Consider the following 115,343-nt stretch of genomic DNA (forward strand, 5'->3'; position numbering starts at 1 on the left):
CTGCAAAAAATGGCAATCGTTATGATGTCAGCGAACTCAATCGGATTCGTGAAAAAATCGTGGAACCCTTAACCGTCTTTTTAAAGACTCGTTCCCAATCAGGTAAGAACTTGCTCGTCAAATTTCGTAACTTCTGTGAGGCAATTGCCCTGCCTGCTAATATGGAGAGACTGTCTGCGCCATTTGGAGAAGTGGAGCAGGAAAAAGATGAGCAGGTCTGGAATCGCTTTGTTCATCTCTTAGAGGATATGCAGCAGATTTTTGCCGATGAGAAGCTGACGGTCGCTGATTTTCTAGCGATTTTGCGGGCAGGCATGCTAGCAAGCACGTATCGGACAGTTCCTGCGACTGTTGATGTGGTACGGGTCAAGTCCTATGACCTGATTGAGCCCCATACAGCCAAATACGTCTTTGCCATTGGCATGACCCAGACCAATTTTCCAAAGCTCGTTAAGAATACCAGTCTCTTGACGGATGCGGAACGGGTACGGATTAATGAGACGACAGGTCAGTTTGCCAAGTTTGATGTGGTCAGTCGTGAACACGTCAAGAAAAATCATTTTGCCATGATTTCACTCCTCAATGCAGGAACAGTACAGCTCGTTCTTTCTGCTCCGCAACTGGCTAACGAAGCAGAAGACGGGATGTCGCCTTATTTGCAACTCTTAGAGAACATCGGCATTCCAAAGGAAGAAAAAGGAAAAGCGACAGGTTTTCAGGTGGATGATTTAGCGCATTACAAGAGCCTCTTAGCCCGTGTGATTGAGGTCAATCGCCTGCCATTTGAAGAAGAGTGGACCAAGGAAGAAGAAACCTTCTGGCTGGTGGCGATTCGTTATCTACGTAAGAAATTAGAGCAAGAGAGAATTGTTATTCCAGCGATTACAGGGGAGGTTGAGACTAGGCCACTTGCGGCGGATACGCTTGACGTTCTCTATCCAGCAGGAGAGCCACTTGTCTTATCGGCTTCTAGTTTGACAGACTTTTACCAGAATGAATATTTGTACTTTATCAAGCATGTGCTGCGATTGAGGGAGCGAGATAGTATTCATCCTGATGCGCGTAGTCATGGGAATTTCTTGCACCGTATTTTTGAGCGGGTGACGACCAACCATAGCGAGCGATCCTTTGATGAAAAGTTGCACCAAGCCATGCTTGAAACATGCAAGGAGCCGTCCTTTGAAGCTCTTTACCAATTTAATGCTGAAAGTCAGTTCTCAGAAAGTGTTTTGCTTGATATTGCGCGGGCAACTTCTCTGGTCTTACAAGATGAGCCAGTCACCCAAGTGGTGGCAAATGAAGCCGTCTTCGGGAGGGAACAAGCGCCATTTTTGACCTTAGAAAATAGCCGACCTGTGCAAGTGGTGGGAAAAATCGACCGCTTAGATCAGCTGACATCAGACAAGGCGTTTGGGGTAGTCGATTACAAATCAAGCAGCAACCAGTTCCATATTGATAGATTTTACAATGGATTGAGTCCGCAATTGATGACCTATATTGCAGCGGTACAGCAGTTGCCAGAATTTAGCCAGTCAGAGAAGATTTTTGGGGCCATGTACTTGCACATGTTAGATCCGATTGTTAAGTTGACCGATACCAAGTCAGAAGACCAAGTGCTTGCTCAGGCCTATAAATCACTTGTTTATAAGGGATTGTTCTTGGAAGAAGAGAGCAATCGCCTCAATCAATTATATGCTAAAACCAAGTCTTCGCTTTTTACCCAGCAAGACTTGGATACCATGCTCGCCTACAATGAGACCTTGTATCAGCAAGCAGCTGAGAAGATTGTAGCAGGGCAGTTTGCGGTCAATCCCTATACGGAGGACGGACGATCCGTGGCAGGTGAGCAACTAAAGGCAATCACGGGATTTGAAGCTGATCGCCATTTTACATTAGCTCGCCCCCTTTTAAAAGGTGGTACGAAAGAGGAGTGGCTAGATAGAATGAAGAAAGGAGTAGCCGATGACTTTTGAGGCATTTTTAAGCCCTGCTGAGATTGCAGCGTTACAAGACAAAGAAGCCCAATCAGACAAGGCACAAAAACGAACGCCAGAGCAAATCGAAGCCATTTATACCAATGGGCAAAACGTTTTAGTATCGGCTTCGGCTGGTTCTGGTAAAACCTTTGTCATGGTGGAGCGGATTTTAGACAAAATCAAACGAGGAATTGGTGTCGATGAGCTGTTTATCTCGACCTTTACGGTCAAGGCGGCAGGTGAGTTGAAAGAGCGGATTGAACGGCAGTTGACCAAGGCTATCTTGGAAAGTTCAGATGAGGAGCTAAAACGCCATTTATCTGCGCAGTTGACCGCTCTTCCCAATGCTGCTATTGGAACGATGGACGCCTTTACCCAGCAGTTGGTGGTGACCTACGGCTATCTCTTAGGAATTGCGCCGACCTTTCGCATTTTACAGGATAAAAATGAGCAAGATTTGCTCAAGCAGGAAGTCTTTTCTGACTTAGTGAGTGACTATATGGCCGGGAAAGATAGTGTCGTCTTTCAGCAGCTGGTGCGCAATTTCTCTGGCAATCGCAAGGACATGAAGGGCTTTTGCGAGGTCATATATCAGATTCACACCTTTAGTCAATCAACGAGCGATCCCAAGAAATGGCTTACCGAAACCTTTTTGAAGGGACATGGACAGTTTACCAGTCTTGCTAGTCTTCCAATATCGACCTTTGAAGGGCTTTTGGACAGCATGGAGCGCTCTGCCAATGATTTGCAGGAGTTGACAGACTTGCCTGACTATAAAAAAGAGACCAAGGCTGGTAAGCCAACGGCCAATTATACCAAGCATTTGGCAATTATTAGCCAACTTAGGGAATTGGTTGCAGAGCAGGACAGACGCCGGGAAATGGACGAGTTGCCAGAAGTAGTGGCGGGGTTGGTAGCTATCTTGCCTTCTGGTGCTGAAGTGACGGTTGCAGGAGAAAAATACCCAGTCTTTAAAGATTTACAGACCCGCTTGACCAATTTAAAACATCTGGAAACAGTACTTGCCTACCAACCGCAGATAATGCCTCTTCTGACGCTTTTGCGGGACTTTGTCCTTGATTTTTCAGACCAATATTTGCAGCGGAAGATGCAGGAAAACAGCTATGAATTTACGGATATTAGCCATTTTGCGATTCAGATTTTAGCAGATGTTCCAGAGATTCGCGAGCTTTACCAGTCACGCTATCATGAGGTCATGGTCGATGAGTACCAGGACAACAACCATATTCAGGAACGGATGCTGGACCTGCTATCAAATGGTCATAATCGCTTTATGGTGGGCGATATCAAGCAGTCCATTTATCGTTTCCGTCAGGCAGATCCTCAGATTTTCCAAGAAAAATTTGACCTCTATCAGACAGATCCAAGCGCAGGAAAACTCATTCTCCTCAAGGAAAATTTCCGAAGTCAGTGTGAGGTGTTAGATGCGACTAATGCAATCTTTACCCGTCTCATGGACAAGGAAGTCGGTCAAATCACCTATGACGAAACCCATACTCTGGTCGCAGGAAGTGACAGACAGAGAATCCACCAGCCACATCATCAAATGGAATATTTGATTTACAATACCGATATTGATGAGGCAGACGAGCTAGAGCAAGGGGAAGTCAGTGCAGGAGAAGTGGAGCTGGTTGCGAAGGAAATCATCCGTCTCCACAATGAAGAGCAGGTTGCCTTTTCAGATATAACCTTGCTTGTCTCCTCACGGACCCGCAATGACCGCATTTTGACCAGTTTTGAGCAGCATGGCATTCCCCTTGTATCTGATGGTGGCGAGGCCCATTACCTCAAGTCCTTGGAAGTCATGGTTATGCTCGATACTCTGCGGACAGTTAACAATCCGCTCAACGATTATCCCTTGATTGCCCTCTTGAAATCGCCCATGTTTCGCTTGACCGAAGATGAGCTGACACGGATTGCCTTGCAGGCTGATTCGGCTTATTTCTATCAGAAATTCCAACAGGCTTTGAGCGGACAAGGTAGCCACCCTGAGCTCATTTCGCAAACCTTGAAGCAGAAGCTCGCGCATATCGAGACTTATCTAGTCAACTGGCGCCACTATGCCAAGACCCACTCGATTTATGACCTGATTTGGAAGATTTTCAATGAGAAATTTTACTATGACTATGTCGGGGCTTTGGCCAATGGTGAAAAACGCCAAGCGAATCTCTACGCTCTTGGTTTGCGGGCAAATCAGTTTGAAAAGACGGGGTTTAAAGGCTTATCACGTTTTATCACCATGATTGACAAGCTCCTTGCAAGCGACAATGATTTGGCAGATGTAGAAGTTGCCCTCCCGCAAAATGCGGTCCAGTTGATGACCATTCATAAGAGCAAGGGACTGGAATTTAAGTATGTTTTTCTGCTCAATATGGACAAGGATTTTAGCCGTCAAGAAAGCAAAAGTCCGATTGTTCTCAGTAGAGAAAATGGTATTGGAGCACAGTATCTTGCGGATATGAAAGACAAGTTTAACACTCCACTGCCTCATGTACGTGTCCAGATGAATACCTTGCCCTATCAGCTCAATCAGGAAGAATTGAAACGCCTGAGCCTGTCTGAACAGATGCGCTTGCTCTACGTTGCTATGACACGAGCCGAGCAAAAGCTCTATCTGGTCGGAAAAGGAAGTAAGGAAAAATTAGCCAATAGGTATGACGGAAAATCACGTTTTGGTGTGTTAGCCCAATCCACACGCGAATCCATGACCAATTTTCAAGATTGGATTTTAGCGATTGAAGAAGCCTTTCAGGGACAGGATTTGCATTTCAAAAAGACCTTTGTGGAAGCAGTGGACCTGACTCCAGAAAAGATAGGCAGATTAACCCTACCGTCGCATCTACCGGCAGATCATCTGAAAGAAAACCGCCAGTCAGAAGATATTATAGCAGCCTTGGAACAATTAGAAGCTGTTGAACAGCTCAACCAAGATTACCGAGCAGCAATTGACTTGCCAAGCGTTCGGACACCGAGTCAGATTAAGAAACTCTACGAGCCAGTGCTTGCAGATGACGGTCTTGAAATTATGGAGAGCTATGTCCCTCAGCGGAAATTCAGCCTGCCTGATTTTATTGGTAAAGAAAAGGCAACGGGTGCCCAAATCGGTTCTGCCACGCATGAGCTGATGCAACGCCTACCACTTGTAAGCCCGATTACAGCTGATATAGTAAACACGACACTCGCACAAGTGAATGCGACAGAAGTCGTCAAGGAAAAAATTGACGTGAACAAGGTAGTCGCTTTCTTTGACACCCCTCTTGGTCAGGAAGTTCTAGCGCAAAGTGAGCTAGTCCGTAAGGAGCAGCCCTTTTCCGTTTTGAGACATGATGTGAATGCTGACGAAGACTATGTCCTACGCGGGATTATTGACGGCTTTATCCATTACCCAGACCGCATCGCCCTCTTTGATTACAAGACGGATCACTATCAACAGCCTAGCCAGTTAGTAGAGCGCTATCGTGGTCAAATGCAGCTGTATGCAGACGCCCTCAAGCAAGCCTATCAAGTAGAACAGGTGGATAAATACCTCATTTTACTTGGAGGAGACAAGATTGAGGTTGTCAATTTGCCGTAAGAAAATGGGTCTTGATTTGTGTGAGTCAAGACTCTTTCATGATACATAGTGAATTGAATACAGGTTAGGACATCGTTACGTTGCTTTGATGAACGCCAGTTCTTAATCCACTATAATAAACTATCAAAGGAAGTGAGATGGGACATGAATCAGAAAAAGATTGATATAGAGCACTACAAGCAATTAGCCCAACAAAAGCAGGGTGAGCACCGTAAATTTTTAGCTGGTTTAAAGAAAAAAGCACCCAAGGATCTAGATAAAATTGTGCAACAGATCCATCAAGAGGTTTTTGAGGAGATTGACTGCACTGCCTGTGCCAACTGTTGCAAGAGTTTGGGGCCACTCTTTACGGAGGCGGACATTACCCGTATCGCCAAGCATTTTCGGATGAAGCTACCTGTCTTTGAAGACCTCTATCTCAAGGTAGATGAGGATGGGGACAAGGTTTTTCAAACCATGCCTTGTCCATTTTTAGGGGAGGATAACCTGTGCAGTATTTACAATGTTCGCCCCAAGGCCTGTCGAGAATTTCCCCATACAGACCGCAAAAAAATCTACCAAATCAACCATTTGACCATCAAAAATACCCTGACCTGCCCTGCTGCTTATCTCTTTGTGGAGAAATTGAAGGAGCGGTTGTGAGAAGAAAATCCCCATTCTTTACAAACATTATAAATTAAAATAATACAATAAATGGGTTAAAAGTTCTTGAAATCGCTTGGTTTCAAGGGCTTTTATAGTGGATTGAAGAAGGAATAGGACAAGGCAGGGAGCTACAAATAGAACTGGTGTTCATCAAAATGGCTTAACGATGTCCTAAACTTTATTCAAGTCACTATAAATAGTGATAGAATGACGAGTGCATCCATTCGAGTAGAAAATACGACCAAAATTTGATACAATAGGCCTATACTCGTCATAAGAATAGCCTTCGTGTTGGAGAGTAATACTTGTCAAAAATCAAAATCTGACGTCGTTATCCTTGCGGTTTTTAGGACATAAGCTGCGCTCGTTCTATTTCTAACCTTCCACAATTCTCAATTGCAAGGGGGTGAGCTACGCTCGTTCTATTTCCAGCCTTCCACAATTCTCAATTGTGGAAGCTAGTTAGATTTTGATAGAGTATAAGAAAGAAATAGATAAAGGGGAAGAATAGATGAAAAAAGTTTCCAAAGGAGTAACATTTGGTTTTTGTGTAGTAGTGCTTTTAGGCCTGGGTGCTTGTTCGCAGGCACAAAAAACAGCAGAATCACCAGTTACCAAAGAAACAACCGCAAACAGTTCGCAGCAAGAAATGCCACAATGGACAGCGACCTATACAAACTTAGCTAGTCAGACTAGTGTCGAAGATGTGCAGGCCTTGTTATCGACTCATTTGGATAAGGACAGCGTGGACGCTTTCTTTAAGCTTGTGAATGAGTATAACGAAATTGCTACTGCTGCAGGTTTACAAGGTGATTTTGCTCCTTTTAGTAAAACGGGGTATGACGTTGAAAAGATCAGCAACCTATGGACCGCAAAGCACAGTGATTTTGTGGGAACCAACTGTCGGATCAATAGCTATGTGCTGTTGAAAAACAAGATGGACATTCCGCCAATTGAAAAAGATGATGCGTTACTGTTTATAGACAATGATGCGATTGAAAGCGGAAAGCTATTTGACACAGAAGATAAAGAAGCCTTTAATCGATTGTTCTCAAGAGTGAAGACAGAATCAACGACGGATGTAAAGATTCATGCGAAAAAAATGGAAAACTTCCTTTCACAATTCAAGTTTGACGACAAGGCAAGAATGCTTTCTGTCGTTTTGCATGATAACTTGGATGGAGAAGCACTCTTTATTGGCCATGTCGGTGTGTTGGTACCAACAGATGCGGGCTTCTTATTTGTAGAAAAGCTATCCTTTGAGGAGCCATATCAAGCGATTAAATTCGAGACAAAGGAAGATTGCTACCAGTATCTATTGACAAAATATGCAGATTATACTGGAGAAGGATTGGCAAAACCGTTTATTATGGACAACAACAAATGGGTACAGTAGTGGATCACTATTTTAAATAGCACTAGTCAAGAGTGGTCAGGAAATCACCATTTGATTTTCTCATCACTCTTTATTTTTTGAAGAAATGTATGCTAGAAAGTGGCTGATGTATGTATACCTAGAGCGAGGCAGCTATTTATAAAATAGGAAATTTTCTTTGTGTAATGTGGTATAATGATACTTGAATCGAATCGTTTTAGTGTGCACCCCCTAGAAAGGAAAATATCTAAATTGTATTATAAATTTCTACTATTTGAAATCAGTAGAAGTTAATTGATACAATAGAATGGTTTAAAACCCTTGAAATCGCTTGGTTTCAAGGGTTTTTCTTATGAATTTTAAACTTGTTTTATCTATTTTGCTTAGTAATAAATAATGAGCAATGTAGACCTAATGTAACGTAATAGGTAATCGTTTAGATAGTTTCAAATCGTTAAAGAGTTCAAAATAACTTGACAATAGAATTATCTTGAGTTATTAATAGACACACAAATTTTGGGCTACCTTTTTAACTAGCTAACCCCTTTATTAAATTTTTGAAATATAGTATACTTAAGTAAACAATAGTAAACAAGGAGTTGGCATTATGGCAACAATTCAAGATATTGCTGATGAAGTTGGTATTTCAAAGGCAGCTGTTTCTAGAATTTTAAATAAAAAAGGTTCTTTTTCAAAAGATACTATACAAAAGGTACATCAGACAGCCAAAGAACTAGGTTATACACTTCCTGCTGAATTACAAGCATTTGAAGAGCTAGACTTTAAGATTATTGCAGCAGTACTACCTCTTTCGAATATTACTTATTATAGTATTTTAGCGTCTTATCTTGAAGCTGCAGCATACAGTTATGGCTATAGTTTGATGATTTGCAGCTCACTATTTGATAGCGAAAAAGAAGAAGCTTTATTGAATCATTTGAAGGAACGAAAAATAAATGGAATTATTTATGGTAGTTTTACCAGTGATGTCGTTATTGATGATTTCCTTCCTGTAGTAACAATCGGTCATCAATTAAGTGAAAAAATTCCAGTTGTAAGGTCAGATAATTACATGGCTGGTGTCCTCGCTGCTAAACATTTATTCGGTAAAGGCTGTAGAAGACTATTATATATATCTGGTTATCAAGTAGGTAAACATAAAGATGAGCGTTATAGGGGATTTAAGGAAACAGCGAACCACCTTGGTTTAAAGGTGGTGGATTATTTCACGGGTGTAAATGAAAAGAAAAAAAATATACCAGGTGTAATATCACAAATGTTCATTGAAAACCCAGAAGCAGATGGTTTATTCGCTGAATCTTATTCCTTGTCTACAAAATGTTTACAGGTAGCTTCTGATTTAGGAATTAACGTACCCTCTGATTTGAAAATTATAGGATATGGCAATGATAATTTAAGTGATTATACTTTTCCAAAACTTTCTTTCATAAAAGAAAATACAGAACAAATTGCTCAAATAGCTATCTCTCAATTGGTTGAATTAATTGAAGGAGAAAAAAGTAAATCTGAGTTAGAGAGCCTCGTCCCTGTATCAATAGAGCAACATAGTACAACATAGGACTCCTAAATCAAAGGGGTCTTTTAAAAAAAGAATCGGTAAACTTGTTGACTTTCTTAGTAAAAAGGTTTATTATGGAAATGTAAACGATAACAATTTTAAAAAGGAGAAAAGTTATGGCTAATAAAGATTATAATGAATTAGCTAAACAGGTTATTGAAGCAGTTGGCGGAAAAAACAATATTAAGCACGTCTTACATTGTGCTACACGACTTAGATTTAACTTTTATGATAATCGCATTGATATTGAAAAAGTTAAAGCAATTTCTGGTGTTCTCGGTGCAATGAAGGTTGGAGAACAATTTCAAGTTATCATAGGTACAGATGTTGAAAAAGTTTTTGATGAAGTTTTTAGAGAGTTAAAATTAGAAAATCATAATAAAGATGATTACTATGTGGATGAAAATTTAGATAGAAAAATGACTTTAAAATCTATTGGCAATGGAATCCTTGATGCAATCTCTGGAACTATGGGACCAGTCATTCCAGCGATTGTAGCTTGTGCGTTCTTTAAAATGGTAGCCGCAATTTTAGGACCAGATATGTTAAAGGTCCTAGCAACTGATAGTAATGCATATACAATTCTTTCCTTTGTTGGTGATGCAGGATTTTATTTTTTTCCAGTGATTGTTGGTTATACAGCTGCTAAGAAGTTTAATGTTACTCCTGTTCTTGGTATCTTGATGGGTACAGTACTTATTCACCCAACTCTAATTGGTATTGTTACGGAGGGTAAACCATTTGATGTATTTGGAATACCAATGTACCTATCACATTATTCAAGCACTATCCTCCCGGCAATCCTTTCAGTTTGGGCGATGGGGTATGTGGAACGTTTCTTTAATTCATATGTTCCTCAATCTGTTCGTAGTGTATTTGCGCCAGCTTTCACATTACTTGTAATGGTGCCAATTTCTCTTTGCTTACTTGCCCCAGCAGGTGCTTTTATTGGTAATTATGTTGTACAAGGATTGTTGGCTCTCGATGGTCTTGTAGGTTTCCTTGGAATTGCGATTATTGCAGCTTTGTACCCAATTTTGGTCATGACTGGTATGCACATGGTATTGATTGTGACACTCTTCCAGATTTTTGCTACTCAGGGCTGGGATGGATTTGCTGCCCCTGCATTGTGTTATGCAAGTTTCTCAGTAATGGGTGTTGGTATAGGTGCTTTCTTCCGTTTGAAAGATAAAGATGAAAAATCACTAGCTGCTGGTTATGCTTTGACTGCGTTAATTGCTGGCACTTCTGAACCAACTATTTATGGCATTTGTACTAAATATAAGAAACCTTTTTATGGCTTAATGGCAGGTGGTTTTGTTGGCGGACTGTATGGAGGTCTTACTAAGGTAATCTCTGCAACATTAGTACCGTCTTCAAGTGTTACAGCACTCTTTTCTTTTCTAGGCCGCTCAACCTCTAACATTGTTAATGGAACAATAGCATCTATTATTGCACTTGTAGTCGCTGCTCTTGTGACCTATTTCTTTGGATTTGATAAAGAAGAACCAGCAGTAAGAGGTTAGTGTAATGCTTCATGACAAGGTATATTTAAATACGAATAAAACGGCTTTTGTAGAAGTGTATTCACTTGATTCGGATATTTCATATAAAGTTCACAAAAAGCGACCAGCTATGATTATTTGCCCAGGAGGTGCCTACCTTATTTCAGCAATTAAAGAAGGAGAAGCAGTCGCCTCTCAATTTCTTTCACAGGGGTATTCTTGCTTTGTGCTGAGATATTCAACTTTCTTAAAAGATAGAGAAAGTCTAAGTAGTGAATGTCCTAATATTGATGAGAGAGCCCATTATCCACATCAAATTTTACAGTTACTAGAAACAATACATTTGATTCATGAGAATGCAGATGAATGGAACATCGATACGGATGTTATCTTTGCGACAGGTTTCTCAGCAGGAGCGCATATTGTTGGTACTGTCGCAACGAGGTGGAACGACCCCTATTTTACCGAGAAACTAACTTTTATACCTAACGGTAATGAATTAAAATTGGCAGGATGTGTTTTAGGTTATCCAATGCTTGAAGGTCCATTATTAGAGCATCCAAATGTTGAATTACGAGCCCAATCTAAATTGATGGAGTTATGTTTGTATGGACATACAGATCCTACGATTAGTGAAAAGGAAGGAATTGAGCTTATACGGTTTATTTCCGCAGACACCTCGCCAATTTTTGCTTGGCATACGACTGGTGATGAGGTGACATCTGCAAGACTGACGACAGATTTTATTTCAGAAGTACAAAAATATGATATTGACGCTGAATATCATCTCTTCAGTGGTGGTCAACATGGATTGTCCCTTAGTAATAAATTATACGCTAAAAATGACTCAGAGATTAACAGTCGCATTGGATTATGGCTTCCATTAGTCTACAACTGGCTTGATTATATTAGAGAGGAACTCGATTAATATGTTGAAAGAAGATCTGACAATTTTTGAATATCGAATGGAGAAGGAAATCAAATATGCTGATATGATAAAACATGAGAGACTGACTGGCAAATCAGAAAAAATTTCATATTTTACAAAAGAAGCTGGTTATGTAGATGGGTACATTTACAGACCTTCTAATTATACTGGAGCAGCCACTCTTCCCATTATCTTTAATTTTCATGGAGGTGGAATGGTATTAGGCTATTGTGAGCAGGATGGGAAATACTGTCAGTATCTTGCTGATGAAGTTGGAGCGGCAGTCATAAATGTTGATTATCCTGTCGCACCAGAATATAAGTATCCATTACCAATTGTATCCAGCTTTAGTTTTCTGAAGCAAGTTGTGGCTAACTCATTCAAGTACAATTTGGATTACAACTCAGTATCAGTGATGGGACATAGTGCCGGTGGTTATATTTCTGCAGCACTAGCTATTCTAGCCTCAAAAGATGAATCAATTGATTTTAAATGCATGATTGTTGACTATGCTGTCTTACGTCAGGATAAGAATCCAGAATTCCGAAAGACGATTGATCCGAACAAGGCAATACCAGTATCACGAATGCAACAGTATTATAATTGGTACTTTGGACCAGATGCAGATCCGTCAGATTGGTTAGCAAGCCCTTGTAATGCTCCTGGTGAGATATTTCCGTCTACGTTTGTTATTATTGCGGAATATGATGCACTAGCTGAAGAAGAGGAAGAATTTTATAATAATCTATTGAATGCAGGGATTAAAGTCAAAAAAAAAGTTTATCTAGATTGCATGCATGGTTTTACACATGATTGTTTCAATGAATTTAATCAGAAACAATCTAGGATTGCTTGGAAAGATATGGTAGAATTTTTAAAAAGTTCAATCAAATCATAGAAGTTATTGAGAATACTAGAACGATTCAAGACCAGACAAGCTACCAAATCACCTATAATCAATTGGCTAGTCAGTATGAGGAGAAAAAAGCCGAACTTGAACGACTAAAAGGTGAGAAAGCGGATAAACAAAAACGAGCAGTAAAGGTCAAGGATGTCATTGACACTTTACTCATCAGCAATGTCTTCTTACAGCTTTTGACGAAAAACTTTGGAATACCATGGTTGAACAAGTCATTATTACCAAAGAGAAATCAGCTATTTTTACCTTCAAGAGTGGTCAGGAAATTATCATTTGATTTCCTCATCACTCTTTATTTTTTGAAAAAATGAAAGCTAGAAAATGGCTGATGTATGTATACCTAAGGCGGATTATCTATTTATAAAATAGGTAATTTTCTTTGTGTAATGTGGTATAATTGAACTAATATAAAATAAAAAGGGGGGATTAGAATTGGCTACTGTTGTAAAAATAAAAATTGAAGATGTGTCAGAATTGCGAAAAAAACTGGATAGTTTATACGATAACTCATCACAGAAAGAAATTGCTCAATGGTCATTAAAGATTGCACAACGTGTACTAGAGAAATATGCTCCTTCTTACGTAACGAATCAAATTATATTAGATGGATTTAGTATGAATCGTAACTGGCAACAGGACATCAATATAAAGATGTATGATGTCAGACAAGCAGGATTTGCTATTCATAGGCTTGCAAAAGCCCAAGAAAGTGAAATAATTCGTACAGCTTTGCGAGTAGTTGGTCAAGCCTGTGCATCTGCACATATGAAAGAACATGGAATGGTCGCATCTGATTATGCTATAAAATGTTGTAACATAGTCTATCCAAACGATCAAGAGACCGTTAAGAGAGAACGGATATGGCAAATTAAAGAGTTAAAAAATATATGCGATAAGACTTTAATATCTTAATCAATTCGTTCTATTATGCACACCCTTTGGATCTCTTGCACACCCCTAGAAAGGAAAATATCTAAATTGTATTATAAATTTCTACTATTTGACCTTGACCATACCTTGTTGGATTTTGCAGCAGGGGAGGAAGTGGCCTTAACCCAGTTTTTAGAAGCTATGGAAGTAACAGATATGGTGACCTTTAAAGCCTATTATAAACCGATGAATCAGGCTATGTGGAAGGATCTGGAGCAGGGGAAAATCAGCAAACCAGATCTTATCAATACGCGCTTTGCGCGTGCTTTTGCCCATTTTGGCCGTGAGGTAGATGGCCGAGAAATGGCACTCCTTTACCAAGAGTATATCAGTCAGCAGGGGCAGACCTTTGAGGGAGCTGTTGAGTTGCTCCAGCAGCTGAAAGAGCTGGGCTATGAGCTGTACGGCGCGACTAATGGTGTGACCTACATTCAGGAAAATCGGCTTGCAAATTCACCGATTCAGCCCTTTTTCAAGAAAATTTTTATCTCTGAGCAAATGGGGACCAAAAAGCCTGAGGCTCTCTTTTATAAACAAATAGCAGAGCAGATTACAGGTTTTACAAAAGAAAGAGCCTTGATGATTGGAGATAGTTTGACAGCAGATGTTCAGGGTGGCAACAATGCAGGAATTGATACCGTCTGGTACAATCCAGAAGTGCTAGATAATCTTACCAATGCCCAGCCGACCTATCAAGTTAAAAATTACCAAGAGTTGCTAGCTTTATTGCAGGAAAAGAAAGCATAGGAGTTAAAAATGGAAGATAAATCCCTACATGAAATTCGTGTTTTTGAAAATTTTGAAATGGTATCATCTGAAAAAGGTCATGTGGTTGTGACGACCGAAGTAGTGGAAAAGTCCTTGAATTACTACGGCTTTGCCCACGGTGGCTACCTCTTTACCCTTTGTGATCAGATTAGTGGCTTGGTTGCGATTTCGACAGGGGCTGACGCTGTTACGCTTCAATCCAGCATCAATTATCTCAAGTCAGGTAAACTAGGAGATACCCTTGTCATTGATGGTAGATGTGTTCATGACGGCAGGACCACCAAGGTGGTCGATGTGACCGTGACCAATCAAAAGCAGGAAGAAATCGTCAAAGCAACCTTTACCATGTTTGTTACAGGTGAGCATGAACATTCAGTTAAAAAATAGAGAGAAAGCGGGTATTTTTATGAAAATACGGTCTGTTTTATTTGGTCTTTCGATACTTGCCTTAGTTGCTTGTGGTCAAGCAAAGGAGAAGCACGCAGACGAGACAAGCACTGCTTCTTCGTCCCAAGTCTTGAGTGAGAGCAGCGCATCATCTAGTGAGGTAGCTCAACAAGAAACACCAGCACCAGCGAATTCAGAGGAGAAAAAGGCTGATTTCAACGGTACTTATTATAGCGTTCAGGGCAAATATGGCGAGGTTATCATTGTCAATAAAAAACATCCCCTCTCAAGCGACTATGCACCGGGAGAAAATCCTGAAGCCGTGTCTGCCTTTCGTGAGATTGTAGCCAAGATGCACTCACTGGGTTACGATGTCTCAACGACCAACTACAGCGGTTTTCGCTCCTACGAGACCCAGGCGAACCTCTACCAATCCTATGTCGCAAATGACGGAAAGGAAAATGCAGATCGTTATTCCGCAAGAGCAGGCTACAGCGAGCACCAAACAGGCTTAGCCTACGATATTTTAGACAGTAGTGGGGCTCTTCTAACAGAGCCTAGTGCGACCAAATGGCTGGCAGAACATGCCCATGAGTACGGCTTCATCGTCCGCTATTTAGCAGGCAAGGAGGACAGCACAGGTTACATGGCTGAATCCTGGCACATCCGCTATATCGGCAAAGAAGCCGACGACATCTACCAGTCCGGTCAAACGTTGGAAGAATACTTCGGCGTGCCGGGTGGAGGATATGAAAATTAAGGAGTTTATGCTCCTTTTTTGTTTTTAGAGGCCTAGGGAAAAATAGCGGAGATGATAATCAACAAAAAAAGTAGGCTAGTCCTGCTTTTTTTGTTACAATAAGAGTAATGAACGATTTGATAAGACACAAACTAGAATTACTTCCAGATAGCCCGGGGTGTTATCTACATAAGAATCAATACGGTAAGATTATCTACGTTGGTAAGGCGAAAAATCTGCGCAATCGTGTTCGCTCTTATTTTCGTGGGAGCCATGATACCAAGACAACGGCCTTGGTATCAGAAATTGCGGATTTCGAGTTTATCGTAACCGAGTCCAATATCGAAGCCCTGCTCTTAGAAATCAATCTGATTCAGGAAAACAAGCCACGTTACAATATCATGCTCAAGGACGATAAGTCTTATCCCTTTATCAAGATTAGTAATGAGCGACATCCAAGACTGATGATTACCCGTCAGGTTCGTAAGGACGGTGGGCAGTATTTTGGTCCTTATCCAGATGTAGGAGCTGCTAATCAAACCTTGAAGCTTCTTGAGCGCCTATATCCATTTCGAAAATGCAAGTTGCCAGAAAACAAATACTGTCTGTATTACCACTTGGGTCAATGTTTGGCACATGGTGAGCACCTGCCTAGTCGAGAGGATTATGCCCAAATGGCAACCGAAGTCAGCCAATTTTTGACAGGCCATGATGACAAGATAGTTCACCAGCTTCAGGAAAAAATGCAGGTTGCAGCAGACAATTGGGAATTTGAAAAAGCTGCCGAATACCGTGATATTCTCCAGTCTATTTCAACTTTACGCACCAAGCAGCGGGTCATGGCCAAGGATTTACAGGACAGAGATGTGTTTGGCTATTATGTGGAAAAAGGTTGGATGTGTGTACAGGTCTTTTTTGTCCGTCAAGGAAAACTGATTGAGCGCAATGTTAACCTCTTTCCGTATTACAATGAGGCTGAAGAGGATTTCTTGACCTATCTGGGGCAATTCTATCGAAATCAACAGCATTTAATTCCAAAAGAAGTACTGATTCCACAGGATATTGATGAAGAAGCAGTTAAAAGTCTTGTTGCTGCTAAGATTGTCAAACCTCAGCGTGGAGAGAAGAAACAGCTTCTCCAACTTGCGACTAAGAATGCGCGTGTCAGCTTGCAGCAGAAATTTAATCTCCTAGAAAAAAATCTGGAAAAAACGCAAGGCGCAATTGAGAACATTGGCCAGTTGCTCGGTATACCGACACCTGTTCGTATCGAGGCATTTGATAATTCCAATATCATGGGAACCAGTCCAGTTTCTGCCATGGTCGTTTTTGAAAATGGTGTTCCCAATAAAAAAGAATACCGTAAGTACAAAATCAAAACGGTCGAAGGACCAGACGATTATGCTTCCATGCGAGAAGTGCTCTATCGCCGTTATAGTCGTGTCCAAAAAGAGGGCTTAACACCGCCAGATTTGATTATTATTGATGGTGGTCAAGGTCAGGTCAATGTGGCAAAAGAAGTCATTGAACAAGAACTTGGTCTGAGTATTCCGATTGCTGGGTTGCAAAAAAATGATAAGCACCAGACACACGAGATGCTTTTTGGGAATCCTTTACAGGTTATTCCCCTTTCTCGGAATTCACAGGAATTTTTCCTCTTGCAACGGATTCAAGATGAGGTACACCGTTTTGCTATCACCTTCCATAGGCAGGTTCGGTCAAAGAATTCCTTCTCATCCAAACTGGATAACATTGAAGGACTTGGACCAAAGCGTAAACAAACTCTATTGAAACACTTTAAATCCTTGACAAAAATTCAAGAAGCTAGTTTGCAGGAGATTGCTGAAGCAGGTGTTCCTTATAAAGTAGCCCAAGCGGTAAAAGAAAAGCTAAATGAGCAAGATCAGCGTTGAAATAATCAGCTTTTCATGATAAAATGAGTGGAAAGATGTATAGAATATTCATATGTAAAAGGAGACAATAATGGCATTTGGAGAGGAAAAACACAAGAAAAATACATTTGAAAAAATCACCCTGATCATCGTAGTAGTGATGGTTTTGGCAACACTAGCTGGACTGATTTTACCAGCAATTAGTGCCATTAGGTAATCTGCGGGGCTAGGAGGACTCAATCCTTTAGCCCTTATTTTATGAAGCAGCAAGAGGAAGAAATAGGTAAGAAAATGAGTATGTTTTTAGATACAGCCAAGATTAAGGTTAAGGCTGGTAAGGGCGGAGATGGTATGGTAGCCTTTCGCCGTGAAAAATATGTCCCAAATGGTGGCCCGTGGGGCGGAGATGGCGGCCGTGGTGGTAACGTTGTTTTTGTGGTTGACGAAGGATTGCGAACCCTTATGGATTTCCGCTATAATCGCCAATTTAAGGCTGATTCTGGTGAAAAAGGCATGACCAAGGGGATGCATGGTCGTGGGGCAGAAGATCTACTCGTTCGCGTACCACAGGGAACGACTGTTCGAGATGCGGAAACGGGCAAGGTCATTACAGACTTGGTAGAACATGGTCAAGAGTTTATCGTAGCTCATGGCGGTCGAGGTGGTCGCGGCAATATTCGCTTTGCAACACCTAAAAATCCTGCGCCCGAAATCTCTGAAAATGGTGAACCAGGAGAAGAACGCCAGCTTGAATTAGAATTAAAAGTCTTAGCTGATGTAGGTTTGGTCGGTTTTCCGTCTGTTGGAAAATCTACTTTACTCAGCGTGATTACTGCAGCAAAACCTAAAATTGGTGCCTACCATTTTACAACCATTGTTCCAAATCTAGGCATGGTCCGTACCAAATCAGGTGAATCTTTTGCAGTAGCTGATTTACCGGGCTTGATTGAGGGAGCGAGCCAAGGTGTGGGACTGGGAACTCAGTTCCTCCGCCATATCGAACGCACACGAGTCATCCTGCACGTTCTTGATATGTCAGCTAGTGAGGGACGCGATCCATATGAAGATTATCTTGCCATCAACCACGAGCTTGAGACCTATAATCTTCGCCTTATGGAACGTCCACAGATTATCGTAGCCAACAAAATGGATATGCCAGATTCGGAAGAAAACTTGAAGGTATTCAAGCAAAAATTAGCAGCTAACTATGATGAGTTTGATGAACTGCCTCAAATTTTTCCGATTTCTGGGCTAGCACATCAAGGTCTAGAAAATCTGTTAGAAGCAACGGCTGAATTGCTTGATAAGACTCCAGAATTCCTTTTATATGACGAAACAGACTTTGAAGCAGAAGAAGCCTACTATGGCTTTAATCCAGACGAACCAGAATTTGACATTAGCCGTGCGGACGATGCTAGCTGGATTCTATCTGGTGAGAAACTGGAAAGACTCTTTACAATGACTAACTTTGATCGTGATGAGTCTGTCATGAAGTTTGCTCGCCAATTGCGTGGTATGGGAGTCGATGAAGCTCTCCGTGCTCGTGGTGCTAAGGATGGCGATATTGTCCGAATCGGCACATTTGAGTTTGAGTTTGTGGATTAATGTTGGAAGCACATCTAAGTCAATGACTTGATGTGCTACGGTAGCCACTATGGTGGTCTACCTACCAACCTTACTAACTTTGTCCAACCAGTAATATCGACTGGTTGGACTACGTGTCGTAACGAATGGATGCTATCTAATGAGTGGATGGCAAATCTTATGGGACTTTGCCTAATCCCCTTACTAGCTCGGAACGGCATTAATATCGAATGCCGTTCCTCACGTCGTAACGCTTGCGGATCAATCGTATTTATCTGTACTCGTCCGTAATACCGACTGGTTGGACTACGTGTCGTAACGAATGGCTGCTCTCTAATGAGCAGACAGCAAATCCTATGGGACTTTGCCTAACCCCCTTACTAGCTCCAAAGGTTTGGGGAACCTTTGGAGGTTGGAGATAAGACTAACGTAGTTAGTGGCATTACTAGATTAATATCGAATGACTTTCTGAACGTCGTGACAGATAGGGGTGGTCTCACGTCCTATTGCTTTTTTACAGTGGTCTGGCTATCAGGCTTACGAACTTGGTGTCGTCACCGATGGTGGTGATAGAGTGTGGAAATGAAATTTATGAACTCATTGGAAGCTGAAAAATGGAGGTTTTATTATGGGTGACAAACCAATATCCTATAAGGATAAGGATGGAAATTTTGTTTCAGCGGCAGATATTTGGAATGCTGAAAAGCTAGAGGAACTCTTTAATAAACTCAATCCAAATCGCAAATTTCGCTTAGAGCGTGAAAAATTGAAACAAGAAAAGCAGGACTAAAAGCTGGGAAATTCCCAGCTTTTTGCATTCCAATTATAGGTTGTCCTTGCGGATCTCTGTCAAACCATTTTTATCTAGTTGATAGATCTTATCACAAACTTCTTTGAGAAAGGTTCGGTTGTGGGATATGGTGAGGATTGCTCCAGGGAACTCGGCAAAGAGCTGTCTGACTTGAGGTTGTGAAGCCGGTGAAAAATTCCGCGTTGGCTCATCGAGTAACAAGACTGGACTAGCCTCCAAGACCATTTTTAGTAGCAATAGCTTCGCCTGTTGACCACCAGATAGAGAGGAAATGGGATGGCGAGCCTCTTCTCGAGTAAATTGCAGACTAGCTAGATGAGAGAGAAACCGTTCCTCCTCTTTTTTATCAGGAGAAGACGTCAAAAATTGGAGCGGAGACAAGCTCATATCTAGCAGGTCTGGATAATTTTGGGGCATATAGCCAATCGAATAACTAGCCTGTTTTTTTAACATACGATAGATTTGTTTGAGGAGACTCGATTTTCCAGCTCCATTGTTTCCGATGATTCCGATTTTTTCTTGGGCATAAAAGCGGAAATCCACACTCGGAATTAAGATAGTCTGTCCTACTTGAAGAGAATAGTCAACTAGTTCGATAATGGGTTTGTGGGCGGGCAAGGTCTCTATCTCGCTAAAATATAAGTGAATGTGATCTTCCTGAGTCGGAATCTCTGCCATAGTAGCTGCTTCTTTTTCATAGCGTTTTTCTTGAGCAAGAACAGCTTTCATCTTTTTGGCAGCCAGTCGTCCTGCGGTCGCATCATGGGTATTTCTGACAGTGTGTTCGACACTTTGGTGAATGCGGTGGTGGCGCTCCAGTTTCTTTTGATGTTCCAAACGTTCGTTGCGTGCTTGCTTTAGCTGACGCTGAAACTGGTCTTCTCGCTCTTGGGCGTAGCTAGCGTAATTTAGCGTTTGAACGCTTGTCCGTGCTACTTGGCGTTTTTTGATGCGTTCCAAATGAACGATTTTGGTGGCAGTTTGACTCAAAAAAGCCTCATCATGGGAAACAAAGACGACCGTTTTTGGTGTGTGGCAAATGAAGTGTTCCAGCCACTTGAGAGTGGACAAGTCCAAATCGTTGGACGGCTCATCGAGAAAGAGCATATCTGTTTCTTTGGCTAATTCTTTGATGAACTGGATTTTTAATTTTTCCCCACCAGACAGGTCTGAAAGCAGTTGCGTATCTGCGAAACGATCGCTGTCAAACTGTAATTCCTTAGCATTGCGGTAGAGAGCCGCATAGTCCAGCTCGATATCACTCGGCCCCAAAAAATAGTCATTTAGAGATAGCCTTTCCAGTTCCTGTGGCAGCTGTTGAGGGATATAGCTGTATGGCCCAAAATCCCGCTGGCTTTGTCCACTAAACTGGATGTATGAACTGACCGATGCAGGATTCATCATCCATTTGAGAAGACTGGATTTGCCATTGCCCTCTTCACCAATCAATGCGACCTTGTCTCCCTTATTCACCACTAGAGACAGATCAGAGACCAAGGCAGTCAAATCTTTTTCATGAGTCATAGTTAAGTGTGTAATCTGTAGCATAAAACCTCCATACAAAAAGAGCCCTACTTTCCAGTAGGACTGTTTCTATCAAGAATTTTCTATGGAACTTAACTAGCTATTATTTTTGGTTTTGATTAGAATAAAAACAGCCCAAAAGCCCACACAAAAAGGAGATACAAACAACTTGTAGCCTACTGGTAAAGTATTGTAGCACGCAAAAGAATGCAGTAAAACTGCCCCTTTACGCCTTCCCAACTTTAACAAATAGACTTAGTTGTTCATTCTCCTCTTACCTCCGAGTATTGTTGGTTTTATCCTATCATAGAAATAGGGGGCTGTCAACTTAGAACCTGTATTGATAAGCTCCCTATTAGGGGTGCTGAGCTGTGAATATAGGTTCTTACTTTTTCAAATTCTTTATCCCAAAGAGGGAATCTTCTTGCGGGTCTGTCGCCTCTTTGACCATTCGGCGATAGCTCATTAGCGTAGAAATCATGGCCATTGGATAGAGCCAGAGACTAGATGTCTGATAACTCCGTACATACATCAGTTCTTCTGCGGAATTGGCTAGCTGATTGAGTTTTTCAAATATCAGCGCATAGTAGCCAAAGAGGAGGAGATGGATTGTAAGTAAACAGAAGAAAAGGTGCCAGATTGACCATTTCCAGCGTGGGTAGAAGAGGAAACCTAGGAGTGCTACTAAAAATGTGATGACCAAGCCACCTCTTAACCAGTAGAAAATCTCTTGATTGATAGGAAAATAGTCGCGCAAGCGGGAAATATGGAAATAGCAGTTCAATTGATAGGTGAACAGAAAAAATTCCCCTGGAAGAAATAGTTTCCGCATGGTCAGACCTCCTTGTATTTCTAGCTTTAGCATACTCTTTTTGGCAGGAAAAATCAAGCTACTTTACTAGCCTAGATTGTCGCTAAATTGTCTGGGATACCTTCTCTGAAAACCCGCTAGTCTTAGATGGTCAAGCGCGCCAATTTTTGGTATAATAAGATAGAATATACCCTAAAGGATGAGATATGAACTTAGAAGATTTAAAGAAACGTCAGGAGAAGATTCGCAACTTCTCGATTATAGCCCATATTGACCATGGGAAGTCTACCTTGGCAGACCGTATTTTGGAAAAGACAGAGACTGTATCCAGCCGTGAAATGCAGGCCCAGTTGCTGGATAGCATGGATTTGGAGCGCGAGCGTGGTATTACCATTAAGCTCAATGCCATTGAGTTGAACTATACTGCAAAAGACGGAGAAACCTACATTTTTCACTTGATTGACACCCCGGGGCACGTCGATTTTACCTATGAAGTATCGCGGTCGCTAGCTGCCTGTGAAGGTGCGATTTTGGTCGTTGATGCGGCGCAGGGAATCGAAGCTCAAACGCTTGCGAATGTCTATCTAGCCCTTGATAATGATTTGGAAATCCTACCGATTATCAACAAGATTGACTTGCCAGCAGCAGATCCAGAACGGGTTCGTCAAGAAATCGAAGATGTGATTGGTCTGGATGCGAGTGAAGCGGTGCCGACTTCTGCTAAGGCTGGAATCGGAATTGAAGAGATTTTAGAGCAAATTGTAGAAAAAGTTCCTGCCCCAGCAGGAGATGTGACAGCGCCACTCAAGGCCTTGATTTTTGATTCTGTTTATGATGCCTACCGTGGGGTTATCCTGCAAGTGCGGGTCATGGACGGTGTAGTCAAGCCTGGTGACACCATTCAAATGATGAGTAACGGCAAGACTTTTGATGTGACAGAGGTCGGAATTTTCACCCCGAAAGCCGTTGGACGGGATTACCTAGCAACCGGTGATGTTGGCTATATTGCAGCCTCTATCAAGACCGTTGCGGACACTCGTGTCGGAGATACGGTGACTTTAGCAACCAATCCAGCGGATGCCCCACTTGAAGGCTACAAGCAGATGAATCCAATGGTCTTTGCAGGGATTTATCCGATTGATTCTAATAAGTACAATGACCTGCGTGAGGCACTTGAAAAATTACAGCTCAACGATGCTAGCTTGCAATTTGAACCAGAAACTTCTCAAGCACTCGGATTTGGTTTCCGCTGCGGATTTTTAGGCTTGCTCCACATGGATGTCATTCAAGAGCGGATCGAGCGAGAATTTAATATTGACCTAATTATGACTGCCCCGTCTGTAGTCTATCATGTCAATATGACTGATGGTGAGATGCTTGAAGTATCTAACCCGTCTGAATTTCCAGATCCAACCAAGATTGAGAACATTGAAGAACCTTATGTCAAGGCGCAAATCATGGTACCGCAGGAATATGTCGGATCCGTTATGGAATTGGCACAGCGCAAGCGCGGCGATTTTGTGACCATGGATTATATTGATGACAATCGGGTCAATGTGATTTATCAGATTCCGCTTGCCGAAATTGTCTTTGATTTCTTTGACAAATTGAAATCCTCAACGCGTGGTTATGCAAGTTTTGACTACGAAATTTCAGAATATCGCCCATCGAAATTAGTGAAAATGGACATTCTATTGAATGGCGACAAGGTTGATGCCCTCAGCTTTATCGTCCACAAAGAATTTGCCTATGAACGTGGAAAATTGATTGTCGATAAGCTCAAGAAAATCATCCCACGTCAGCAATTCGAAGTCCCAATCCAAGCCGCTATCGGACAAAAAATCGTAGCCCGTAGTGACATCAAGGCGCTCCGCAAAAACGTCCTAGCTAAATGTTACGGAGGAGACGTCTCACGAAAACGCAAACTCCTCGAAAAACAAAAAGCCGGTAAAAAACGCATGAAAGCCATCGGAAGCGTCGAAGTCCCACAAGAAGCCTTCCTAAGCGTCTTGAGCATGGATGATGAATAATAAATCACCCCAGTGGGATGGTTTATCCCGAGCTTGGAAATAGGAAGGTGAGGTAAGCACGGTGTGCTATTTTATCCTGCGCTAAGAAACCTGAAAGCGCAGTGAGTCCAGTGGGGTGGTTTATCCCGAGCTTGGAAATAGGAAGGTGAGGTAAGCACGGTGTGCTATTTTATCCTGCGCTAAGAAACCTGAAAGCGCAGTGAGTCCAGTGGGATGGTTTATCCCGAGCTTGGAAATAGGAAGGTGAGGTAAGCACGGTGTGTTATTTTATCCCGCGCCAAGAAACAAGAGAGCGCAGTGAGTCAAAAGGACTGGTTTATCCCGAGCTTGGAAATAGGAAGGTGAGGTAAGCACGGTGTGCTATTTTATCCTGCGCTAAGAAACCTGAAAGCGCAGTGAGTCCAGTGGGGTGGTTTATCCCGAGCTTGGAAATAGGAAGGTGAGGTAAGCACGGTGTGTTATTTTATCCTGCGCTAAGAAACCTGAAAGCGCAGTGAGTCCAGTGGGGTGGTTGATTCCTAAGTCTAAAAATTGTAGGAAAATCCTGTTAAAGTAGTCCGAAATTGAAGAGGAGAATAGGATGAAAAAGAAATTAGTTGTAGTAGCAGTTACGTTATTAGCTGTAGTTGCTGTAACTGCCTGTTGAAAAAAGGACTCAACTTCGACCAAAGACAGTCAGCCAAGTCAAACAGAGCTTCGGCAGCCCGTTCGGAGTCTACCAGAAGCTCGATAGCTACTAAAAAAGAGCCAAAAACGGACAGCAAGCAAACGGTTCGGTTCAGATGAGTATGGCTACATTGATATTCCGAAAAGTTGGATTCACTTTAAGGACTTAAATGGCGGTGATGAAATCCAATACACCGATGGGACAGGCTACAATATTGTCACAATGAATGCTCTCACGAAAGAAAAAGCTAATATTGGAGAGGGTGAAGAATGGACAGCTGAGACAATTGCCAATATTATAACTGGGACAAGCCAGAATGAGCTCGTAGCGCTCACCCACAAAAGCATGTAATCTGAAATATTACGTATAAAAAATCCCAATGTGGATAAGATTTGGGGTGCTAAAACAACCGTTTCAGACCAAGATACCTTTCAAGTCAATATCATCATGAAATCAGGCCAATATCTGATTAGCTGGGTCTTTAAATATGGAGATAAAGTGCACTAAATTGCCTTTGAAGGAGAAAAAGAAGTGCTGGCAGATGTCATTGAAGGCATTGAACATACTTGGAGTAAAACGAAAAACATCAGGACATTCGTCCCTGATGTTGTAATAGAGAAAACACCTTTCTGACCAACAGAGAGGCGTTTTTAGTAAACTATACGTTCAATACCTTATCAAGGAAATCCTTCAAACGTGGGTGTTGTGGGTTGTCAAAGATTTGCTCAGGCGTGCCGTCCTCAAGGAACTCACCGCCGTCTGTAAAGATAACGCGGTTGGCAACCTTACGAGCAAATCCCATTTCGTGGGTAACAATCAGCATGGTCATACCTTGCTCGGCCAAGTCTTTCATAACGTTTAGTACATCTCCGACCATTTCAGGATCAAGGGCCGAAGTCGGCTCATCAAAGAGCATAATATCAGGATTCATCGCAAGGGCACGAGCGATTGCGACACGTTGCTTTTGACCACCAGAAAGGCTATCAGGCATAGCGTCACGCTTGTCAGCAAGACCAACTTTTTCAAGTAATTCCATTCCGACTGTTTCAGCCTCTGCTTTGTCCATCAATTTATGCTGAATCGGTGCAAAGGTGATATTGTCTAAGACGGTCATATGTGGGAAGAGATTGAAGTGCTGGAATACCATTCCGACATTGGAGCGGAAGGTATCAAGGTCGGTTTTAGGGTCTGTCAAATCAAACCCATCCACCGTTACCTGGCCGCTTGTAATTGTCTCAAGTAGGTTCATGGTCCGCAAAAAAGTGGACTTACCAGAACCAGATGGCCCGATAATGCAGACTACGTCTCCTTCATAAAATTTAGCAGTAATGCCTTTTAAGACTTCGTTATCGCCATAAGATTTGTGCAAATCATGGACATTGATTTTTAATTGAGCCATTAGTTGCCTCCTTTTTCAAGTTTACGTGCAAGACGTGTTAAGAGTGTAATGACAATCAAGTAGATAATGGCAAGGATTGCATACATACGGAAAGATTGATAGTTCCGAGCGATAATGATTTTACCAGCTTGGAACAATTCGACCAGACCAATCGCTGAGATAATGGTTGTATCTTTCAAGGTGATGACAAATTGGTTAATGAAGTTTGGCAACATCAGCTTAGCTGCTTGTGGCAAGATAATCTTACGCATGGTTGTGGTGTAGGAAATGCCCAAACTGCGAGAAGCTTCCATTTGTCCAACTGGAACAGCCTGAATCCCTCCGCGCACAATTTCGGCGATATAAGCACCAGAGTTGAGGGATAGAGCAATCGTACCTGCGACAAAGTCGTTGATTGGTGATTGCTGACCAGTCATCGATTCAATCAAGTTTGGAATGCCCCAGAAAATGAAAGCAGCGACAATCATCAAAGGAATACCACGAACTACATCGACAAAGATGGATGCGATGACACGAAGTGTCTTAAATGGGCTGACTGCAAACATTCCAAAGATAATTCCGATGATAATTGCAATGGCAAAGGAAAGAAGAGCCAATCCAATCGTAATACCAAGACCTGAAAGAAGTTGACCGTAGTTGTTTTTGAGCAAGCCCCAAATGGTTGATTCATCAATCGTTGAAGTAGAAGCGTTATCTGTATTTTCGTTATTATTGAAATACTTGTTCATGATTTCATCGTATTTACCTGATTGAACCAATTCAGCAAGACCGTTGTTAAACATTTCGATTAACTCTGGATTGCTACCTTTTTTCACAGCAAATCCAAGGCTGCCTGTTGCGATTCCTTCGACCGGTGTTTCAAAATCACGTCCTTGTTGAATCGCATAAAGAAGCACCGCCTCGTCGTCCATTAGGGCATCGATCGAACCAGAATTTAAGCTATCGTACATGGTAGATGCTTCATCAAAGGCTTTTACGCTATAGCCGTACTTACTAGCATTTTCTTCCAAATAACTGTAAGAAGAAGTTCCGTTTTTCGCGCCGACTGTTTTACCTGAAAGATCTTCGTAGCCAGAGATTCCACTGCCTTTTTTGACCGCAAGACGAATGCTTGAGGTGTAGTATGCGTCTGAGAAATCAAAGATTTTCTTGCGGGCATCTGTAATGGTCATTCCTGCAATAACAGCGTCTGCTTGTCCTGCCTGTACCGCATTGAGAGCAGCATCAAAACCAGGATTTTGAATGGTTACTGTGAATCCTTGCTGCTCGGCAATCGCCTTGATCAGCTCGATGTCAATTCCTGTGTATTTTCCGTCTTTGCCTTGGTATTCAAATGGGGCAAATGATGAGTCAGATACGATGGTGTAAGAAGACTTCACTGGAGTAGCAGTCGCTCCAAGCTTTCCTGTTAGGCTGAGGCGAGAGCCGTAGTCTTCTGATGTGCTTGCTTTGTCAGAAGCAGAAGTGCTTCCGAGCCACTTTTTCACGATGTCATCGTAAGTACCATCTTTTTTCATGGCAGAAAGTGCCTTGTTAAAGTCGTCTACCAGATATTCATATTGGCTCCCTTTTTTGACAGAAAAACCAAATGATCCAATCGCTTCACCCTTCATGTTGATTGCCAAGTCTTGCCCTTTTTGAATGGCGTATTGGATAACAGCTTCATCGTCCATCACAGCATCAACTGCGCCAGCAGATAAGCTATTATACATGGTATCACCCGTATCAAAGGTCTTAATGCTGTAGCCGTATTCGCTCTTATGTTGGTCAAGGAAGTTTTGTGCAGCGGTACCATTTTTGACACCGACTGTTTTTCCTTTTAACTGCCCATATTCAGATACGGGATTTTTTTTCGTTGAAGCAATCACGATTTTAGTATCGAAGTAAGGGTCTGAGAACGTAAAGACTTTCTTACGAGCATCCGTAATCGTTGTTCCTGCCATGAGGGCATCAGCTTGACCAGATTGAACAGCATTGACAGCTGCATCAAATCCAGGGAAACTTTGGCTGACAGTCCATTTGGAGCGCTTGGCTACTTCGTTGATGATATCGACATCAAGTCCCTTGTAGACTTGGTCGGAGTCTTTAAACTCAAAAGGTGCATAAGTGGAGTCAAATACAATATCGACAGTATCGTCGGCTTTGACCGGTGAAAATAGGAAGAATAGTGGCAGAAGAACTGCCAATGTAAACCATTTTTTCTTCATTTCAATTCTCCTTCATTTAATATAATGATTAGAAATCCTGTGAAAAATCATTTTCAAACTGTTTTCCCTCTTTGTTTCTAAAACATAATGGATAGTATACCATAAATAGCCTTGATTTGCAAAGGTATATGTTAGAAAATATAACATCAGTATGTTCTCTGTATTTTCCCTATTTAGACTTGAATAGTAGCTGAAAAACCGATACAATAGCAGTAACAAATTAAAAAGGAGAAAAGTATGGAAAAAAAGCGGATGTTTGCTGCTGTAAAGACACTGCCTGATAAAAGGTTAAATTGGTTCTATGCCTTTTGCTTGCCCTTTATCGTTCAATTTGTCTTACTCGTCGGATTTATAGTTGCGGGATTTCTTATGGATGTCCTCCTAGCGTTCCTACCAACTGACGCGATTCAAATGCTATTTTATATTCTAGACCCTGTATTCTTACAATTGCTGAGCTTTGCCGTTCCTTTTGTGATGGTATTAGTATGGGTGCGATTTGTAGAAAAAAGACCAATTGCAGGCCTAGGATTGTATAAAAAAGGTGCCGTTAAGGAGTTGATGAAAGGCTTGGGAGTTGGAATTTTACTAATCAGTGCAGTTGTACTATTGCAATGGCTGACAGGGAGTATTGAATTGGCAGAGACCTATTTTACAGGCTTGAATGTCTTCAATTTCCTTCTCATCTTTCCTTTCTGGTTTCTTCAAAGTGCCACAGAAGAATTATCCACTCGTGGTTGGCTTTTCCCAAGCGTCGTACGTAAAACCACGCTTCCAATTGGACTTGCAGTATCTAGTCTACTTTTTTCCCTTCTCCATATTGGGAATAATGCTATCAGCCTGATTTCTTTGCTGAATATTGCCTTGTTTGGCCTCTTTGCCTGTCTCTACGTCTTAAAAACAGACAATATCTGGGGAGTATCGGCTATTCATGCTGCCTGGAATTGCTTCCAAGGGACTGTGTATGGTGTTAACGTCAGCGGAATCAGCGTTTCATATTCCTTGATGAGATTTGCCCCGACCTCAGCTCCAACCTATCTGTCTGGTGGAGAATTTGGCTCTGAGGGCAGTATCATTGCTTCCGTTATATTAGCGATAGGATGTGCTTACCTAGCTTGGCACTTATATCAAAAAAGAGCTTCATAAGCTCTTTTCGGATTGAAGAAAAAGTCTTTTTGAGATACTTTTCTTAGGTGGTGCGGACGGTAGCGACTTCCTGCGGAGTAAAATAATCCAGTGGATTATTTTAGCCTGAGCCTAGAAACAAAAGAGCGAGGATGATCGATTTAGACAAAATCACGATTGAACCCACTCCCTATTTTACCACAGCAAAAAGTATTTGATAAGGCTCGCTCCGCTCGCGAAAATCGGAAAATCAAATGTTCAGTTAGCAGAACTTTTGAATTTGTTTAAATAAATCTCGGGTTTGTCTACGTTCTGAAAAGAGCTTATGAAGCTCTTTTTTGATAGGCATTTCTCCAAAGAGCTAACAGGCATGATTTATGATAAAATAGGAGGGTGAGGTAACCTATGATTGATAGAAGAACAACAAACAAATTTAAGCTAGTGTCCAAATACCAGCCGTCGGGAGATCAGCCAGAGGCGATTGAGACCCTAGTTGATAATATTGAGGGGGGCGAGAAAGCCCAGATTTTGCTGGGGGCAACAGGAACAGGAAAGACCTATACCATGAGCCAAGTGATTGCTCGGGTCAATAAACCCACCCTTGTTATTGCCCATAACAAGACGCTAGCAGGGCAGCTTTACGGCGAGTTCAAGGAATTTTTCCCTGAAAATGCGGTCGAGTATTTCGTGTCTTACTATGACTACTACCAGCCAGAAGCCTATGTGCCCTCAAGCGATACCTATATCGAAAAGGATAGTTCGGTCAATGATGAAATTGATAAACTTCGCCATTCGGCAACATCAGCCCTTTTAGAGCGCAACGATGTGATTGTTGTAGCCTCTGTCTCGTGTATCTATGGTTTAGGTTCGCCAAAAGAATACGCGGATAGCGTGGTCAGTCTGCGTCCCGGACTTGAAATCTCACGAGATAAACTCCTCAATGATTTAGTCGATATTCAGTTTGAACGCAACGATATTGATTTTCAACGCGGGCGCTTTCGTGTTCGTGGTGATGTGGTAGAAATTTTCCCAGCCAGTCGTGATGAGCATGCCTTTCGGGTGGAATTTTTCGGAGATGAGATCGATAGGATTCGTGAAATCGAGGCTCTGACAGGTCAGGTCTTGGGAGAAGTGGACCACTTGGCGATTTTCCCTGCTACGCACTTTGTGACTAGTGATGATTACATGGAAACAGCCATCAGCAAGATTCAAGCAGAACTTGCTGACCAGCTGGAAGTCTTTGAAAAAGAAGGTAAACTCCTTGAAGCTCAACGCCTCAAACAGCGGACAGAGTATGATATTGAGATGCTACGAGAAATGGGCTACACCAACGGGGTCGAAAATTACTCCCGCCACATGGACGGTCGTAGCGAAGGCGAGCCTCCCTACACTCTGCTTGATTTCTTCCCAGATGATTTTCTGATTATGATTGACGAAAGCCACATGACCATGGGGCAAATCAAGGGCATGTACAACGGAGACCGTTCACGTAAGGAAATGCTGGTTAACTATGGTTTCCGCTTGCCGAGTGCGCTTGATAACCGTCCGCTTCGCCGTGAGGAATTTGAAAGCCATGTACATCAAATTGTCTACGTGTCTGCGACACCAGGTGATTATGAAAATGAACAGACGGATACCATTGTCGAGCAAATCATTCGTCCGACAGGTCTCCTAGACCCTGAAGTCGAAGTCCGCCCAACCATGGGACAAATGGATGATTTACTTGGCGAGATTAACAATCGGGTGGAAAAAGGTGAACGGACCTTCATAACTACATTGACCAAGAAAATGGCAGAAGACTTGACCGACTACCTTAAAGAAATGGGCGTTAAGGTCAAATACATGCATAGCGATATCAAGACTTTGGAGCGGACAGAGATTATTCGGGATTTACGCTTGGGAGTTTTTGATGTCCTCATTGGAATCAACCTCTTGCGCGAGGGAATCGACGTCCCAGAGGTGAGTTTGGTTGCCATTCTTGACGCGGATAAGGAAGGCTTTTTGCGGAACGAACGCGGTCTTATTCAGACCATTGGACGGGCGGCCCGCAATAGTGAAGGACATGTCATTATGTATGCCGATAAGATTACAGACTCCATGCAGCGCGCCATGGACGAGACGTCCCGCCGTCGCCAGATTCAGATGGAACACAACGAAAAACACGGCATTATCCCGCAGACTATTAAAAAAGAAATCCGCGATTTGATTAGCGTGACCAAGGCAGTTCTTCCAGATAAGGAAGAAACGCTCGGTATTGAAAGTCTCAACAAGCAAGAGCGTAAAGACATGATTAAGAAATTAGAAGGTCAAATGCAGGAAGCGGCAGGTCTCCTGGACTTCGAACTCGCAGCACAAATCCGCGATATGATTCTGGAAATCAAAGCGTTGGATTAGAAAAAATCATGGATCTGACCACTCAGATCAGTGGTTTTGAGTAAAGAATAGCAAGAAAGACCACAAAAAAATAGGTCGGGAGTGGAAAATCTAATCTAAGTAAATCCGTCTGCTATCAATAGATAGGGCGGATTTTTTGATTGCAACATAACCGCTCATAACAAGGCCTCATTTTTACACACTCGAGCTCTATCTCATTCCCTCTTTCTGACGAAAAGGGGTGAGTGTGGTATAATAGCTTCATGACAAAAAGACCGACTTCAGCTTATGTGCATATTCCCTTTTGTACTCAGATTTGTTACTATTGTGATTTTTCAAAGGTATTTATCAAAAATCAGCCTGTTGATGAGTACTTAGCAGCTCTTATGGAGGAGATACGGTTCTATGACATACCTCCTTTAAAAACCCTCTATATTGGCGGTGGGACACCGTCTGCCTTGTCTGCTGAGCAATTGGACTATTTACTGACCAATTTGGAGAACTTACTCGACTTATCACAAGTAGAAGAATTTACCATTGAGGCCAATCCTGGGGATTTGACAGCAGATAAGATTGCTGTTTTACGAAAATCCAAGTGCAACCGGGTTTCACTGGGTGTACAGACTTTTGATGACCGCATGCTCAAGAAAATCGGGCGTTCCCACAATCAATCCCAGATTTATGAGACGATTAGCGCCTTAAAAGCTGCAGGTTTCCACAATATCTCGATTGATTTAATCTATGCCCTACCTGGGCAGACCATGGAGCAGGTCAAAGATAATGTAACACGGGCTCTTTCGCTGGATATTCCCCACATGAGCCTCTATAGTTTGATTTTGGAGAATCATACGGTCTTTATGAATCGCCAGCGCAGGGGAAATCTGCACCTACCCAATGAAGATGTCGAGTCAGATATGTTCGAGTACATCTTGCAGGAATTGGAAAAAAATGGCTTTGAACATTATGAGATTTCCAATTTCACAAAGCCAGGTTTTGAAAGTAGGCATAATCTCATGTATTGGGATAATGCAGAATACTTTGGTCTGGGAGCGGGGGCTTCTGGTTATCTGGCTGGTATGCGCTATCGCAATCGAGGCCCTATTCAGCATTATCTGAAGTCCATTCGAGAAAAGGGGCATGCGAGGCTTCACGAAGAGCGACTATCGCAGGCAGAGCAAATGGAAGAAGAAATGTTTTTGGGATTGCGGAAGAAAACAGGCGTTTCGATTGCTCGTTTTGAGGAAAAATTTGCAACATCCTTTAAAGAACGCTATGGTCAGGTGGTTGCAGACTTGAAGAACGAAGGTCTCCTTCAGGAAGAAAATGGCTTTATCCGAATGACTAAAAAAGGGCTTTTTCTCGGAGATACAGTTGCAGAACGATTTATAATAGGAGAGGAATAATGGGACTACGTTATCAGGAAACACTCACTCTGCCCTTTGACATGGTAGATGTCAAGCAAGAATTAAAAATTCCAGGATTTTTAGCGTATTGTTTAGCCTTGTCTGGTCGCCAATCAGAGCTTCTAGGGCGTGGAGATAAGGAAATCTTTGAGCAGTATGGCCTTGTCTGGGTAGTGACGGATTATGAAGTGGATATCACTCGCCTGCCACGCTATCAGGAAACGATTACGATTGAGACAGAAGCGATTTCTTACAATAAATTTTTCTGCTATCGGACCTTTCATATCTATGATGAAGCAGGAGGCTTACTTATCAAGATTTTAGCCTACTTTGTCTTAATTGATTTTGAGACCAGAAAGGTCAGTCCAGTTCCAGAGGAATTGATTGCTCCTTATCAATCTGAAAGGGTCAAAAAAGTAGCGCGCGCTCCTAAATATGGTACGCTAGCAGAAGCTGTTGAACAAGAGAGAGAGGTGCGGTATTTTGATATTGATTTAAATGGTCATGTCAACAACAGCAAGTATCTGGAATGGATGTACGAAAGTTTGGCGCATGAATTTCTCATCACTCACCGACCAACTTATTTCCAACTGAAGTATATCAAGGAAGTAGCGCCAGAGGCCTTAGTGACGACAAAAGTGGTGCAGGAAGAAGGTTGCACGCAACATGAAATCTGGTCTAAAGGCCAGCTAAATGCCCAAGGAATGATTAAATGGAGAAGTCAAGATGACAGCAAACAATAATTGGCTCAAGTGGGCTGTCCGCCTACAGGCCTTGGCGCAGACGGGTCTTGCTTATGGTAAGGATGTCTATGATATAGAACGATTTGAAGAAATTCGCCAGATAGCAGCAGAAATGCTGGTGGAGCCGTCGGGCTTACCACTAGAGCAAGTAGAAGAATTGTTTTGTAACGAAATAGGCTATCAAACGCCCAAACTCGATACACGCGCAGCTATTATCCAAGACCAAAAAATCCTCTTGGTTCAAGAAAATGATGGCTTGTGGTCTTTACCTGGAGGCTGGTGTGATGTCGATTGCTCGACCATGGAAAATGTGATTAAGGAAGTGCGAGAAGAGGCTGGGCTTGATGTCGAGGTTGTGCGTCTGGTGGCCATTTTGGACAAAGCAAAGAGCAATCCTAGCAGGTCTGCTCACCATGTGACCAAGGTCTTTTACCTATGCCGAGCACTCGGTGGAGAATTTCAAGCCAATTCTGAGACAGTTGCGAGCGCCTATTTTGCCTTGGAGGATTTGCCTGATCTGTCCGTTGGGAAAAATACAGCAGAACAGATAACTCTCTGCTTTGAAGCGCATCAGGCAGAGCACTGGGAAGCACGATTTGAGTGAGGAGATAAGATGAGTTATAAAGGATATTTAATTGATTTGGATGGGACCATTTACAAGGGAAAGGACCGCATTCCAGCAGGTGAGCGCTTTGTTCATGCTCTTCAGGAACGCAAACTCCCCTATCTCTTTGTGACGAATAATACTACCCGCAGACCAGAAACCGTTCAGACCATGTTGCAGGAGCAGTTTAACATCGATACCCCACTTGAGACCATTTATACTGCCAGTCTTGCGACTGTTGATTATATGAAGCAGCTGGGAAAGGAAAAGACGGCTTATGTGATTGGAGAAGAGGGGTTGAAATCAGCGATTCTTGAAGCAGGCTATGTGAAAGAAACAGATAATCCTGCTTATGTCGTGGTCGGACTTGATACTGATTTAACCTATGAAAAATTGACCATTGCAACTTTGGCGATTCAAAAAGGTGCGGTATTTATTGGGACCAATCCTGATTTAAATATCCCGACTGAACGAGGACTCTTGCCGGGAGCAGGCTCTTTGATTGCCTTGCTAGAAGCAGCAACGCGGGTCAAGCCAACCATTATCGGCAAACCCCAAGCCATTATCATGGACAATGCCCTTGCGATTTTAGGAACTAAGCAGAGCGAGACCCTCATGGTTGGGGATAATTATTTGACAGATATCCGGGCAGGAATTGACAATGACTTTCCAACGCTTCTTGTCTTAACAGGTTTTACCAAACCTGAAGAGGTGGCAACACTCCCAGTAGCACCGACCCATGTGCTGAATAGCCTAGATGAATGGAGTTTCGATGAAAACTAAATTTTCAGTAGTGGCCAGTTTGTTTTTTCTATTGTCAGTGTCCGTTGTGGCGACAATCTACCTAGCTTGGCTTTTCTATCCTCTAGAAATCAAGTGGTTGGGCTTGGAACAAGTCGTTTACATGAAGAGCGCAGACATCAGCTATAATTTCAATATCCTCCTGCGCTATCTGACTTTACCGTGGGATCAGACGCTCTCCATGCCCAATTTTCCCTCGTCAGCAGACGGCTTACACCATTTTCAGCAGGTCAAGTGGCTCTTCCACCTTGCTCAGGCTGTTGTATTAGTAAGTCTGCCTGGCTTTCTATCTTTTTGGAAAAACGTTGTGAAAAAAGGATATGGTAGCTTATATCGCCCTGTTTTTCTGACAGCAGCTGTTTTGCCGATTGTGATCGGTATCTTTGGTGTCATCATCGGGTTTGACAGTTTTTTTACCCTCTTTCACCAAGTCCTCTTTGCAGGTGATAGTAGCTGGCTATTTAATCCGAATACAGATTCTGTTATCTATATTTTACCAGCGGAATTTTTCTTGCATTGTTTCTTGCTCTTTTTCGCCTTATACGAGGGGCTGTGTCTGGGGATGCTAGTGAAATGCAAGTCGAAAAGAAAATCTCGGTAAGTACCGAGAAACTTTTTCTAGAAATATCTTGACAAAATAGGGCAATAGCGGTATAATAATATGGATTTTGAAATTGAGGGGAGTGAAAATAATGTCAAAAACAGTTGTACGCAAGAACGAATCACTTGATGATGCTCTTCGTCGTTTCAAACGTGCGGTTACTAAAGCTGGTACTCTTCAAGAAACACGCAAACGCGAATTCTACGAAAAACCATCTGTAAAACGTAAACGCAAATCAGAAGCAGCTCGTAAGCGTAAAAAATTCTAACATGTAAAAAACAGCTGTCAAGCTGTTTTTTTGTCCTATCCATACTTATATAAAGGAGTTAACATGAGTATTTTAGTAACAGGTGGTGCAGGCTACATCGGTAGCCATACCGTGGTTGAATTGTTGAAGCTAGGAAAAGAAGTGGTCATTGTTGATAATTTGTCCAATTCAAGTTTACTCGTCTTAGATCGTATCAAAGAAATAACTGGTAAGCGGCCTACCTTCTATAAGTTGGATGTGGCAGATAAGGATGCCCTTCGTGCTGTATTTGAAAAAGAAGAGATTGACTCTGCCATTCACTTTGCAGGCTACAAGGCAGTTGGTGAGTCGGTGGCCAAGCCTATCATGTATTATGAAAACAACATCATGAGCACCCTAGCCTTGGTAGAAGTTATGGCTGAGTTTGGCGTGAAAAAAGTGGTCTTTAGCTCAAGTGCGACGGTCTATGGTCTGAACAATCCTTCTCCACTCGGTGAAACGATGCCGACCAGCGCGACTAACCCTTACGGTTATACCAAGGTTATGTTGGAGCAAATCCTGCGTGATGTAGAAGTAGCAGACTCTGAATGGAGCATTGCTCTACTTCGCTATTTCAATCCAATCGGAGCGCACGAATCAGGCTTGATTGGGGAAGACCCTGCGGGGATTCCAAACAATCTGATGCCCTTTATTGCTCAGGTAGCTGTCGGGAAACGTCCTGAATTGAGCGTATTTGGTGATGACTATGACACAGTAGACGGAACAGGTGTCCGTGATTATATCCACGTCGTTGATTTGGCGCTCGGTCATATCAAGGCCTTGGAGAAGATTGCAGATACAAGAGGTGTTTATACTTATAACCTTGGATCAGGTCAGGGAACGAGTGTGCTGGAGTTGGTACAGGCTTTTGAAAAAGTCAATGGTGTTCCTATCCCATACAAGATTGTGGACCGTCGTCCTGGCGACATTGCTACCTGCTTTGCAAATAGCGACAAGGCTTTAGCTGAACTCGACTGGAAGACCGAAAAAACCATTGAAGACATGTGCCGTGACACATGGAATTGGCAATCCAAGAACCCGAACGGGTATGAGAAATAAGAAAACTGAAAGGAGTTGGAGAAATCTGGCTTCTTTTTTATCAGTAGCGAAAGACTGGATTTTTATAGGAAAGTTCGCTACAATAAAACAAATGGACAAATGTCTTTGTAAATCCTTGAAAGAGATAAAAAAGAGTGATAATTAAGAGGAATCAAAGACAAATTTCCTGTACAAACCAAAAAGAAAGCGCTATCATTATAATAAAGAGCGGTAGCGGAGAGGCTAGAAGATGACGTCTGATTTGCAAACCATTGCGACAATTTTAGAAACGGAACCTGTTATTTTCCAATTGCTAAAACAATGTCCTTATGAAATTTTACGGATGATTCGGGTCCGCTGTTATAGGGATGGAGAATTCGAACTAGCTGAGGGACAAATTCATCACCATTTTTATATCATCGTACGAGGAGAAGTGGATATTTACTCGGAGTCAGAGTATGGCAAGAAATACTTTTTGACGACCTACCATACGGGAAACTTTATTGGAGAAATGGAGATTTTCCAGCAACTACCTTATATTAGCCATGTTCAAGGGAGGGGACAAGTAACGGTCTTGGAGCTGGAACGCTCTCTTTTACTTCGTTGGATGTCGTTAGATCAAAATTTTAATCGTCTCTTTATCCAGAAGATTTGCGAAAGCTCTTATCAGATGTGTGAGCGGATGAAGCGCAATAATCTGTACAATCTAAAGCAGCGAATTTGCTATTATTTGTTGGAACAGTTTGACTTGCGCAACCAGCGAGATATTATTTGGAATTCAGAAGAGATGAGCCAGAAAATGGCTGTTACTCAACGGAGTGTTAATCGCGTCTTGAAAGAATTGCGAGAACAAGGCATCATCTATCTTTCACAAGGGAAGATTCATCTTATCAATCGCTCAAAATTAGAAACCTTATTACGTTAGGAGGAATATTTATGCAACCTCATATTCGTTGTGGAAAAGAGCATGCAGCACGATATGCGATTTTACCAGGAGATCCGATGCGGGTTGACCGAGTCGCGGAGTTTTTAGACAATGCAGTTTCAATCGCCTTTAATCGGGAGCATAAAAGTGTTCGCGGGACTTATAAGGGAATTCCTGTTCTTGTTGTGTCTACAGGTATGGGAGGCCCCTCGACGGGAATTGCGGTGGAGGAGTTACACAATATAGGAGTGACTCACATGATTCGGATTGGCTCTTGTGGAGCTTTACAAGAGCCGATTGAACTAGGTGATCTGCTGATTTTAAATGGAGCTGTTCGAGATGAAGGGACTTCAAAAGCTTACATTGACACAGCTTTCCCAGCAATTCCAGATACCAAGGTTTTAGTTGCTTTGATACGAGCTGCTGAGACACAAGGAATTAGGCATCATATTGGTATTGGTCGCAGTCATGATAGCTTTTACACCGACCGGGAAGAAGCAATTGATGCGTATTGGTCTAAACAAGGTGTGCTGGGAGCAGATATGGAAAGTGCAGCCCTCTTTACAATCGGTGCACTCAGAGGAGTCAAAACAGGTTCTATTTTAAATACCGTAGCCTTGTTTGAGGGAGATCTGGGTCAGGACATCAATGGCTATGTCAATGGGGATGATTTGGCAGCAAGTGGAGAAAAAAATGAAATCCTGACCGCTCTTGAAGCAATTGTTCTTTTAGAAAATGAAAAGAAGGAGTCTTGAGATGAATTGGAAACAGAATAATCCGTGGTCGCTAAAGTTTAATACTGCCGCACTCGTGTTGATTCCAGCTGGGGTAGGGATTAACTATATTGGTAAACTCTTTGCAGGGGTACTGAAACTACCGCTTTGGCTCGATTCAATTGGGACCTGTCTATCAGCTTGTTTGGCTGGACCAGTAGTAGGAGCTATTGTAGGAATCATGAATAATGTCATCTATGGCTTGACGGTTGATCCGATTGCTACTGTATATGCTCTCACCAATGCTGCACTAGGAATTACGGTTGGCTGTATGGCCTACTATGGTAGTATGAAAAAATTAAGCGGGGCTCTTCTAACGGGGATTGTCGCAGGTCTTGCTGCGGTCCTTGTTTCCACGCCTTTGAACATGATTTTCTGGGGTGGAACAACAGGAAATCTTTGGGGAGATTTAGTTTATGCTGGTATGCTATCTCAAAACTATCCTGTTTGGCTCGCTTCTTTTATGGATGAAGTCGTGGTAGACATTCCTGATAAAATAGTCGTCCTCATTCTTGTATTGAGTCTTTATAAGAGCTTGCCAAAGAGTCTTTTATCACTCTACCAGACCAACAGTGTGATTGAGAGTTTAGATTAGGAGGAAGACAGTATGAAAACTATGAGTTTATACGAAGAAAAACATTCGTTTCTGAATCGCTTGTCGTCTCTCACAAAGATTGTCTATGTACTAGCAGCTATTGTCATTCCAATCCTTGCTAATGAATGGTGGTGTTTTGGAATCACCATTGTCTTAAGCGCTCTTTTACTAGCTCACTCCAAGGTAATTTCTAGAACATTTCCAATTGTGAGTCTATCGTCCTTTGTTATTTTGACGGTTGCAATTATTCAGGGACTGTTTCGACAAGGTAATGAAACGCCTGTTCTTACGCTAGGACCAGTGACTTTTTATCAAGAAGGGCTTTTATTTGCTCTAGGGATTGCTTTGAATATCTATAATATTATTCTTGCATTTTGTGTATTGATTCTCACAACAAAATCATCAGATATGATTGAAGACCTTGTACGCAAAGGCTTTTCACCACGCATGGGCTATGTCTTTATCTCCCTCTTCCAACTCATCCCTCAGATGACTAGTCGCATGGCGACGATTACAGATGCGCAAAGAAGCCGTGGAATGGAGACCGAGGGCTCGCTATTAGTTCGGATTAAGGCATTCTTGCCTTTAGTATCACCTGTCATAATGAGTTCATTTATTGAAACCAAGGAGCGGGCGATTGCCTTAGAAGTACGCGGGTTTAATTCAAAAGCAAAGAAAACATTTATTACCCCGCCAGTTCGTTCAGTATATGATCGTCCGATTCAACTGATGTGTGTAGCAGGGTTGATTGCAGCATTGATTTGGAGGTTAGTATAATGGCTACGATTCGTATTGAAAATCTAAAATATCGCTATCCTCATACGGAAACCTTGGCCTTAGATGGTATCTCCTGTGAGATTCAACCAGGAGAGTTTATCGGAGTTATTGGGCGAAATGGTTCAGGAAAGAGTACGTTTTGTCAGGCCTTGACAGGCTTGGTGCCTAATTTTTATCGAGGCGCCTATGGCGGGAAGGTATGGATTGACCAGACGGAAGTTAAGACGGTAGAAGTTGATGATTTATGCCAGAAAGTGGGAAGCGTCTTTCAGAATCCTTTCAATCAAGTGACGGGCTCAAAATCAACAGTCTATGAAGAAATTGCCTTTGGACTAGAAAATTTTGGTGTTCCTCGTGGTGAAATGCAGGAACGGATCGAAGAAAGTTTGGAATTGTTGGGAATTTCAGAATACCGCAATCGAGCTCCCTTTGATTTGTCAGGTGGGCAGATGCAACGGATGGCCATTGCAAGTATTATCGCTATGCGACCAGAGGTAATTATCCTAGATGAGCCGACTTCACAGCTAGATCCTCAAGGAAGTGAAGCAGTGTTTCAGGCTATTCAAACCTTGAGTAAACAAGGTATTACCGTGATCATGGTCGAACATAAAATTGAAAAAATCGCGGCCTATAGCGACCGAGTTCTGTTATTAGATGCAGGAAAATTAGTTGCTTTTGATACACCGCAAGAGATATTTTCACGTCCTGATTTAGAAGAACACGGCGTTGTGCCACCGACATTTACGCAGATTTGCAAGGACTTGAATCTTACCTTGCCAGATAGCCATCTTTATCCAGTGACTCTTGAAGAAGCTCAGTATTTATTAGCGAAGAGCGAGGAATAAACTATGAATCAACTGACTATTAAAGACTTACACTTTGCGTATAAACCAGATACTCCGATTCTCACAGGGATTAACTTGACCATCAAAACAGGCTCGACAGCCATTATCGGTCAAAATGGAGCAGGGAAAACTACCTTTGTGAAATTATTGAAAGGCTTGCTAACACCGACAAGCGGAACGATTTCTCTGAATCAACAAGATTTGAGCCAGCAAAGTGTGGCACAAATTGCAAAATCTATTGGCTTGATTTTCCAAAATCCTGACGATCAAATTTTTAAACATACTGTGCTAGATGAGATTATGTTTGGTCCTCTGCAAATGGGGCTGTCAAGATCAGAGGCTGAGGCTGCTGCTAAGAAGGCTATGGCCAAGTTAGGATTGGATGGGCAGGAGAAGGTCAATCCCTATGATTTAGGCTTATCAGACCGAAAAATGGTTTCGATTGCAGCCATCATTGCCATGGATACACAGGTTGTGATTTTCGATGAGCCAACGATTGCGCAAGATACAGCAGGAAAACAAAAAATTCAAGCAGTGATGAAGGAATTAGAGAAAGAAGGCAAAGTCGTCATCTCTATTTTACACGATATGGACTTTGTCGCAGAAACCTTTGACCGCGCCATCGTCTTTGCTAAAGGACAAGTCTTGCTAGACGGATCTGTCAAAGAAGTCTTTTCTCAAAAGGAAACCATAGAGCAGGCTTACCTATCGCAACCAACCACGACTCAGCTTTGTCAAGCCTTGGGTTATGATGAGTTGTTTTTATCACCTGCGGAATTTGTGGTCTATAAACGTTTATTAGATCATAAATAATAATCATGAGAGCGAAAAAAAGACAGGCCACCTGTCTTTTTTAGTATTATTTATTCTTCAACAAATCGCGGATTTCAGCGAGTAATTCTTCTTGAGTTGGTCCAGCAACTTCTTCAGCAGCCGCTTCTTCAGCCGCTTCTTGTTTTTTAGCAAGGCTTTGTGCTTTTTCCATACCTTTTACGATGAAGAAGAGAACAGTACCAACAATGATAAAGTTGATAACAGCGCTCAGGAAGTTACCGTAAGCAACACCATTCCAGCTAAGTTCAGCAATCTTATCTGCACCAGCAGCTTTCAAAGCAGGTGTCAAGAAAAGAGGGGTAATTACATCTTGAACCAATGAAGTGATGATAGCACCGAAAGCAGTAGCGATGATCACACCGACTGCCAAGTCAACAACATTACCGCGAAGTAAAAAGGCTTTTAAATCTTTTAACATATCCTAAATATGTCCTTTCATAAAAAAATAATAATCCCTATTATATGCTGAAAGGACTTTTTTTACAAGTATTCTAGCTTGGAAATTTTACATTTTTACATTTTTAGTATAAAATAGAACATGTTATAATAGCTGATACCCTGCACTGGAAGGAGGTGACCGCGTGATTTCAAAAGAAAAAATCAATGAGATTAAACAGGCAGTCAATATTGTCGATGTCATTGGCGAAGTCATTTCCCTGACCAAGGCAGGGCGCAATTTTTTAGGTCTCTGTCCTTTTCATGGGGAAAAAACACCTTCCTTTAACGTGGTCGAAGACAAGCAGTTTTTCCATTGTTTTGGCTGTGGTAAGTCGGGTGATGTGTTTAAATTTATAGAGGAATACCGTGGTATCTCCTTTACAGACAGTGTTCAGGTAGTGGCTGAAAAGGCTGGAATTCAGTTAGAACAGCAAAGAGTAGTGATTCAGGAACGCCGTGTGCATCCGAATCAAGTGCTCTTTGATATTCATATGGAAGCTGGGAAATTTTACCATGCTCTTCTGATGACCACGAAAATGGGGGAAGAAGCGAGGAAGTATCTGCATCATCGCGGTTTGACTGATGAGGTCATCAAGCATTTTCAGATTGGACTAGCTCCGCAGGAGCAAAATTATCTCTATAGGCACTTGTCTACTAAGTTTGACGAGGAAGATTTGCTCGCTTCAGGCTTGTTTAACCCGGCAGATAATAACCTCATATACGATGCCTTTCAGGGCAGAATCATGTTTCCTTTGACAGATGAGTATGGTCGCATCGTAGCCTTCTCTGGTCGTATTTGGCAACAGCACGATATTGAAAATAAACAGCTAGCCAAGTATAAGAATAGTCGCAGTACTGCGATTTTTAATAAGAGCTATGAGCTGTATCATCTAGATCAAGCGAAAGCAGTGATCAAAAAAAGCCATGAGGTCTATCTCATGGAGGGTTTTATGGATGTTATTGCGGCTCATCGGGTTGGACTTGATAATGCCGTTGCCTCAATGGGCACAGCCTTGACCCGAGAACATGTCCAGCATTTAGCTAAATTCTGTAAAAAGGTGATTGTGACCTATGACGGAGATGCGGCGGGGCAGGCAGCGACGGCAAAAGCACTTGACGAATTGCAGGACTTTCAAGTTGAGATTGTTAGCTTACCAGACAATTTGGATCCGGATGAATTTTTAGCCAAGCATTCAAAGGAAATGCTACACCAGGTCTTGACGGCCAGTCGGATTAGCGATGTGGAGTTTTTGATTCAGTATCTCAAGCCTGCAAATCCCGATAATTTGCAGATGCAGATTGAGTTTGTTGAAAAAATTGCACCAATTATTGCTAAAAATAAGTCCATTACCGCGCAAAATTCGTATATATATAAGGTAGCGGATGTCTTGCCTGATTTTGACTATGGTCAGGTAGAAGCAGCGGTCAATCACTTGCGCTTACACGAGCGGGCAGAACGCAGTCAAACGGCGCAAGGTCGAGGCGATATACGGAGACAGCAAATCACCGAATTGCCTCAAAAAATACGTTTATCACGGCTGGTTCGCACGGAAAATCATCTGCTCAATCGCATGATGACCCACCCTTATATCTTGAATGACTATCGATTGAAAGAGGACTTTTTCTTCTTTACACCAGAATTGCAAGTTTTGTTCGGTCTCTTAAAAGAGTATGGGGAGGTGACAGCCTATGACTTGGCCCAGCAGACAGAGCAGGTCCAGCGAGCTTGGTATCAGGTCCTGGAGGAAAAATTGCCAGAGGAGATAGGTGACAACGAGCTAGAAGAGCTAGAAAGGCGACGGCAACAGGAACAGCTAAAGCGAGAAAATCAGCAGAAATCACGTGTCATTCGGGAACAAGTCCACATTGGCAATACCGAAGCAGCACTGGATGAATTGGCACAACTCATTGCACATAAAAGAAATATGGAGTAACTATGACAGCAAAAAAAGATAAAAAACAAGAAGTAACCACTTTTGATGTTCAAGTTGCGGACTTTATCCGTAACCACAAAAAAGAGGGAACTGCGACAGATGATGCAATCAACGATCAATTGGTCATTCCCTTTACCCTTGATGCAGACGGGATTGATGACCTCTTGCAACGGATTCAGGATGCAGGGATTGCGATTGTTGACAAGGATGGAAATCCAAGTGCGCGTGTCCTTCAAGTAGAAGAAGAGCCTGAATTAACAGACGAAGAGTTACTCGGTAGCAATTCTGCTAAAGTCAATGACCCTGTGCGCATGTACTTGAAAGAAATTGGGGTTGTACCCCTCTTGACCAATGAAGAGGAGCAGGAGCTAGCCCTTGCGGTAGAAGCTGGGGACCCAGAGGCGAAGCAACGTCTTGCAGAAGCCAATCTCCGTTTGGTGGTTTCCATTGCCAAACGCTATGTCGGCCGTGGCATGCAGTTCTTGGATTTGATTCAGGAAGGAAACATGGGCTTGATGAAGGCCGTTGACAAGTTTGACTATTCAAAAGGTTTCAAATTTTCAACTTATGCAACATGGTGGATTCGCCAAGCCATTACCCGTGCTATTGCGGATCAGGCCCGCACCATTCGGATTCCAGTTCACATGGTTGAAACAATCAATAAATTGGTCCGTGAACAGCGTAATTTGCTCCAAGAATTGGGACAAGATCCAACACCAGAACAAATCGCAGAACGCATGGACATGACACCAGACAAGGTTCGTGAAATCTTGAAGATTGCGCAAGAACCTGTTTCTCTTGAAACACCAATCGGGGAAGAAGACGATAGCCATCTTGGTGATTTTATCGAAGATGAAGTAATTGAAAATCCAGTGGACTACACCACACGTGTTGTCCTCCGTGAACAACTAGATGAAGTCTTGGATACACTGACAGATCGTGAAGAAAACGTCCTTCGCTTGCGCTTCGGACTTGATGACGGGAAAATGCGTACCCTAGAAGATGTCGGAAAAGTCTTTAACGTTACCCGTGAACGCATTCGCCAAATCGAAGCTAAAGCCCTCCGCAAACTCCGCCACCCAAGCAGAAGCAAACCATTGCGCGACTTTATTGAGGATTAAAAACCTCCAGTGGAGGTTTTTAACGCTCGCTCGAAAACTAGAAAGCGAGCCAGTCGAGTGGAGGTTTTTAACGCTCGCTCGAAAACTAGAAAGCGAGCCAGTCGAGTGGAGGTTTTTAACGCTCGCTCGAAAACTAGAAAGCGAGCCAGTCGAGTGGAGGTTTTTAACGCTCGCTCGAAAACTAGAAAGCGAGCCGGTTCGGTGAACCGTTTTAATGCCTGCCTAGAAATAGGCAAGCAGGCTACGGATAGGCAGTATCAGCGCCCACCTAGAAATATGTGAGTGGGGCCCGTCCGGGGGACTTTTCTAACGCTCGCTTGAACAAACGAAGGACTATATAAATCATATAACAATAGGAGATACCATCAATGGCTTATACAGAAGAACAAGTAAAAGAAATTCAGGAACGGATTTTTCATGCCTTAGAAGAAGTCATTGATCCTGAATTAGGAATTGACATTATCAATCTTGGCTTGATTTATGACATTCGGTTCATGGACGGGAAAACAGAGATTGATATGACCTTAACTACTATGGGGTGCCCGTTGGCTGATTTAATCACTGATCAGATCTATGATGTGCTGACGACCGTGCCAGAAGTGACAGATGTAGATGTTCGTCTCGTTTGGTCACCAGCTTGGACAGTACAAAAAATGAGTCGCTACGCGCGCATTGCTCTAGGAATTAAGTAAAACAAAACTTCGTTAGAATGGTTTCTAACGAAGTTGTTTATTTTATGAAGTGTTGCAACCACTGGCCACCATAAATCCAGAAGAAGCTGTAAGCAACAATGGAAATGGGGCGACAGAGAAGAATAATAGTCGTGAATTTGCGGTAACTCATGCTAGTTAAGCCAGTAATCATGACCACAATATCGGCAGGAGAGACTGGAGATAGCATGCAGAGGATAAAGAAGATTTCATAGCTTCTCTTGTTGTCAATCTTGCTTTCGTACTTGTAGAAAGTTTCTTCAGTCATAAAAAGTAGGCAGAAGGCTTTGCCGTATTTTCGCGCTAACCAAAAGAGGACGATACTTCCGATTGAAATGCCGATATAATTAACGACAAATCCCCACCAATGCCCGAAGACAAGGAAGCCAACAACAGTTGTTACTCCTCCTGGGATAATCGGAAAAACCACTTGAATGATTTGAATGAAAATATAGGTCAAGCTACCGAATGCCCCGTGGCTCTTGATGGTGTCGGCTAGAACATTTTGGTCATTTAAAATTCCAATTTTATAGAGCCAGAAAACGAGGAAGACACTTGCGATGAGTGTGATAATACTGAGTATCTGAAAGGTTTTTTGCCAAAATTTATACATAAGCTTATTTTACCATAAAATAGCTCGATTCTGAAAATAGAAAACTAAAATCTGTTGCTATTTTTTTTCTAATTTGGTATACTGATATGGTACTCTAATGAAGGGGTCGTTACGGATTCGACAGGCATTATGAGGCTTGTTCTGCAACTCATCTAGCGGATGTAAAACGCCAGTTAAATATAACTGCAAAAAATACAAATTCTTACGCATTAGCAGCTTAATAACCTGCCTGCGTGACTAGTAGTGGATTGCTTGTGTCTGCTGTCTGGTCTTAAATGAGCAAGCTACGTTAGAATTGTGTCAGTAAGTTCTAAAAGAGATTGACTGAATCGCTTGTCTAGGGCTTGAGTTATGTGTCCTATCCAAGTTAAATGAAGACATAACCTATGGTTGTAGACGAATAAGTTAGCAGGTGTTTGGACGTGGGTTCGACTCCCACCGGCTCCATGTAGGATATGGAAGATTACTCAAGAGGCTTAAGAGGCCGTGTTGGAAACGCGGTAGGCGTGTAACAGCGTGCGTGGGTTCGAATCCCATGTCTTCCGTCAAAAAGCAGACTCCCTCGTGGAGTTTTTTTGTATGTTCAGCTAGGGTTTTATTTATTTTTTGTAAAAATTCAGTTTTTATCGATTTTTTATTGAAATATCGTGTAAATATGGTATGATGGATAACAATATACGAACGAAGAGGTGGAACATGCAGGAAAAAATGCTTCATAAATTAGCAAAGACCGAACTTCATTGCCACTTGGATGGCTCCTTATCTCTCGGTGCTATTCGTCAATTGGCAGAGATGGCTCAGATTTCCTTACCAGACTGTGATGAGGACTTGCAGGATCTTGTGACAGCACCTGCTCAGACGGAAAGTCTATTAGACTATTTGACTGTCTTTGACTTTATTCGGCCTTTATTACAGACTAAAGAGGCACTTCGACTTGCTGCTTATGATGTTGCAGCACAAGCAGCAAAAGAAAATGTTCTTTACATGGAAATTCGCTTTGCGCCTGAGTTATCTATGGATCAAGGTTTGACGGCACTAGAGACAGTAGAAGCTGTTTTAGAAGGGATAAAGCAAGCAGAAGCAGCGTTTGGCATTGTCGCAAAGGCATTAGTTTGTGGCTTGAAGCAAAGTCCGAAAGAGGAGACGCAGGCTATTTTCAAGGAAGTTGCAAGACTTGCCCAAAAGGGGCTGGCGGGATTTGATTTTGCAGGAAATGAGGCTGATTTTCCGACGGAAGAAATGCTTGACGCAATTAAGGAAGTACAGAAACTTGGTTTGCCGATGACCTTTCATGCTGGAGAATGTGGTTGCGTAGCCAATGTAGCACAAGCTATTCAACTCGGCATTCCCCGCATTGGTCACGCAACAGCTCTTATGAAAGACCGTAAAGTGATGAAAGAGTTTGTTGAAAAAGGAGCGACGATTGAGATGTGCCTGACCAGCAATCTCCAGACTGGGGCAGCACAAACGCTGGCTGATTTCCCCTACCAAGCGCTCTATGATATGGGAGCTAATATTACGATTAACACAGATAATCGTATGGTATCTGCTACCAATCTGACCAAGGAATATAGCTTGTTTGTCCAGTATTTTGGGACCAGTAAGGACGATTTTTATCACTTTAATCAAAATGCCATTCGGGCTAGTTTCACGACAGAAGCAGAAAAAGAGAAGCTGTTGAAGCAGTTGGAGATGGCCTACTACAGATGATAGACTAGGCAGAAAGTCATGACCATAGGAGTCATGGCTCTTAGAAAGAATAAGAGAAGTGAATAATTCTCTTCAGCTAGACGAAAAAACTCTGAAATGGTATATTTCAGAGTTTTGATTATTATTGCAAATTCAATTTTTTCGTCATGATATAGTAGGTACCGAAGTAGTAACCAATAGCAAGGATAATACTAATAATGATACCTAAGATTGTGTGAATGGCTAATGTGGTACTATTTGTTAGGACTCCTGTTGATACGGCAAATACAGCTGAAATAAGCCCTTCTACAAAATTGATACCAAAGTAAAAGACAACGGCTAGCAATGTACGATGATCTTTAAATAATTGACCAAGAGAAATCGCGAAGTAAATTAAGAGGATAGAATGAATGGTACCGACAATGAGCGTAATTGCATAACTAATCCCAAAATCCATGCCAGTAAATTCGTGATAAGCTTTGTTGAATCCCGCAGCAATCTCAGGAATATACTCATTGAGAAGCGCACCAAATGAAATATATGAAATAAGCCAGAGACAGAGGATAGTAGCAATGCCAGATAAGGTGCTCCAAATAAAGGCAGCAGTCAATTTACTCAGGATAATCTGGTGATTGGTGACAGGAAGAGTCATGGTTAGGTAGCCTTGGCGACCGTAAACATTTTTTCTAAAGCGTTTGATAATGAGAAAGAAGGTTGATAGAAAGAGTCCTGCAATGATGACGGCAAAACCGATAATAATAGCACCAAATAGGATTCCCTCTAGGGTATTAGCAAGAGAAGCACCAATTTCTGTGTCACTAATCGTTCTTTCTGGTCGGTGAACAATATTTTGAATCCAAAATCCGAGGACAACAGAGAGTAATCCAGCTGCGGCGTACAGTCCTAAATACCATTTTCCAACTGCTTTAAATTCATATTTTAATAACTTTCCAAACATAGGAATCTCCTTTACTAATACTAAGCCTTAAATTCACGGCGGAAAAGTTCATCGATTGATTCTCCGCTTTCAATTCGTAGGTCATCGACATCGCTATGACGAATCACATTACCGTACTGGAGGAAGATGACTTCATCGAGAATTTGTTCGACATCTGAAATCAAATGGGTTGAAATCAGTACAGAAGAGGTTGGAGAATAGTTATTGATAATCGTCCGTAAGATATAGTCACGTGCAGCAGGATCGACACCGCCGATTGGTTCATCAAGGACATATAGAAGGGCTTGGCGGCTCATGACCAAAATTAATTGAACCTTTTCTTTGTTTCCTTTTGATAAATGCTTAATACGACTGTTGAGCTCAATATTGAGGTCTTGGAGGAGGTGAAGGGCGCGTGCCTCATCAAAATCTGCATAGAAATCCTTAAATAAGTCAATCGCTTCTGTAATTCGCATGTGCTCATCTAAGTAGGTCGTATCTGGAAGGTAGGATACAATCTGCTTGGTTTCGGGAGATGGCTTGCGACCATTGATTAGGATTTGCCCATATTCTGGCTGAAGAAGTCCACTGAGCAATTTAATCAGGGTTGTTTTTCCAGAACCATTTGGTCCTAGTAAGCCAATGATTTTTCCAGCTGAAAGTTTGAGGTTGATATTGTTCAATGCCACCAAACCGCCGTATGCTTTTGATACTTGTTGAATTTCAACGAGGGTAAAATTATTTTCCATCTCTATTCTCCTTTCAGGTACTGTTCCAATTGCTGAACGAGCTCGTCCTGCTTAAATCCTAAGTCTAGCATATTGGTGACAAAGTTTTCTAACTCGTCTTTGGCCAGATTGACCCGCGTCTTTTGAATGAGGTCAAGATTGTCTGTCACAAAGCGTCCTGTTGTGCGGACTGAGTAAACAAATCCTTCGCTTTCAAGATCTGACAAGGCACGTTGAACGGTATTGGGATTGACCCCAGCAATTTCGGCTAAATCACGGACGGTTGGAAGCTTATCTCCTGATTGGAGTTGGTGCGTCACAATTTGCAACTTAATGGTATTAGCAATTTGGATATAGATAGGGAAGTTGTTATCGAATTTCCAAGTCATGATTGCTCCTTTCATTTTATATAAGATGATAAAATAGGCTTAGTCTATTTGTATAATTGTCTTATATATATAATACAATATTTCAAAACAGATTGCAAGGGGTAGGATTCATTTTTTGATAAAAATAAAAATTTTGTTGCTAGATCGTACTGTGTCGCAGCTCCAAAGCCAATAGTAGCAAGGGGGATTTTTTTGGTGTATAATAGTAGATAGTATAATACATGACCATGGAAACAGTAAAGAGGAGGAGATATGCTCGTACAGTTGGACACAAAGACCGTCTACACCTTTATGGATAGTATGATGACCATTGACCGCTATGTAGCGCATGCTAAGGAGCTGGGCTATACTCATTTGGGTATCATGGACCGTGATAATCTGTATGCGGCTTATTCCTTTATGGAGGCGTGTGAAAAGGCAGGTATTCAACCTGTGATTGGCTGTGAAATGGAGCTATTGGTGTCACCTGATGACAGTTTGGTGTTTCAATTCGTTGCCCAAAATACAACAGGCTACCAAAATCTCTTGAAAATCTCCACTGCTAAGATGACAGGGCAAAGAGAATTTGAAGGCATTCGACCGTATTTGACAGGGATTACAGTTATTATTCCCTATTTTGACGGGATTGAGGACTATGATTTAGGGATTGATTTTCACATTGGGGTATGTGAAACAACTCCCGCCTTGACGACCAGCCGTCCCTTGATTCCTCTCTACACAGTGCGGTATTTTGAAGAAAGTCAAGTCGAAGTCTTGCAGGTTCTTCATGCCATTCAGGAGAATGTTCCACTCAATCAAGTATCGCAGATTGTCCATAACCAAGCACTTCTCAGTCCAGAAAGTTTGGCTGCGATTTTTCAGAAGCAGTTTCCAGAAGCAGTGGAAGAATTGAATCGCTTGGTGGCAGGCATTTCTTATCAACTGGATAAAAACTTGAAATTGCCTCGTTTTAACCGGGAGCGCTTAGCGGTCGAAGAACTACGTGAAAAGGCAGAAGAAGGATTGCAGCGTCGAGGTCTTACAGGGCCGGCCTATCAGAAACGTTTGGAGCAGGAGCTAGCAGTGATCCACCAAATGGGCTTTGATGATTATTTCTTAATTGTTTGGGATTTGTTGCGATTTGGGCGCAGTCAGGGCTATTATATGGGGATGGGACGTGGTTCTGCGGTTGGCAGTCTCGTTGCATATGCCCTTTATATTACAGGGATTGACCCTGTCAAGCATGATTTACTTTTTGAGCGCTTTTTAAATGTCGAACGCTATAGCATGCCCGATATTGATATTGATATTCCAGATATCCACCGCGGGGATTTTATCCGCTATGTGAGAGAGCGTTATGGAACGCTTCATGCAGCGCAAATCGTGACCTATTCGACTTTTGGCGCTAAGCAAGCTCTGCGAGATGTTTTAAAGCGCTATGGAACGCCAGAATACGAAGTCAGTGCGATTACAAAGAAGATTTCCTTCCGCGATACCCTTCGTACAGCCTATGAGCGCAATGCCTCTTTTCGCCAGCTTATCAATAGCAAAATCGAATACCAGAAAGCCTATGCCATTGCTTTACAGATTGAGGGGCAACCAAGGCAGACCTCTATTCATGCGGCAGGGGTCGTGATGAGCGATGAGGAGTTGACCGATACCATTCCTTTAAAGGCTGGTGAGGACATGCTGATTACTCAGTATGATGCCCATGCAGTAGAAGCAAATGGTCTTTTGAAAATGGACTTTCTCGGGTTACGCAATTTGACCTTCGTTCAGAAAATGGCGGCGGCAGTTGAAGAAAAGTACGGCAAGAAGATTATCATTTCGGAGATTGACTTGGAAGACGAGGCAACTTTGGAACTCTTTGCCAAGGGTCAGACCAAGGGAATTTTCCAGTTTGAGCAACCCGGCGCCATTCATCTTTTAAAACGTGTTCAGCCTAGCCGTTTTGAGGACATTGTAGCAACGACCAGTCTCAACCGTCCTGGTGCGAGTGATTATTCGGAGAATTTTGTTAAACGTAAGTATGGTCAAGAAGCAGTTGATTTACTGGATGAGTCGATTGCTGATATTCTACGTCCGACTTACGGCATCATGCTCTATCAGGAGCAGGTTATGCAGATTGCCCAGCGCTTTTCAGGTTTTACACTAGGGAAAGCCGACTTATTACGTCGTGCCATGTCTAAGAAAAATAAGGCAGAAATGCAGAGTATGGAAGCTGATTTCCTTTCAGGAGCACTCGAACAGGGGCATGATGAGGAGAAGGCTAGAGCGATTTTTACGATGATGGCAAAATTTGCGGGTTATGGTTTCAACCGCAGTCACGCCTATGCCTATTCAGCTCTTGCCTTTCAGCTAGCCTACTTTAAAACCCATTATCCAGATGTCTTTTTTGACATCATGCTAAATTATTCAAGTAGTGACTATATTTCTGATGCTCTCCAATTTGATTTCCAAGTAGCGCCTATTACGATTAACAGTATCCCCTACCATGATAAATTTGACGAGAAAAAGATTTTCATGGGCTTGAAAAATATCAAGGGATTACCAAAAGAATTGGCCTTTTGGATGATTGAGGAGCGGCCATTTAAGAGTGTGGAGGATTTTATCTTGCGTTTGCCTGCTCAATTTAAGAAGCAGGAGACCTTAAAACCTCTCATTCAACTCGGTTTGTTTGATATCTTTGAGCCAAATCGTAAGAAGATTTTGGAGAATTTGGACAATCTCTTTGTCTTTGCAGACACGTTTGGAACCTTCTTTTCCGAAGAAAGTTACAGCTGGACGGAGGCAGAAGATTACAGTGATAGTGAGAAATTCAGCCTAGAGCAGGCGATTATCGGGGTTGGCATTAGCCCACATCCCTTGGTTCTTTTAGCAAAATCTTCTACAAAACCGTATACCCCATTTGCGGAACTAGTGGCAGGAAATATGGTGACCATTCTAGGACAAATTCAGTCAGTTCGGGTGATCCGTACTAAAAAGACAGGTCAGCAAATGGCATTTCTCCAAGTGACCGATACAAAGAAGAAACTAGATGTGACCCTCTTTCCAGAAAGCTATCAGCATTATCAAAGTCTTTTGAGAGAAGGAGAGATCTTCTATCTGGTTGGTAAGGTCCAAGAGCGGGATGGTCAATTGCAGCTGGTCTTGGATAGACTGGAGCAGGCTTCTTCTGAAAAGCTATGGATATTACTTGAAAATGGAGAAAATGACCAAACAATTGCTCAAATTTTGTCTGAATATCAAGGGACTATCCCAGTGATTGTACACTATCAAGATTGCAATCAAACGGTGCAATTGGAGAGGATATTTGTCGAAAAATCAGCCGAATTGCAAAGTCGTTTACAGAAATTTTCAATGAAAACGGTTTTTCGGTGAAAAATAGTAAAAAGTCAAGCATACTGCGGGTAAATGTGGTATAATGATACAGTTAAAAATGAAAAAAAGGAGCATTAGTTAAATGAAACGTATTGCTGTTTTGACCAGTGGTGGTGACGCCCCTGGTATGAATGCTGCCGTTCGTGCAGTTGTTCGGAAAGCAATTTCAGAAGGGATGGAAGTCTTCGGGATTAACTACGGCTATGCCGGTATGGTGGCTGGAGATATTTTTCCTTTGACAAAAGAAGGTGTTAGCGGGATTTTAGGTACTGGTGGTACCATGTTGTATTCAGCCCGCTACCCAGAGTTTGCTCAATTAGAAGGCCAATTAAAAGGAATTGAGCAGTTGAAAAAACATGGTATCGAAGGTGTTGTTGTTATCGGTGGTGATGGTTCTTACCACGGTGCGATGCGCTTGACAGAGCATGGTTTCCCAGCAATTGGTATTCCAGGTACCATCGACAATGATATTCCAGGTACAGACTTTACCATTGGTTTTGATACTGCATGTATGACCGTTATGGATGCGGTAGATAAAATCCGTGATACAGCGATGAGCCATCGTCGTACCTTCGTTGTAGAAGTAATGGGTCGCCATGCAGGTGACATTGCTCTTTGGACAGGTATTGCAATCGGTGCAGATGAAATTATCGTACCAGAAGAAGACTTCAAGATTGAAGACGTAGTTGCAAGCATCCGCAAAGGATACGAAAAAGGGAAAAACCACAATATCGTTATGCTTGCAGAAGGTGTGATGTCTGCTCATGAATTTGCGAAAAAATTGAAAGAAGCTGGCGATACAAGCGACCTTCGTGCCATCGAACTTGGTCACATTCAGCGTGGTGGTCGTCCAACCGTTCGCGACCGTGTTCTTGCGTCACGCTTGGGAGCATATGCTGTTGAACTTCTAAAAGAAGGCAAAGGTGGACTTGCAGTTGGTGTTCATAAAGATGAACTTGTGGCTAACCCAATCCTTGGTACGAAAGAAGAAAATGCTCTTTTCTGCCTTGGTGAAGACGGTAAGATTATTGTCAACAACCCGCACAAAGGGGATGCGAAGTTGGCTGGATTAGCTCGTAGCTTGTCTCGTTACTAATCATCTCAAACAGTTCATATAAACTTGTTGCAAAAAAGGAGAAAAAATAAATCATGAATAAACGCGTAAAACTTGTTGCTACATTAGGTCCTGCGGTTGAAATCCGTGGTGGTAAAAAATTCGGTGAAGACGGCTACTGGGGTGAAAAACTTGATGTTGAAGCATCGGCTCAGAAAATCGCTGAATTGATCAAAGAAGGCGCAAACGTATTTCGTTTCAACTTCTCACATGGTGACCACCAAGAGCAAGGTGACCGTATGGCAACAGTACGTCGTGCTGAAGAAATCGCTGGTCAAAAAGTTGGTTTCTTGCTTGATACAAAAGGTCCTGAAATCCGTACAGAATTGTTTGAAGGCGACGCAAAAGAATATGAGTACACAACTGGTGAAACACTTCGTGTTGCGACAAAACAGGGAATCAAATCAACTCGTGAAGTGATTGCCTTAAACGTTGCAGGTGCTCTTGACATCTATGACGACGTTGAAGTTGGAAAACAAATCCTTGTCGACGATGGTAAACTTGGTCTTCGTGTCTTTGCGAAAGACGATGAAAAACGTGAATTTGAAGTAACCGTTGAAAATGACGGTGTTATCGCAAAACAAAAAGGTGTAAACATTCCTTACACTAAAATTCCTTTCCCAGCACTTGCTGAGCGTGATAATGCAGATATTCGTTTCGGTCTTGAGCAAGGATTGAACTTCATCGCGATTTCATTTGTTCGTACTGCAAAAGACGTCAACGAAGTACGTGCAATCTGTGAAGAAACTGGTAATGCGCACGTGAAATTGTTTGCGAAAATCGAAAACCAACAAGGTATCGATAACATCGATGAAATCATCGAAGCAGCAGACGGTATCATGATTGCCCGTGGTGACATGGGGATCGAAGTACCATTTGAAATGGTTCCAGTTTACCAAAAAATGATTATCACTAAAGTAAATGCAGCTGGGAAAGCAGTTATCACTGCAACAAACATGCTTGAAACCATGACTGAAAAACCACGTGCAACTCGTTCAGAAGTATCAGACGTCTTCAATGCTGTTATCGACGGTACAGATGCAACGATGCTTTCAGGTGAGTCAGCAAACGGTAAATACCCAGTTGAGTCAGTTCGTACTATGGCAACGATTGCGAAAAATGCGCAAACTCTATTGGAAGAATACAGCCGTTTGGATTCTTCAACATTTGAACGTACAAGCAAGACAGAAGTTATTGCCTCTGCTGTTCGCGACGCATGTCACTCAATGAATATTAAATTGGTTGTAACGGTTACTGAAACTGGATTCTCAGCACGTTCAATTTCGAAATACCGTCCAAATGCAGATATCTTGGCAGTTACCTTTACAGAAGAAGTTCAAAAATCATTGATGATTAACTGGGGAGTTATTCCAATTGTGACAGACAAACCAGCTTCTACAGATGATATGTTTGAATTGGCAGAACGTGAAGCAATCAAAGCTGGACTTGTTCAATCAGGTGATGACATTGTCATTGTTGCAGGGCTTCCAGTTGGGGTTGCAGGTTCAACTAATACAATGCGTGTTCGTACTGTAAAATAAGTATAAAATAAAAGCCTCGTGAAATCACGAAGGCTTTTCTAGCTCTCTTAGATAATATGTAAACCATATTGTTGATATTTTTCTAAAATATCCTCTGGAATATTATTGTCTGTAATAAAAGTGTCAATAGCCTCTGTACCTAGAAATGTTGCAACAGATGTATTTTCTAATTTTGAGGAATCAATTAAGGCAATGACTTTTTCTGAGTGTTTCACCATTGTCTTTTTCAACTCAACTTCATAAATATTGAAATCAGATAAACCATCTGTCAAATTAAAGGAATGGGCTGATATAAATAGCTTGTTGATATTCATTTTAGTAAGCATCTCTGTTCCTAAGGTGCTTTCAATTGCGTTTGAGCGGCCTCTGAGAATCCCCCCTATGATAATGGTTGTCACATTGGGTACATCCTTCAATAGTTCAGCTGTCATCATACCGTTTGTTAAAACGGTTAGTCTCAGAGAGGACTGACTAATGAGCTTACTCAATTCATAGGCGGTTGAGCTGGCATCAATCAGAATACACTCATTTGTTTGAATCAGGTCAAATGCTTTTTTGGCGATCTGTTTTTTTAAGGTATCATTTTTTTTACTTCTAAAATTATAGGAAGTGTGTGCCGGAAAATTGAGAGAATCAATGACACTCACTTTTCCGTGGCTTCTATCTACGAGTTTTTTCTGAGAAAGGATTGTTAGATCGTTTCGAATGGTGACAAGAGATACTCCCAGCTCATCACTTAAATCTTTAACGCGGATACTTTTTTTCTGAGATAAAATATCAAGTATTTTTCTATGTCGTTCTTCCTGGTACATAATGATTCTCCCGTTAGAGCTTGCTTGCGGTTATCATAGCGAAATTAGACGAAAATGTCAAGTAAAAGCATATATAAAACACGAAAACCTCTAAGCAGGATAAGTCTGCTTAGAGGTTTTCGTGTATATAAAGTAAGTAATGTGAAAAAAATAACGATATTTATTTTCAAAAAACTTTCGTTTTTCTTTCGCTTTTCTTTCTTTTTGTCTATCAAAAGATAAAAAACGTTGACAAAAACAAAAGAAAGCGGTATCATTGTGGTGTACAATTTTTTAGATTTTAGAGAGGTGTGCTATATGAAAGTTGGAATTGGAGCAGATAATAATGCTTTTGAATTAAAAGAATTTATTAAAACGGTACTTGCTGATAATGGATTCGAAGTAGAGGATTACGGATGTTACTCTGAAGATAGTATTGATTATCCAGGAATTGCTGAAAAGGTAGCACATGGTATTTTAGTAGGTGAAGTTCAAAAAGGAATTTTACTATGTGGTACAGGGATCGGAATGGCTATGGCAGCTAATAAAGTAAGAGGGATTCGTGCTGCACAAGTACATGATGTGTATTCTGCAAAACGTGCTGAATTGAGTAATAACGCTCATATTATTACAATCGGGTCTAAGGTGGTTGGTCCAGCTTTGGCAGCAGAACTTGTTACGACATTTTTAGCTCAGCATTTTGTTGAAAGTCCTTCTTCTGAAAAAATTGCTCAAGTAATGGAGTTGGAAAATAAATGCTAGAAGACAGAAATGTTGTGCGTCGACCCATTGTAGGGCTGAGTCAAAAGAATTATCGTAATACAGCTACCTTAGAGAAAGAATATCTGAATGTTTTTTTAGAAGAACTGGATTTATTAGCTGATGTAGATATTGATTTGTTTTATTTTCCGAGTTTAGGAGTTCTCCACCAATCAGCTGCTATGTTGAAAGGGACTAAGCTAGAGTATGGTGCACAGAATATTGCACCGATTGCTAACGGTGCAATGACAGGAGAATTTTCGATTGAATCGCTTGTGGATATAGGTGGTTCCTATGTTGAGCTAGGTCATGCGGAAAGGCGTAAGTATTTTGGCGAAACAGATGAGCTCATTCGTCAGAAAATACAACTAGCTTTTGAATTAGGAGTCACTCCAGTTCTTTGTATCGGAGATCCTGAACGTTCTACAGAAGAAGTAAGGCAGGGATATTTTACCCAGCAGTTAGTAACAGTTATATCAGGTATCAGTCAGTGTGATCTTAAGCGTTTAGTGATTGCTTATGAACCAGTTTGGGCGATTGGTCAAGCTGAAGCAGCGGACGATAATTATGTTTGGGACTCTCATCGTATCATTCGTGCTATTCTCACTCGTGAATGTGGAGCAGAAGTGGCGGATGCTGTTAGAATTATTTACGGTGGTTCTGTTAGTAAAGAAAATACGAAAAGTTTAGTCAAGGATGCAAATGTTGATGGTGTCTTTGTTGGAAGATTTGGACATAATCCTCATCATTTTGCAGAAATTATTCGACTGGTTTATCAGATAAAAGATATGGAGGAAAATAGGTGAAAGCCATCATTTTGGTATCCCATTCTGAAAAGATTTCAGAGGGATTAAAGGAAATGCTAGAGGAAATGATTGACTCTTCAGCAGTACAAATTATTTCGGCAGGTGGAACAGGAGATGGTCGTTTAGGGACTAATGCGATTACGATTTATGAACATCTAGTTGCCTGCTCTGAATGTGAAGAAATTTATATTTTTGCCGACATTGGAAGCTCTATTTTAAGTTCGGAAACAGCCATAGAAATGCTGGACTTAGAAGAAGATAGACAGAAAGTGACATTATTTGATGCCCCGCTGATAGAAGGTGCATTTATTGGAGCAGTACAAGCCTCTATTGGAGCTTGTACCAAGGACATATTGGAAGAAATATCTTTAAATAAATAATTTTTGGAGGAACATCTCATGAGAAGACTCATTAACGACGGCTACAATGTAGTAGAAGAAATGCTTGCAGGCTATGCAGCAGCGAACCCTACCTATGTCAAATTATTAGAACACGATGACCGTGTAGTGGTTAGTCAACAGCTAAGTGAAGAACCTCGCGTAAGAATCATTATAGGTGGCGGTTCTGGTCACGAACCACTATTCCTAGGCTATGTAGGAAAGGATTTTGCAGATGCTGCCGTAGTCGGTAATGTTAACACTTCACCATCTCCAGAACCATGTTATAATGCTGTCAAAGCAGTGGATAGTGGCAAAGGATGTCTTTATCTCTATGGTAACTATGCAGGAGATGTCTTGAATTTTGATATGGGTGCGGAATTGGCAGCTGATGATGGCATTCGGGTTGAAACAGTTACTGTCAAAGATGACTTGATTTCATCTGAAAACTTTGAGGATCGTCGTGGAGTAGCTGGAGACTTATTTGTATTTAAAGTAGCCGCAGCCGCAGCTGCTAAAGGTTATGACCTAGATGCAGTAAAGGCTGTAGCAGAACGTGCAAATGAAAATACCTTCTCAATGGGTGTTGCCTTATCATCTGCTACCTTACCAGTAACTGGAAAAGAAATTTTTGATATGGAAGACGGGGATATGGAAGTCGGTATGGGCTTGCATGGTGAACCAGGTATCCGTCGTGAAAAATTGCGCTCAGCTGATGAAGTTGTAGAAGAAATCTATACTTATATTAAAGAACATACAGACTTGGCAGCTGGAGATGAAGTAGCTGTATTGGTAAATGGACTAGGTGGTCTACCGCTTATGGACCAATATATCTGCTACCGCAAGTTAAATGAGTTATTAACAACTGATGAAATAACGATTCATAAGTCATTGGTAGGAAATTTTGCTACATCAATGGATATGGTTGGTATGTCTATTACCTTACTTCGGGTGGATGCAGAATTGAAAGAATTACTCGATTTGCCATGTGATACACCTTACTACAAAGCATAGGAGTGACAAGAATGACACAATTCGATATGAACTATTTTACATCTGTCATCGAAGAAATGGCTGCGATGATTGAAATAGAACGTGACTATCTCACTTCATTAGATTCGAATATTGGAGACGGAGATCATGGTATTAACTTGAGTATTGGTTTCCGTGATGTTAGTAAACAATTAGAGAACTTTGACAAAACTTCTGAAACTATTTCTAGTTTATTTAAAAAAGTGGGCATGTCTCTCCTTGGAAAAGTCGGTGGTGCCTCTGGTCCATTGTATGGTAGTTTTTTCCTTAAAATGGGAACAGCCGCACAGAACAAGTCGGAAGTAACCTTTGCAGAATTTGTAGATATGTATAGTGCTGGGGTGACAGCAGTACAAAATCGTGGGAAAGCAGAGCTTGGTGATAAAACTATGATTGATGCCTTGCTTCCAGCAATGGAGTATTTAACTCAGCATAAAGAAACGGAAGATGTTGTAGCAGTAATGCAAGAAGCTTTGACACTAATGAAACAAGGTGCAGAAAGCACGGACAATATTGTTGCTAAAAAAGGTCGTGCGCTTCGCTTAGGTGAACGTGCAATCGGACATCGGGATCCTGGTGCAGAATCTTCGTGGAAACTATTTGAATGTTTTGTGAAGAAGTTAGGATACTTAAAGGAGAGATAGTATGAAATTTTTACGATCAACACTAGGTTACATGATTGCTGGTATGATTGTAATGAGTGTTTGGGGAGCTTTTGCAAATGCTTATGGTATTGTAGGTGGCTATTTTGCAGCATTTATTATCATTGGTCCAATGTGGTTCATGAATCACTACGTTGGATTGATTAAACAAGATGATGATGCAGCTTTTGTGGATATGGGGCTTGGTATTGCCATTTGTGGTATTTGTCGAGACGGCTTTTTGCTCGGTTGGGGTGAAGTTGCTGGCTCTGTCCCTACTCTATTATTAGTAGCTCTTGGTGCTGCTTTAGGAGGCATTGTTGCTGCTAAAATCCTAGATGATATGGAACAGGATGCGAAGAAATAGGGAGGAGGACACAAAATGACGATTCAACAAGCAATTGCTACAATAGTAGGTGGATTTGTATTCCCTTTTGTCATTCAAATGATTTGGGGAAAAATGGTTGAGCACTGGGGAGCTATCGGTGGCTGGCTTGCAGCAGCCTTTATCGTTGGAACGGTTTGGGCAATGAACCACGGAATTCCAAAACCAATGATTACTCAAACGGGTTCTGTTTGGATTGATATGGGGCTTGCAGCAGGTGTAGGGGTATTTTTCTCAACACTGACTCGTGGAGGCAAACTCAATAAAGCAATTCCGAATTTAGCGGCCGCATTAGTTGGTGGCATTATTGGAGGATTGATTCTATCTTTCTTCCTGTAATATAAGGGATGTTAAATATGAAAAACCTTGCTCAGTTTCTTTTACTGAGTAAGGTTTTTGTGTATCAAAGAGGGGGTAAAAACTTGTTTCTCGACTTGTTTCAGTGTATAATGATACAAGTTTTTACCTTAAATTAGATAAAACAAAAGGAGAAATCATGAAAAATAATGCTATGATGCGATTTTCACTCTTGGTGATTTCCATCTTTTTAATGTCTCATCTGGCTATTGCACCAGCGATTCCAAAGCTCTATGATTATTATCATGCTAAGAATGCAAGTTTAGGACTTGCTTCGGTGGAGAGCTTGGTGACGGTTCCTGCTGTGATGATTACCATCACAGTCTTGCTCAGTAATTTGGTGGTTTCTTGGTTAGGAACGAAGAAGACCGTTTTGTTGGGTTTGGGATTGATTGGTCTCTTTGGTACCTTACCGACCTTTTTAACCTCCTTCCCTCTTATTTTTTTATGTCGTTTGTTGCTAGGAGTCGGAATTGGGCTTTATAATTCGCTGTCTATCAGTTTGATTAGCGATTTTTACGAGGGCGAAGTGCGGGCTCGGATGATTGGCTTGCGGACGGCTTTTCTCAATATCGGAAAGGCCTTGACTACCTTTGTGGCGGGCTATGCTTTGTTGATTGGAGTTAATTATACCTTTTTAGTTTATGTGCTTGCTTTTCCTGTCCTAATTCTCTTTTATCTCAATGTCCCTGAGTCAAAAGAGAATCAGGTGGCAGTCAAAGATGCCCTTACCTGGAATTATCAGGTGGGATTGGTTGTTGCCTTAACTTTCCTAGTCGGCATCAGCTATATCGGTGCGACTATTAAAATTCCAAGCCTCCTTGTGACCCAGTACGGCTTTTCAACGACTTTGTCTAGTCAGTTGCTCACGATTTTGGCATTCAGCGGGATTATTACAGGTTGTTTCTTTGGACCGATTGTAAAGAAATTAGGTGATGCGACCTTATTTGCGGTTCTCGTTGCAATGGGGCTTGGCAACTTCCTCTTCACTCTTCCTTTCCATTTGCCACTCTTTATCCTTGCTAGTATCCTAGTAGGAATGAGTTTTGTCGGCATTATGTCCTTTAATTTTTATTATATTTCCAAGCAATTTCCGAAAGAACAAGTCCATTTTGTGATCAGTCTTGCTATTACAGGAGGCAATATCGGGGTTGTCTTGACACCTGTCTTACTGACAAAATTATTGGAAAAATTCCAGATTGAAACCTTCATCACACCTTTTTATATCAGTAGCTGCTTAATGGCATTTGCCTGTGTACTGGCTTATCTATTGTTAAAAATAAAGAAATAATATTCTGAAAAACAGACTTGACTTGGAGTGCACTCCAAGTGGTATACTAGAGACACTTTGGCAAAGAAAGTGAGGAAAGAAGATGAAAACAGCAATTTTTGAAAAAGCCGGTTCGATGATTATCGGTGAGGTAGACAAGCCTCAGATTCAAGAAAAGGACGATGTGATTATCAAGATCGTTCGAGCCTGCGTCTGTGGGTCAGATCTCTGGTCTTATTCGCACGGAGATGACAAGGATGCACATTCAATGAACTCTGGTCACGAGGCCTTGGGAATTGTTGAAGAGGTTGGAAGCGAGATTACCACGGTCAAGCCGGGTGATTTTGTCATCGTGCCGTTTACGCATGGTTGTGGGCATTGTGATGCCTGCCGTGCAGGATTTGACGGGACCTGTGACAATCATCCAGCACCGACTAACTGGGGCGGTGGTTTCCAGTCCGAATACCTGCGTTTCCACTATGGAAATTGGGCCTTGGTGAAAGTACCAGGACAGCCGTCTGACTATTCAGAAGGAATGCTCAAGTCTCTGCTTACTCTGGCAGATGTTATGCCAACAGGATACCATGCAGCCCGTGTCGCAAATGTCCAACGTGGAGACAAGGTCGTGGTCATCGGTGACGGTGCGGTTGGTCAGTGTGCGGTCATTGCGGCTAAAATGATGGGAGCTTCTCAGATTATCTTGATGAGTCGCCATGCCGATCGTCAGGCTATGGCTTTAGAATCAGGTGCAACAGCCGTTGTAGCAGAACGCGGTGAAGAAGGCATTGCCAAGGTTCGTGAACTATTAGGCGGTGGAGCAGACGCTGCGCTTGAATGCGTGGGAACAGAAGCCGCAATCGAGCAAGCTTTAGGAGTTCTTCACAATGGCGGACGTGTTGGTTTTGTGGGTGTACCGCATTATAATAGCCGTCCACTCGGCTCAACCTTTGCCCAAAATATCTCAGTTGCAGGTGGCTCAGCCTCTGTAACGACCTATAACAAGCAAGTTTTGCTCAAAGCCGTACTTGACGGTGATATCAACCCAGGACGTGTCTTTACGCAGACCTATGCTCTAGACGATGTCAACCAAGCCTACCAAGACATGGCAGACCGTAAGGTCATTAAATCTATGTTGATTGTAGAATAGTATCACATTCTAACCTTCTAAAATCCCTCTTCCATTCATTCGGAAGAGGGATTTTGGGTATTAGTCGCTTTATCTGACGGTGATATAAGCATCTGGGGAATAGGGGGTGGCATCAAACCCTGTCTTTTGTCCAAGGATGGTCTGGGCTAGTTGCCAGCCGATAAAAGGACCACAAGTCAGGCCAGAAGAGCCAAGACCGCTTGCTACTAAAATCGACGGTTGGTCTGATAGTCGTCCGTAGAAAGGCAGAAAGTCCGAGGTATAGGCACGAGTACCAACGCGCGTATGGCTGATATCGTATTGGGCTAAATCAGGGATAAAAGACGTTCCAACTTCTTTCATCTGCTGAATTTTGTCCAAATCAAGCGACAGATCATAGCCTTGATCATTCTCATGGGTCGCTCCAATGACTAATTTTCCTTCTTCAAAGGGGAGAATATCGATTTCCCCGTGGAGCATACAGCCAGGCCAGTTATCCGTCTCAAATTTTGTCTCAAGTGCTAGCAATTGCCCTTTTTGAGGTGCAATATCGACCTCGTAGCCAAAAGGAGTGAGGAGGTTTGGTAACCAAGCACCCGCTGCTAAGATAATCTCGTCATAGGGATAAATAGTTGTGCCTACCTGGACCTGCTTATCAGGCAAGAGCTGAGCCTGTCCTATGATAAACTGCCCTCCCTGTTGTTGAAATAGTTCTTGCAGTTGGTCTAAGAGTTGCCCACCGTCCACTCGTCCACCACCATGTGTGAGGACAGCGCCTTGGTCTGTTACAAGAGGAGGGACTCGGTTTTTTAAACCTTGCCCCTTTAGCACTTCGAGTTGCCCAATCATTGGAGACTGTTTTCTTCTTTCTTGTGCCATAGTTTCTAATTTGCTAAGCAGAGACTCTTTCTTTTTAAAGACCAAGGTTCCTGTCTGTTTGTAAGGAAGGTCTTTCATCCCAGCTTTTTCTAAATCCTGCATCAATTCCAGATAAAAGGCTGCTCCCTTATCTACTAGGCGATACCAGATTTGGTTGCGGCGCTGCGAGAGCCACGGACAGATGATACCAGCAGCAGCCCGTGTTGCATTTCCTGTTCCATCATCGATTAGTGTGACCTGTATATCAAGATGTTGAGTAAGGTAAAAAGCAGCAGTAGAGCCAACGATTCCCCCACCGATAATGATTATTCTTTTATGTTTCATATCTCTAGTATAGCACAAAGACAAGAGGGTTTCTTTATTTTTTTGAAAATGATAGAATAGAAAAAAAGGAGAAGATATGTCAGATGTAATGTACCCAGAAGTCCTAACGATTGGAAATGGAGCGATCAAGGTTGCGACTGTTGGTGATAGTTTGACCTATGGTTATGGGTTAGAAGACAGAGAACGCGACGCCTATCCCAGCATTTTGGCTGAAAAATTAGGGAATCATTATCAGGTGTCAAATTTTGGTCTGAGTGGCCGTTCTTTGCAGTCTACCTCGGATTATCCCTACTTACAGGAAAAAAATGCCCAGTTGTCGCTTGAAAGTGAGGCAGATATTGTCATCATCATGATTGGAAGTAATGATAGCAGGGGTCCTTATTGGAATAAAGAGCGTTTTACCAAGGAATATGGCGAGCTGGTCGATCGTTACCTGAAAATGCCCAGTCAACCAGATGTCTATCTCTTGGTCCCTCCGTATGTTCCGACCAGCCGATTTGGACTGAATAATGACATTGTACGCACCGAGTTGCAGGAGATTATTCCTAGAATCGCTGAAGAACGCGGACTAGAGTGGATCAATTTTTATCCCTTGACAGAAGGGTGCTTAGAGTATTATAGTGACGGGCTGCATTTGACCCCGCTAGGCAATCAGCTAATAGCAGATAGGGTGTATGCCGCAATCATGGGAGAAAGTCCTAGGTAATTTTTGAGAAAATATGCTATACTAGTAATAGAGAAATGGAGAGAAGTATGGCAAAAAGGGATTTTATTCATCGCATTATTATTATTGGCTTGTTGGTCTTGGGGCTTATCGCACTGCGTATCTGGGTCTTTGAACCAGTCACCATCACCAAGGAAATGGCTAACCAGTACCTCAAAGAAGATGATGTCATCATTGCAGTAAAAGGAAGGGAACTCGAATACGGCGATTTTGTCCTATATCAAGTAGATGGAGCAGAACATGTCGGTCGGATTATTGCCAAGGAGGGTGATAGCGTGACCTACATGGACGATGTTTTGTACCGTAACAATGAAATTGTCGAGGAAACTTACCTCAGTAAGTCAGCCAATCATCAAGACTACTATACAGAAGATGTCATTGTCCCTCGGCTTGAGAAAAAGAATTATTGGATTCTCAATGACATTCGCACCAACCACGAAGATAGTCGCACACTTGGCTTGATTTCATCTAAACAAGTCATCGGTCGTCTGACTTTCCGAGTCAGTCCAGTCGGTGAATTTGGATTTATCGATATCGGACTAACCCATAAGTAGGGTTAGTTTTTTTCTTCACAAACGATAGTGGATTGAGAAAGGAATAAGACAAGGTAAGGAGCAGTAGATAGAGCTAGCGTTCATCAAAGCGACTCAATACTCATTTAATTTCAAAAATAGCCATTTTATCTATCACTACTTATTTTTTGCTATAAAATAGAGCAAGCTAAGTAAGTTTAATAAGATGATTTCTCAGTAACTGGAATGAATAGTGATAGAAAAAGGGAGTTTATGCCCGAACCATCTAAGAAAGTCATTAAAGGCTAATTTTGATTTTCATTGAGTATAACGATGTTCTAATCCTCACCTAATATTAGTCCGGCGTACTGTTGAAGGTTGGAAATAAGGATTGTGAAATAATCCTCTAGATTGAAGAAAAAGTCCATTTTGGACAATTTTCGTCAATCTTTTTTCTTTTATTTGAGAAATAAACAACTCTTAACAATACCCCTATATCGGCATTTCTAAGAGTTTCTGTTATATGGTAGTCAACCTCAAAAATAAAAAATTTTTCTATCCTTAATGGGGTTTGTCTATGTTCTGAAAGATTATAAAATAATCCTCAGCTAACCTCCGTTACTCTGCGGTTTATAGGAACTAGCGCTAGGTAGAATTTGATTTTTATAGAGCATTAGACTAGACCAATTTTGTGTTTGACAAATGAAAATCTTTTATATATACTAGTTTTATTGGTTTTATCAACAAAGAATATGACTATACCAATTTACTTAATCAACATTAAAAACAGCATTTCATTGTTTTCCTCTCTAAAATCAGGTAGCAATAGCCTACAGGACTATTGGTTGATACTGAGTTTGAAAGAGTGGGGAGCGAAGTGAATCAAAATCTGATATTTTTGTAGGAACGACATTTTTTGAGACCTTAGGATCAAAAAATAGCAACGAAATCTCGAAGAGAGTTGCTTGCGTCCGCACTATCCAAGAAAATATCAAAAAGGATTAATGTTGGAATTTGTTAAGTATTCAAAAAAAGCTTACTAGAAACGGAAGGTAGTTTGTATGTGTGGAATCGTTGGTGTTGTTGGAAATGCAAATGCAACTGATATTTTAATTCAAGGACTTGAAAAATTGGAATACCGTGGGTATGATTCAGCGGGAATTTTTGTGACAGGTGGAGCAACAGGACACTTAGTCAAATCCGTTGGTCGTATTGCTGACTTGTCAGCCAAGGTCGGAGATAGCGTAGAAGGGACAATCGGAATCGGTCACACCCGCTGGGCAACTCACGGAAAACCAACGGAAGATAACGCTCACCCTCATACCTCACAAACAGGACGATTTGTTCTTGTCCACAATGGGGTGATTGAAAATTATCTTGAAATGAAAAATACCTATCTTCAAGATCATGATTTCAAGGGGCAGACAGATACAGAGATTGCAGTGCACTTGATTGGTAAATTTGTTGAAGAAGACAACATGTCTGTGCTTGAAGCATTCAAAAAAGCGCTTCACATTATCCAAGGCTCGTATGCCTTTGCCTTGATTGACGCTGCAAATCCTGATACGATTTATGTTGCTAAAAACAAGTCCCCACTATTGATTGGTCTTGGAGAGGGCTACAACATGGTCTGTTCAGATGCTATGGCCATGATTCGTGAAACTAGTGAATATATGGAAATTCACGATAAAGAATTGGTCGTTGTAACCAAAGACAGTGTCGAAGTTATGGACTATGATGGCACTCCAATCGAGCGGGGTAGTTATACAGCAGAACTTGACTTATCAGACATCGGTAAAGGGACCTATCCTTTCTACATGCTAAAAGAAATCGATGAGCAACCAACCGTGATGCGTAAGTTGATTAGCGCTTACTCTGATACGGATGGTCAGATGACGGTTGAGCCAGCCATTGTCAAAGCTGTTCAGGAAGCAGACCGCCTCTACATTCTTGCGGCAGGAACATCTTACAATGCAGGCTATGCGTCTAAGAACATGATTGAAGCTTTAACAGATACACCAGTTGAATTGGGTGTGGCTTCTGAGTGGGGCTACCACATGCCACTCTTGAGCAAGAAACCGCTCTTTATCCTCTTGACCCAGTCTGGTGAGACAGCAGACAGCCGTCAGGTTCTCGTCAAGGCCAATGAAATGGGCATTCCAAGTTTGACCATTACTAACGTCCCAGGTTCTACCCTATCACGTGAAGCGACTTATACCATGCTTCTTCATGCAGGTCCTGAAATTGCGGTAGCTTCTACTAAGGCTTACACTGCTCAGGTGGCGGCCCTTGCTTTCTTATCAAAAGCAGTTGGAGAAGCAAATGGCAAGAAAGAAGCGCTTGACTTTGACTTGGTGCATGAATTGTCTATTGTGGCCCAGTCAATTGAAGCAACCTTGTCTGAAAAAGACATGATTGCAGCAAAAGTTGAAAAGCTGCTTGCAACTACTCGTAATGCCTTTTACATCGGTCGTGGCAATGACTATTATGTGACGATTGAAGCTGCACTCAAATTAAAAGAAATTTCATATATCCAATGTGAAGGATTTGCGGCTGGTGAGTTGAAACACGGAACCATCTCCTTGATTGAAGATGGTACACCTGTTATCGCCTTGATTTCAGCTAGTGAGAAAGTTGCGGCGCATACTCGTGGAAATATTGCAGAAGTCGTTTCCCGTGGGGCACACAGCTTAACCATTGTTGAAGAAGGCTTGGAGCGAGAAGATGATGACATCGTGGTCAACAAGGTTCATCCATTCCTCTCAAGCATTTCAATGGTGATTCCAACCCAATTGATTGCCTATTACGCCTCTCTTCAACGCGGACTAGACGTTGATAAACCACGTAACCTGGCCAAAGCCGTTACGGTTGAATAAAATCCAATCCTCGTAGCCCAGCTACGGGGATTTTTGTTTGTAGGATGGATTGGTTACACTCATTTTATGATTAAAAGATAGAAGAATAAAGATAAGCATGAATAGGCAATCTGTATAAAAATTTTCACAGTAGCAGTGGTTTTTTAGCTGAGCAGATTTAACAGACAACGGTATATTTTTTCACTTTATCTTATAAAAATACAGAAAAAGGTCTTTTAATTTTCTGAAATTTCTGTTATACTAGGGTTTAATTATTATTTTGGAGGAGATTATGGGATATATTATCGAGATTTTACCGAGCTTATTAAATGGGGCTTTGGTATCCTTACAAGTCTTTGTCTGGGTCTTGCTCCTGTCTCTTCCATTAGGAGCGCTAGTAGCCTTTTTGATGAAAATTCCATTCAAACCTTTACTCTGGTTCTTGAATGTTTATGTACTCATTATGCGGGGGACGCCCTTGTTGCTCCAGTTGATTTTTGTCTATTATGTCTTACCAAGTGTAGGAATTACCTTTGATCGGATGCCTGCGGTCATTATCACCTTTACGCTGAATTATGCGGCCTATTTCTCTGAAATCTTCCGTGGAGGAATCGAAGCGATTCCTGCTGGTCAGTATGAGGCAGCAAAAGTCTTGAAGTTTACGCCTGTTCAGACCATTCGCTACATTGTCTTGCCTCAAGTGGTGAAAATTGTTTTACCGAGTGTCTTCAATGAAGTGACGACCTTGGTCAAAGATACGTCCTTGATTTATGCGCTGGGGGTCAACGACCTGCTTCTTGCTAGTCGGACAGCAGCCAACCGCGATGTTAGTCTAGCGCCGATGTTTATCGCAGGTGCCTTGTACTTGGTGATGATTGGTCTGGTGACCCTTGTTGCCAATAAGATTGAGAAAAAATTTGATTATTATAGATAGGAGGTCTTATGTTAGAATTACGCAATCTTTCCAAAAGATTTGGTCATAAACAGATTTTTTCCAACTATGACCTCGTGATTCCTGAGGGGAAAATCCTTGCCATCGTTGGTCAGTCTGGTGGTGGAAAAACGACACTGCTACGGATGTTAGCAGGACTTGAGACGATTGACTCTGGTCAGTTGATTTATAATGGAGAAGAACTGCCTTTAGAGGAGTTGGGAAAACGACATTTGTTGGGCTTTGTTTTCCAAGATTTTCAGTTATTCCCACATTTATCGGTGTTGGAAAACTTGGTCTTGTCGCCCATTAAAACGCAGAATACTTCTCGTAGTGAGGCTGAAAGCAAAGCCCGTCAATTGCTTGAAACTCTTGGTCTAGCTGGTCATGCGGATGCCTATCCGTATTCCTTATCTGGTGGGCAAAAGCAGCGTGTCGCCTTGGCGCGTGCCATGATGATTGACCCTGAGATGATTGGCTATGATGAACCAACCTCAGCACTTGACCCTGAGTTACGTAAAGAAGTGGAGAATCTCATTCTTGAAAATCGCAGAACGGGTATTACGCAGATTGTCGTCACCCATGACATGCAGTTTGCGGAAAACATCGCTGATGAGATTATCAAGATTGAGCCCAAACATTAGAGTCTATCTGTAAAAAGGGGAATGAATTATGAAATTGAAATCACTTGTAATCGCTACAGTCGGTATGTTAGCAGGTCTTGCGCTTACAGCGTGTGGGGCTAGCGATTCAGCAGCTAAAAAAGACAGCTGGTCTAGCTATGAAGAAAGCAAAAAAATCACGATTGGCTTTGACAAGACGTTTGTCCCAATGGGATTTGAAGAAAAAAATGGTCAGTATACAGGGTTTGATATTGACCTAGCGACAGCAGTCTTTGACAAATATGGGATTACCATTGAATGGCAGCCGATTGACTGGGACTTAAAAGAAACAGAGTTAAACAATGGCAACATTGATTTAATTTGGAATGGGTATTCCGCAACAGATGAGCGTCGGGAAAAGGTTCTCTTTTCAAATGATTACATGGAAAACCTCCAGGTCTTGGTCACCAAGAAATCATCTAAGATTGACGCAAGTTCGGATATGAAAGACAAGGTGCTAGGAGCCCAAGCTGGATCGTCTGGCTATGCAGCTTTTGAAGCACAGTCAGCTATCTTAAAAGATCTTGTAAAAAACAATGAAGCAACCCAATACGCAACCTTTAATGAAGCCTTGATTGACTTGAAAAATGACCGTATTGACGGGCTCTTGATTGATCGTGTCTATGCGAATTACTACTTGCAGCAAGAAGGTTTGATCAAGGATTACAATATTATTGATGCTGGTTTTGAGAAAGAAGCCTTTGCGGTCGGTGCTCGTAAGGTAGATACGACCTTGGTAGATAAGATTAACGCCGCCTTCAAAGAATTGTATGCAGATGGTAGCTTCCAAAAAATCTCTGACAAATGGTTCGGAGAAGATGTCGCCACAGATGTGATTAAGAAAAAATAAGTGTGAAAGGCAGGATAGTTCCTGTCTTTTATTGTTTTGTCTCTTTGTCAAAATTTTTGTGACAAGATTTGAGTTTTTTTCTGTCAGAGGTGAGTGTATAATAAAATCAGAAAAATTTAGGAGGAAATGATGGAAAATTCTTCATTAAAAGTTCGGATCCAAAAACTAGGAACGACTTTATCAAATATGGTTATGCCTAATATTGGGGCATTTATTGCATGGGGGGTCTTGACATCTCTTTTTATCGAGACAGGTTGGTTGCCAAATGAAACTTTTGCAACGATCGTTGGTCCGATGATTAAATATTTGTTGCCGCTCTTGATTGGTTACACAGGTGGTTACAATGTTTACGGTCAACGTGGTGGTGTGGTCGGTTCCATTTTGACCATGGGGGTCATTGCCGGTTCAGAAGTACCAATGTTTATCGGTGCGATGCTGGTTGGTCCATTTGGTGCTTGGGTCATCAAGAAATTTGACCAAGCTTTCCAAGAAAAGATTCGCCCTGGATTTGAAATGTTGGTCAACAACTTCTCGGCAGGCTTGATTGGCTTTGCCCTTATGCTCATCAGCTTTAAAGTGGTTGGTCCATTCGTATCCAGCATGACAACAGCTATTGGAGATGGAGTTCAGACGATTGTTGATATGAAACTCTTACCATTAGCGAATATCATTATCGAGCCTGCTAAAGTTTTGTTCTTAAACAATGCGCTTAACCATGGTATCTTTACACCGCTTGGAACAGAGCAAGTATTGAAAGTTGGAAAATCAGTTCTCTTCCTCTTGGAAGCAAACCCTGGACCTGGTCTTGGTATCTTGTTTGCCTACGCTTTGTTCGGCAAAGGTTCAGCAAAATCGTCTTCATGGGGAGCAATGGTCATTCACTTCCTCGGTGGTATCCATGAAATCTACTTCCCATACGTGATGATGAAACCAGCTCTTTTCCTTGCTGCAATCGCAGGTGGTGTATCTGGTACCTTCACTTTCCAATTGTTGAATGCAGGTCTTGTAGGAGCATCTTCACCAGGATCAATCATTGCTATCACTGGTCTTGTACCAAAAGAAGGAAACTACTTTGCTAATCTTCTAGCTGTTTGGGGCGGTGTCTTTGCGGGAGCAGTGGCTTCCTTCCTAGTAGCTTCTATCATCTTAAAAGCAGATAAGTCAGAAGGAACTTCTCTTGAATCAGCCCAAGCAGCCACTAAAGCAGCAAAAGCGGTTGCCAAAGGCCAAGCGCAAGTAGCCGTATCAAACGATGTAACAACAGATAATGTTCATCAAATCATCTTTGCCTGTGATGCAGGTATGGGAAGCTCTGCTATGGGGGCGTCCTTGCTTCGCGACAAGGTGAAAAAAGCAGGATTGAGTATCCCAGTGACAAATAAGGCGATTGCCAATCTTCAAGATACAGATCATACACTTATTATCACACAGGAAGAATTGGCAGATCGTGCAGCACAACGTACTCCACGTGCGATTCACGTAGCGGTTGATAATTTCCTTACCTCACCAAAATACGATGAAATCATCGCTCAATTAACCAATCAAATTGCTACACCTTCATCAGCTCCAGCAGAAGCAGCAGCTGAAACGGCAACAGCAGATTTGAAAGTAGTTGAACAAGTTGTCTTTCCTTATGGAGATGCCCAAGGCTCAGCAACAATGGGCCAAACAACTTTGAGTACAATCTTTAAGAATAAGGGAATTGCGACTCCAATTGTTAGCCTACCGTATGCAGACTTGTCAGCTCACAATGTCAAGACTAGTTTGATTGTCACAACTCCTGCAAGTCAAGCACAGGTAAAAGCAGTAGCACCTCATGCCCAAGTTTTGGTCGTTGACAGCCTTGTGACCACACCAGAATATGACAAACTAGCAGCTGGCTTAATCCATTAAAAAATTGTCATCTCAACAGACAATCTACAGCAACTGTAGTATAATGAAAGTATGTTACTAACCAAACGAGAAGAACAACTGATGAAAGCTTTCCTCCAGGTAGGAAAGCTTTCCTTAAAGGAAATGGCAGATATCTTGCAAGTGTCGTCACGGACGGTGTATCGGACCTTGTCGGACTTGACCGAGAGCCTTTCTAAAGAAGAAATTCAATTGATCAAGGACGGTAAGAAATACTATTTGTCGGGGAATCTTGCTGCCTTGACTGATTATCAAGCAGATACGACCTATACACCAAGCGAGCGCCTAGTCCTAATGGCCTATCAACTCCTGACCAGTCAGGAAGTGGTGACTAATGAGCAGTTTCAGGAGCAATTTTTGGTCTCAAATGTGACCGTGATTCAAGATATTGCAGAAATTGAGCGCCGTTTACTGGTCTTTGACTTACAGTTGACGCGTCAGCGTGGCTATCGGGTAGAAGGGACGAGCAGTCAGAAGCGCCGCTTTCTGGCTATTCTACTGAGCAATACCATTTCGATTCAGGACTTTTGGTCAGATCGCTATGGTGCTTTTCCGGTCTTAGAGGCTACGATGATGTATCAGGTTCGTCAGGTCTTTGAACGTTATCAAAGCTTACTAGGGGACTTGGATCCAAAGCTCAAGGAATTTCTAATCATCCTGCTAGGACTAGCAGACAATCAGGACACCTTGACCCAGCAGGTCAACGTATCTAAGGTGGCTCTTGATTTTGCCCAGAAAGTCTTTGCAGACTTGGCCAAGACCAGTAAGCACTTTTACAGCATTCAGGAAATCATCTATTTTGCTTCTATCTTAGACGAGGTCATTATCAAACGGCAGGAAGTCCCCTTGTTTAGTGAGAGCTTTGACAGTGGCTTTTATTACAGTATTTCCCAATTGGTGGACAGCGTGTCACGCTTTACAAAGATTGACTTTGTCAAAGACAAGGTCCTCTTTCCCTTATTGTTTCACCATGTTCGCCTCAGTCTAGCGGTACCAGTCCTCTTTCCAGATCGCTCTACCACTAATGTCGCCTATCTAGCGACCCAGAAAAATCCTTTCTTACATCGTGTGGTGAGCCTAGTTATACAGGATATTTTTCCTAGCTATATCCATAATGAATACGAGTATGAACTGGTCACTCTTCATTTTGCTTCTAGTTTGCGTAGAAGTCCAGATATTTATCCAATTCGGATGCTCTTGGTGACTGATGAACGCCCCTTGACAACCAGCGTTCTCGTTTCAAAGATTAAAAGTATTGCGCCTTTTGTGGAATGGATTGACGTGCAAAGCACGACCAATCTAGCACAGTTGCAGTTATCGCAGTATGATTATGTTCTCGCGACAAAGCCTGTTCCGCAGCTTGCTATTGATGTGATTTCAACCTTTCCCAATACTAAGGAAATTCTAGAATTGCAGGAAACCTTGCAGTCGATTCAGGAAAATCGGACAGTGGCTGTTCGTGAAGAAATTATGATCAACAGGCATTATGATTTGCAGGCTTACTTACAAGGAAGTAGCCATCTTCTGACACATTTCTCACTTCATGAACTGGCAAATGGTGCTACCTTTGAAGAAACCGTCCAGCAGATTGTGGCTCAACTTTCTTTTGTCAAGGACAAAGACTATCTAGCCAGAAAGCTGATTTCTCGTTTTGAGATGAGCCCGCTTGCTATTCCAAATACCAATTTGGCCTTGGTTCACACCCAGTCCAGTCAGGTGACTCAGAGCCAATTTCAAATTGTTTCTCTAGCGCAACCTGTCACGGCCTTGTCAATGAACAATCAGCCAGAAACCGTTCAGCGGGTCTTGGTCATGCTGACCAAGCTCGGCGAGCAAGAAGAAATGCGAGAGCTGATGACTGCTATCAGCCAGTCTATTATCGAAAATAACCTTTATACCGAAATTTATCGTACCGGAAATCAGGAAATCATCTATCAACTCCTGAATTCCATTTTCAATGAAAAAATCAAACAATGGGAGAATTAACATGGAACTTCAACAAGAACTGATTCAACTAAAGCAAGCATTTGCGACAAAAGAAGAAGCAATTCGCTTTTGCGGTCGCCAGTTAGCAGATGCAGGTCATGTCAACGAAGCCTATATCGAGGCGATGATTGAGCGCAACGAAGAATTGTCTGTTTACATGGGGAACTTTATCGCCATTCCGCACGGGACAGATGCAGCGAAAAAAGAAGTTCGTTCATCAGGTATTACCATTGTACAAGTCCCTGCAGGAGTTAATTTTGGAACAGACGAAGAACCAAAGATAGCAACAGTCCTCTTTGGGATTGCAGGTCTTGGGGATGAGCATTTGGAAATCATCCAAAAAATCTCGATCTTCTGTGCGGATGTTGACAATGTGGTGAAGTTGGCTGATGCCCAGTCAGAAGAAGAAGTGGTCGCTCTGTTAAACAGTGTCGAATAAGAAAGAAGGATTCAGATGAAAAAAGCAGTACATTTTGGTGCCGGTAATATCGGTCGCGGATTTATCGGAGAAATTTTATTTGAAAATGGCTTTGGAATTGCTTTTGTCGATGTCAATGAGCGGATTATTGATGCTCTGAATGAGCGCGGAAGCTATGAAATTGAGATTGCAGAAGAAGGGCAACGCCATATTGCTGTCTCAAGCGTACGTGGAATAAACAACGCTACTCACCCTGAGGAAGTAGTAGCAGCTATTGCAGAAGCAGATTTAGTGACTACAGCGATTGGTCCAAATATCCTGCCTTTTATTGCTGGATTGGTAGCACAAGGAATTGAAGCACGTAAGAACGCAGGAAATACACAACCGCTCGATATTCTAGCTTGTGAAAACATGATTGGTGGATCAAGTTTCCTTTATGAAGAAGTGAAAAAACACTTGTCCGAATCAGGTTTGGCCTTTGCAGAAGAGCATATCGGATTCCCGAATGCTGCGGTAGACCGTATTGTCCCAGCTCAAAGTCATGAAGATCCTCTTTTTGTAGTAGTAGAGCCTTTCAATGAGTGGGTAGTAGAAACTCATGCCATGAAAAATCCTGACTTGAAACTGGATAAGGTCCACTATGAAGCAGACCTTGAACCATTTATTGAGCGGAAATTGTTCTCTGTTAACTCAGGACATGCAACCTCAGCTTATACTGGAGCACATTTTGGCGCACAAACCATTTTAGAAGCTCTGCAAAATCCAACTGTTAAAGAAAAAGTTGAAGCTGTTTTAGCGGAAATTCGCAGCCTCCTCGTTTCTAAATGGGGATTTGAGGAAGTAGCACTTGAAGACTACCACAAAGTCATCATCAGCCGCTTTGAAAATCCATTTATCGTGGATGATGTGGCGCGTGTAGCCCGCACACCAATCCGTAAATTAGGTTATGATGAGCGCTTTATTCGCCCAATCCGTGAACTACGTGAGCGTGGCTTGAGCTACGATGCCCTCCTTCAAACCGTACGCTATATCTTTGAGTATAAGGATGAAACAGATGCCCAATCGGTTGAATTGCAGGAGATGCTCGCTCAAGATTCCCTTGCAACTGTCGTAGAAAAGATTACAGGCGTGACCGATCCAGCCCTCGTTGCGGAAATCGTGGCAGTAGTTGAAGGGAAGTAAGATAAACAAAACTAAGGGGACTTAATCTTCTAGTTTTTTGGGCTTGAATTTACAATATAAGTGCACAATAAAAAAGGGGCTAGTAACCTAGTTCCTTTTTTGTGTAATCTGATGAAAGACGACTTGCCAGACTTCGTGACGGCGCCAGAGGGAGGTGTGGACCATATCGCCAATTTCAAAGGTGACAAGTTTTGATTTTTGACTGATAGAGACCATTTGGAAATTGGTCAGATGGGTGGACTGGACTTGGTGGTGTTGGAGCATTTCTTCTTTGTTGAGAGAGCGTCCTTTTTCGTCAATTAGGAGATAATTATTCTCAATCAGGTCTTGATAGCCTTTTTCATGCGCTTGAATTTCTGATTCAAGGCGGTAGAGCTTGTCAAAGACATGCTCATACATTTCATCGTGAGGAATTTCAGACGGCTCTACATGGATATCCACATCGAAAACTCCATGCTTTAAAATCAAGAGTTGTTCAACCTGTTCGGTCACCTTATGACTCTCATAGACCGACAAATCAGGGTTCATTTCAAGGACAATGTCGAGATAGATATTGGCTCCGTAGGTTCTGCCACGTTGGGATTTGACGGCGCTAATCTTGGGCAGCTTTAGAATATCTGTTTCATACTTATGGAGCAATTCCTCATCAAAACCATCTGACAGGGTGAAGAAACTCTCCATGAAAATCCCGTAGGCTGTTTTTAAGATGAAGAAGGTAATGATAATGGCTGCAATTTTATCAATAATCGGAAATTGAAAGGCCGCTGCAAAAACAGCAATGGAAGTTCCGATTGAGGTCATGGCATCTGACAGATTGTCCTTGGCAGTTGCCTCCAAAGCCTTTGACCGCACCTTTTTTGCTAAGCCTTTGTTGTAGAGATAGACCGCAAGCATGACGATAGCAGAGATGACTCCAACGATTGCCCCCATAACGTCAATTTCAACGACTTCCTTACTGAGGAGCTTTTGAATAGTGCTATGGAGAACTTGAAAACCAACGACAAACATGATGAAAGAAGTAATGAGACTTGCTAGATCTTCCATTTTCCAATGGCCAAATTTATGGTCGGTATCCGCAGGCTTCTGTGCCATTCTCAGCCCAATCAGCACCGCGATATTGCCGATAATATCTGAAATGTTGTTAAAGGCATCCGCCGTGAGGGCGTCCGAGTGAAAGAGGGAGCCAGCTGCTAGCTTTGCGCCTGATAAGACTACATAGGCGATAATTGATAAGATAGCCCCGCGCTCCGCCAGTTTCAAATTATGTGCTTGTTGGTCCATAATCCCTCCTTTGTACTTGCTTCATTGTAGCAGAATGAACGAAAATTTTCAAGGGAAGGAAAAAGAGCTAGGAGCTAGCTCTTTTGAATGACAGTCTTTCCTATTTCACCCGAATATCACCTGTATTTGTTTCAAGAATGAGGCGATTCTGGGAGTTGGGTTGGTTTTGGAAGTGATTGGATACGCTACCGAGGTCTGTGTTTGCTTCAATGTTGACAGCTGTTTTAGGATTGAGTTGCAGGTCAATGTTGCCGATGTCCGTAAAGATGCTATTTTGCCCAGTTAGGCTGAGGTTGGTTGCGGTAATATCTCCTGTATTTAAGCTAATAGAGCTTTTGTTCAACAGGCTAGAGCCTTCTTTGACATTTGGGAGAGCTAGGCTGACATCTGCCAGTTGAATTTCTCCTGCATCGACATCTAAATGGAGTGTACCGATGTTGACGTTACTTAGTTTGACAGGGCCAATATTAACAGTTAGTTCGGCAGTATCAATGGTAACGTTTTTAAGATCAATATCTCCTATATCAACAAGCCCTTTCAGTTCTTTTAGGCTTGTTCCCTTAGGCACTTCAAGGCGGGGGATGCGCTCTTCAAGCCAATTTTGCTGACTAAGATGTAGAACGATATCAAGTAGACCGTCCGTATTGATGAACGAATTCGGCTGATTATCGTTGATTGTCAGTTGTTTATCTTTTAATCGGTAGTTTACAGAAGCAAATTGATCTTTCAGGTAGTGATAGTAACTCAGATGAAATTGCCTATCTTTTGACGGAGCGATAATGATACTCGTTTGAATATCAAGCGACTCTACTTTGTCAAAGTCAATGGTTTCTAATCTTCGACTGAGAGCGACTTCTTGTTTCAGATTCTTCCAACCGCCTAGTAGAAAGCCTGCACCTGCAAGGCTGAGTCCGACAAAGAGAAGAGTTAGACAGGTTTTGGTAAAACGGTTAAATGATTTCATAGCGGTTTCTCCTAATAACTTTTTCTTGCATCAAGTGAACAAGGGCAAGGACAGCCTTTGTTCCAAGAATAATTGTCATATGTGTACCAAGAAGCCCTAGAGGAATAGCGACTAGTCCAAGCCCAATAAAGAGGAGTGAGTTACTCCAGGCAATTGAAAGAACCTGAAAAGCTGTAAAGATAAATTCGATGCCTAAAGCAATAGCACTAATCCATATAGAAGCAAGGACCAACAAGAAACTGAAAACGAGTATAATCGCAGTTAGAAAGAGAGCTAAGAGGGTCAGAGCTAAAGGAAAGGCTAAAGGAGCTGCTAGGATACTGAGTATTACAATGAGAATGGTATTGCGAGGTGTAGCAGTTCCTGCTTCGGTCTTTTTCTCATAGAGCTGGTCGAGGATTTCTCGTGCAGCCTGCTTAGGACTTCCTAACTCAGCAATGACCTGTGCCTCGTTTTCTAATCCAGCTTCGTCAAAGTATTCATTAAAATGTTCCATGGCCTCTTGATAATCCTCTGCTGGCAAGCGTTTAAGATATTTCTGTAATTGAGTGATATAGTCGCTGCGTGTCATTTACGTAAGCTCCCTTCTATAATACCGTCTATATTGTCCTTGTATTCCGTCCATTCGGTTTGCAAAAAGGTAATCTGCTTGCGACCTTGGTCGGTAATTTTGTAATATTTGCGCTTGCGACCTTGAAATTCCTGAGAATAGGTCGTTACAAAAGCTGCTTTTTCGAGTTTTTTCAGAATGGGATATAAGGTTGATTCCTTAATATCCGCTACAATCTTAATGGTCTGACTGATTTCATATCCGTAGGAGTCATGTTTTTCGACAATCGATAGAATCAGAAATTCAATTAAGACAGAGGAAACAGGATAGTACATAAATGTTCACCTCTCTTATATATAAATATTTTATATATAAATTATATACATATAGATACTCCTTGTCAAGGATAATATATAAAAATTTTATATAAAAAACCAAGCACCGTAAAAGCTGCTTGGTTCAGTATTTCATCATCAGTATACATTGTTGTTGAGAAGTTGCTGGTATTCATCTTCCTCACAACCTTATTTTTTTCGAAAGAGACATGGAGCATTTATTTTTTTGCTTGTTCATCTGTGTAAAATGTAGTATAATAATCAAGTAGAAAAGTGAGACGGTTGCTCCTTATTCTGTAAGGTAGGTGATGTCTATGGACAGTTCATCAAAATCTAACAGAGAGGAGGGAGCCTGAGTTGTCAACGTTCGAAGTATTGACGCTTTTATTGGTGACGGGTAACTTTGTTATCTCATTAGTAAAGCTCATTTTGGAACTTATCAAAACAACAAAAAATAACCGTCCAAACTTTGGCGAGTTAACGGTTATTTTTTAACTTTTAAAAACGAGTCACCGTCTTTAACGGTTCTACGTTGGAGCTGAGTTATTACTCAGCTCCTTTTCTATTGCTATTATATCATTTTATAGGGAAATTGCAAGTGCAAGGGTACACTATTTTTGACAGATGGCTGATTCAGCTATTTCATCAGTAGAACGACTAGTTTGTCAAAATCGATTGTCGTTGTAAAGGTTCCTGTTTGAAGTTCAAGGCTGTTTTCGTGGACAGCTGTCACTTGGCTAAAGAGGTAGTGATTGCCACCCCAGAATTGGTCAGTATTCGTGTAGGCTTTGCATCTACCGAGAGAAATGTGGTTGCAGGGAGTGTAGTCTTTTTCCTTTTTGACGAGAATATCCAGGCAGCGCCGGAGATTAAAGTAGCCGTAGCGTTGCCGTTTTTCAAAGCAGACCATATCTTGATAGATCCCAACAATTTTGACATTTCGCAGAACTTGGTACCACATCGTATTAAGGGAAACATCGCAAACCTTTCCCAGATAGTCTTGAATAGCAAAACTAGACTTTTGCTGAAGAGAAGTTGCGAGGTCGGGAGTGTCTGCCTCTTGCTGGATTGGCAGGTCAATATCTTCTCGAACCAGCTGGTCCAAACTGATATCTGCAAAGTCAGCAATTGCAATCAGAATCTGCAGGTCAGGAATCGAAGTCCCGTTTTCCCACTTGGAAACAGACTGGCGACTGACCGTAAAGGTTTCCGCAAATTGTTCTTGCGACAACTGGTGAATCGTGCGAATGAGACGAATTTTTTCATGTAGTAACATCATTGTCACCTCCTAATCCCTACTCTAGCAAACCGTTCAATTCTTGCCAAGAAAGCCCAGTTTACATCTTGCTACTGTTGGTTGCAGTGGGGAAAAACGCCCTAATATGCATTGAAGGGCGTTTTTCGTATCGTATTTTTATTGGTGTCCCACAATTCCTAGAATGACATCGACGGCTTTTTCCATGGTTTCAAGGCTGACAAATTCAAAGCGGCCATGCATATTCTCACCACCTGCAAAGATATTTGGTGTTGGAATACCCATGAAGGAAATTTTTGATCCGTCAGTTCCACCACGAACTGGCTCAATGATTGGTGTGATATCAAGATTTTCCATAACTTCTTTAGCAATGGTGATTGGTGTCATGTCTTTTTCGATGATTTTCTTCATGTTATAGTATTGGTCATGAAGGTTTACGATGACGCGTGGTGTGTCAAAATCTTGGTTCATCTTCTCAGCAATATCCAGCATCAATTGTTTGCGGGCTTTGAAATCAGCTTCTTCAAAATCACGAATGATGTATGTGGTCTGTGCTTGATCAACGCTTCCTGACATGTCCATTAAATGGAAGAACCCTTGATAACCATCCGTTTTTTCTGGACGATCTGCTTCTGGGAGAGCATTATGGAAGTCAATCGCTAACTGGAAGGCATTGATCATTTGATCCTTGGCAGAACCCGGGTGGACGTTGCGTCCGATAAAGTCAATCTTAGCCCCAGCAGCGCTAAAGGTTTCGTATTGGAGTTCGCCAAGTGGGCCGCCATCCATCGTATAAGCAAAGTCCACATCAAAGTCTTCCACGTCAAACTTGTCTGCGCCAACTCCGATCTCTTCGTCAGGACCAAATCCGACCCGAATTTCGCAGTGTTTGATGTCAGGATGTGAGACTAAGTATTCAATGGCTGTCATGATTTCAGCGATTCCTGACTTGTCATCAGAACCAAGCAGGGTTGTTCCGTCAGTTGTAATCAAGGTTTGCCCGTGATAGTTGTTTAATTGCGGAAAATCTTTAGGATGTAGCTCAAAACCAGATGTTCCAAGGGCAATCGGATTTCCGTCATAGTTCTCAATAATCTGCGGATTGACACCTTCGGCATTAAAGTCGGCTGTATCCATGTGGGCGATAAAGCCAATCTTGCGGGTCAAACTCGGGTCGTTGGCAGGTAGTGTTCCAATGGCAAATCCGTTTGGCAAGTAGTGAACATTTTGAAGTCCGATGCGTTTCATTTCAGGAAGCAGGATGTTTTGGGCAAATTCAACCTGATTTTGCGTACTAGGTGTGGTAGTGGACATCTCATCAGAACGTGTATTTTCTTTTACGTAGATAAGAAAGCGGTCTAAAAGAGTAGGGTATTTCATGTTTATTCTCCTATTTCGTTAAAATGTGCTTGTAAATGGCTTTGGCTACGCCGTCTTGGTCATTGGTATCTGTAACATCATCTGCAAAAGATTTGACGAGATCGCTGGCGTTACCCATGGCAATACTCAATCCTGCAAATTCCAGCATTTCAATGTCATTGTTGGCATCTCCCATCGCCATGATTTCCTCTGGTAAAATCTGGAGGTGCTCTGCTAATTTCTTCAAGGCAGAAGCCTTATTGGTTCCTGTTGGCAAGATTTCAAGCAGGACATCTTGGGAGCGGACAACGTCAAAGTCCTTGCTAAGTGCTGATGTGTATTTGCTTTCAAAAGTATCAGTGGCACTTTGTGTACCGACAAACATGGCTTGGAAGAGATGGCGGCTTTGGTTGGTCGCATCTTCCATGCTTAAAATGCTAGGCTCTACAAATACAAGATTCGCATCCATGCGTGAGAATTCATTTGGCTCGTCTTCAAGAACATAGTAGTGTTCCTCATCAAACAAGGTCAATTGCATCTCGCTTTTTGAAATGAAAGTTGCAAGGTATTTGATTTGTTCAGGGGATAACTCAGTCCAGTCAATCAGCTTCCAGTCGCTTGTCTGGTGGGTTGAACAACCATTATTGACAATGACATACTCATTTTCCGCATCAAGACCCAGCTGGTCAAAGTAGGGCTTCACTCCGGTTAGCATCCGCCCAGTGCAAAGAACCAGCTTAACACCACTCTCCACAGCCCGATGAATCGCTTCAATCTGGGGCTCTGTCAACTGCTTCTGACTCGTCAACAATGTCCCATCCATATCCAGGGCAAGTAATTTAATCATACATTCCTCCTCTAGTATTCTATAGACTAGTATAGCATAAAAAAACAGCCCAGTGGGCTGTTTTTTCACGAGCCTAGAAATTATAGAGCGAGGTAAGGTCCATCGGACTGTTTTTCCCTCGCCTAGAAATAGCAAAGCGAGGTTGGTTGAAGTGGGCTGTTTTTTCACGAGCCTAGACCTAACATCTACAGTTGAGAAGATGGGGGAAGTGGGATATAATAGTTTTACAATAGGTTGCTTCTATCAGATAAATGCTAGATTATTTATGAACGCAATGAGGTTAGACATATTTCCTTAAAGATAAGTGAGATTGCACAATGAGAGAACTATATCCCTTAGCACAACAATGGCTTTCGCTGCTGATGAAAGCGTATTTTAATGGTAAGCAAATAATAGATGACAATCAAAATATTTTAGTAATTGTAGTGATGAATCAGTTATGGAACAGCGCAAGATATTTCAAACGTAAAAAGAGACGGAGAATTCTTGATTAGAGGTGTATAATACCGATTGAAGTTGATAATGTGACTCTTAAATGGTTGACTTCAAGGTTCAAATGTCCTAGAATTAGGCTCTTACTAAGTGAGGTACATCACCTTTTTTTGAATGCAAGTAGGGACGTTACAAAAATAGGGTTATCTATTAGTAAGAAGAATGAATATTATTTAATAATATCTAAAGAGCTAAGCATGTCGATTTACGCTGAATCTGTCTGTATACAACAGGTTGAAGGGATTGGTAGTTGATATGATAAAATAGGTGGTTAATATGAAATATGATGATGTTAAACAAAGATTATTCGCTATCATTACTAGCTATATTGATGATAGCAGTCTACGAGAAAGGCTTCTTGAACAAGCATGTACCGAGCAGTCAATAAGAGGAGTTTTATTGTGTCATCTACTATAGCAGAGCAGAGGTATTACGGTTTAACTAATAATTCGGCTATAATTATTCCGAGAAGACTACCATTACCTAAAAAATAACGGAATGATGGAGAGAAATAAATATGGAATTGATGAATGTTTATTTTGAAAAGATTTTTAATGGTTGGAGTCAGCCAAGGATGAAGTTACTTCCAGACGCAATCTATACCGAAAGGAATGAGGGGTTAATAGCCTAGAATCGATAGAATGAGAGGGAATATGTTGGGAATTGCAAAGCGAACTTTTGTTGAAGATAAATAGCATTATTAGAGATGGAATAGGTGAAAAACGGAATGTCAATTCTAAGTATTTTCGGGAGTCGCTTGCGCCTCAAATTGAGACATATTTGAAAGATAAATCCTTTTCGAAGGGCTCCGTTGATACTATTTATTTGACGTAAGTACAATTTTGAATTTTAAAGTTTTACAGGATGATTTTTTATTGGACTTGCTTTTCATGAACAAATGTACGAGATATACATATCCGGCTACATTCCTGTAGGGTATAAGGGGGATTATCCCACTAGAAAATTTGAAATAATGAATCCGCAAGCTACTTAATAATCACCCACATTAGATGATAAGGATATTATTGTTGGGAGTTTATTATGATGCTTTAACAGATTGGTATAGCCAATACTTGTTAACATTCTGTGCTACTTAATTAGTAGTGAGAGACAACTTTTGGAGCAGATTGAAGAAAAAGTTCATTTTGGACAATTTTCTTCAATCTTTTTTTCTTTTATTTGAGAAATAAAAAAACTTTGAATAATACCGCTATGTCAGGATTTCTAAGAGTTTCTGTTATACGTAACCAACCCCAAAGATAAAAATTTTTCTATCTCTAATAGGGGTTGTCTTCGGTCTGGGACAAGTATTGGCTTGTTTTTTTGTTAAGAAGAACTTTTTAAAGGTTGACGAAATGAAGTCTTAGGAGTCTTTTTGAAAAAGAATATGCAAATTGCTTTCTACAGTGTTTTCCTATCTCGCATGCAAAAAATTCGGCAAAACCACAAATATATATGCCTTTGATATACTACGTATATCAAAGGTTTGACTACAAGTCAAACCTTACAACTCACAGTCTGCGCAAAACGTGCCAGAGATAGCCTATTATAACGATGTAAATGTATATAACTTGGTGCACATATTAATATGTTTATATATGCATATATTTATATATTATATAAGGTTTGTAGTGAGAAAGTTATACAGATTACATAAGGTGAGACTGGTATAGGCTGTGAGGAAATCCGAAAGAGAGAGTTGTTCGTGCGAGAAATTTAGAAAAGGAGGGAAAAGGATGAAGCATAAACGAACTGTATTCCTATGTTTAAACGTTCTCTTGATGAGTGATATTGTATAAGGGTTGGGATGGTGGGTATATGTCACATATGAATATTACAAGGGAGGGATAATGAGATGAAATGGAAGGATAGATGGTGGTTACCATTCTTAGTAGTTGGCTTACTTGTCGCTACAGGAGTTTGGGCATCTTATCATCTAGTAACATCACCAGATAGCAATCAAACAAAGGAAGAAATACCGCCTACCTCTAATTCTGCCTTAGAATTAGAAGGAAGTAGAGTTCCAGAGTTTACTGTAATAGACAAAAATGGACTAACAAAGACAGATGCTGATTTTTCTGATAAGCCAATGCTCATCGTCGAATGGGCTAGCTGGTGCCCAGATTGTCAACAGCAACTGCCAGTGGTTCAAGAAGTTTATAAAAAGTATGGTGATAAAGTGAACTTTGTCATGATTAACTTAAGCGATCCTAAAATTGAACCGAAAGAGCAAGCTGACCAATATATTAAGCAGGAAGGTTTTAGCTTTCCTTACTACTACGATGATGGTCAACAGGCAGCAGACTCTTTAAAGGTTCAGTCTATCCCTACGATGTACTTTGTTGATCGGAATCAAACTATCAAAAAAGTAGTGATTTCTTTTCAAGATGAAGCATCGCTGGAACTTCACCTCAAGACAATCTTGTAATTTTGATGGAGAAAAAAGAAGGGAGAGACAACAAAGAAGCTAGATAGTTAGCTTAGTATGTCAAGTTAAACATGAAAAATGTAATAAAAAAGGTGTTAATCCTACTATTAGGACTTTCCTTATTAATACCTATGGGATTTTTCCGATTTGCATCGGTCAGTGCGCAGAATACATCCTCTTCTCTGAAAGTAGAGAAAATTGACAATGCGACGATTACGTCTGACGGCTGTCAGCGGAAAATTGAGAAAACAGAAAAAGTCAAATGGAGTTTGCCACGTCAGCCAATTGATTTGGTTATTTTACAGGATACCAGTGGTTCTTTCAAAGATACAATTGGTGAAGTCCAAAAAGCTTTGAAAGAACTAACGACGCCAGTAACACTCGATAAGTATGATCCTAAAAATCCACGGTTGATTTTTACAAATGATAAGGATACAACAGACCGAGTAATGGTCAATACCTTCCAAGGGATTGATACAGAATATCAGTATGATGATTGGGATGGGAATTCTTTTGTAGAGAGTAATTTTAAAAATTTTTATAGAGAGGTTCCTAATACAGACCCTAAATATATATACCAGCTAAGGAAGTCAGAGTTATTAAATGATCCATCAAAAATTAACCAAGCAATTGATGCATTCGTAACAAGTGGTGGAACACCAACGGTGCCTGCCATTGAAGACACCATCGCAGAATACAACAAAATCAAAGGTGACATGAAGAACAATCGGAAGACGGTTTTCTTACTGGTCACAGATGGTGTAGCCAATGGGGTTCGTAAAGATGGAAAAGTTGTTTTTGACAGAAGTTTATACCGAAGTTATGCTTTACAATCTTATTTCAAAGCTCAAGGGGTAGAGGAATCTAATATGTATATCCCAGAAGCGGGTCAGAACTATCTGGCTCGTGCCAAGGAATTGGTAGAGGCTGGTAATACATTAAAGACGTTAGTTGCAGGACAAGCTAATAATCCTAAAGATGACGGTGCTGTTGTTGTAGGATTTTGGGAGAATGTTCCGTCATTTACGAAAGGTGGAGGATACGGAACAACTTACTTGAACGGATTTGCAGATACAGGAGTAAATACAGGTGATAATCGCACGGTTCAAGAAGTCTTCCATGAAGCCTTACAAAAAGTTGCGACTAATGATACCTACTATGTCAACGAACAAAAATCTGCCACAGCCTTTGCGGGAAAAATCCTAAAAGCAGTTGGTCAAGCCTTGGTCAAAGAAAATGTTGAAGGAGAATTTCAGGTTACAGACGGTTACACGGTTGATGCTGTTCGTATCAATGGAAAAACGGTCGTAGAAGACGTGAAGGATCCTGATAAACAAATTCAAGGCTTAGTCAAACAAGAAGGAAACAAAGTAACCATTTCTGTACCAGATAGCGTCTTCAATCCGGGAGACAATAAGTTTGACTACGATTTGAGTCGTTCTACAAAAGCTGATGTTGTAGATGAAGAGGATGAGGTAGATCCTCCTGCTGATTACCAGCCGAAAAAAGAAATGGTAGAGGTTCCGCAGTTAACCGGTAAATTTAAAGTTGGCGAATATGAAACAGCAGAACTTGGAAGTAAGACTCCACAAAAAGTCGAAGTACAAGAGCTCGCTTACTGCTATCCAACTGTTACCAAAGCGATTAAGGATGACAATCCAAAGAACGATTTAGGAACGATTGAAGATCCTTTGAAGTTGAGTAAGAAACCATCTTACAGCGCTTTACTAGATGCAGCAAGTGAAAACTTTACCTATACTGTGAACTATAGTTACAACAATGTACCTTATGAGTTCAAAGACAATGTCATGCTTGTGGATCCATTAGACTATCGTTTAGAGGTGGTAAATGCAGTTGCATCTGATTTAACTGGGCAGAAGTACGAGACGAGAATAGTTGAAAAAACGGATGCAGATGGTCACAAACAGACAGTAGTGGTAGCAGATGTACCAGCTAAAGAGAAGTCCTATGAGCATTTGTTGCTCAAGAAAGCAACGATGACCATCACTGTTCGTCTAAAGGAAGAATACCAAAATAAGAAAAATAAAGACTATCTGAAACTACTTCAAGACAGTCAAGGATTCGGTCTTGTGAACCAGGCTTCGATTCTTTGGAATGGCAGCAAGGATCCAGATGAAAAGGATCATTTGAAAGCAACGCCAGATGGTCGTGATACGGTTCGTCGTTCGAATGCAGTATATGTGAAACCTCCAGTGGAGACAGAAATTACAAAAGTTGTTAATAATAAAGAGCACGAGGATTTAGGGACTCCTGGAGAAGAATTTACCTATACAGTCAAAAGTCCATGGCCAGGAATTGCTGAGTCCTTTGAACTAAAAGATAAAGTCGTAGACGAGTTGGAAATTGTCCCAGATAGTGCAAGTGTGACCATTGCTGGTAAAGCTTATGAGAAACAAGGGCTTGTTGCTAAGGTCGAAGGCCAAACAGTCTCAGTGAAACTAGACAATAAGTCTATCAATACGATTACGCGTCTAGTGACTAGAAAATCCTCTGAATTGCCTGAAGTCACCTTAACCTTTAAGGCAAAGATTAAAGATAACGCAGACATCTCTAAATACAATGAAAATGGCGTTATCAAGGTACCGAATACGGCTAATGTTATCTTAAATGGGCACAATCCAATTACCTCAAATAAGGTGACGGTCACTCCACCTAAACCAACAGAACCATCAGTATCAAAACGTATTAACGATACCTTAACAGAGTTTACAACCTTTGATACTGTACCTTATACCTATACTGTTACCACCTCAATTCCAAATGATATGGAGCAGTATAAGAAATTTGTGATTAAGGATACATTGGATTCGAAACTTGAATTTAATGGAACACCTACCATCAAGGGAGATGCTGCCGACTTGTTTGACGTAGCAACAAACGGTCAAACTGTAACAGCAACTGTAAAAGCAGGTAAGTTTGCAGAGGTCGCTAAACTTTCATTGGTGGAGCTAGAGATTCCTGCCAAAATCAAATCAGGTGTGAGCGGCACAACGATTGAGAACAAAGCTCATCTTGACGTGACCAATAAACAAGGCGTTGAGAAAGAGTACGAAAGTAATCCAGCTACTGTCACGCCTCCACCTGTAACAAAGCGGATCAATGAAAAAGAAACTCATTTAGATATCGCGAACGAAACGGATTACAACTATAACATTAAGACAGTGCTTCCGACAGATATTACTTCTTATAAGAAATTTGTCATTTCGGATACTCTGAATGGTGAGTTGAAAGTGGTCAATACAGACAACAAAAAACCATTCATTAAAGGTGATGCTGCGAAGTTCTTTGACGTAAAAGTAGAAGGACAGACCATTACTGCAACCATGAAAGATTTCAAGGATGCAGCAGCTTTAGCCGCAAAAGAAGTTGAGTTAGTGATTCCTTCACAAATCAAGGCAGGTGTCGTAACCGCTAAAATTCCAAATACGGCTATGATTCAATTTACCAATAAGGTAGATGCTTCAGGTGAGAAAGAAACACCTCCTGTTACAGTCACTCCGCCAACGGATCCGACTCTTGACAAGAAGATTGAAGACAAATGGACAGAAGCAACTGTGGGAATCCAAGAAGCATATACCTACAGTATTACGAGCAAACTGCCAAATGATATTGAGCAATACAAATCCTATGCCATCACAGATACACTTGATTCCCGCTTAGAGTTCACTTCTACAGCACCTTCTATTGAAGGGGATGCCGCGAAGTTCTTTGACGTAAAAGTAGAAGGACAGACCGTTACTGCAACCATGAAGGATATGGCTAAAGCAGGGAAATTGGGCAATCAATCCGTGAAATTGGTGATTCCAGCAAAAATCAAGTCAGGTACAGCGATTGAAGGGATTCCAAATACAGCGAGACTTTCATATATCAATAAGCAAGATCAAGCAGGTGAGAAAGAAAGTCAACCTGTCACAGTTACACCACCTCCGATTGGTAAGAAAGTAAATGATAAAAATCATGCAGATTTAGGAAGTCTATCGGAACAATTTACCTATACAATCGATACGAAGGTGCCAAGTCTTGCTAACCAGTTTGAGATTACGGATACTCTTGTGAAAGAGCTAAACTTCGCAGGTGATGTAGTGGTGAAAGTCGGTGGTAAAGAAATCAAAGATGCCATGGTTCAAAAAGACGGACAAACGCTAACAGTCTCATTCAATAAAGATCAGGTTGAAGCTTATGCGAATCAGGCTGTGCAAGTTATCTTTGGAGCTAAGATTGCAAATGGTGTATCTGTAGAGGAATTAGTGAAGCGTTATCCGAATGAGCCAAAGGATAAAGCACTCGTTCCTAATACAGCAAGTTACCTAATCAACCATGATCCTAAAACCAAACAAGATACAGAGCCTGTAACGATCACACCCCCATCACCAAATTCTCCAGATATTGTGAAAAAGGTTAATGGAGAAAATGCCGCGACACTGGCAAAACGTGATGAGACATTTACCTATACAATTGAAACCTCTATGCCACTGAACGCGACTGCGTTTACTGTCACAGACCAACTAGAAGAGGTGCTTGAGTTTGTAGGTGAAAATGGAGATGTTCGTGTAACACTTGATGGCAAAGAGACAGATGCGACGATTTCAGTGAAGGGACAGAATCTCCAAGTTGATTTCCCTGAAAAGACTGTGAAAGAAAATAGCGGTAAGCCAATCGTCGTTACCTTTAAAGCTAAGATTAAGCAAGGGGCTAATCTATCTGCCTACGTTGTAGAAGGTAAAACCTCTATTCCAAATACAGCCAAGTATACGATTGACCATAATCCAAATACAAGTGAATCATCAAATGAAGTGCCAGTCACTCCACCAACTCCAGAACAACCAACAATTAAAAAGGATGTCAACGGAGAGGATTCAGCTACCCTAGCGACACGTGACGAGGTCTTCACTTACCATGTGAAAACAAGTGTTCCACTTGATGCGACAGAGTTTTCAGTAAAAGATACTCTTGTAGATGTACTTGAATTCGTAGGTGAGACTGCTCAAGTAACCCTTAATGGTCAAGCGCTTGAAACAAGTCAAATTAGTATCGATGGTCAAACCATCACTGCAAAACTAACAACTGAACAAGTTAAAGCAAGTGGTGGTCAGGAAGTCGTGCTAAGCTTCCAAGCGAAGATTAAGAATGGCGCCAACCTCTCAGATTATACAACTGAACAAGGTACAAGTGTACCGAATACTGCGTCTTATATCGCACAATTCCCACATCAACCAGAAGTTGTGAAGAACTCTAACGAAGTTCCAGTAACTCCACCAGCTCCAGAACAACCAACAATTAAAAAGGATGTCAATGGAGAGGCTTCTGCAACCCTCGCAAGTCGTGATGAAGTCTTTACTTACCATGTGAAAACAAGTGTTCCACTTGATGCGACAGAGTTTTCAGTAAAAGATACTCTTGTAGATGTTCTTGAATTTGCGGGAGAATCTGCTCAAGTAACCCTTAATGGGCAAGCACTTGATGCCAGTCAAATCACTGTAGCGGGTCAAACCATCACTGCGAAGCTAACAGCAGACCAAGTTAAAGCAAGTGGTGGTCAGGAAGTCGTGCTAAGCTTCCAAGCGAAGATTAAGGATGGTGCCAACCTCTCAGATTATACAACTGAAAAAGGTACAAGTGTGCCGAATACCGCTTCTTATATTGCACAATTCCCACATCAACCAGAAGTGGTGAAAAACTCAAATGAAGTTCCAGTTACACCACCAGCTCCAGAAGATCCAGCAATTGAAAAGGATGTCAACGGTGAGCTTTCTGCAACCCTCGCAAGTCGTGACGAAGTCTTTACTTACCACGTGAAAACAAGTGTTCCACTTGATGCGACAGAGTTTTCAGTAAAAGACACACTTGTCGATGTGCTTGAATTTGCGGGAGAATCTGCTCAAGCTAGTCTAACCCTCAATGGTCAGGCGCTTGATGTCAGTCAAATTAGTATCAATGGTCAAACTATCACTGCGAAGCTAACAACTGAACAAGTTAAAGCAAGCGGTGGTCAGGAAGTCGTGCTAAGCTTCCAAGCGAAGATTAAGGATGGTGCCAACCTCTCAGATTATACAACTGAACAAGGTACAAGTGTGCCGAATACCGCTTCTTATATTGCAAACTTCCCACATCAACCAGAAGTGGTGAAAAACTCAAATGAAGTCCCAGTCACTCCACCAGCTCCAGAAGAACCAACAATTAAAAAGGATGTCAATGGAGAGGCTTCTGCAACCCTCGCAAGTCGTGATGAAGTCTTTACTTACCACGTGAAAACAAGTGTTCCACTTGATGCGACTGAGTTTTCAGTAAAAGACACACTTGTCGATGTTCTTGAAGTAGTGGGAGATTCAGCTCAAGTAACCCTCAATGGTCAGGCGCTTGATGTCAGTCAAATTAGTATCAATGGTCAAACTATCACTGCGAAGCTAACAACTGAACAAGTTAAAGCAAGCGGTGGTCAGGAAGTCGTGCTAAGCTTCCAAGCGAAGATTAAGGATGGCGCAAATCTCACAGATTACACAACTGAAGAGAAAACAAGTGTTCCAAATACCGCTTCCTATACTGCGCATTTCCCACACCGCCCAAAAGTGGTAAAAGATTCAAATGAAGTTCCTGTTATTCCACCGACTCCAACAGAACCAGAGATTGATAAGAAAATCAATGAGACCTTGGAACATTTGGATATCGATCGAGAACAGACTTACATGTACAATGTGACTGCTGCTATTCCAAGTGATATTAAATTCTATAAAGAATTTATCGTATCAGATGAATTAGATGCTGCTTTAGAATTGGTCGGAACACCAGTCGCTTATGTTGACGGGTATGATGCTTCTGATGTTTTAGATGTTCATACAGAAGGAAATAAAGTAACCGTTTCTGTCAAAGATTTCAAACGCTTAGAAGGCTTTAAGAAAATTCAAGTCTATATCTTATCTAAGATTAAGGCCGATGCAGATTTAACATCCTATGCAGAGATGAAAGTTCCAAACATTGCTCATTTGGATTTTGTAAATAGTAATGGAATTGATGGCAAAAAACAAACAAAACCTGTAACGGTCACCCCACCACCTTCATCAGAAACTCCGCCACCACCAACACCAGGAGATCCTTACAAGACAGTCAGTCGTGTTGAAGGAGCAGAGCAGACAAGTCGCTTAGCATTAGGGCAAGCAACTGATTTGTTCCGATTTGATATTGTGACGACAGTCCCAGAAGATAAGGCAGATCAGAAAACAGAACTGACAAGTCTTATGATTACGGACACCTTGGATAGTCTTTTGAAGGTAGATGCGGTTGCTCTTAAAATTGATCAGCCTAAATTCACTCAAATCAAGCAATCTGTTCAAGAACAATTGGATGAAGTGAATAAAAAATTAGATCAGTTGAACGGTCAAGCGAATAATGTTGGAACGGTTGATGCTGCTCGAGAAGCCAAAGAAAAAGTCCAAGACTTGACAAAACAACTAGAAGTCGCCAAAGCGAATTTGGATAAATGGCTTGAAGCAAAAGCAGCTCAAACTGCAAACGCAGATAAGAAAGAGCAGGCTACTGATGCTTCAGAGACAAAAGACGAGAAGGTAGAAGATGCTGTTTCAGAACCGTCTACAGCTAAAGCAGTAGAGGATAAGGCAGACGCAGAGTCAGAAGATAAGGAACCAGAAGAGAAACCAACTTCTCCAGCTGCTAGCCAGCCTGCAGAGGAACCTATTTCTAAACCGAAACAGGAAGAAGATACAGAAGAAGCTAAGCTAAAAGCAGAAATTGCTAGCTTAGAAGAAGCGTTGAAAGCAGCTCAGGCAGAACTTGAAAAAGTAGAAGCTGAAGGTGATAATCGCACAGTCACTTCTGCAGCAGATAAAGTGAATCTCCAGAAAGAAGCAGAGAAGCTAACAGCAAAACTTGCGAAAATCGATAAGGCGATTGCACTATTGACGAATGTCAATGAAAAAGGTGAGCTCGATAAAGAACGCCTATCTAAGATTGCCAAGGTGACTGTCGATGGTCAATATGTGGAAGTAGATATTGAGAATGTAGATATTCTAGAAGTGTTACGCGGTAGCAACGTAAGACTGATTATCTATTCTTCTATCAAAGATCCATCTAGCTTAAGTGATTTGGTTTACGCAAACGGTATTGATAATACGGCTGATGTCATCTTTAACCATGATCCGAAGACTAAGAAACGGACAAATGTTGTCAAAGTGGTACCACCAAAACCATCAACCCCAACACCAAAACAACCACTACCAAAAGGTTCAATGCCATCAACTTCAACGCCAAGCAATCCAGTGCCGTCAGCACCAAGTTCGCAAAAGATTTTACCTCGGACAAATTCTACGGATACACATCGTTTAGAAATTATTCTTCTTGCGGTCGTTGACCTATTCATTGTAGTTCTGTTGCTTAGAAAAAAGAAATACAATTAACCTAGTATAGGGAGTGGGACTTAATTGTGATTTCGTAGAAATCGATTTTGTAGTCCCAACCCCGCAAGGTTGACTAGGTTTGTAGAATGTTAATTTATCAACGTTTTACAAACCAGACAACTGCGTCAACCTGTTAAAACTATGAAACGTAACGAGGCAAGTGACTTTTGTCCCAGCCTCCATACTTTATAGTGATATAGAAAGAGAGTTTTATGAAAAAGAGAAAAATAGCTCAAATGTGTGGAGCAGTCCTTATGATTAATAGCTTGGGACTTGCGACGATTGGTTCGTCCTTGATACAACCAACAACAGTCTTTGCTCAGGCTGAAGAACCAGAACCCGATGAAGTCATCATGAGCGCTGCTGAAAAGAATGCGATTCTTAAGCTGCAAGATGCCTTGAAACAATTTGAGGAGGATTTAAACGAAGGGGATCAGGAATTGATTGACATATCAATTGACGATTCAAAAGAAGCCTATGAGTCTGCAAAGCGTACCGTAATTAGTGAAGAAGGCAAAGCCATGTTAGCTCCATTGATTCAACGGTACGAAGCATTAAAAGCAAGAGCGGAACAGGAGAAAGGGGCGGAAGAACAACCCCAAGAAGATCCACAGGAAAAACCTCAAGACGGTTCTCAAGTTGATCCGAAAGACAATTCGAGTGAAAAACCTGAAGAAGATCCAAAGATAGTTCCAGAAGAACCAAAAGAAAATCCGCAGGAACAACCTAAGGAAGACCCACAAGTGAATCCGAAAGATGACTCACAAGACAATCCTCAAGTTGATCCGAAAGATGACTCACAAGACAATCCACAGGTAGATCCGAATGAGAACCCACAGGAACAGCCTCAAGAAGAACCCAAAGCTGAGCCGAAAGTCGAAGTGAAAGAAGAAGCAGTGATGTCTTCGATTCCTTATAAGAGTGTGAGAGAAGAAAATCCTGATTTACCAAAAGGCATGGAACGCATTAAAACCCCTGGTAAAGAAGGTGTTGAAACGATCACCTATCAAGTTACCTATACAGACGGAAAAGTGACCAGTCGTACAGAAGTAAAACGCGAAGTAACGAGCCCAGCGGTTGATGAAGTCATTGAAGTTGGCACGAAGGAAGCAACAGCAACTCCTGTCATCGAGATTAAAACGGAGACCAAAACAGAAGCCGTCGCTTATACGACTGTGTATGAAGAAAATCCTGAGTTACCAAAAGGTGAAAAACGCGTCAAAACATCAGGACAAAATGGCGTTGAAACGATCACCTATAGCGTTATTTACGTAAATGGTAAAGAAACCGAACGTACAGAAGTCAAACGTGAAATGACAAGCCCAGTAGTGAATGAAGTGATTGAAGTCGGAACAAAGGAAGACGCACCAACGCCACCAACAGATCCGACATCGCCAACACCTCTAGCACAGACCCAGGTGCACCCTCAAGTTCAACCTCAAACGGAGAATAAGCAGTTACCTGCAACAGGAGAAAGCGCTAATACGGGACTTGTTTCAGGATTAATGGTCTTGGGATTGGCACTTGTATCATTTATCGGTATTGGCAAGGGTAAAAAATACAAAAAATAATTTCTTTTGGAGGTATTCTCAATGAAAGAAATAACACCAATTAATTACTACAAAAGTAGAACATTTGTTTGTAAAAAATGCCATGAAACCGTTACTACAATTGAGGGAGCTTTAGATAGACGAACTCAATTTTGTAGTGACCTCTGTTCAAGACGCTACTGGCGCCATCCACATCAGTACAAGAAAGTACGGTAATACCAATGTGTGGTCGGTGTGGTTGTAAAATCTCAGCTACAATCATCCAAAACGACCAGTACCAGCTTTGAACTGGCAAGATACCTTACAGCATATGTCCATAGAAGCGGGATAGAAGCAGATTTTCTTCTATCCCGCTCTTTTTTATGCATGAGAATAGGAAGTATAAAATATAGTGAATAATCAATGATAGTAAATTCTTGATTTCTGAGCAAAAATATTTCTTTTCTTGCATATTTGAATTATTTTTACGAATTGATAGATAAGAAGGTTAGGAACAAGTGAATGGAGGGCTGTCCTGTCTAGCTTTTTGCAACAGAGAAACACAAAATAATTCCATTTTTAAAAATTATTTTTATATAGAATTTATAGCCCATTCATCTTATGTGTCTTCACTGAAACGATTGAATAATAGTCGTAAAGTATAGGAGGTGGCTAGTATGAAGAAATGGTTGAAATCTATTTTATTCGTTATTTTTGTAATCAGTATATTAGGAGGGTGTAGTGTGAAAAAAGAAACATGGAGTAAAAAACAGCAAGATATGAGTGCACGATATTTAGTATCGAATTATCAAGATATAAAAAAGATAAAATTTGTTGAAGTTACGGAAAATAAACAGGCAGGTTTTAATAGAGTTGTTGCAATTGTGAATGATAAAATATGGGTTGATTTTTCAATTAATGAAGTCAGCAGTGAGATTACAATGAATCATTTAGAGTCTAGAAATAACGGAAATACTTTGCAAGTAGAGAAAAGCAAACATAAAGGAGATTCATTAAGAAAGAGTGGCAATTAAATATCTAGGGGACAAATGATGACCACAGAGGATTATAATAAAATGGCTGGCGATGTTTATTATGTAGATTCTAAGAAGACTGTTATTCCTTTTCAAAAAAGAGATAAAGTTGCTGGAGATAAATATCAAATTTTACGAGTCTCGGACAACCAAACTAACGGTATGCAAGCAATGGCAGTTGCGCCAGTCGTGAATGGGGAGGTGGATGCTTCCCAGATTACAATTGTCTATGCAGGAACGAATATTGATGACCCTAGTGACCGTCGTACAGATATAGAAAATATAATGCAAGGGCGCGACGGGCTAACGAAAGACCCTCGGAGTTCCGAGATCATAGATAGTCAAATTGACACAGCTCTTGATTTTGCCACAGACATCAAAAAAACATATCCTCAAGCCACTATCTCTACGACAGGTCATTCTCTGGGAGGGTATCTCGCAACCTTAGTTGCGATAAAAAACAAATGGGCTTCAACAGCCTTTAATGGACCGAGTCCTGCTAATATGTTGACAGAAGAAGAGATTGCGTGGGCCAAAGCCCATACTGATATTATTATTAATTATCGCAACACGAGAGACTGGCTTGGGAATTATGGTGGAGACCCTTTGGGAATAGCACGTTATGTAGAGTCGTATAAGGATGCAGGCATATTTGCTATTTTGTATTACCATGGGCTTTCAACGTGGGAGTTTGACGCTCACGGGAACCTCATTGACAAATATGGCTTCATTGTTGACCAGAAAAATTACCATACGGGTGTTGATATTGATGGAGACGGGGTGGAGGATATTCACCTAAGCCCTGAAAATGTAGAGCCTAGGAATTTGTTCCTTTCTAGTGGCAATCTCAGTCTTGCGGGTGGTACGGCAATCAAGATTAATCCAGATAGCTTACGAATGCTCTCAAGTAATCTGAATAGCTTGGCATTAACTGAGATTCCAGCCATGATTCGTGTGTGTCAACTGTGCCAAGATAAAAATGCCAAAATTCAAGGGGATTTTAACACGCGAAAGCAAAAGGTGGAAGAAAGCATTGTTCAGCGTTTTAAGGAAACTAGACTAACAGAGGTCTTCTACCTACTTCATGATTCACTGGGACAGATGATGAATAAACAGCATATCTTTGAGAATCTATCTTCTCCTCAAACATTGGTCAATACGATTTCACATCCAGCTTATTTGTCTAGTGGTGCTTATCTGGACCTCTATCCTTATAATAGTATGCTATCTCGACTTGCTACAAATAGTCAACAATTGGTACAACAGCTGAGGGATGAGAAAACAGGTGGCTTCCAAGATGGTTTTCTAATAAATTCTCCACCGACAGCTCTCAAGTCTTCATCGGTCTTAGAAGAAACTGTGAAAAGCTTCAAAAAGAAGGGCGAAATCATTTTTGAAGGGACAGGATTACGGGAAGGGAAAAGAGATGGGATTAGCCAGTCCCTAACAGAAGTATTGGAAGTAGAGCAAAAAAACCTTCGAGAATTACAAATGGCGGTCGAAAATGTATCTCGTCTAACCTTGAGTTTAGCCAATAACTTTCAAGGAATGGATGAATGGCTGCAGGGACAGCTATCAAGTGGCGGTAATATGGCAGGTTTTTCTGTTCAACATGTCCCAGTCTCTTACAAAGCCTATCTTGAAGAATCTGCTATTTTTGATGATGTCAAAGATGTCTTACAGGCCTTTGATCAGCAAGTCGAAAGGCGGAGTGACCAGTATGCGAAGGAAGTAGCAGTTGCCTTTTCAGATACCTTTCAACAAGTTCAGGCTTCCTTAGAGAGATGGACTGAGCAGTTGATATCCTTTAATAAGACAGTTGACGCGGTAAAAGACACTTTCGATATCGACATTTACGTGGATAAGAAAAAGATGGTGGATGATAAAACTGTTGTCACACGGACCTATTGGGGTCAATTAGTGAGATTATATGGCTCGACAACGTCGGTAACAATTCGCTCTGCACACCAAGAGATTCCAACATTAGCAGACAAGATTGTAGAAGCAATTGAGGTTACACGTTCGGCCAAAAGTGATATGCAAAATCTAAAGCCTCAAATAAAGGTCATCATTGAGGAAGGTGTCTATAATGCTTTTGATTTGGATGAGATTGTGGCCAGTCAAAAAGTAATTCAAATTCAGACCAATCGCATCATGCAGGAGTTAAACTATGTAATGACAACAATTTCAAGTCAAATGACAGGACAAGCCATCACTAGACTATCAGAACAATTGGGAAATGTTCATCAGTTGACTCGCTATTTCAATCAATTGGTCGGAGATTGCTTCGGGAATCAAGGCGGAAAAGAGACGTTACCGCGTGGTGTATTGGCACCTCAGGCGAATTGCTTCTCTCTTAATAAGTAACATTTCTAGTCTCTATTTTTGTTTATGCAACTATTTTGTAGAAATAGACAATAAAAAATGAAAAAAGCTTGGGAATAGTTGTAAACTATCGTATGATTTATCTATAAAAATGTAAAGGAGACACTATTATGTCAGGACAAATTCGTGTATCACCAGAAACCTTACAATCACGTGCTCGTGAGTATGGGAAAGCTTCAAACGATATTACTACAATCTTGAATAATCTTCAACGCCTTCAAGATACTCTTCGTGGAGAGTGGGAAGGTCAAGCATTCCAAGGTTTTGATAATCAATTTAATGAATTGAAACCAAAAGTACAAAACTTTGCGGAATTGTTGCAACAAATCAATGCTCAACTTGATAAAACAGCACAAGCAATGCAACAACATGACCAAGATTTGTCTCGCAACTTTGGTCTACAATAAAACATTTTACTGGTAAGGTTGGGGGAGGAATCCTCAACCTTTTTTCATAGGAGGAAGAAGTGAATAAAAAATTATTGGTATGGCTAGGTGTTGGTTTATTAGCTATCACAGTTGTAGTATCTTTTTTTGGTGTTATAAAACCAACTTCAATTAGTAAAAATCCTTCAGAACAAACAACTCAGAAGAATCCATTTAAGATTGCAGTTGTCAATGAAGATAAAGGAATGACCTATAACGGAGAGAATGTCAATATTGCCAATACACTCATGAAATCATTTTCAAAATCTACGGATTATGTTATTGAAACAGTGTCTCGTTCGATTGCAATAAAAGGGTTAGAGAACAATACTTATCAGTTAATGATCATCTTCCCGAGTAAATTTTCAGAGGATAGTTTGGCGATTGAATCTGCGAATCCGTCGCGAGCTGTCTTTCAGTATGAAATCAAATCTGATAGACAACTAGTTGTAAAGCAGGCCGAGCAAGCTGTAGTTGATGTTAAGAGTCTTTTCAATAAAGATCTAGTCAATATCTACTTTCTTAGTATCATTGGAAACCTTCAGACTGCGCAATCTCAAGTGTCAGACGTTGTGACAAACGAAGGGGAGTCTTTAGATGCGTATAATACAAAACTATTTAATCCCTTGACTTCCTATTCTCAGTTGTTTGCAGGCTTACACTCAACACCAAATGATTTGTTAAACACGTATTCTTCATTTAGTAAAGATCTCAACAATACAAATGCTGCGTTTACATCAATTGCTAGCGTAGGTAAAAGCTATGAGGAAGAAATCGAAAAGATCAAATCCTTGCAGGAAGCTTGGCAATCGTCGATTGATACGAGAGAAACCATTTTAAAAAATTATGATGTAGAATTTTCAAAGTTAACAGTTGAACAACAGTTAGCTCAGATGAAAGAGCTTAATTCATATATTTTTGAACATTTGAATGAGCCTGCTGTATGGAAAGATACAACTGACAAAGTGAATGGCTTCAATACCGAACTAAAGAGTTTTGTAGAACGTTTAAAAAAGCTAAACACCGATATTGACAAAAGCTTAGAAAACTATGACGAAGCTATTGCGAAAGCAGTTGATGAGTCACTGGCAGATACGACTGGAAAGACAGATCAAGCTGATGAAATCAAGCAAACGCTAGGGCTATACTTTAAGAAACTACATGATACAATGCTGTCAAAAATAGATGGTGCTATTACTGCAATGCCTTACTATGATGATGATGGCATTAATCGTATGGACTTATCTGACGCAGATAAGAATTACTTGAAAAATATTAATCGTTTTGTGGAGTGGTATTCAACTGAAAATGAAAAAACTTTACCAGCAAGACCAGCTTCTACGATGCAACAACAGTATATCGCAAGCGTTAAAGAAGCTGTCTCACAAAATTTGCAGAAGCAAAGAACCATTCCTTTTAATAATATTGAGGGAAATGTGACTAGCGTAAAACTATCTGTTCCTGAAAATTATGTATTACATGTCAGCGACTACCCTACTACACAAATAAGTGCTACGGAATATGAGGTTGCTGGCTTAAGTGGTACTTCATTTGCGATTTCCTATACTCTTGCAGCAGTGAATCCAGAGCAAGTGGATATCTTCCAAGAAGTACCAGTACGAGCAGTCGTAACGACTAGTCAAGAAGTGGGGGTACTTTCTAGTGAGAGTGAGGAGAAAACAGTCTCTGATAAGGTAAAAGTCCCTGCGGATCTAGAAGAGGCTGAGTCTAAGACTCGAGAAGTTGAGGGAGCAATGGTTGTTCGTATCCCGAAAGCAGAAACGAAGACGATTACAAGAACCTATTCAGATACAGATGTTATTTCGAACGCTTCTGCCTACACAGTAAATGTTAATACACAAGCCGTTTATAATGATGTGAAGAGCTATTTAGAGGTCGCTTCTCTTGCAAAAGCATATTATGATATGGATTTACAAACTGGTGAACTGAAACCAGGTCCATCTGCTTTATTAAACCAGACAGATGTTGAGAACCTTAAAACTATTATTGTCAATCTCATTAAAGACACAACAGTCTCAAGTCTAAAAGATCAATTAAAAGTTCCTGATGAAGATTTAGAGAAGTTTGAAGCTAAAGTTGCAGATGCCGAAGGGTTAATTACGAATATTGATGGGTTAAGAACAAGCACTTCTGATTTACTTGCTCAATTGAGCTCTGTCATCGAGGAGACTGAAAAAACTCATACAACTATTACAAGTAAGCCTGTATTCACAGAATCAGAAAAGAGAGATAATGTAGATTTAGTAACGGTTACCATGGATATGAACAAAGATATGGTTCAGCTACTGACCGCAAGTCAAACACTGATGAACAATACAAAATCGAATCAATCCGTTTCTAAAACGATTGAATCAGATGTAGAGCGTCTGTCGTCTGATGTAACGAATCTGGAAAAAGAAGGTGAGTCTTTATCAGGCCGTGTTGTAGAATTGAAAAATGTGATGGATGATACCTACACTTCGAACAAAGAGTTCCTTCAAGCCTTTTCAACTGTGCTAAGCAACACCAAAACAGGAAATAATAAAAATGAGGCTGTCTACGATTATCTATCAAATCCAGTAGATGCATCAAAAATTCAAAATGTTTTAGGAAACTCTACGGCTACGAAAGTAACAACAGCACGCCAAGATGAACGATCCGGTTTACTGATTATTTTAATTTGTTATTTGGTAGCTTTAGGAATTGCTTACTTGTTACAACATGCAGACATTCCAGAACTACAGAAACAACTGAAGATTACCAATCGAATTCATTGGAAAAACGCGACAGGTCCTATGGCGTTTCTGACAGTAATGGGAGCTACTGCAGGAATTTTGATTGCGACAGTATCTGGATATAAGCTAGCCATGAATTTTGGACAGATCTTTTTTCTAATCTTTATAGTAATTGCGGCAGTTCTATTCTTTACTTATGGGTTAAATCTGCTCTTAGAGAAAATCAAGAGTTTAGGATTTTTACTTGGAATAGCGCTATTACTTCTACACATTATAACGGCTAGTCAGTTATTAGATGCTTACTATGTTAGTTCGACTAACTTTCTAGGGGCGATGTCTCCGTTGACCTATATAGAAGATTTAGTAACAAATTATATCAACCATACGAAAGGCTGGGAGTTGCCATTTATTCTGTTATTGATGGTAGTGATTGCTTTAGGAAGTACGAATGTACTGATTTACAGTAAGGTCAAAGATAACTAAGGAGTCGATATGAAAAAAGTACTTTGTTTTCTGTTGCTATCTACCTGCTTATTGTCTGTAGCTGTCTATGCGGATGATGGCTCATTGAAAATTGATACGGATATTCATTCAAAACAGGAATCGAAAGAAGTCCATTATATCGAACAAGAAAGTGAGCTTGCAAAGCTATTTCGTGCTGATACATCAGAATCAATTCAAACAGTACAAGAAAACACAAAAAATACTGAAAAAAAAGAAAAAGATAATCTTTTCTTGGGGAATTTATCCAGCACAAATATTATGGAAGCCTATCAACCCTTGTTGTTTACTTCAAAGACCATGATTTCAAATACAGGAGACTATCATATCTCATTAAATGAGAAGTCTCCTGCGCTTTCATGGCAAGTGCTAGGGGTGCTTAGTTTAGCATTTTGTGTGCTGGGATACTCGATTATACGAGCTTTCACCCGAAAAAAGGAGGGAAATAGATTATGAATGAGTATGTCAATGTTAGTCTTGACTTTGTTCCATTTATCAACCGTCAAATTGATTTAAGAATCCCTTCTTCGATGACACTAAAGGAATTACTACAAATTGTATCTCATGCTTATGGATTAAATTTGAGCATAGTTAATCCGACTGCACGGATTATACAGTCGGGACAGACGATTGCTAGTACAGGAACGTTGGAGTTTGTGAAGGATGGAGTATTACTACAATTAGAAACCATTTAGGATATGATAGAGAGAAAGATGAAAGAATTGAAAGTAGAATTATTAGCCGAGGATGTTAAAGGAAATCGTGAGGTAGCGTATACCTTATTAGAGGCTGTACATCCTCTTTTTCTTACAACAGATATGAGTGTCCAAGATGATATGTTGTTGTTAGAAAGTTACCTTGAAGATGGGATGTACGGCTGGGAACGCTTGAGCGAGTTAACGGTGGAAGAACGCTTGCGTCACCTCTTGAATATTGGTTGCTTGTATAAGGAATTAGAGTTTTCGAAATACACCTACTCCTTTGAACCAGAGTCTATTGTTTTTACGATGAATGGTGCTCCCCTTTTTATTCATAAGGGAATCAAAGGACAAGTGCCACCATATGATGGAATAGCAGAAGGAGAGTTCCTAGAGCGTTACAAAGCAATGACTCTGTCGCTTTTAGATGATAAGACAGACTATCCTTCTTTGCTGGATGGAAAATTACCTTTTTACAAAGGAAATCTTTTCTGTGAGACTGTGGTTAAGGCAGAAACGATTGCAGAAGTGTTGAAGTTACTTCAAGAAAAATACAATGAAGAGAAACAGCTCAATGAACAGAACTTTTCAAGAATGAGTAATAAAGTGGTTTCACGAATGAAATTTTCTACGATTATTTCTACGATTGTAGCTGTTTGTTCACTGATTGGGATTGGCTACCTATTCTTCTTTGCCTTGCCAAGACAGGAAATGATCTCGACTATTCGATTAGCCTTCATTCAGGAAGATTATTCACAAGTCATCTCTACTTTGAAAAATACAGATAGTAAGTCACTCAGTCAAGATGATAAGTATATTGTGGCTTATTCAGTGATTATGACGGAACATTTGACCGATGAGCAAAAAACAGAACTAAGTAAAATCTCTAATCAGTCAAATGAAGATTATCTTCGTTATTGGGTGTTAATTGGTCAAGCAAAGATTGATGAAGCGATTGATATTGCTAGCTTCTTAGATGATCCACAACTATTGATGTATGGAATGACAAAGAAAATTGATGAGATTCAGCGTGAACCAGACATGACTTCTGAAGAACGGACAGAAAAAATTAATGGCTACAAATCGAAATTAGAAGAGTTGAAAAAGCAATATTTGACGTCTTCTGATAGTGATAAGCAAGAGACTACAAACGAAGAGAGAACGTCAACTACTACTTCAAGCACTACAACAAGTAGCTCTTCATCTAATTCACAATAGTAGGAGGCACATAAATGATGTATCTTATTTATCAAACAAATGCCTATCCTCTTTATGCCGAAAAGAACTATGTATTAGGAAAAGAAATTCATTCTGATATTTGTATTCCGCTGGAGAACTCTCTTTCATTAAAAGTGGATACAGAAACAGTGTCTTTAGCAGAAAAGAATTATACAGTAGGGATTCATACGGTATCCTTATCGGATACTGTTACCATTACGTTAATGATTCTTCCTGAAACTCAGTATTTTCTCCTACCAAAGAATTCTCTCTACCTATCAGATGAGGAAGATGCGACGATTCGCTTAGAAGATTACAATGGAGAAATAGTCTATACTTTTCATGAAAATGGAAGTATTGATTTTATCAGTAGCGATACTTATTTTCTAAATGGTCACAAGCAGTCTGGTAAACAAACCATTCGTGAAAACGATGTTCTCCTTTTCGAGAAAGGGATTGTATTATCACTTCAAAAGCAGGTTCTTTCGATAGCAACCATTTTTGATATTAAAACTTCCTTATTAAACTTTGTCGAGACAGTAGTTGAAGATCGTGCAAAAGAGTTTCATCGCTCTCCACGTATTATTTTAAGAGAGCCAGAAGAAAAAATCACGATTGCTTCTGCTCCAACAGATGAGGATAGTGCAAAGCGATCATTATTGAAGCTTTTGATTACGCCTCTTGCGATGATTGTCTTTACAGGCTTGACCTATTTCTTTTCTCGTAGTGGTGGCATGGTTTTCATGATGATGGGGATGTCTATCATTACAATAGGAACATCCATCCATTCTTATTTCTCGGATAAGAAAAATCACAAAGAAAAGCAAGCACAAAAGCTAAAGGACTATATGTCGTATTTAGATACGAAGTACAAAGATCTTTCAACTTATAAAGAGGAGCAGATAGAAGCACTTCTTTATCATTATCCAGATACACAGACTATTCTGGACATGGCTGCGCGGACAGATAGACGAATCTATGAGAAGACGCTTTATCATTTTGATTTCTTAACTTATCGCTTAGGACTAGGAGAAATACCAGCTAGCTTTCAAATTGATTATAGCAACTCTGAGTTGACCAAGTATAATGAAGAGGCAGGGCAAAAGGTACAGGAACTGTTGTCCTACTATAGAATGATAAGCCCAGTTCCAATTCAAAATGATATTGCGAGCCCTATCGGTTATATTGGTAATCGAAAAGTGGTGATTGAGCAGGTTCAACAATTGATGATGCAGGTAGCGACTTTCCAAAGTTATCATGATGTACAGTTTATTCCAATCTTCCGTGAAGAAGAACTACCGCTGTGGAATTGGAGTCGTTGGTTGCCTCATATCAAGATTCAAGCCTTTAATAGTCGTGGATTTGTCTATAGCCAACGGACACGCGATCAGTTATTAACCTCTCTTTATCAGATTATTAAGGAGAGAAAGCTAGATAGTGAGCAAGATAAAAATACTGAGAAGCAGTACACGCCTCGCTATATTTTATTGATTACAGACCTCAGTCTACTCTTAGACCATAACATTATGGAGTATATCAATGAAGACCTGTCGCATTTAGGCATTCATTATATTTTTGTGGAAGAAGTGATTGAAAGTTTGCCAGAACATGTGCAGACGGTTGTGGATTACCGTGGCGATAAGAAAGCGACTCTCCTACTTCAAAATGGAACCTATGTGAATAACCCCTTTGTTCCTTTACCGATGATTGATGTACAGTCTAAAGAAGGTTTTGCGCGGAATATGGCGGGGATTAATCATGTTCAAACCCTGCGCAATTCGATACCAAATAGCATTACCTTCTTAGAGATGTATGGAGTGAGTCGTGTAGAAGAGTTGGATTTATTGACCCGTTGGTCTGAAAATGAAACCTATCAAACTATGGCAGTTCCACTAGGAGTGCGTGGACGTGACGATATTCTCTATTTGAATTTACACGAAAAAGCTCACGGGCCACACGGCTTGATTGCAGGGACCACAGGATCAGGTAAATCCGAGCTGATTCAGTCTTATATCTTATCATTGGCGGTTAATTATCATCCCTATGAAGTTGCCTTTCTCTTGATTGACTATAAAGGGGGAGGAATGGCTAACCTATTTGCGGATCTCCCACACGTTGTAGGAACCATCACCAACTTGGATGGAAACCAAGCAAATCGTGCCCTTGTGTCCATTAAGGCAGAGTTGAAAAAACGTCAGCGCATCTTCTTAGAGCATGATGTCAACCACATTAATCAATATACAAAACTCTTCAAAGAAGGAAAAGTTAGCGAACCACTTCCTCAGCTTCTGATTATCAGTGATGAGTTTGCGGAGTTAAAAGCCAATCAACCAGACTTTATGGATGAGTTGATTTCGACTGCCCGTATTGGTCGTTCACTAGGGGTGAAATTGATTCTAGCTACCCAAAAGCCAAGCGGTGTCGTTAATGACCAAATTTGGTCCAACTCGAAATTTAAAATTGCCCTAAAAGTTCAAGATGTTGCGGATTCACGAGAAGTGATTAAGACTTCAGATGCAGCAGAAATCACTCAAACGGGACGAGCTTACTTACAGGTTGGGAATAATGAAATTTATGAACTATTCCAAAGTGCCTGGTCAGGAGCAGATTATAACCCAGATGGGAAACATCAAGCTCAGCGGGAAACCACGATTTATGAGATTACAGACAGTGGTCAATATTCACCGATTAATAAAGATTTGAGTGGCCTAGCAAACCAAAAAGAAGTCAAAGCGGTTCCGACTGAGTTAGATGCGATTGTCGAAAAAGCGCAGGAAGTATTTGAGGGCTTGCAGATCCCTAAAGTGGCCAGTCCTTGGTTACCACCTCTAGAAGAAAAAATATATGCCAAAGACTTACAATCCGTGAACTTTAAAGATTACTGGAATCAGAATACAGGACCTTTGGAAGTTCTAGTAGGCTATCAAGATATTCCTGAAAAGCAAGAACAGTCACCGCTTTATTTCAATATGGAGCAGGCAGGACACATTCTTTTGGTATCTAGTCCAGGGTTTGGGAAATCGACTTTCTTGCAAAATTTTGCGGTGGATATTATGCGGAAGCAAACACCAGAAGAAGCCCATTTTTACCTCTATGATTTTGGGACAAGTGGGTTGATTTCTCTCTCTGATTTCCCTCATGTAGCAGATTACTTTGCCTTAGATGAGACAGAGAAGATTATGAAATCACTTCGCATTCTGACAAAAGAAGTGAAGCAACGGAAGAAGGCATTGTCACAAGCGAAGGCAACCAACCTCAGTCAGTACAATCAACTATCAGGAGAACAGTTCCCAACAATCTTTATTGAGATTGATGGATTTGATAGTGTCATGGATGCGCCATTTGCGGATTCTTTCTATGATGTATTAAATGTCATTGCCCGTGATGGAGCCTCATTGGGAATGTACCTCATTGTGACCTTGTCACGACTAAATGCGATGCGACTCCAGCTACAAACAAACTTTAAAACCAAGATTTCTCTCTTCTTATTTGATTCCAGTGACTTATCGGGTGTAGTTGGTCGATCAAATATCCCGCTAGAAGAGATAAAGGGGAGGGCGATTGGTAAGTTTGAAGAAATTACAACCTTCCAGATTCCATTGCCATATAGTAGTGAATATTACACGGACTATATTACTGAGGTGAAATCAGAAATTACAGCGATGTCTCAAGAGTGGGCAGGAAGTTTACCAGCAGGAATTCCAATGTTGCCTGAGAAAGTCACGCTAAAAGTGATGAAAGAATATCTAGAGGCAAGTACAGATTTTATTTTTGGTCTAGAGCGAGAAGCTGTAGTACCATCTGGATTTAGTTTTAAGCGTCCGATATTGATGGCGTCAGATAGTCCTCTTGCGGTGAATCATTATTATAAACTCTTAGAGCACCGTATAAATAGTTTATCTGACAAATATAATGCGGTTATCTTGGATTCGAATCAACGCATTTCCAATCAATTATTTGAAGGTATTCAACGCTTTACAAGCTCACTAGAAGTTGAAAATGTCCTTAAAACGATTATAGAGGATTTGAAGAAACGGATGGAGGCTCCAAATGAGTCATATCCAAACTGGTTGATTATTATTCCGGATTTGGCTTCGACAGGAATGAGTGCTGGTTTGAGTGAAGCGGATATGAAACTTCTCTTGCTTGAAGGAGCGAGGCATGGGGTGACTGTTCTCTTTGTGGGAAGTTATCAAGATTTAGTTAATAACAGCTATGATAGTTATGTTAAACTCATGCTTCAGTTAGTCGAACAAGTCTTTTTTGGTGTTCGAATCAGTGATCAGAATCATACTCGTTATCCATATTTGACTAATGAACCATCTCTGAAACCAAATCAAGGCTATATCCTCTATCCAGAAGGGTATGAGTTTGTGCAGTTACTAGAGGTGTAGATAGGATACTAGTAAAGACAATGATTTTATGTATTTTGAATTCGCGACAAGATTGGGCGAAACTATTTAATAAATAAGTGTTTCATATAGGGTGATAAAGGTGGATTCACTAGATAATTTTTTTCTAATCATGTTATAATTGATAATAATAATATCCATGTGAAAACAGTTGGAGAAATCTACATGATTGAAGTGTATAGAATAATAGATAGATTTACGATTACAGATAAAGGATTTGTATATAGTTTTGAAACTAAGGCAGTCCAATCTTTGAAACTTAACGATATTGTATATGATTTGCAGGGTAATGAATTTCAAGTCTCTGGAGTCGAGATGATCCGTCGCGCTCCTGACCAAGCTGACAATGGTAGTGTTAGTCAGAAAGGCTTTCTCTTTCAATCAAAAAATGGGGAACAGGCAATGGGCAGTATTTTGCTAAAGAAGAAGCCAACGCTTCATTTTTTATTTAGCAGTGACCCACTGGATTGTAGGAAAGTTGATAGTGATTATTTAGAAGAGTACACCTATGCGAGTAAGAATTATGATTGTGCTTTATTTAGTTTAGAGAGATTCGAAGAAGGAAAGCCATTCATTTTTGGAGATAGTATACAAGGGATAACAATTTATAGAGGCTGGATGCTGTCGGTTGATGAGTATCGTAAACTTTATATTGAATTATTATCCAAAGGAATTTATTTGATTAATACTCCAGAAGAATATGAACGCTATCATCATTTACCAAAATGGTATCAATCTTTTGAAGGCGAGACATTTGAATCGTTTTGGTCAACTAGCGATAAGCTAGAAGATATTGAAAAAAAGGTGGGAGACAAAAAAGGAGCTTTCATTGTAAAGGATTATGTAAAAAGCAGGAAACATGAATGGTATGAAGCTTGTTATATTGATAATATAGCAAATCAAATGAACTTTAGAGAAATTGTTACGAATTTCGTTAAAAGACAAGGTAGTCAATTCGTTGGAGGGATTGTTCTTCGGAAGTATGAAAAGTTAAATTATATTGGATTTCATGACAAAAGTGGCATGCCGATAGCGGAAGAATATAGAATTTTTGTTTATGCAGGGAAAATACTGATAATTGGTGATTATTGGAATGGTAATACGGATGGATATTTGTCTAGTAGTGAGATAACGTGGATTAAATCCATCGTTCAGAAGGTCAATAGTAATTTCGTTACAATAGATGTAGCACGGAAAGAAGACGGGAGCTTAATTCTAATGGAATTCGGTGATGGGCAAGTATCTGGACTTCAAGAATTAGGAGAAAAAGAGTTTTATGCTGCATTTGCACTATTGCTATCTATATAGAATGGACAGCTATTGATTATGATTTCAAAGAAGAGTGAATAGTTCTATGCGGGAGTAGTAGCTGAAAGTTCTAGCAACTGAAATATTGGTTGCTAGACTTTTTAGCTTTTCATTGCTTATTACTAAAATCCAGCATGCGATACTAGCTATTACAGCCTAAATAATGTAAAATAGAGAGCAGTTAGGAAACCAAGGAGATGAGAAATGTCAGCGTATTGGAGTCGCTATCCAGGCTTGGAAGAAAAGCTGAATAGTGTGAGGGCATTGATTGCGCGGAAAATGCAAATCCGTAACCAGAGTATTGGGCAGGCTGTTATAGCCTTAAACAGTGCAGGTGGAAAGTATTTGCGGCCAGCTTTTTTCTTTTTATTTGCAGAGTTGGGGGATTGCTCTAGATTAGATGAGGAGCAGTTGGTGACGGTTGCTGCCTCGCTTGAAGTCTTACATCTGGCAACCTTGGTCCATGACGATATCATCGATGATTCGCCGCTACGGCGCGGACAGGTGACTATTCAGAGTCGGTTTGGTAAGGATGTCGCCGTCTATACAGGTGACTTGCTTTTTACTGTCTTTTTTGAATTGCTCCTAGCATCCATACCAGGCTCACCTTATATGAACGCCAATGCCAAGACGATGAAGAAAATCTTGCTGGGGGAGCTAGATCAGATGTCAGCTTATTACCAGCAAGAGCGGACAGTGCATGGTTACTTGCGGGCTGCTGCTGGAAAAACAGCTGCCTTATTCAAACTGGCAAGTCGAGAGGGAGCTTATTTTGGTGGGGCGGATGCTGAAACGATTCGCCTTGCAGGTCATATTGGCTTTTATATTGGGATGGCTTTTCAGATGATTGATGATTTGCTCGATTATACTGAAGAAAAAGAGGCCCTCAATAAGCCTGTTTTAGAAGATATTGGTCAGGGCATCTATAATTTACCACTCGTTTGTGCGTTAGAAAAAAATCCCGCTGCCTTTCGTCCTTATCTGGATAAACGGGAGACTATGACAGCAGAAGATGTTGAGGCAATCGTCTCACTGATGAAGAAAGAGGGGGGGCTAGAAGATGCGCGTATGTTAGCTGCCCGTTTCACTCAGAAAGCTATCGAGGCGATTGAGCAATTACCATCCTACCCAGCAAAAGGCATCTTGGTCGATATGACGGAGCGTTTGTTGAAGAGAAGTAGTTAAAGATAGGGAGTGGGGCAAAAATCGTGATTTCGTAGAAATCGATTATCCTCGCTCCTAATAGTAACTCCCCTGACTATTGATATGCGTCAAGCTGCTAAATCTATAAAAGAAACGAGACGGGACACTTTTGTTTCAGTCTCTTTTTTTTGCTCCTTATCCTGTAGTAAGCCTTTCTTTCGTTTCAAGTCTGTACCTTTTTCATTGAGTTTGAGCTTTCTAGCCTCTCTAAGTCTGATAGTTTTTGTTGAAACTCTGCTTCTGGAGAAAAGGAGATAGAAAAGAGGTTGGCAAACCAACCTCTTTTTACATGTTAACATCTGTTTTCTTTTAGTATTGCAAATCCCCATCATCAACTGCTTTGAGTTGTCGGAAACGTGGACTGGTTTCTGCGAGAGAAGCTGGGCTTCCAGCCATTTCGAGTTTCCCATTTTCAAGGAAGATGACCTGATCTGCGTATTCAATCCCCTTCAAATGGTGGGTGATCCAGATGACGGTTTTGTCTTTGAGTTCTTCCATAAAGGTAGTCAAGACCTGCTTTTCGGTAATCGGATCTAACCCAACAGTTGGCTCATCGAGAATCACGACGGGGGTTTCTTTTAGTAGAATGCGGGCAAGGGCGATGCGGTGCCGTTCGCCACCTGAGAAACGTAGGCCAGCTTCGTCTACCATAGTATCCAGTCCCTGCGGTAGTTTTTCGACCATTTCCTTTAAGCCCACACGCTCTAGCACCTGCCAGACTTGCTCGAGGCTAGCCGCTTCATTTCCCAGACGGATATTGTTTAAAAGGCTAGTACGAAAGAGGTAAGGAGCTTGCTGAATCACGCCGATGTAGGACGGAATGTCTTCGCAGATAGTAGTCACAGGTATACCTCCAAAGAGGATTTGTCCTGCGCTAGGCGTTAAGTCTCCGCGCAAGAGGGTCGCAAGGGTACTTTTTCCTGAACCGCTTCGACCGAGAATAGCTAGCTTTTGTCCCTGAGGAATGGTTAACTCCAACTGGTCTAGCACTAATTTTTCATCATTAGGATAATGAAAGCTTAGTTTTTCAATTTTAAAATCATAAGGAGCTTGAGCTTGTGGTGTTTGATTTGCTGTTACATTCGTTCGTAAACTTGGCAGGGCATTGAGCCGTTCAATCGAATCCGCATAGCTGTTGGTTTCTTGGCTGGCAGTGGACAAGCCTGCAAATGCATCGATAATGGGAAGAAGGGAGAGTACAAAGGCTGCTACCCAGTTGGCTTCTCCGCCATGGTTACCTGTAAACCGTCCGCTCGCCCAGATAAAGGTGATTAGAATTAAGAAGCCGTAAGCTATTTCAAAGAGAAGAGCCCGCTGGTTTTGAAAAGCCTTCATCTTGGCTTGAACGCCCATGAGTTGGTCTTGGGAATGTTCATGGAGAGCGACATATTCTTGCCCCCGCTGACTGAAAATCCAGTCGGAAATTCCTAAGATATTGTCTGTCAATTCTGTATAAAGACCATTTTTCAAGGTCTTTTCTTTTTGCTGTCTCGCACCATTGACGAGGACAGATACCAAGGGAAACAGAAAGATGAGAATGGCTAAATATAGCAACATAAAGAGGGCGAACCACCAAGAAAAGAAGCCGAGGGCCACCACGATAAAGACATAGAGAATCCAAGCAATCACCGTTGGAAAAATCGTGCGTAGATAAAGATTTTGCAGGTGATTGATGTCTTCAGAAAGGAGTCCGATGACATCTCCGAGTCGGAAATCACGCTTGATAAAAATCGCATCCTGCTCCAAGGTTTGGTAGAGCTTGAGGCGGAGTTTGGAGGTCATTTTGAGGACCCAGTTGTGACTAGTCAAGCGCTCCAAGTAGCGAAAGACTGGTCTTGCAATTCCAAAGGTCCGTGTGAGGACAATGGGAATGTAGACCAACAGAATATTGGTCGGCAGAGAGGCTGACTTACTAATGAGAAAGCCTGAAATAAACATGAGAGCACCAGCACTAAAAAAGGTCAAAAAGCCAAGAAACAAGGCAGCTGCAAGCGCCAGCTTGTACTGTTTGAAAAATGGTTTGACCCAGTAGTCCTTTCTCATGACACGAAGTAAGGGAATGTTAGTCATGGCTTCCTCCCATTGCAGTTTTTAGGTGATACAAGGCGCCCTTTTTGGCTAGGAGTTCTTCATAGGTTCCTGTTTCCACGATTTGTCCCTGCTCCAGCACCAAGATATAGTCCATTTGGTGGAGCCAGTGGAGACGGTGGGTGGCAAGAAGCACTAAGCGATTGTCCATTAGAGGGAGCATTTTTTCCTTGAGCTCTAACTCCGTTTCAATATCGAGGTGGGCAGTTGGCTCATCGAGTAGCAGAATGCGGCGCTCTTTATCGAGAAAGGCTCGCGCAAGGGCAATCCGCTGCGCCTGACCGCCACTTAGAGGGCGTGCACCGTTTCCGATGCGGGTGTCAAGTCCTTCTGGCAGGCTTTTTACCAGCTCGTCTAAGCCGACAACAGAAATGGCCTCTCGGACTTCTGTATCGCTTGCAGATGGTGTATAAAAGGTGATATTGTCTCGGAGGTTCATTTCAAAGACGTAGGGATGTTGCGGAATGTAGAGCAGTTGCTTGCGCCAATCTTCCTGATTTAGATTAGCAAGCTCTATCCCATCT

At 41.3% G+C, this 115,343-nt stretch carries 93 protein-coding genes, 1 tRNA gene, 1 other RNA gene and 1 pseudogene (2 of these 96 cut by a window edge); 76 read left to right on the top strand and 20 right to left on the bottom strand.

The window, feature by feature from the left end; all coding sequences use genetic code 11:
* The 17 genes from rexB to CHF41_RS06320 form a co-directional block, all read left to right on the top strand.
* Nucleotides 1-1,973: the 3' portion of an ATP-dependent nuclease subunit B gene (gene rexB / locus CHF41_RS06235; RefSeq protein WP_119876470.1), read on the top strand. The gene continues 1,273 nt to the left of window position 1, outside the view; the window shows 1,973 of its 3,246 coding nt (coding positions 1,274-3,246); its start codon lies beyond the left edge, outside the window; its stop codon occupies nt 1,971-1,973.
* Nucleotides 1,963-5,571 carry a helicase-exonuclease AddAB subunit AddA gene (gene addA / locus CHF41_RS06240; RefSeq protein ID WP_119876471.1) on the top strand — a complete coding sequence of 1,203 codons (3,609 nt, stop codon included), beginning with the start codon at nt 1,963-1,965 and terminating at the stop codon, nt 5,569-5,571. Before rexB ends, addA begins: the two co-directional genes overlap by 11 nt.
* A 144-nt stretch (nt 5,572-5,715) precedes the next feature.
* A complete protein-coding gene (locus CHF41_RS06245) occupies nt 5,716-6,213 on the top strand; it encodes a YkgJ family cysteine cluster protein (protein WP_119876472.1) in 498 nt (165 codons plus the stop codon).
* 514 nt (nt 6,214-6,727) lie between these two features.
* Nucleotides 6,728-7,612, top strand: coding sequence for a DUF4300 family protein (locus tag CHF41_RS06250; protein ID WP_119876473.1), 885 nt, complete (start codon nt 6,728-6,730; stop codon nt 7,610-7,612).
* A 586-nt stretch (nt 7,613-8,198) separates the two neighbouring features.
* On the top strand, nt 8,199-9,170 hold the full coding sequence (locus tag CHF41_RS06255; RefSeq protein ID WP_119876474.1) for a substrate-binding domain-containing protein: 972 nt from the start codon (nt 8,199-8,201) through the stop codon (nt 9,168-9,170).
* 116 nt (nt 9,171-9,286) lie between these two features.
* Entirely contained in the window at nt 9,287-10,696 is a 1,410-nt protein-coding gene (locus CHF41_RS06260; protein WP_119876475.1) for a PTS transporter subunit EIIC, read from the top strand.
* Between the two features lie 4 nt (nt 10,697-10,700).
* The gene (locus CHF41_RS06265) at nt 10,701-11,603 is read left to right on the top strand and encodes an alpha/beta hydrolase (protein ID WP_119876476.1); all 903 of its coding nucleotides are present in this window, start codon (nt 10,701-10,703) and stop codon (nt 11,601-11,603) included.
* Between the two features lies 1 nt (nt 11,604).
* Complete coding sequence (locus CHF41_RS06270; protein WP_119876477.1) at nt 11,605-12,501, top strand: alpha/beta hydrolase fold domain-containing protein; 897 nt, start codon at nt 11,605-11,607, stop codon at nt 12,499-12,501.
* Nucleotides 12,456-12,833, top strand: coding sequence for a PDDEXK family nuclease (locus tag CHF41_RS06275; RefSeq protein ID WP_119876478.1), 378 nt, complete (start codon nt 12,456-12,458; stop codon nt 12,831-12,833). The genes CHF41_RS06270 and CHF41_RS06275 overlap by 46 nt, the downstream gene beginning before the upstream one ends.
* A 121-nt stretch (nt 12,834-12,954) precedes the next feature.
* Complete coding sequence (locus tag CHF41_RS06280; protein ID WP_119876479.1) at nt 12,955-13,434, top strand: putative immunity protein; 480 nt, start codon at nt 12,955-12,957, stop codon at nt 13,432-13,434.
* A gap of 66 nt (nt 13,435-13,500) precedes the next feature.
* A complete protein-coding gene (gene pynA, locus CHF41_RS06285; protein ID WP_119876480.1) occupies nt 13,501-14,199 on the top strand; it encodes a pyrimidine 5'-nucleotidase PynA in 699 nt (232 codons plus the stop codon).
* A gap of 9 nt (nt 14,200-14,208) precedes the next feature.
* Nucleotides 14,209-14,607 (top strand): PaaI family thioesterase, encoded by a 399-nt coding sequence (locus tag CHF41_RS06290; RefSeq protein ID WP_119876481.1) that lies wholly within the window; start codon nt 14,209-14,211, stop codon nt 14,605-14,607.
* Nucleotides 14,608-14,620: 13 nt separating this feature from the next.
* Entirely contained in the window at nt 14,621-15,367 is a 747-nt protein-coding gene (ldcB, locus tag CHF41_RS06295; protein WP_162911956.1) for an LD-carboxypeptidase LdcB/DacB, read from the top strand.
* A gap of 107 nt (nt 15,368-15,474) precedes the next feature.
* Nucleotides 15,475-17,259 (top strand): excinuclease ABC subunit UvrC, encoded by a 1,785-nt coding sequence (gene uvrC / locus CHF41_RS06300; RefSeq protein WP_119876482.1) that lies wholly within the window; start codon nt 15,475-15,477, stop codon nt 17,257-17,259.
* Between the two features lie 70 nt (nt 17,260-17,329).
* Complete coding sequence (locus tag CHF41_RS06305; RefSeq protein WP_082815644.1) at nt 17,330-17,455, top strand: DUF4044 domain-containing protein; 126 nt, start codon at nt 17,330-17,332, stop codon at nt 17,453-17,455.
* A 74-nt stretch (nt 17,456-17,529) separates the two neighbouring features.
* Entirely contained in the window at nt 17,530-18,843 is a 1,314-nt protein-coding gene (gene obgE, locus CHF41_RS06310) for a GTPase ObgE (RefSeq protein ID WP_119877154.1), read from the top strand.
* Nucleotides 18,844-19,450: 607 nt separating this feature from the next.
* Nucleotides 19,451-19,612, top strand: a complete 162-nt coding sequence (locus CHF41_RS06320; protein ID WP_119876484.1) for a hypothetical protein — start codon at nt 19,451-19,453, stop codon at nt 19,610-19,612.
* A 33-nt stretch (nt 19,613-19,645) separates the two neighbouring features.
* Here CHF41_RS06320 and CHF41_RS06325 read toward each other — a convergent pair whose 3' ends face one another.
* Entirely contained in the window at nt 19,646-21,181 is a 1,536-nt protein-coding gene (locus CHF41_RS06325) for an ATP-binding cassette domain-containing protein (protein ID WP_119876485.1), read from the bottom strand.
* Between the two features lie 361 nt (nt 21,182-21,542).
* The gene (locus tag CHF41_RS06330) at nt 21,543-21,989 is read right to left on the bottom strand and encodes a hypothetical protein (protein WP_119876486.1); all 447 of its coding nucleotides are present in this window, start codon (nt 21,987-21,989) and stop codon (nt 21,543-21,545) included.
* Between the two features lie 185 nt (nt 21,990-22,174).
* On the opposite strand from CHF41_RS06330, the gene lepA reads away from it, so the two are divergent.
* Nucleotides 22,175-23,998, top strand: coding sequence for a translation elongation factor 4 (lepA, locus tag CHF41_RS06335; RefSeq protein WP_119876487.1), 1,824 nt, complete (start codon nt 22,175-22,177; stop codon nt 23,996-23,998).
* A gap of 580 nt (nt 23,999-24,578) precedes the next feature.
* Nucleotides 24,579-25,298, top strand: a pseudogene (locus tag CHF41_RS10320) (hypothetical protein).
* 25 nt (nt 25,299-25,323) lie between these two features.
* Here CHF41_RS10320 and CHF41_RS06345 read toward each other — a convergent pair.
* Both CHF41_RS06345 and CHF41_RS06350 read right to left on the bottom strand, forming a co-directional pair.
* Nucleotides 25,324-26,064: an amino acid ABC transporter ATP-binding protein gene (locus CHF41_RS06345; protein WP_119876488.1), complete on the bottom strand. Its 741-nt coding sequence runs from the start codon at nt 26,062-26,064 to the stop codon at nt 25,324-25,326.
* The gene (locus CHF41_RS06350) at nt 26,064-28,271 is read right to left on the bottom strand and encodes an ABC transporter substrate-binding protein/permease (protein ID WP_119876489.1); all 2,208 of its coding nucleotides are present in this window, start codon (nt 28,269-28,271) and stop codon (nt 26,064-26,066) included. Before CHF41_RS06350 ends, CHF41_RS06345 begins: the two co-directional genes overlap by 1 nt.
* A gap of 237 nt (nt 28,272-28,508) precedes the next feature.
* On the opposite strand from CHF41_RS06350, the gene CHF41_RS06355 reads away from it, so the two are divergent.
* The 15 genes from CHF41_RS06355 to CHF41_RS06425 all read left to right on the top strand — a co-directional run bounded on the left by CHF41_RS06355 (nt 28,509) and on the right by CHF41_RS06425 (nt 41,970).
* Nucleotides 28,509-29,414 carry a CPBP family intramembrane glutamic endopeptidase gene (locus CHF41_RS06355; RefSeq protein WP_119876490.1) on the top strand — a complete coding sequence of 302 codons (906 nt, stop codon included), beginning with the start codon at nt 28,509-28,511 and terminating at the stop codon, nt 29,412-29,414.
* A 384-nt stretch (nt 29,415-29,798) separates the two neighbouring features.
* Nucleotides 29,799-31,787 carry an excinuclease ABC subunit UvrB gene (uvrB, locus tag CHF41_RS06360; RefSeq protein WP_119876491.1) on the top strand — a complete coding sequence of 663 codons (1,989 nt, stop codon included), beginning with the start codon at nt 29,799-29,801 and terminating at the stop codon, nt 31,785-31,787.
* Nucleotides 31,788-32,029: 242 nt separating this feature from the next.
* Nucleotides 32,030-33,169 carry a radical SAM family heme chaperone HemW gene (hemW, locus tag CHF41_RS06365; RefSeq protein ID WP_119876492.1) on the top strand — a complete coding sequence of 380 codons (1,140 nt, stop codon included), beginning with the start codon at nt 32,030-32,032 and terminating at the stop codon, nt 33,167-33,169.
* Nucleotides 33,169-33,912: an acyl-ACP thioesterase domain-containing protein gene (locus CHF41_RS06370; RefSeq protein WP_119876493.1), complete on the top strand. Its 744-nt coding sequence runs from the start codon at nt 33,169-33,171 to the stop codon at nt 33,910-33,912. The genes hemW and CHF41_RS06370 overlap by 1 nt, the downstream gene beginning before the upstream one ends.
* Nucleotides 33,896-34,516 carry an NUDIX hydrolase N-terminal domain-containing protein gene (locus tag CHF41_RS06375; RefSeq protein ID WP_119876494.1) on the top strand — a complete coding sequence of 207 codons (621 nt, stop codon included), beginning with the start codon at nt 33,896-33,898 and terminating at the stop codon, nt 34,514-34,516. The genes CHF41_RS06370 and CHF41_RS06375 overlap by 17 nt, the downstream gene beginning before the upstream one ends.
* 9 nt (nt 34,517-34,525) lie before the next feature.
* Entirely contained in the window at nt 34,526-35,299 is a 774-nt protein-coding gene (locus CHF41_RS06380) for a TIGR01457 family HAD-type hydrolase (protein ID WP_119876495.1), read from the top strand.
* Nucleotides 35,289-35,918 carry a TIGR01906 family membrane protein gene (locus CHF41_RS06385; protein WP_119876496.1) on the top strand — a complete coding sequence of 210 codons (630 nt, stop codon included), beginning with the start codon at nt 35,289-35,291 and terminating at the stop codon, nt 35,916-35,918. The genes CHF41_RS06380 and CHF41_RS06385 overlap by 11 nt, the downstream gene beginning before the upstream one ends.
* Before the next feature lie 91 nt (nt 35,919-36,009).
* Complete coding sequence (rpsU, locus tag CHF41_RS06390; protein ID WP_000048054.1) at nt 36,010-36,186, top strand: 30S ribosomal protein S21; 177 nt, start codon at nt 36,010-36,012, stop codon at nt 36,184-36,186.
* A gap of 63 nt (nt 36,187-36,249) precedes the next feature.
* Nucleotides 36,250-37,263: a UDP-glucose 4-epimerase GalE gene (gene galE, locus CHF41_RS06395; RefSeq protein WP_119876497.1), complete on the top strand. Its 1,014-nt coding sequence runs from the start codon at nt 36,250-36,252 to the stop codon at nt 37,261-37,263.
* A 229-nt stretch (nt 37,264-37,492) separates the two neighbouring features.
* The gene (locus CHF41_RS06400) at nt 37,493-38,167 is read left to right on the top strand and encodes a Crp/Fnr family transcriptional regulator (protein WP_119876498.1); all 675 of its coding nucleotides are present in this window, start codon (nt 37,493-37,495) and stop codon (nt 38,165-38,167) included.
* A gap of 11 nt (nt 38,168-38,178) precedes the next feature.
* A complete protein-coding gene (locus CHF41_RS06405; RefSeq protein WP_119876499.1) occupies nt 38,179-38,922 on the top strand; it encodes a nucleoside phosphorylase in 744 nt (247 codons plus the stop codon).
* Between the two features lies 1 nt (nt 38,923).
* Entirely contained in the window at nt 38,924-39,535 is a 612-nt protein-coding gene (locus tag CHF41_RS06410) for an ECF transporter S component (protein WP_119876500.1), read from the top strand.
* 12 nt (nt 39,536-39,547) lie between these two features.
* The gene (locus CHF41_RS06415) at nt 39,548-40,312 is read left to right on the top strand and encodes an energy-coupling factor transporter transmembrane component T family protein (RefSeq protein WP_160463192.1); all 765 of its coding nucleotides are present in this window, start codon (nt 39,548-39,550) and stop codon (nt 40,310-40,312) included.
* Nucleotides 40,312-41,157, top strand: coding sequence for an energy-coupling factor ABC transporter ATP-binding protein (locus CHF41_RS06420; RefSeq protein WP_119876501.1), 846 nt, complete (start codon nt 40,312-40,314; stop codon nt 41,155-41,157). Before CHF41_RS06415 ends, CHF41_RS06420 begins: the two co-directional genes overlap by 1 nt.
* 3 nt (nt 41,158-41,160) lie before the next feature.
* Nucleotides 41,161-41,970 carry an energy-coupling factor ABC transporter ATP-binding protein gene (locus CHF41_RS06425; protein ID WP_119876502.1) on the top strand — a complete coding sequence of 270 codons (810 nt, stop codon included), beginning with the start codon at nt 41,161-41,163 and terminating at the stop codon, nt 41,968-41,970.
* A 46-nt stretch (nt 41,971-42,016) separates the two neighbouring features.
* Here CHF41_RS06425 and mscL read toward each other — a convergent pair whose 3' ends face one another.
* On the bottom strand, nt 42,017-42,409 hold the full coding sequence (mscL, locus tag CHF41_RS06430) for a large conductance mechanosensitive channel protein MscL (RefSeq protein ID WP_119876503.1): 393 nt from the start codon (nt 42,407-42,409) through the stop codon (nt 42,017-42,019).
* A gap of 163 nt (nt 42,410-42,572) precedes the next feature.
* On the opposite strand from mscL, the gene dnaG reads away from it, so the two are divergent.
* The 3 genes from dnaG (at nt 42,573) to CHF41_RS06445 (ending at nt 46,176) form a co-directional block, all read left to right on the top strand.
* Nucleotides 42,573-44,363, top strand: a complete 1,791-nt coding sequence (gene dnaG / locus CHF41_RS06435; RefSeq protein ID WP_119876504.1) for a DNA primase — start codon at nt 42,573-42,575, stop codon at nt 44,361-44,363.
* A 2-nt stretch (nt 44,364-44,365) separates the two neighbouring features.
* On the top strand, nt 44,366-45,484 hold the full coding sequence (rpoD, locus tag CHF41_RS06440; protein WP_075104343.1) for an RNA polymerase sigma factor RpoD: 1,119 nt from the start codon (nt 44,366-44,368) through the stop codon (nt 45,482-45,484).
* A 368-nt stretch (nt 45,485-45,852) separates the two neighbouring features.
* On the top strand, nt 45,853-46,176 hold the full coding sequence (locus CHF41_RS06445) for a metal-sulfur cluster assembly factor (RefSeq protein WP_119876505.1): 324 nt from the start codon (nt 45,853-45,855) through the stop codon (nt 46,174-46,176).
* A gap of 37 nt (nt 46,177-46,213) precedes the next feature.
* Here CHF41_RS06445 and CHF41_RS06450 read toward each other — a convergent pair whose 3' ends face one another.
* Nucleotides 46,214-46,807: a TVP38/TMEM64 family protein gene (locus CHF41_RS06450; protein ID WP_119876506.1), complete on the bottom strand. Its 594-nt coding sequence runs from the start codon at nt 46,805-46,807 to the stop codon at nt 46,214-46,216.
* Nucleotides 46,808-46,909: 102 nt separating this feature from the next.
* On the opposite strand from CHF41_RS06450, the gene ssrA reads away from it, so the two are divergent.
* The 3 genes from ssrA (at nt 46,910) to add (ending at nt 48,517) form a co-directional block, all read left to right on the top strand.
* Nucleotides 46,910-47,257: a transfer-messenger RNA gene (ssrA, locus tag CHF41_RS06455) on the top strand.
* Nucleotides 47,258-47,264: 7 nt separating this feature from the next.
* Nucleotides 47,265-47,352: transfer RNA gene (locus tag CHF41_RS06460), tRNA-Ser, on the top strand.
* 151 nt (nt 47,353-47,503) lie between these two features.
* Nucleotides 47,504-48,517, top strand: a complete 1,014-nt coding sequence (add, locus tag CHF41_RS06465; protein WP_119876507.1) for an adenosine deaminase — start codon at nt 47,504-47,506, stop codon at nt 48,515-48,517.
* 121 nt (nt 48,518-48,638) lie between these two features.
* On the opposite strand, the gene CHF41_RS06470 is transcribed toward add, so the two are convergent.
* From CHF41_RS06470 to CHF41_RS06480, 3 genes are read right to left on the bottom strand one after another with little or no spacing between them, the layout of a single operon-like run.
* Entirely contained in the window at nt 48,639-49,454 is an 816-nt protein-coding gene (locus tag CHF41_RS06470; RefSeq protein WP_119876508.1) for a hypothetical protein, read from the bottom strand.
* Nucleotides 49,455-49,474: 20 nt separating this feature from the next.
* Nucleotides 49,475-50,182, bottom strand: coding sequence for an ABC transporter ATP-binding protein (locus CHF41_RS06475; protein WP_119876509.1), 708 nt, complete (start codon nt 50,180-50,182; stop codon nt 49,475-49,477).
* Nucleotides 50,183-50,184: 2 nt separating this feature from the next.
* Nucleotides 50,185-50,550 carry a GntR family transcriptional regulator gene (locus tag CHF41_RS06480; protein ID WP_119876510.1) on the bottom strand — a complete coding sequence of 122 codons (366 nt, stop codon included), beginning with the start codon at nt 50,548-50,550 and terminating at the stop codon, nt 50,185-50,187.
* A 252-nt stretch (nt 50,551-50,802) separates the two neighbouring features.
* On the opposite strand from CHF41_RS06480, the gene CHF41_RS06485 reads away from it, so the two are divergent.
* The 3 genes from CHF41_RS06485 to pyk all read left to right on the top strand — a co-directional run bounded on the left by CHF41_RS06485 (nt 50,803) and on the right by pyk (nt 56,565).
* Nucleotides 50,803-53,910 (top strand): DNA polymerase III subunit alpha, encoded by a 3,108-nt coding sequence (locus CHF41_RS06485; protein WP_119876511.1) that lies wholly within the window; start codon nt 50,803-50,805, stop codon nt 53,908-53,910.
* A gap of 82 nt (nt 53,911-53,992) precedes the next feature.
* On the top strand, nt 53,993-55,006 hold the full coding sequence (pfkA, locus tag CHF41_RS06490; protein ID WP_119876512.1) for a 6-phosphofructokinase: 1,014 nt from the start codon (nt 53,993-53,995) through the stop codon (nt 55,004-55,006).
* A 53-nt stretch (nt 55,007-55,059) separates the two neighbouring features.
* Entirely contained in the window at nt 55,060-56,565 is a 1,506-nt protein-coding gene (pyk, locus tag CHF41_RS06495) for a pyruvate kinase (RefSeq protein ID WP_119876513.1), read from the top strand.
* A gap of 47 nt (nt 56,566-56,612) precedes the next feature.
* On the opposite strand, the gene CHF41_RS06500 is transcribed toward pyk, so the two are convergent.
* Complete coding sequence (locus CHF41_RS06500; RefSeq protein WP_119876514.1) at nt 56,613-57,377, bottom strand: DeoR/GlpR family DNA-binding transcription regulator; 765 nt, start codon at nt 57,375-57,377, stop codon at nt 56,613-56,615.
* Nucleotides 57,378-57,674: 297 nt separating this feature from the next.
* Here CHF41_RS06500 and CHF41_RS06505 point away from each other — a divergent pair, with 297 nt between their 5' ends.
* From CHF41_RS06505 to CHF41_RS06545, 9 genes are all read left to right on the top strand, one after another.
* The gene (locus CHF41_RS06505; RefSeq protein ID WP_119876515.1) at nt 57,675-58,118 is read left to right on the top strand and encodes an RpiB/LacA/LacB family sugar-phosphate isomerase; all 444 of its coding nucleotides are present in this window, start codon (nt 57,675-57,677) and stop codon (nt 58,116-58,118) included.
* The gene (locus CHF41_RS06510; RefSeq protein WP_240622941.1) at nt 58,112-58,921 is read left to right on the top strand and encodes a triose-phosphate isomerase family protein; all 810 of its coding nucleotides are present in this window, start codon (nt 58,112-58,114) and stop codon (nt 58,919-58,921) included. The genes CHF41_RS06505 and CHF41_RS06510 overlap by 7 nt, the downstream gene beginning before the upstream one ends.
* Complete coding sequence (dhaM, locus tag CHF41_RS06515) at nt 58,918-59,301, top strand: dihydroxyacetone kinase phosphoryl donor subunit DhaM (RefSeq protein WP_119876516.1); 384 nt, start codon at nt 58,918-58,920, stop codon at nt 59,299-59,301. The genes CHF41_RS06510 and dhaM overlap by 4 nt, the downstream gene beginning before the upstream one ends.
* Before the next feature lie 18 nt (nt 59,302-59,319).
* Nucleotides 59,320-60,312: a dihydroxyacetone kinase subunit DhaK gene (locus CHF41_RS06520; protein WP_119876517.1), complete on the top strand. Its 993-nt coding sequence runs from the start codon at nt 59,320-59,322 to the stop codon at nt 60,310-60,312.
* An 11-nt stretch (nt 60,313-60,323) separates the two neighbouring features.
* Entirely contained in the window at nt 60,324-60,974 is a 651-nt protein-coding gene (gene dhaL, locus CHF41_RS06525) for a dihydroxyacetone kinase subunit DhaL (RefSeq protein ID WP_119876518.1), read from the top strand.
* A 1-nt stretch (nt 60,975) separates the two neighbouring features.
* Entirely contained in the window at nt 60,976-61,338 is a 363-nt protein-coding gene (locus tag CHF41_RS06530; RefSeq protein ID WP_119876519.1) for a Lin0368 family putative glycerol transporter subunit, read from the top strand.
* 15 nt (nt 61,339-61,353) lie between these two features.
* On the top strand, nt 61,354-61,695 hold the full coding sequence (locus CHF41_RS06535; protein ID WP_119876520.1) for a Lin0368 family putative glycerol transporter subunit: 342 nt from the start codon (nt 61,354-61,356) through the stop codon (nt 61,693-61,695).
* A gap of 157 nt (nt 61,696-61,852) precedes the next feature.
* Nucleotides 61,853-63,004 carry an MFS transporter gene (locus CHF41_RS06540; RefSeq protein WP_119876521.1) on the top strand — a complete coding sequence of 384 codons (1,152 nt, stop codon included), beginning with the start codon at nt 61,853-61,855 and terminating at the stop codon, nt 63,002-63,004.
* Between the two features lie 82 nt (nt 63,005-63,086).
* A complete protein-coding gene (locus tag CHF41_RS06545) occupies nt 63,087-64,130 on the top strand; it encodes a zinc-binding dehydrogenase (RefSeq protein WP_119876522.1) in 1,044 nt (347 codons plus the stop codon).
* Nucleotides 64,131-64,199: 69 nt separating this feature from the next.
* Here the strand turns inward: CHF41_RS06545 and CHF41_RS06550 are convergent, their stop codons facing one another.
* Nucleotides 64,200-65,312, bottom strand: coding sequence for an NAD(P)/FAD-dependent oxidoreductase (locus tag CHF41_RS06550; RefSeq protein ID WP_119876523.1), 1,113 nt, complete (start codon nt 65,310-65,312; stop codon nt 64,200-64,202).
* A gap of 76 nt (nt 65,313-65,388) precedes the next feature.
* On the opposite strand from CHF41_RS06550, the gene CHF41_RS06555 reads away from it, so the two are divergent.
* The 10 genes from CHF41_RS06555 (at nt 65,389) to CHF41_RS06600 (ending at nt 77,343) form a co-directional block, all read left to right on the top strand.
* Nucleotides 65,389-66,018 (top strand): GDSL-type esterase/lipase family protein, encoded by a 630-nt coding sequence (locus CHF41_RS06555; RefSeq protein ID WP_119876524.1) that lies wholly within the window; start codon nt 65,389-65,391, stop codon nt 66,016-66,018.
* A gap of 47 nt (nt 66,019-66,065) precedes the next feature.
* Nucleotides 66,066-66,590 carry a signal peptidase I gene (gene lepB / locus CHF41_RS06560; RefSeq protein ID WP_119876525.1) on the top strand — a complete coding sequence of 175 codons (525 nt, stop codon included), beginning with the start codon at nt 66,066-66,068 and terminating at the stop codon, nt 66,588-66,590.
* Between the two features lie 1,019 nt (nt 66,591-67,609).
* Nucleotides 67,610-69,424: a glutamine--fructose-6-phosphate transaminase (isomerizing) gene (glmS, locus tag CHF41_RS06565; protein WP_119876526.1), complete on the top strand. Its 1,815-nt coding sequence runs from the start codon at nt 67,610-67,612 to the stop codon at nt 69,422-69,424.
* A 271-nt stretch (nt 69,425-69,695) separates the two neighbouring features.
* Entirely contained in the window at nt 69,696-70,337 is a 642-nt protein-coding gene (locus CHF41_RS06570) for an amino acid ABC transporter permease (protein ID WP_119876527.1), read from the top strand.
* Nucleotides 70,338-70,345: 8 nt separating this feature from the next.
* Nucleotides 70,346-70,978, top strand: coding sequence for an amino acid ABC transporter ATP-binding protein (locus CHF41_RS06575; RefSeq protein WP_119876528.1), 633 nt, complete (start codon nt 70,346-70,348; stop codon nt 70,976-70,978).
* Between the two features lie 28 nt (nt 70,979-71,006).
* Nucleotides 71,007-71,846 (top strand): amino acid ABC transporter substrate-binding protein, encoded by an 840-nt coding sequence (locus tag CHF41_RS06580; RefSeq protein WP_119876529.1) that lies wholly within the window; start codon nt 71,007-71,009, stop codon nt 71,844-71,846.
* Nucleotides 71,847-71,972: 126 nt separating this feature from the next.
* The gene (locus CHF41_RS06585) at nt 71,973-73,739 is read left to right on the top strand and encodes a PTS mannitol transporter subunit IIBC (protein ID WP_119876530.1); all 1,767 of its coding nucleotides are present in this window, start codon (nt 71,973-71,975) and stop codon (nt 73,737-73,739) included.
* 51 nt (nt 73,740-73,790) lie between these two features.
* Nucleotides 73,791-75,743, top strand: a complete 1,953-nt coding sequence (locus CHF41_RS06590; RefSeq protein WP_119876531.1) for a BglG family transcription antiterminator — start codon at nt 73,791-73,793, stop codon at nt 75,741-75,743.
* 1 nt (nt 75,744) lies between these two features.
* A complete protein-coding gene (locus CHF41_RS06595; protein ID WP_119876532.1) occupies nt 75,745-76,182 on the top strand; it encodes a PTS mannitol transporter subunit IIA in 438 nt (145 codons plus the stop codon).
* A gap of 15 nt (nt 76,183-76,197) precedes the next feature.
* The gene (locus CHF41_RS06600; RefSeq protein WP_119876533.1) at nt 76,198-77,343 is read left to right on the top strand and encodes a mannitol-1-phosphate 5-dehydrogenase; all 1,146 of its coding nucleotides are present in this window, start codon (nt 76,198-76,200) and stop codon (nt 77,341-77,343) included.
* Between the two features lie 87 nt (nt 77,344-77,430).
* Here CHF41_RS06600 and CHF41_RS06605 read toward each other — a convergent pair whose 3' ends face one another.
* The 4 genes from CHF41_RS06605 to CHF41_RS06620 all read right to left on the bottom strand — a co-directional run bounded on the left by CHF41_RS06605 (nt 77,431) and on the right by CHF41_RS06620 (nt 80,473).
* The gene (locus CHF41_RS06605; protein ID WP_119876534.1) at nt 77,431-78,624 is read right to left on the bottom strand and encodes a cation diffusion facilitator family transporter; all 1,194 of its coding nucleotides are present in this window, start codon (nt 78,622-78,624) and stop codon (nt 77,431-77,433) included.
* Between the two features lie 100 nt (nt 78,625-78,724).
* A complete protein-coding gene (locus CHF41_RS06610) occupies nt 78,725-79,588 on the bottom strand; it encodes a DUF4097 family beta strand repeat-containing protein (protein WP_119876535.1) in 864 nt (287 codons plus the stop codon).
* Complete coding sequence (locus CHF41_RS06615; protein WP_119876536.1) at nt 79,575-80,159, bottom strand: DUF1700 domain-containing protein; 585 nt, start codon at nt 80,157-80,159, stop codon at nt 79,575-79,577. Before CHF41_RS06615 ends, CHF41_RS06610 begins: the two co-directional genes overlap by 14 nt.
* Nucleotides 80,156-80,473, bottom strand: coding sequence for a PadR family transcriptional regulator (locus tag CHF41_RS06620; RefSeq protein ID WP_119876537.1), 318 nt, complete (start codon nt 80,471-80,473; stop codon nt 80,156-80,158). Before CHF41_RS06620 ends, CHF41_RS06615 begins: the two co-directional genes overlap by 4 nt.
* Before the next feature lie 390 nt (nt 80,474-80,863).
* Here CHF41_RS06620 and CHF41_RS10185 point away from each other — a divergent pair, with 390 nt between their 5' ends.
* Nucleotides 80,864-80,968 (top strand): putative holin-like toxin, encoded by a 105-nt coding sequence (locus CHF41_RS10185; RefSeq protein ID WP_240622976.1) that lies wholly within the window; start codon nt 80,864-80,866, stop codon nt 80,966-80,968.
* A gap of 142 nt (nt 80,969-81,110) precedes the next feature.
* On the opposite strand, the gene CHF41_RS06630 is transcribed toward CHF41_RS10185, so the two are convergent.
* The 3 genes from CHF41_RS06630 to CHF41_RS06640 form a co-directional block, all read right to left on the bottom strand.
* Nucleotides 81,111-81,752, bottom strand: a complete 642-nt coding sequence (locus tag CHF41_RS06630) for a helix-turn-helix domain-containing protein (protein ID WP_119876539.1) — start codon at nt 81,750-81,752, stop codon at nt 81,111-81,113.
* Between the two features lie 135 nt (nt 81,753-81,887).
* Complete coding sequence (gene pepT / locus CHF41_RS06635) at nt 81,888-83,108, bottom strand: peptidase T (protein WP_119876540.1); 1,221 nt, start codon at nt 83,106-83,108, stop codon at nt 81,888-81,890.
* Between the two features lie 10 nt (nt 83,109-83,118).
* The gene (locus CHF41_RS06640; protein WP_119876541.1) at nt 83,119-83,934 is read right to left on the bottom strand and encodes a Cof-type HAD-IIB family hydrolase; all 816 of its coding nucleotides are present in this window, start codon (nt 83,932-83,934) and stop codon (nt 83,119-83,121) included.
* Nucleotides 83,935-86,281: 2,347 nt separating this feature from the next.
* On the opposite strand from CHF41_RS06640, the gene CHF41_RS06645 reads away from it, so the two are divergent.
* From CHF41_RS06645 to CHF41_RS06705, 13 genes are all read left to right on the top strand, one after another.
* Nucleotides 86,282-86,854 (top strand): TlpA family protein disulfide reductase, encoded by a 573-nt coding sequence (locus CHF41_RS06645; RefSeq protein WP_119876542.1) that lies wholly within the window; start codon nt 86,282-86,284, stop codon nt 86,852-86,854.
* A 71-nt stretch (nt 86,855-86,925) separates the two neighbouring features.
* Nucleotides 86,926-95,283 carry an isopeptide-forming domain-containing fimbrial protein gene (locus tag CHF41_RS06650; RefSeq protein ID WP_119876543.1) on the top strand — a complete coding sequence of 2,786 codons (8,358 nt, stop codon included), beginning with the start codon at nt 86,926-86,928 and terminating at the stop codon, nt 95,281-95,283.
* A 212-nt stretch (nt 95,284-95,495) separates the two neighbouring features.
* Entirely contained in the window at nt 95,496-96,854 is a 1,359-nt protein-coding gene (locus CHF41_RS06655; protein WP_119876544.1) for a G5 domain-containing protein, read from the top strand.
* A gap of 635 nt (nt 96,855-97,489) precedes the next feature.
* Nucleotides 97,490-97,846 (top strand): hypothetical protein, encoded by a 357-nt coding sequence (locus tag CHF41_RS06660; RefSeq protein WP_119876545.1) that lies wholly within the window; start codon nt 97,490-97,492, stop codon nt 97,844-97,846.
* A 15-nt stretch (nt 97,847-97,861) separates the two neighbouring features.
* Nucleotides 97,862-100,213 carry an SA1320 family protein gene (locus CHF41_RS06665; RefSeq protein WP_119876546.1) on the top strand — a complete coding sequence of 784 codons (2,352 nt, stop codon included), beginning with the start codon at nt 97,862-97,864 and terminating at the stop codon, nt 100,211-100,213.
* 128 nt (nt 100,214-100,341) lie between these two features.
* Nucleotides 100,342-100,638: a WXG100 family type VII secretion target gene (locus tag CHF41_RS06670; protein ID WP_119876547.1), complete on the top strand. Its 297-nt coding sequence runs from the start codon at nt 100,342-100,344 to the stop codon at nt 100,636-100,638.
* 59 nt (nt 100,639-100,697) lie between these two features.
* Complete coding sequence (gene esaA / locus CHF41_RS06675) at nt 100,698-103,874, top strand: type VII secretion protein EsaA (protein ID WP_119876548.1); 3,177 nt, start codon at nt 100,698-100,700, stop codon at nt 103,872-103,874.
* A gap of 9 nt (nt 103,875-103,883) precedes the next feature.
* The gene (essA, locus tag CHF41_RS06680) at nt 103,884-104,348 is read left to right on the top strand and encodes a type VII secretion protein EssA (protein WP_119876549.1); all 465 of its coding nucleotides are present in this window, start codon (nt 103,884-103,886) and stop codon (nt 104,346-104,348) included.
* The gene (locus CHF41_RS06685; protein ID WP_119876550.1) at nt 104,345-104,587 is read left to right on the top strand and encodes a ubiquitin family protein; all 243 of its coding nucleotides are present in this window, start codon (nt 104,345-104,347) and stop codon (nt 104,585-104,587) included. Before essA ends, CHF41_RS06685 begins: the two co-directional genes overlap by 4 nt.
* A gap of 18 nt (nt 104,588-104,605) precedes the next feature.
* Entirely contained in the window at nt 104,606-105,808 is a 1,203-nt protein-coding gene (gene essB / locus CHF41_RS06690; protein WP_206269751.1) for a type VII secretion protein EssB, read from the top strand.
* Nucleotides 105,809-105,822: 14 nt separating this feature from the next.
* Complete coding sequence (gene essC, locus CHF41_RS06695) at nt 105,823-110,202, top strand: type VII secretion protein EssC (RefSeq protein WP_119876551.1); 4,380 nt, start codon at nt 105,823-105,825, stop codon at nt 110,200-110,202.
* 183 nt (nt 110,203-110,385) lie between these two features.
* Entirely contained in the window at nt 110,386-111,528 is a 1,143-nt protein-coding gene (locus CHF41_RS06700) for an ATP-grasp domain-containing protein (RefSeq protein ID WP_206269752.1), read from the top strand.
* Between the two features lie 204 nt (nt 111,529-111,732).
* Complete coding sequence (locus CHF41_RS06705; RefSeq protein ID WP_119876552.1) at nt 111,733-112,713, top strand: polyprenyl synthetase family protein; 981 nt, start codon at nt 111,733-111,735, stop codon at nt 112,711-112,713.
* A gap of 327 nt (nt 112,714-113,040) precedes the next feature.
* Here the strand turns inward: CHF41_RS06705 and cydC are convergent, their stop codons facing one another.
* On the bottom strand, nt 113,041-114,801 hold the full coding sequence (gene cydC, locus CHF41_RS06715; RefSeq protein ID WP_119876554.1) for a thiol reductant ABC exporter subunit CydC: 1,761 nt from the start codon (nt 114,799-114,801) through the stop codon (nt 113,041-113,043).
* Nucleotides 114,794-115,343, bottom strand: the end of a protein-coding gene (cydD, locus tag CHF41_RS06720) for a thiol reductant ABC exporter subunit CydD (protein ID WP_119876555.1). Its footprint extends 1,169 nt past the window's final position; 550 of the gene's 1,719 nt are visible here — the last part of the coding sequence; its start codon lies off the right edge, out of view; its stop codon occupies nt 114,794-114,796. Before cydD ends, cydC begins: the two co-directional genes overlap by 8 nt.

The organism is Streptococcus respiraculi (genome assembly GCF_003595525.1).
In the GTDB taxonomy this organism is placed as follows: Bacteria; Bacillota; Bacilli; order Lactobacillales; family Streptococcaceae; genus Streptococcus; species Streptococcus respiraculi.

Bases quoted from the DNA above. Each gene is read 5' to 3' on its own strand.
- addA (WP_119876471.1), top strand. From the start codon at position 1,963: ATGACTTTTGAGGCATTTTTAAGCCCTGCTGAGATTGCAGCGTTACAA.
- CHF41_RS06245 (WP_119876472.1), top strand. From the start codon at position 5,716: ATGAATCAGAAAAAGATTGATATAGAGCACTACAAGCAATTAGCCCAA.
- CHF41_RS06250 (WP_119876473.1), top strand. From the start codon at position 6,728: ATGAAAAAAGTTTCCAAAGGAGTAACATTTGGTTTTTGTGTAGTAGTG.
- CHF41_RS06255 (WP_119876474.1), top strand. From the start codon at position 8,199: ATGGCAACAATTCAAGATATTGCTGATGAAGTTGGTATTTCAAAGGCA.
- CHF41_RS06260 (WP_119876475.1), top strand. From the start codon at position 9,287: ATGGCTAATAAAGATTATAATGAATTAGCTAAACAGGTTATTGAAGCA.
- CHF41_RS06265 (WP_119876476.1), top strand. From the start codon at position 10,701: ATGCTTCATGACAAGGTATATTTAAATACGAATAAAACGGCTTTTGTA.
- CHF41_RS06270 (WP_119876477.1), top strand. From the start codon at position 11,605: ATGTTGAAAGAAGATCTGACAATTTTTGAATATCGAATGGAGAAGGAA.
- CHF41_RS06290 (WP_119876481.1), top strand. From the start codon at position 14,209: ATGGAAGATAAATCCCTACATGAAATTCGTGTTTTTGAAAATTTTGAA.
- uvrC (WP_119876482.1), top strand. From the start codon at position 15,475: ATGAACGATTTGATAAGACACAAACTAGAATTACTTCCAGATAGCCCG.
- CHF41_RS06305 (WP_082815644.1), top strand. From the start codon at position 17,330: ATGGCATTTGGAGAGGAAAAACACAAGAAAAATACATTTGAAAAAATC.
- obgE (WP_119877154.1), top strand. From the start codon at position 17,530: ATGAGTATGTTTTTAGATACAGCCAAGATTAAGGTTAAGGCTGGTAAG.
- CHF41_RS06320 (WP_119876484.1), top strand. From the start codon at position 19,451: ATGGGTGACAAACCAATATCCTATAAGGATAAGGATGGAAATTTTGTT.
- CHF41_RS06325 (WP_119876485.1), bottom strand. From the start codon at position 21,181: ATGCTACAGATTACACACTTAACTATGACTCATGAAAAAGATTTGACT.
- CHF41_RS06330 (WP_119876486.1), bottom strand. From the start codon at position 21,989: ATGCGGAAACTATTTCTTCCAGGGGAATTTTTTCTGTTCACCTATCAA.
- lepA (WP_119876487.1), top strand. From the start codon at position 22,175: ATGAACTTAGAAGATTTAAAGAAACGTCAGGAGAAGATTCGCAACTTC.
- CHF41_RS06345 (WP_119876488.1), bottom strand. From the start codon at position 26,064: ATGGCTCAATTAAAAATCAATGTCCATGATTTGCACAAATCTTATGGC.
- CHF41_RS06350 (WP_119876489.1), bottom strand. From the start codon at position 28,271: ATGAAGAAAAAATGGTTTACATTGGCAGTTCTTCTGCCACTATTCTTC.
- CHF41_RS06355 (WP_119876490.1), top strand. From the start codon at position 28,509: ATGGAAAAAAAGCGGATGTTTGCTGCTGTAAAGACACTGCCTGATAAA.
- uvrB (WP_119876491.1), top strand. From the start codon at position 29,799: ATGATTGATAGAAGAACAACAAACAAATTTAAGCTAGTGTCCAAATAC.
- hemW (WP_119876492.1), top strand. From the start codon at position 32,030: ATGACAAAAAGACCGACTTCAGCTTATGTGCATATTCCCTTTTGTACT.
- CHF41_RS06370 (WP_119876493.1), top strand. From the start codon at position 33,169: ATGGGACTACGTTATCAGGAAACACTCACTCTGCCCTTTGACATGGTA.
- CHF41_RS06375 (WP_119876494.1), top strand. From the start codon at position 33,896: ATGACAGCAAACAATAATTGGCTCAAGTGGGCTGTCCGCCTACAGGCC.
- CHF41_RS06380 (WP_119876495.1), top strand. From the start codon at position 34,526: ATGAGTTATAAAGGATATTTAATTGATTTGGATGGGACCATTTACAAG.
- CHF41_RS06385 (WP_119876496.1), top strand. From the start codon at position 35,289: ATGAAAACTAAATTTTCAGTAGTGGCCAGTTTGTTTTTTCTATTGTCA.
- rpsU (WP_000048054.1), top strand. From the start codon at position 36,010: ATGTCAAAAACAGTTGTACGCAAGAACGAATCACTTGATGATGCTCTT.
- galE (WP_119876497.1), top strand. From the start codon at position 36,250: ATGAGTATTTTAGTAACAGGTGGTGCAGGCTACATCGGTAGCCATACC.
- CHF41_RS06400 (WP_119876498.1), top strand. From the start codon at position 37,493: ATGACGTCTGATTTGCAAACCATTGCGACAATTTTAGAAACGGAACCT.
- CHF41_RS06405 (WP_119876499.1), top strand. From the start codon at position 38,179: ATGCAACCTCATATTCGTTGTGGAAAAGAGCATGCAGCACGATATGCG.
- CHF41_RS06410 (WP_119876500.1), top strand. From the start codon at position 38,924: ATGAATTGGAAACAGAATAATCCGTGGTCGCTAAAGTTTAATACTGCC.
- CHF41_RS06415 (WP_160463192.1), top strand. From the start codon at position 39,548: ATGAAAACTATGAGTTTATACGAAGAAAAACATTCGTTTCTGAATCGC.
- CHF41_RS06420 (WP_119876501.1), top strand. From the start codon at position 40,312: ATGGCTACGATTCGTATTGAAAATCTAAAATATCGCTATCCTCATACG.
- CHF41_RS06425 (WP_119876502.1), top strand. From the start codon at position 41,161: ATGAATCAACTGACTATTAAAGACTTACACTTTGCGTATAAACCAGAT.
- mscL (WP_119876503.1), bottom strand. From the start codon at position 42,409: ATGTTAAAAGATTTAAAAGCCTTTTTACTTCGCGGTAATGTTGTTGAC.
- rpoD (WP_075104343.1), top strand. From the start codon at position 44,366: ATGACAGCAAAAAAAGATAAAAAACAAGAAGTAACCACTTTTGATGTT.
- CHF41_RS06445 (WP_119876505.1), top strand. From the start codon at position 45,853: ATGGCTTATACAGAAGAACAAGTAAAAGAAATTCAGGAACGGATTTTT.
- CHF41_RS06450 (WP_119876506.1), bottom strand. From the start codon at position 46,807: ATGTATAAATTTTGGCAAAAAACCTTTCAGATACTCAGTATTATCACA.
- add (WP_119876507.1), top strand. From the start codon at position 47,504: ATGCAGGAAAAAATGCTTCATAAATTAGCAAAGACCGAACTTCATTGC.
- CHF41_RS06470 (WP_119876508.1), bottom strand. From the start codon at position 49,454: ATGTTTGGAAAGTTATTAAAATATGAATTTAAAGCAGTTGGAAAATGG.
- CHF41_RS06475 (WP_119876509.1), bottom strand. From the start codon at position 50,182: ATGGAAAATAATTTTACCCTCGTTGAAATTCAACAAGTATCAAAAGCA.
- CHF41_RS06480 (WP_119876510.1), bottom strand. From the start codon at position 50,550: ATGACTTGGAAATTCGATAACAACTTCCCTATCTATATCCAAATTGCT.
- CHF41_RS06485 (WP_119876511.1), top strand. From the start codon at position 50,803: ATGCTCGTACAGTTGGACACAAAGACCGTCTACACCTTTATGGATAGT.
- pfkA (WP_119876512.1), top strand. From the start codon at position 53,993: ATGAAACGTATTGCTGTTTTGACCAGTGGTGGTGACGCCCCTGGTATG.
- pyk (WP_119876513.1), top strand. From the start codon at position 55,060: ATGAATAAACGCGTAAAACTTGTTGCTACATTAGGTCCTGCGGTTGAA.
- CHF41_RS06500 (WP_119876514.1), bottom strand. From the start codon at position 57,377: ATGTACCAGGAAGAACGACATAGAAAAATACTTGATATTTTATCTCAG.
- CHF41_RS06505 (WP_119876515.1), top strand. From the start codon at position 57,675: ATGAAAGTTGGAATTGGAGCAGATAATAATGCTTTTGAATTAAAAGAA.
- CHF41_RS06510 (WP_240622941.1), top strand. From the start codon at position 58,112: ATGCTAGAAGACAGAAATGTTGTGCGTCGACCCATTGTAGGGCTGAGT.
- CHF41_RS06520 (WP_119876517.1), top strand. From the start codon at position 59,320: ATGAGAAGACTCATTAACGACGGCTACAATGTAGTAGAAGAAATGCTT.
- dhaL (WP_119876518.1), top strand. From the start codon at position 60,324: ATGACACAATTCGATATGAACTATTTTACATCTGTCATCGAAGAAATG.
- CHF41_RS06530 (WP_119876519.1), top strand. From the start codon at position 60,976: ATGAAATTTTTACGATCAACACTAGGTTACATGATTGCTGGTATGATT.
- CHF41_RS06535 (WP_119876520.1), top strand. From the start codon at position 61,354: ATGACGATTCAACAAGCAATTGCTACAATAGTAGGTGGATTTGTATTC.
- CHF41_RS06540 (WP_119876521.1), top strand. From the start codon at position 61,853: ATGAAAAATAATGCTATGATGCGATTTTCACTCTTGGTGATTTCCATC.
- CHF41_RS06545 (WP_119876522.1), top strand. From the start codon at position 63,087: ATGAAAACAGCAATTTTTGAAAAAGCCGGTTCGATGATTATCGGTGAG.
- CHF41_RS06550 (WP_119876523.1), bottom strand. From the start codon at position 65,312: ATGAAACATAAAAGAATAATCATTATCGGTGGGGGAATCGTTGGCTCT.
- CHF41_RS06555 (WP_119876524.1), top strand. From the start codon at position 65,389: ATGTCAGATGTAATGTACCCAGAAGTCCTAACGATTGGAAATGGAGCG.
- lepB (WP_119876525.1), top strand. From the start codon at position 66,066: ATGGCAAAAAGGGATTTTATTCATCGCATTATTATTATTGGCTTGTTG.
- glmS (WP_119876526.1), top strand. From the start codon at position 67,610: ATGTGTGGAATCGTTGGTGTTGTTGGAAATGCAAATGCAACTGATATT.
- CHF41_RS06570 (WP_119876527.1), top strand. From the start codon at position 69,696: ATGGGATATATTATCGAGATTTTACCGAGCTTATTAAATGGGGCTTTG.
- CHF41_RS06575 (WP_119876528.1), top strand. From the start codon at position 70,346: ATGTTAGAATTACGCAATCTTTCCAAAAGATTTGGTCATAAACAGATT.
- CHF41_RS06580 (WP_119876529.1), top strand. From the start codon at position 71,007: ATGAAATTGAAATCACTTGTAATCGCTACAGTCGGTATGTTAGCAGGT.
- CHF41_RS06585 (WP_119876530.1), top strand. From the start codon at position 71,973: ATGATGGAAAATTCTTCATTAAAAGTTCGGATCCAAAAACTAGGAACG.
- CHF41_RS06590 (WP_119876531.1), top strand. From the start codon at position 73,791: ATGTTACTAACCAAACGAGAAGAACAACTGATGAAAGCTTTCCTCCAG.
- CHF41_RS06595 (WP_119876532.1), top strand. From the start codon at position 75,745: ATGGAACTTCAACAAGAACTGATTCAACTAAAGCAAGCATTTGCGACA.
- CHF41_RS06600 (WP_119876533.1), top strand. From the start codon at position 76,198: ATGAAAAAAGCAGTACATTTTGGTGCCGGTAATATCGGTCGCGGATTT.
- CHF41_RS06605 (WP_119876534.1), bottom strand. From the start codon at position 78,624: ATGGACCAACAAGCACATAATTTGAAACTGGCGGAGCGCGGGGCTATC.
- CHF41_RS06610 (WP_119876535.1), bottom strand. From the start codon at position 79,588: ATGAAATCATTTAACCGTTTTACCAAAACCTGTCTAACTCTTCTCTTT.
- CHF41_RS06615 (WP_119876536.1), bottom strand. From the start codon at position 80,159: ATGACACGCAGCGACTATATCACTCAATTACAGAAATATCTTAAACGC.
- CHF41_RS06620 (WP_119876537.1), bottom strand. From the start codon at position 80,473: ATGTACTATCCTGTTTCCTCTGTCTTAATTGAATTTCTGATTCTATCG.
- CHF41_RS06630 (WP_119876539.1), bottom strand. From the start codon at position 81,752: ATGATGTTACTACATGAAAAAATTCGTCTCATTCGCACGATTCACCAG.
- pepT (WP_119876540.1), bottom strand. From the start codon at position 83,108: ATGAAATACCCTACTCTTTTAGACCGCTTTCTTATCTACGTAAAAGAA.
- CHF41_RS06640 (WP_119876541.1), bottom strand. From the start codon at position 83,934: ATGATTAAATTACTTGCCCTGGATATGGATGGGACATTGTTGACGAGT.
- CHF41_RS06645 (WP_119876542.1), top strand. From the start codon at position 86,282: ATGAAATGGAAGGATAGATGGTGGTTACCATTCTTAGTAGTTGGCTTA.
- CHF41_RS06650 (WP_119876543.1), top strand. From the start codon at position 86,926: ATGAAAAATGTAATAAAAAAGGTGTTAATCCTACTATTAGGACTTTCC.
- CHF41_RS06655 (WP_119876544.1), top strand. From the start codon at position 95,496: ATGAAAAAGAGAAAAATAGCTCAAATGTGTGGAGCAGTCCTTATGATT.
- CHF41_RS06660 (WP_119876545.1), top strand. From the start codon at position 97,490: ATGAAGAAATGGTTGAAATCTATTTTATTCGTTATTTTTGTAATCAGT.
- CHF41_RS06665 (WP_119876546.1), top strand. From the start codon at position 97,862: ATGATGACCACAGAGGATTATAATAAAATGGCTGGCGATGTTTATTAT.
- CHF41_RS06670 (WP_119876547.1), top strand. From the start codon at position 100,342: ATGTCAGGACAAATTCGTGTATCACCAGAAACCTTACAATCACGTGCT.
- essA (WP_119876549.1), top strand. From the start codon at position 103,884: ATGAAAAAAGTACTTTGTTTTCTGTTGCTATCTACCTGCTTATTGTCT.
- CHF41_RS06685 (WP_119876550.1), top strand. From the start codon at position 104,345: ATGAATGAGTATGTCAATGTTAGTCTTGACTTTGTTCCATTTATCAAC.
- essB (WP_206269751.1), top strand. From the start codon at position 104,606: ATGAAAGAATTGAAAGTAGAATTATTAGCCGAGGATGTTAAAGGAAAT.
- essC (WP_119876551.1), top strand. From the start codon at position 105,823: ATGATGTATCTTATTTATCAAACAAATGCCTATCCTCTTTATGCCGAA.
- CHF41_RS06700 (WP_206269752.1), top strand. From the start codon at position 110,386: ATGATTGAAGTGTATAGAATAATAGATAGATTTACGATTACAGATAAA.
- CHF41_RS06705 (WP_119876552.1), top strand. From the start codon at position 111,733: ATGTCAGCGTATTGGAGTCGCTATCCAGGCTTGGAAGAAAAGCTGAAT.
- cydC (WP_119876554.1), bottom strand. From the start codon at position 114,801: ATGACTAACATTCCCTTACTTCGTGTCATGAGAAAGGACTACTGGGTC.